We start from the raw sequence: 111804 nt of genomic DNA on the forward strand, positions 1-111804 counted from the left end.
AGGGCGATGTGCTGGTGTGCACGCCGGGCGCCGATCTGCCGCCGCGTTGCGTCAAGTGCAATGCGGCGGCGGACATCTCGCCGCGCCGCTACATCTTCCATTGGCATCACCCGGCGATCTATCTGACCCTATTGATGGGGGTGCTGCCGTATCTGATCCTGGCCATCGTGCTGCGCAAGCGCAGTGCGCACGTGCTGAGCCTGTGCGCGTGGCATGAGCGCCGCCGCGTGCGGTGTGTCGCCATCGCGATGGCGTCGATCGTGCCGTTGCTGGTGAGGGTGCTGTGGATCGGTGGTGCGACAGGCTGGCTGACCGGTGCCGGTGTGATGGCGGCGATGCTGTTGATCGGCAGGCGCGGTTCGCGCGTGCTGTCGGCGCAATCGGTCGATCACGAGCAGGCACGTTATTTCGGTGCCTGTGACGCGTTTTTGCGCGCATTGCCAGCGCCGCCCCGGGAATCGCGCGATGGGTGATCTGCGCCGCTATGTTTGCAGATAGCTTTGTAACGTCCATGCGTTGCCATCCCCGCGGACGTGAGGACGGGCCGGCAAACGTTGCCGGCGGCGCTTCTGCCCTGATCTAGAAAACCAAAAGCCCCGGACATGCCGGGGCTGATGGTGAGTCCACGCATCGCCGCAACGGCGATCAGACCTTAGGTCAAAGCACGCGATCGTCCGGTGCGAGCGGATCGGCCGGCGGCGTGGCATACGCCGAGACGATCGGCCCGTGCAGCGATTGCTGCGGCAAGCCCTCGTGCACCGGCTCGCCGCGTGCGGCGCGCAGGGCGTTGGCGTAGCAATGCTGTGCAGACAGCAGATCCCCCGCAGCGGCAAAGCCGTGGCCGAGTTCTTCCCAGGCCTCGCTGCCCGCGCCATTGGCCACCGCGCGATGCAGGAACTCTTCGGCCTGCGACCACTGCTGCTGGTGACGGGCCAGGCGCGCCAGGGTCAGCAACAGGCCCGGGCTGTCCGGGTACTGGGCCAGCCAACGCTGCGCACTGGCGCGGCGCGAATCGTATTTTTCCAACGCCAGCACGCCGTACAGGCGCACCAGCGATTCGTCCCACTGCGTGTCCAGCGCCTGCTCCAGGCTGTGCACTGCCGCGTCGTCCCAATGCAGCGCCGCGGCGCGCTGTGCATAGGCGCCTACCACCGCAGGATAGGTACGCAGCGGTTTGGGCAGCGCTTCCCAGCGTTCGGCCAGGGCATTGGCATCGCCGGCCTGCAACAGCGTCTGCTCGGCCAGCGTCGCTTCCAGGGCGCTGTAGGCCTCCGGTGCCAGTACCGCCTGCTGACGCAATGCGCCCAGCTGGCCGTAAGCCTCGTCGGCGCGGCCGATCTGCGCCAGGGCGTGCGTGCGCAGCAGCAGGCCGCGCGCCGGCAGCGGCTGGGCGTTGGCATGATCGAGCGCATTGATGGCCTCGACCGGGCGTTGCCGCGCCAGATGCCGCTCGCCCTGCAGCAACGCATGCGCGGTGGGGTCGCGCTCTGCCAATTGCTGGGCCAGCGCGTTCGCCGCCACTTCGTCGCCGCGTGCATCGGCGACCCGCACTGCGCTGGCCAGGGCGATGCCGCTGACCTCCGCATCCTCGCTGGCGTTGACCAACAGGCGCTCGGCACGCTGCCACTGGCCGTGATCGGCTGCGCGCAGGCCTTCGATCAGGCGGGCGCGGCCCTTCCTGCGGCGGTACTTGCCCCAGACCCGGAACGGCAGGCTGACCAGCGTCCACACCAGCCACAGCACCAGCAGCGCGATGACCAGGATCAGCAGCGCCTGCGGCATGGCGGCGCGGTAGTCGTTGCCGCCGACGCTGACCACCACATTGCCCAGGTCGTAACTGGTCTGATGCGACAGCCATTGCGCACCGAGCACGCCCAGCGCCACGGCAACCAACAGGATCAAGACGGTACGCAACACTTTCATTGGGTGGATCTCCCTTCACGCATGGCCTGCAGTTGCAGCAGGGTGGTGCCCAGTTCCGGCAGGCGCGGACGCAGTGGCGCTTGTTGCAGCGTGCGCAGGCGGGTACGTGCCTGGCGACGTTGTGGTGAATCCGGCCACAGCCGGGTGGTCCAGGTGTCCACCCGGCGCAGCGATTGCGCAAAGCCGGCGGCATCGCCGCGCTCGGCCGCAGCGCGGGCCAGGCTGACCTCGATCTGCAAGGCGTCGCGCGCGGCGTGGCGATCGCCGCCGGTCAGCAGCGCATCGCCACGGCTGGGACGGATGTCCACCAGCGGTGTGAGTGCTTTCTGCCACCACGGCTGCGCTGCTTCGCTCTCTTGAGCGGTCTGTTCGGGCAGGCGCAGCAGGTCGCCGGCCAACTGGTCCAGGGTGTGGCCCGCCTGCGCCTGCGGACCGGCGCCCAGGCGATCCAGCGCGTCGCGTTCCTGTACCAGCGCCTGGCGCAGGTTGAGATAGCCGGGATCGTCGATGCCATTGAGCGCGGCATTGGCCAGTGCGTAGGCGCGGCGCGCACCGTCGGCGTCGCCGGCGATGCTCAGCCGCTGCTGGCCCAGCCGCAGCAGCAGTTCCACTTCATCCAGCCGCAGCGCCTGTGCACCGTGGCGGTTGGGATCGGCAAGCTTTTGCACGGTTTCTTCGAGCAAGGCGCTGCGTTGGCTCAGGCCCAGCATCTCGTCGCGCAGCACGCGGTTGGTGGCTGCCGCATCCGCCAGGCGTTCGTTGGCCAGGCGTTGGTCGCGGCGCAAGGTCTCCAGCATCTGCTGCGTGCCATCCCAGCGCTGCTGCTGCGCCTCGGCGGCCTGCAGCTGCGCACTTTGATAGCCCTGCCATGCGCGCCAACCGAAGAACAGCGCCACGCCCACGGCGGCCAGGGCGACGACGAGCAGCAGCCATGCCAAGGGAAAGCGTCGCGTGGAAGCGGGCATTTCGGTCATTCGTCCATCCTCGCGCGGTCACGACGGGTGCAGGTGCCGCAGTCATCTGCCACAGCATGGCGTGCAGCGGCAGACAGCCGCAAGCCGTGCTTGAGTTCGAAGTTCAGCAAGGTCGCGATGGTGTCACGATCGCGGCGGCGGCAGCGGCCAATTGCTCGGGTAAGGGACCCGCAGCGCGCACCGCATGCTGGAAGCCGGCGGCGTGTGCGGCTTGCAGCATGCGCTCGCTGGAGGCCACCAGCGGGCGTTGCCGCAAGGCGTCGATCAGCGGTCCGGGCAGTTGCTGCAGCACCAGCGTCAGCGCTTCGGCGCTGCTCAGCGCCAGCACACTAGCGGGCAGCGCGTTCGCCAGGGCACGCACTGCCGATGCGCGCAGGCGCAACGGCACGCGCTGATAGACATCGGCGCGCAGGATGCGGGCGCCCCGCTGCTCCAGGGCCGGCGCCAGCATGCCGCGCCCGCCCGGGGCGGTGATCAGCCCAACGGCCTGCAGCGATTGCCGGAACAGCGGCAATGCGAGCAGGCCCTCGCTGTCCATGCGCGCGGGGCGTATCACCGTGTCGATGCCGCAGGCCTGCAGCGCGCGCGCAGTGCCGTCTCCCACGCTCACCCACTGCGCCTGCGCCGGCCGCTGCAGCGGCGCCAGGCGATGCGCCGCGTGCACTGCGGCCGGGCTGGTGAACACCGCGATCGGCGCATGCAAGGCCTGCCGCAATGCAGCGCGTGCCTGCGGGGTGTCGTTGGTCTGCAGCCGCCACGGCGACAGCGCCAGCAGCCGTCCGCCGTGCCGCGTGGCGGCCCGCCGCAGCGGCGCGTGTTCACCGCTGGGCCGCAGCGAAATCAGGGTCCAGACGTTGGCAGCTGGGGTGGGAGGTGTCATCCAGTGATTATGCGAGAGCCGTGCGTTATCGGGGGCGGGTGTTGCGCGCTGCGCTGGCGCTGGCAGCGATTCGATCCTCGCGCGCTGTCTGGCCTTTGCGTGCCTGCTCGACGCCATGCCTGCGTTTCTGCGGCCAGAACCTCGTCCCCGGGTCTGTGCCGATGACCGCTACCGCCCACGATCCGCCACGACGATCGAGCTGGAGTGGCGCCGTGATCAAGTCCTACCTCATCAACATGCAGCGCAGCGGCGAGCGCCTGCAGGCGATGTCGACGCGGTTCCACGCGCTGGGCCTGCCGTTCGAGCGGATTCCCGCAGTCGATGGCGCCACCCTGACGCCTGCGCAGATTGCCGATTTCGCACGCGAGCGGCCGCTGGAAGGCTCCGGGGATGCCTTCAGCACCGGCCCGCGCAAGTGGACCGCCTCCAACATCGGGTGCTTCCTGAGCCATCAGGCCGCGTGGCGCATCGCAGCCGACTCCGACGACGCCTACACCGCCATCTTCGAAGACGACATGCATCTGTCCGACGCGCTGCCGGCGCTGCTGCGCAGCAGCGAGTGGCTGCCGGGCGGCAACAGCATCGTGCGGCTGGAGCCGTCCTACAACCGCATCAAGCTCGATGCCGAGGTCGCCGAGGTCGGTGGCCGGCAGCTGCGCCTGGTGCGTCCCTCGACCCACCAACACTGCTGGCCGGTCTGCGCCGGAGCGCTGATTCTCAGCCGCGATGCGGCGCGCCTGCTGCTCGCGGCCGACGCACGCTCGCACACCATGGCGGACATTTTCCTGTTCGGCTGGAATGAATCGCCGGTCGCACAGCAGCTGTCCACCTATCAGCTGGCGCCGGCGGCCTGCATCCAGGACAAGTTCTTCCACGCCGCTCCGGAGCAGATCGTGTTCACCAGCACCATCGATGCGCCGTTGACGCACGTGCAGAGGCAGCGCAGCGCGCATTGGAAGGCCAAGGCCACCGCGTTGCTGCGGGTGGCGCAGGGTTATCGCAAGGTCGTGTTCGCGCCCTGAGCCGGGCGAGACCCAGGCGTGCGGCGACGCGATGCCGTACGCGTTCACCATGCGGTACCGCATGTCATTCCAGTGCACAAGACGCTCGCGGAACATTGCGGCATGATGCCGCCCTTCGCCGTCTTTCAGCCTTCGCCGATGACTCCTTCGTGCACGCTCGCATCCGCCCTGCAGTCGCTGCAGCAACAGTTCGTCGCCATGCCGCCGGTCCTGTCGATGGGCATTGCCGTCGACGGCTTGCATGACGGCGCATTGCGCTTGCGTGCGCCGCTGCAGGCCAACGTCAACGACAAGGCCAATGCGTTCGGCGGCAGCCTGGCCTCGTTGATGACGCTGGCCAGCTGGGGCTGGCTGACGCTGCAACTGCAACTGGCTGGGCACAGCGCCGATGTCTACGTGGCCGACAGCCAGCTGCGCTACGTCGCCCCGGTCTACGAGGACCTAGTGGCCAATGCCGAGCCGTCCGAACTCGGCAGCTGGGAGGCATTCCTGGCCACCTTCCGGCAACGCGGCAAGGCGCGCATCGGCATGCGTGCGCAGATCGCGCTGGGGTCCGGGGCGGCGGCGGCCACCCTGAGCGGGCGCTTCGTGGCGTTTCCAAAACGGTAGGATGCGCGCTGGACTTGGGGGAATGCGCATGCGTGCAGTGATCGGGGCAATGCTGTTGCTCGGGCTGGCGATCGTCAGCGGGGTGGCGTCTGCCGGCAGCCGTGCCCAGGCACGCGCGCTGGAAACCACTCAGGCCGCCTACACCGCTGCCGTGCGCTGGAGCGATTTCGATGCCGCGCAGGGCTTTGTCGAGCCGACCTACGCCCAGGCGCATCCGCTCAGCGATCTGGAACGCTCGCGCTACGAACAGGTGCAGATCTCCGGCTACCGCGAGCTGCGGGTGGGCGAGGATGGCAACGGCGACTTGCGCCGAGAGGTCGAGTTGCGGGTGATCAACCGCAATACCCAGGCCGAGCGGCTGGTGCGCAGCATCGAGCTGTGGCGCTGGGACGCCGAGCGCAAACGCTGGTGGCTGGCCAGCGGCCTGCCCGATCTGTGGCAGGGCCAGTAGCCCGTGCCGCCGGTGCCTGGCCGTCGCACGCGCCAGCTGTGCGACAATTCCCGCCCGCTTGACTGACCCTGACCCCGTGAATTTCGAAGAGCTGCAGGCCTTTGTCGGCCGCAACCCCATGTTGTCACTGGCCCTGGTGGGCCTGACCATCGCCCTGATCGTCACCGAGGTCGCGCGCCTGTTCCGTGGGTATCGCGCACTCAAGCCGGCCGAGCTGACCCGTTTGATCAACAGCGAGAACGCGTTGGTGATCGACCTGTCGCCGACCGCCGATTTCGAAAAAGGCCACATCGCCGGCAGCCGCAACGTGGCGCTGGCCAAGTTCGACCCGGCCGGCAAGCTGCTCGCCAACGCCAAGTCCTCGCCCGTGGTGGTGGTGTGCCGCAACGGCAATGCCTCCGCAGGCGCGGCCAAGACGCTGAAGAAAGCCGGTTTCGAGCAGGTCTACTGGCTCGATGGCGGCGTGGCCGCCTGGCAAATGGCCGAACTGCCGCTGGTCAAGGGCCGCGCCTGACCGCACCTTGTGAGGCGCCGGGCAAGTCCCCATTGCTGGCGTGAGAGACTCGCACTTTCACGTCTGCATCATTCAACGCTGCATCCACCGAACCGTTTCTGGAGTTAGGAATGTCCGACGAAATCATCAACGGCGCGGTTGCGCCGGCCGACGCCGCTGCTGGCCCCGCTTTCACCATCGAGAAGATTTACGTCAAGGACGTTTCCTTCGAATCGCCGAACGCGCCGTCCGTCTTCAATGACGCCAACCAGCCCGAGCTGCAGCTGAACCTCAACCAGAAGGTGCAGCGCCTCAACGACAACGCCTTCGAAGTGGTGCTGGCCGTGACCCTGACCTGCACCGCCGGTGGCAAGACCGCCTACGTGGCCGAAGTGCAGCAGGCCGGCGTGTTCGGCCTGGTCGGCCTGGAGCCGCAGGCGATCGACGTGCTGCTCGGCACCCAGTGCCCGAACATCCTGTTCCCGTACGTGCGCACCCTGGTCAGCGACCTGATCCAGGCCGGCGGCTTCCCGCCGTTCTACCTGCAGCCGATCAACTTCGAAGCGCTGTATGCAGAGACCCTGCGCCAGCGTTCGCAGGGCGAAGGCACCTCGCTGGCCGATTCCGAGCCGGCTGGCAACGCCTAAGCCTTGCGTGCGCCGATGAGCGATTCGACGCAGAAGATCGCCGTTCTCGGCGCCGGCTCCTGGGGCACGGCCCTGGCCGCGCTGCTCGCCAGGCACGGTCACCCGACCGTGCTCTGGGGACGCGATGCGGCGATGGTGGATACCATCGACCGCACCCACGAAAACGCACGTTATCTGCCGGGGATTGCACTGCCCGAGAGCCTGCGCGCGACCACCGACCTGCAACTGGCCATTGCCGATGCTGGCTGGATCCTGGTCGTGGTGCCCTCGCATGCATTCACCGAGACGATCCGGTTGATCGCCCCGTTGCGTCCGGCCGGTGCCGGCGTTGCGTGGGCGACCAAGGGCTTCGAGCCCGGTTCCGGGCGGTTCCTGCACGAAGTGGCGCGCGACATCCTCGGTCCCGGCGTTCCGCTGGCCGTGGTGACCGGGCCGTCCTTCGCCAAGGAAGTCACGCTCGGCCTGCCGACCGCCATCACCGTGCATGGCGACGATGCGGCCTTTGCGCAGGTCGTGGCCGATGCCATGCATGGCCCCACCTTCCGCGCCTACACGGGCGATGACATGGTGGGCGCCGAGCTCGGTGGTGCGATGAAGAACGTGCTGGCGGTGGCCACCGGCGTGGCCGATGGCATGCAGCTGGGCCTCAACGCCCGTGCCGGCCTGATCACGCGCGGCTTGAACGAGATGCTGCGCCTGGCGGCGGCGATCGGTGCGCGGCCGGAGACATTGATGGGCCTGGCGGGTCTGGGCGATCTGGTGCTCACCTGCACCGGTGACCTGTCGCGCAACCGACGGCTGGGGTTGGCCTTGGGACGCGGACAGAGCCTGAACGATGCGATCCGCGAGATTGGCCAGGTGGTGGAATCGGTGCAGACCGCCGATGAAGTCATGCGTCAGGCCGAGCATCACGGCATCGAGCTGCCGATCTCCAACGCCGTGCGTGCGGTATTGCATGGCGAGATCACCCCGGAAGCAGGCCTGAAGGAATTGCTGGCACGCGAGCGCAAGCCCGAGTACCCGCAGACCTTGTTCACCTGATCGTGGTATCGCGCGTTGACGCGCTGCGTAGACACCAACAAAAAGCCCGGCATTGCCGGGCTTCTTGTTGCTGCCGATCGCAAAGGTTGGCGGCAAGCTGTAGCCGCTCGAGCGCGCGGGACCGTGCTTCTACAGCAGCCGCATCGCGCACATGCCGCTATAGCGCGATGTGCGCAGCGCCAGCCGATCGCCCAAAAGAAAGAAGCCCGGTCGGGGGACCGGGCTTCCAATGCAACGCGGGAGAGAGAGTCGCGTTGCAGTCAAACGTGCGGCTTACCAGCTGAAGCGCGGGCCGACCGACCATTCCTTGTTGCCGTCGCCATCCATACGGATGTCGCCGTTGATGCCCCAGTTCTGGTTCAACTTGACCTGGGCGCCGAGGCGGCCGTAGAAGTTGTCGCCGATGTCGATGCCGCGCTTCTTGGAGAAGTCTTCGTAGCCAGCCAGGGCGTAGACTTCGAAGTGCTCGCCGAAGGCGTTACGCAGGCCGGCTTCAACGCTGTAACCGTCGAAGCTGATGTTCGGGGTGTCCAGGTCCAGCTTGCGGTAGGCAACGCGGGCAACGAAGTCGGTGCTGGTGGCGATTTCCTGGTTGTAACCCACGCCGACGCCCCACTGCTGGAAGTCGGAGTTGGAGCTTTCGAACACGTTGTCGTTGTCGTCAGCGTTCTGCTTGCTGTAATCGCCGAACACGTGGAAGTTCGGAGCGACGGCGTAGGACGCCTTCACGCCCCAACCATCAGCGTCGCGGCCTTCGGTCGGGGTGCGCACGTAGTCACCTTCGACGAAGTTGTAGGAGAGGTTTTCAGCAGCGGAGGCCGCAAACGGCAGGGCTGCGAGAAGGCCGAGGGCCAGCAGGGAATTCTTCATGATCGATACCTGTACTTATGGTTTGGGCCGGCGCTGAGGCGGATGCCGTTCGCTGCCGAGATGTAAATTCTCCGTTATTCGATGGAACGCGACATGAATTTTGGACTGACTGGTCCATGAATCATCGCGCCCAGTTCAGCTCCGCTTCCTTGTCATCAAATTGCAATGCGCGTAGCGCACGCGCAAAGCGTGATGCACTGGCGGTTACATCGCGTGGATGTGATGCGCATGTATAGGAATGGCTGTTTTCCAGTGATTTCTACGCGTTCGCGGCGTGCAAGCACATTGCGCTGACACTGTGACTGGGAGCATGCCAGGCTTGTCGAACAAGCGTGGAGCTGCATCGTGGCGAAGAAAAAGACGTTGGCGCGGTTTCTGGCCGAGACGCTGCAGAGCGCGGGGGTGGAGCGGATCTGGGGGTTGACCGGCGACAGCCTCAACGGCCTGACCGATGCCTTGCGCGAGATGCAGACGATCGAATGGATGCACGTGCGCCACGAAGAGGTGGCCGCGTTCGCTGCCGGTGCCGAAGCGGCGGTGACCGGCAAGCTGGCGGTGTGTGCGGGTAGCTGCGGGCCGGGCAACCTGCACTTGATCAACGGGCTGTTCGATTGTCATCGCAGCCGCCAGCCGGTGCTGGCGATCGCCGCGCATATCCCCTCGTCCGAGATCGGGCTGAACTATTTTCAGGAGACGCATCCACAGGAACTGTTCCGCGAGTGCAGTCACTTTGTGGAATTGGTAACCAATCCGGCGCAGCTGCCGGAGGTGCTGCACCGCGCGATGCGTGCGGCCATCCTGCAGCAAGGCGTGGCGGTGGTGGTGATCCCCGGCGATATCGCACTGCTGGAAGTGGACAAGCACATCCCCACGGCCTGGCCGCAACTGCGCCAACCGCGCGTGCTGCCGGCTCCCGAAGATGTGCAGCAACTGGCCGCGCTGCTGCAGCAGAGCGAAGCGATCACGCTGTTGTGCGGCAGCGGCTGCGCGGGCGCACACGATGCGGTGGTGGCATTGGCCGACACCCTGGGCGCGCCGATCGTGCATGCCTTGCGCGGCAAGGAACACGTGGAGTGGGAGAACCCGTTCGATGTCGGCATGACCGGCCTGATCGGTTTCAGCTCCGGCTACCACGCAATGCTCAACTGCGACACCTTGATCATGCTGGGCACGGATTTCCCGTATCGGCAGTTCTACCCGAAGGACGCGACCATCGTGCAGGTGGACCGCGACCCGAGCGCGCTGGGGCGGCGTACGCCGTTGCAGCTGGGCATCGCAGCGGATGTGGGCGAAACCATCGCCGCCTTGCTGCCGCAGCTGCAGCGACGCGAGAAACGCGACTTCCTGGACAAGGCGCTGGCGCACTATCGCAAGGCGCGCGAGGGACTGGACGATCTGGCGGTGCCGGCCGATCCAGGCGAGCCGCTGCATCCGCAATTCGTGGCGCGCATGATCAGCCAGATCGCCGACCAGGATGCGGTATTCACCTGCGATGTCGGCACGCCGACGGTGTGGGCCGCGCGCTACCTGCGCATGAACGGACAACGCCGCTTGCTCGGTTCGTTCAACCACGGCTCGATGGCCAATGCGATGCCGCAGGCGCTGGGTGCGCAGTCGGCGTATCCGGGCCGTCAGGTGATTGCGCTGTCCGGCGATGGCGGTTTTGCGATGCTGATGGGCGATTTCATCTCGCTGGCGCAGCTGCGCCTGCCGGTGAAGATCGTGGTGTTCAACAACGCCTCGCTGGGATTTGTGGCGATGGAAATGAAGGCCGCCGGCTATCTGGACACCGGCACCGAGTTGCGCAATCCGGACTTCGCAGCGATGAGCAATGCGATGGGCATCCTGGGCATCCGGGTCGATGAATCCGCGCAACTGGAGCGGGCGTTGCGGCAGGCTTTCGCGCATTCCGGTCCGGCGCTGGTGGATGTGCGCATCGCCACGCAGGAACTGGCGGTGCCGCCGGCAATCAAGCTGGAACAGGCCAAGGGCATGGGCCTGTATCTGCTCAAGGCAGTGATGAGTGGGCGCGGCGATGAGGTGATTGATCTGGTCAAGACCAATATGCGCTGACACAGTTACCGCGTTCTGAAACTGCACGTCTTTACCGGACCCTCGCATGCCTCGTTCGTTGTTGCGCCAGTTGCTGCTGATCTGGGTGGTGATCCTGGCTGCCTGCGTGGGCGTGGCCACGATGCTGTATGGCCTGTACCGACAGACCGAAGGCGTGCGACTGGACGATGCGCGCCAGCAATTGACCGCGCAATGCGCACGCATCGTGCAGCGCTACGCCGGCGCGAGCGAGGCGGCGCGTAGTGGCGACAACGGCGCCGGGCTGGCCGCGGTGGTGGTGCAACTGGTGCTGGCCGATGCGCCCGGTGTGGAGGGCGGGGTGTGGAATCTCGACAAGGGATTCGTTGCCTACGCCTATCCCACCTACGACGGCAGCGATCACAAGACCGATATCCCGGCCGCCGAGTGGACCACGATCGTCAGTACCGCGCGGCAGAGTGCGGTGGGCAACAGGGCCGTGGATTTTCGTCGCGACGGCAGCCGCGAAGTGGTGTTGATCAGCGCCTGCCCATTGGCCGCGGGAACCGCCGCTTGGACCATGTCGCGGGTGCCAGCGAGCACCTCCGATGCCTGGCGGCCACTGGCGATCGGCATGCTGCTGATCTTCGCCATGGTGGCAATGTCGGCGATTGCCCTGGGCGTGGTGGTGCGGCGCTGGAGTCAGCGCCTGCAGCGCATCCAGCAGGCGCTGGCCGCCGATACCGAACTTCCGCAGATTCCGGTCACCGGCGCACCCGAGCTGGACCGGCTGGGCGCTGCGGTCAGCGATTACGCACAGCGCAATGCGCAGGCCTTGGCGCAGACGCGGCGGCTGGCCGACGAGCTGGCACGGCACGAGCGGCTGGCCGCACTCGGGCGCCTGACCGCCACGGTGGCGCATGAGATTCGCAACCCCATCGCCACGATGCGCCTGGCCGTGGAGAACGAAATCGCCACGCGTCAGGGCACGCCGGACGATGCCGCGCACGGTGAGCTGATGCTGGGGCAGATCCGTCGCCTGGATGGGGTGGTCGAAAGTCTGCTCGGCATGGTGCAGCCGATCCGGCTGCAGCTGGAGACGGTGGTGGTGCAGGACTGGCTGGCGAGCTTGCTCGATCCTGCCGTGCTGCCGCCGGGCGCGCCGGCGCCACAGCTGCGCGTCCCGGACGCGCCGCTGCAGTGGATGCTCGATCCGCAGCAGCTCGGCCGTGCCGTACACAATCTGCTGCGCAACGCGCTCCAGCACGCCGATGCAGGCAGCGCGGTGACACTGGAGGCCAGCGCCAGCGATGGGTTGCTGCAGCTACGGGTGAGCAATCGTGGTGCGGCCATCGCCGATGCCATCGCTTCGCAATTGTTCGAGCCGTTCGTCAGCGGTCGCGCCGACGGCAATGGCCTGGGGCTTGCGCTGGTGCGCGAGATCGCCCGTGCACATGGCGGGCAGGTGCGTTATGCACACGCCGACGGTATGACCCATTTCATTCTGGAGCTGCCATGGCGCGCATCCTGATCATCGACGACGATGCGGCGTTTCTGGCCACCTTGCAGGCAACGCTGCGCTCGCTCGGCCATACGGTGATCGCGGTCGACAACGGCGCCGATGGTTTGCTGCGCCTGAACGAGGGCGGCATCGAGCTGGCGTTCGTGGACTTCCGCATGCCCGGCATGGACGGAATCCAGGTGCTGCGTGCGCGTGCGGACGATCCCCGCGCGCGCCAGGTGCCGCTGGTGATGCTCACCGCGTACGCCTCCAGCGGCAACACCATCGAAGCGATGACGCTGGGTGCGTTCGATCACCTGGTCAAGCCGGTGGGGCGTGCGGATATCGTCGAGGTGGTGGAGCGTGCATTGGCAAGTCGCGCCGATGCCGACGCCGATGCCGCAGCGAGCGGACCACCCGACGACGACGACGGCCTGGTCGGCCACAGTCCGGCGATGCGTACCGTGCATAAACGCATCGGGCTGGCGGCAGCTTCCGATCTGCCGGTGTTGATCACCGGCGAAACCGGTACCGGCAAGGAGCTGGTCGCGCGCGCCCTGCATCGCGCCAGCGCACGCGCAAATGCGGCGTTCGTGGCAGTCAATTGTGCGGCGATCCCATTGGAGTTGATGGAAAGCGAATTGTTCGGCCATCGCAAGGGCGCCTTTTCCGGCGCGACCAGCGACCGCATCGGCCTGATTCGCGAAGCCGATGGCGGCACGTTGTTCCTGGACGAGATCGGCGACATGCCGCTGCCGATGCAGGCCAAGTTGTTGCGCTTCCTGCAGGAAGGCGAAGTGACGCCGCTGGGCGGGCGCGGCGCGCAAAAGGTGGATGTGCGCGTGCTGGCGGCCACGCATCGCGATCTGGCGGCGTGGGTGGCGGCAGGACAGTTCCGCAGCGATCTGCGCTATCGCCTCAATGTGGTGCCGATCGAACTGCCGCCGCTGCGCGAACGCGGGCAGGACATCGTGTTGCTTGCGCAGTATTTCCTGCGCAGCGGCGATGGCGCGGCGCGTGCGTTGTCGGCGGACGCGCAAGCGCGGCTGCTGACCTACCCGTGGCCCGGTAACGTGCGCGAGCTGCGTAACGTCATGCAACGTAGCCAGCTGTTGGTGCGCGGCCACAGCATCGTTGCCGCAGATCTGGACGACGCGCTCGAGTACGATGCCGAGCAGCCCACGACGACAGCGCCACCGGAAGGCACCTTGCCCGAGGCGGTGGCGCGGCTGGAAAGGCAGATGATCCAGGACGCCTTGGCGCACAGTGGCGGCAACCGCGCCGAAGCCGCGCGCCGGCTCGGCATTCATCGCCAGCTGCTGTACCGCAAGCTCGATGAGTACGGCCTGCAGTAGGCGCAGCGATCACCGGACGCGATGTCTGCAGGCTGCCGCTTCGGTCACGACGCAATACGCGCACAGCAGCACGTGCACCTGTTGTCATGCGCACCTGTTGGTTGCATGTCGCCGCTGCCACTCGCAGCATTGGCTACGGCCTTCCACCAGCAACCGGCGCAGCCGGAAAGCGCAGCACCACGCGTTCGAAATCCAGCCCGGACATCGGCACGCGCACCCCGCCGACGAGCGTGCCCGGCACATTCTTGTCTTGCAGGGTCGGACGCACAACCGAGCTGCAAAGTGTCTGCAAAGCGGACAGTGGTGGATGAAACGCAGACGACTGTCCGCGCGCGTGCAGACACAAAACCCTTGTAAAACAACGGATTCGCTGTTGGCACGATTGCTGCTTTATCTCCAGGGCGAGCGGCGCTCCTGCCGCGTTGGAGACATCGCATGATTCGTCAGACCGCACTTGCTTTCGCACTGGCCTGCAGCGTGGCGACCGCTGCCGCGCAGGCTCCCACACCGCCGGCAGCACCGTTGGCGCCGCGCGCGCCGGTCGGCACGCCACCGCCGGCCCCGCCGGTGCCGCCCGCACCGCCCGCGCCGTTGGCCGCCACCCCGGTGCGCATCACCGGCACGGTCGAGCGCTTCATGCTCAATCCCAATGGCGAGGTCGACGGCCTGTGGTTGCGCGATGGCACCCAGGTGGCATTTGCACCGCATCTGTCCGCACAGTTGCAGGCTGCGGTGCGCCGGGGCGATACGGTGAGCGTGCAGGGCTATCGCCTGGGCAGCCTGCCGGTGCTGCGCGCCAGCAGCATCCGCTCCAATCGTGGTGGGCGCGAAGTGGTCGACCAGCCGCCGGCGGGCGCCATGCCGCCGGCGCCGCCAGCGCCTGCTGCGTTGAAGCCGTTGCAGGCGGAAGGACGCATCGAGCGCTTGGTCTACGGCCCGGGTGGCGAGACCAATGGCGCGTTGCTGAGCGATGGCACGCTGGTGCGGATGCCGCCGCATCTGGCGCTGCAGTTCGGTGATCTGCTGCGGGCCGGCGCGCCATTGAGCGTGAGCGGCTTCGGGGTTGCCACCGCCAACGGCCGCGCCATCGAAGCCACCCAACTGGGCCGCGATCGCGCCTCGCAGCGTGCGCTGTTCAGCCCGCCACGCCCGGACGGCCCGGTGCCGCCCGCACCACCGGCCCCGCCTGTCCCGCCGGCTGCACCGCCAGCGCCGGCTCCGGCGCCGCGTTGATCCAGGGCGCCGCCGCCCACGCGGCGGCGCTTACCCGTCGCGTTCCCCTCTACGCGCCTGTTCACACGCCGCATGCGTGGCGACGGGCGCGGCTTGCCGGCATCGGCCGGTTCTCACTTCTCTGGAGTTTTTCATGCATTGGGTCGACCCTGATTTCCTTCCCGAAACCCGCGGCACGCTGGCGCGCTTTCTGCTCAACCCCAAGGCCGATATCGACGGCCTGCTGCTGACCGACGGCACCGAGGTGCACACGCCGCCGCACCTGTCCGCCGCCTTGCTCAAGGCACTCAAGCCCGGCAGCACCTTGAGCGTGCGTGGCCTCAAGCCGCGCGATGTGGACATGCTGGTGGCCCTGGCGATCGATCCGGAAGGCGGCAAGCGCATCGTCGATGAGGGCCCGCACGGGCCGCATGCCAAGCCCAAGCCCAAACCGCCTGCCGGCAAGCCGCCCAAGCCGCAGCTCACCCAGCACAGCGGCACCATCGCGCGCCTGCTGCACGGCCCGCACGGGCAGGTGCATGGCGTGTTGCTGGACGACGAGGTCACGGTGCGGTTCCCACCGCATGCCGGAGAGGACTTCGCCAAGCAGCTGGTGGTCGGCAAGACGCTGGTGGCCGAAGGCGATACCAGGACGACCCCGCACGGGGTGCTGGTCCACGCGCATGCCTTGGGCGCCAAGGCCGCGTCGCTGAAGCAGATCGAGCATCCGCATGGTCCGGGTGCGCATAAGCCGAAGCCGAAGCACTAGCAGCCTGCAATGCGACTGCCGTGCTGGCGCCGTGCGACTGCAATTGGGTCGCACATGCAGGCCGGCGCGCGCAGTCGCCTTTCATCGTTTCGTGGAGAGCGCCGATGCGCATGAGCACACCGCGTCCCCGTGGCAGCCGCGCACTGGAGGCGCTGCATTTCAGCGTGGCCGATGTGCAGGACGGGCTGGGGCCATTTCTCAGCGTGTTCCTGCAATCCAGGGGCTGGTCGGTGGCGGCGATCGGCACGGTGATGAGCGTGGGCGGCATCGCCGGCATGCTCGCCACCACCCCGGCCGGTGCACTGGTCGATAGCACCCGGCGCAAGCGCGCCGTGGTGGTGGTCGGTTGCCTGGCGATCCTGTTGGCCACGGCGCTGATCTGGCTGCATCCGACCTCCTCCGGTGTGGTCACCGCGCAGATCGTCTCGGCGTTGGCGGCAGCCGGCATCGGCCCGGCACTCACCGGCATCACCTTGGGGCTGGTGCACGCGCGCGGATTCGATCATCAACTGGCGCGCAATCAGGTCGCCAACCACGCCGGCAACATGCTGGCCGCGGTGCTGGCCGGCTGGCTGGGCTGGCGCTACGGGTTTGCGGCGGTGTTCGTGCTCACCGCCGCGTTCGGTGTGCTGGCGATCGCGGCGGTGCTGCTGATTCCGTCTGCGGCCATCGACCATCGCGCAGCGCGCGGCCTGGGCCACGCCGACGGCGCGGACACCCTCAGCGGCTGGCGGGTGTTGTTGACCTGCCGGCCACTGGCCTTGCTGGCCATCACCCTGGGGCTGTTCCACCTGGGCAATGCGGCGATGCTGCCGCTCTACGGCATGGCCATTGTGGCCGCGCATGCGGGCGATGCGAGTGCGCTGACGGCGACCACCATCGTGGTCGCGCAGGCCACGATGGTGGTGGTGGCGTTGCTGGCGATGCGCTGGATCCGCGTGCACGGGCATTGGTGGGTGCTGCTGGTGGCCTTCATGGCCTTGCCGCAGCGTGCATTGGTGGCAGCGTCGCTGATCCATGGCTGGGGCGTGTTTCCGGTGCAGATCCTCGACGGACTCGGCGCCGGCCTGCAGGCCGTGGTGGTGCCGGCACTGGTGGCGCGATTGCTGCAGGGCACCGGGCGCGTCAATGTCGGCCAGGGCGCGGTGATGACGGTGCAAGGTGTGGGCGCGGCGCTGAGCCCGGCCTTGGGCGGCTGGCTGGCTCACGCCTTCGGCTATCGCATCGCGTTTCTGGCGCTGGGCGCCATCGCCCTGCTGGCGGTGGCGCTCTGGGCAGGCTGCCGCAGCATGCTGCAGGCAGCGACCGATGCCCAGGTGATGCAATGAGGTCATCGCAGCGGCGCGGAGCAGCACGCAAACGGCAACGCCCGCGACTGGCATACGCGCGGAGCACGCATTGAGTGACAGACCGGTATGGGAACCATGTAGCGCGCCGGGATCGGGGCGGACGGTGCCGCAGTCAGCCAGCCGTCTGCATCGCCACGGTTATCGGCCGCCGCTGAAGTCCCACTGACGCCAGGCTTCGAACACCATCACCGCAACAGTGTTGGACAGATTGAGGCTGCGGTTGTCCGGGCGCATCGGCAGGCGCAGCCGGTGCTGTGGCGGGATCGACTCCAGCACGTCGGCGGGCAAGCCGCGTGTCTCCGGGCCAAACAGGAAGGCATCGCCATCGGCAAATTGCGGTGTGTCGTAACGCACGGTGCTGCGCGTACTCAGTGCAAACACGCGCTTGGGCGCGATCGCGGCCAGGGCGGTGGGCAGGTCGGCATGCACCTGCAGGCTTGCGTATTCGTGATAGTCCAGGCCGGCGCGTTTGAGCTGCTTGTCGCTGAGGTCGAAGCCGAGCGGCTCGATCAGGTGCAGGCGCGCGCCGGTGTTGGCGCACAGGCGAATCACATTGCCCGTATTGGGCGGAATTTCCGGCTGAAACAGGATGACATCGAGGACGGGGGCTGACATGCGCGCAGTGTAGCTGCGCGCGTGCTCAAAGGCTGATGGCGGCGTTGACCAGCGCTTCCAGTTCGACCGGCGACGGCTGCAGCTGCGGCACCGGCAGGTTGACGATGACCTGGCCCATCAGCGCGCCGATGGCGGCAGCAGCCTGGCCGGAGGTGCTCTGCGCGCTGGAAGCGGCGTTGCGGGTCACCAGGTCGGCGCGCTGGTCGGCGGACGGACGCACCTGCACCGCAGCGAGGGTGAGGATGCGCGGGCCGGCCTGCTCGGCGGCGAGGGCGGCCAGCTGCTCGGCCGACGGACGCACCTGCACGGCGGCCAGGGTAGGGATGTCGCTGTTGCGCTCCAGCGCCTGCTGGGCGATCTGGTCGGCAGACGGGCGGACCTGCACGGTGTCTAGCGTGGTCAGGCTGGCGGCCTGGGCGAAACCGGCTAGGGCGGTACCGGCAAACAGGGCGGCGGAGAGGGCGATGCGCAGGGTCTGGGTCTTCATGGCGAGGTCTCTTGGTGTGGGTGATCAGTGGTGTGGTAGTAAGGTAGTACACCGTTTCGGTAAGTGCAATAACTTTCGCGGCGCAGTTTTATTTATTCAGCTGGCAGTCATTTTCATTGATCGAGGTCGCTGCCCGCTGCTTGCCCATGCCATGCAGCAAACTGCGTGCCAGTTGCAGTGGATTGTTTTTAAAGGGATTTGTGCGGCGTAGCGGTGTCCGCGTCCGGACACCCGGACGCGGTTGCGGGCGCCGGACACCGGCCGAAGCGACAGAACACGACGATCTGCTTGGTGTTCAGCGCGCTGAATGCGTGGCATGCGGCCACGCAGCGCACGCCGATCGCCGGCCGGCATCTGCGGCACAATCCGGCTTCGTCCTCAGGTGTCTAAGACTTATGCGCGTGCTGATGCTGTCTGTTCTGGTTGCCACAACTGCCACGGCCTGCACCTGGGTGCCGATCGAGCAAAGCGGCAAAGGCGTGCAGGTGCTGCCCGCAGGCCCTGTGCCAGCTGGCTGTCAGCAACAGGGCGAGGTGGTGGTGTCGGTCAAGAGCAAGGTCGGCTTCTACAACCGCAACCCATTGCGGGTGCAGGAAGAACTGGAAACGCTGGCACGCAACGAGGCGCCGGGCGCCAATGCCAATACGGTCCAGGCGCAGGGTCAGCCGGCCGATGGCAGCCAGCGCTTCAACGCCTTCCGCTGCCCGCCGCGCTGAACCGTTGGGCTGGGGCGCGGCCGCTACAATTGTAAAGATGCGGTAAAACCAGCCAGCGGCTAGACTAGCGCCCCCTCGCCTGACGCCATGGCGCTACTTCGATGCTCTTCCAGAATGTCTCCATCGCGGGACTGGCGCATATTGATGCGCCGCACACGCTGACTTCCAAGGAAATCAACGAGCGCCTGCAACCGACCTACGACCGCCTCGGGATCAGAACCGATGTGTTGGGCGACGTTGCCGGCATCCATGCACGGCGCTTGTGGGACCAGGATGTCCAGGCCTCGGACGCCGCCACCCAGGCCGCGCGCAAGGCACTGCTCGACGCCGGCATCGGCATCGAGAAGATCGGCCTGCTGGTCAACACCTCGGTGAGCCGCGACTACCTGGAGCCGTCCACCGCCTCCATCGTGTCCGGCAATCTCGGGGTCGGCGACCATTGCGTCACCTTTGACGTCGCCAACGCCTGTCTTGCCTTCATCAACGGCATGGACATCGCCGCCCGCATGCTTGAGCGCGGCGAGATCGACTATGCGCTGGTCGTCGATGGCGAAACCGCCAACCTGGTGTACGAAAAGACCCTCGAGCGCATGACCTCGCCCGACGTCACCGAAGAAGAGTTCCGCAATGAACTCGCTGCGCTGACCCTGGGCTGCGGTGCCGCAGCGATGGTGATGGCGCGCACCGAGCTGGTGCCCGACGCCCCGCGTTACAAGGGTGGCGTGACCCGCTCGGCCACCGAGTGGAACAAGCTGTGCCGCGGCAATCTGGACCGCATGGTCACCGACACGCGCCTGCTGCTGATCGAAGGCATCAAGCTGGCGCAGAAGACCTTCCTGGCCGCCAAGCAGGCGATGGGCTGGGCAGTGGACGAGCTGGACCAGTTCGTCATACACCAGGTCAGCCGCCCGCATACCGCTTCATTCGTGAAGTCGTTCGGCATCGACCCGGCCAAGGTCATGACGATCTTCGGCGAACACGGCAACATCGGTCCGGCTTCAGTCCCGATCGTGCTGAGCAAGCTCAAGGAGCTCGGCCGCTTGAAGAAGGGCGACCGCATCGCGTTGATGGGGATTGGTTCTGGCCTGAACTGCTCGATGGCGGAAGTGGTCTGGTAATGCGTGTGATAGTGCCCGGCCGATGCTCTTGCACGCCGGGCAATATCGCTGCTTAAGTAAAAAAGTGGTATCTAAGTTTCCTTGCAGGAATAGTTGCGGTCTGTAAGGAAAGACGATGGCTCAGCGCATCACTGGACACTATGTTGCTGGCGCTCTCGCAGGGAGCCGTTACCAGGCGTTCGTCCCTGATCCGTTGCCGCCAGTGCCGGCACTGGATTTCGCACAGGCCGAACTGGTGGCGCGCAAAGAGCGCGCCGACCAGGCATTGGGGCGACTGGACGGCATCACGCTGATGCTGCCGGACCCGGAGCTGTTTCTCTATCAGTACATCCGCAAGGAAGCCTTGCTGTCGTCCCAGATCGAAGGAACCCAGTCATCGCTCTCGGACCTGTTGCTGTTCGAGATGGATGCGGCACCGGGCGTGCCTGTCGACGATGTCGAAGAAGTGTCCAACTATGTCGCGGCCCTCAACCATGGTTTGCGGCGCCTGCGCGAGGACGATTTCCCGCTGTCGCTGCGTTTGATCCGCGAGATGCATGCGCTATTGCTGCAGGGCGGGCGTGGAGCCGGCAAGCAGCCAGGTGAATTCCGCCGGAGTCAGGTGTGGGTAGGCGGGGCCTCGCCTGCACTTGCGCACTTTGTTCCGCCACCGCCAGATGCATTGCCCGACGCGCTGTCGGCACTCGAACAGTTTCTGCATGCGCCGCAGGGGCAGATGCCGCCGTTGGTGAAGGCGGCGCTTGCCCACGTGCAGTTCGAAACCATCCATCCCTTCAGCGATGGCAATGGGCGCCTGGGACGGCTGTTGATTACCTTGATCCTGTGCAGCGAAGGCGTGCTGCGGGAGCCCAGCCTGTATCTGAGCCTGTATTTCAAGCGCCGTCGTGCCGATTACTACGATCGCCTCAATGCGGTGCGACTCAACGGTGACTGGGAAGGATGGCTGGGTTTCTTTCTGGATGGTGTGGCAGAGACCGCGCAACAAGCCGTCGACACCGCGCAGCGCCTGCTGGCACTGTTGGCACGTGATCGGGCCCGCATTGCGGCTTTGGGCCAGCGAGCAGGTAACGTCGGCCTGGTGTTTGAGCAGTTCGCGCGGCGCGTGGTGTTGGCAGTGCCGCAGGTGGCGCCCGCCCTGTCGTTGAGTGCGCCCACCATCCGTGCTGCGGTACGCACCCTGCAGGAGCTGGAAATCGTCAACGAACTCACCGGCCAGCAGCGGCATCGTATTTTTGCCTATCACGCCTATCTCGACATCCTCAGCGAAGGGGCGCAGCCGCTGTGAGCGATGCGTTTGCGCACGGCTGTTGCCGACGATGCAGAGACATCCAGCGTATTTTCGATACTGTCGTGGCGATGTAGCTGGCGACTTGCCACTCACCCAGTCCAAGCTTCAGCAAATAGAGAGATCCATGAACTACCCCGGCTATCCCTTCACTCCCCAGCGCCTTGAGGTGCGTCCCGGCATTGCGATGTCGTATCTGGACGAAGGTCCGCGCGATGGCGAGGTGGTCGTGATGCTGCACGGCAATCCGTCGTGGAGCTATCTGTGGCGGCACCTGGTCAGTGGCCTGTCGGATCGTTACCGCTGCATCGTGCCGGACCATATCGGCATGGGGCTGTCCGACAAGCCGGACGATGCGCCCGACGCGCAGCCGCGTTACGACTACACGCTGCAGTCGCGCGTGGATGATCTAGACACGTTGTTGCGGCATCTGGGCATCACCGGTCCGGTCACGCTGGCGGTGCACGACTGGGGCGGCATGATCGGGTTCGGCTGGGCGTTGTCGCATCATGCGCAGGTCAAGCGGCTGGTGATCACCAACACCGCTGCGTTCCCGTTGCCGCCGGAAAAACCGATGCCGTGGCAGATCGCAATGGGTCGGCATTGGGGACCGGGCGAATGGTTCATCCGCACGTTCAATGCGTTTTCCTCCGGCGCATCCTGGTTCGGGGTGTCGCGGCGGATGCCGGCGGAGGTGCGTCGCGCCTATGTGGCGCCCTACAACAATTGGCGCAATCGCATCTCCACCATTCGCTTCATGCAGGATATTCCGCTGTCGCCCGCCGACCAGGCCTGGTCACTGCTGGAGCGCTCGGCGCAGGCATTGCCGTCGTTCGCCGATCGCCCGGCGTTCATCGCCTGGGGCCTGCGCGATATCTGCTTCGACAAGCATTTCCTGGCCGGCTTCCGCAAGGCATTGCCGAATGCCGAGGTCACCGCGTTCGACGATGCCAATCACTACGTGCTGGAAGACAAGCATGAAGTGCTGGTGCCGGCGATCCGTGCATTTCTGGAGCGCAACCCGCTGTAAGCGCTGCTGGCATGGCCACGCAGGCGCTCGCTAGATGAGTGCCTGTTGCATGCAGAGCGCGGATGCACGAACGATGGGATCGGCCATGCCGTCGTTCTGTTGGCCGTTGCGTGGGGATGCCGCGCTCACTCGCAGCGATGGCCGTTACAACGGTGGCAGCGGATTGCGTTGCGCCTCGTCCACGCCCAGCCAGTCGGCCTCGGTCAGTGCGTGCAGGCCGTGCGCCAGCCGGGATTTGTCGCACTGCGCGCTGCGCTGGCCGAATTCCAGCGAGGCCGGCACGGCAGCACAGGAGGAGGGCCGACGATCATGGATGCTGCAACGGCTGTAGCGGCCGATGTCCGCGTCCAGTGCGATGCAGCGCGGCTGCGATTGCGAGGTGCCGCGCATGACGCGTTCGTGGGTGCGCAGCGCATCGGTCAGCTCGATCGGCACCCTGCCGCCCAATGCGGGATCGGCTTCGCTCCAGTGGAAACTGACGCGGAAATAGGCGCAGCAAGCGCCGCAGGTAAGGCAGGGATGTGCCATGGAATGCCGGGCCTTGCGCGGCGAAACAACGTGGTGAGCGCGGCATTCTGACCGAACCACGCTGCGATACAAGTGGCGCGGCCGTGCGCCGGTTAGCGGTTCATCTGCATCGCTCGACGCAGCGCGTGTGTGCAAGGCGCTGCGCCTTGCGCGGGCAGGCACCTCGCGCGCGAGCACTGCGCGGTGTTGTTATGGCCCGACGACGCGCAATCGCCGCGTCAGCCATCGCTGCGTTGGGAGCACGCACCAGCGCAGCTGACCTGAGCGCGGTCAAGCGGCCGGCACCGTCGGCGCATGGGTGATAATGCGGCAATGACTACGACGACTCTCTGCAATATCGCCGCCACCCTGCCGGAACTCGCGCGCGAGCGCCCCGCGCAGATCGCCATCCGTTGCCCGGGCCGCCGCGCCGCCAACGGGTTTGCCGCCTACGATGTGACCTTGAGCTATGCCGAGCTGGACGCGCGCAGCGATGCGATCGCTGCCGGTCTGGCCCTGCACGGCATCGGACGCGGTGCGCGCGCGGTGGTGATGGTGCGCCCGTCGCCGGAATTCTTCCTGCTGATGTTTGCCTTGTTCAAGGCCGGTGCGGTGCCGGTGCTGGTGGATCCGGGCATCGACAAGCGTGCGCTCAAGCAATGCCTGGACGAAGCGCAGCCGCAGGCGTTCATTGGCATTCCGCTTGCGCAGCTGGCGCGTCGTCTGCTGCGGTGGGCGCGCTCTGCAAAGCAGATCGTCAGCGTCGGTGGCCGTTACGGCTGGGGCGGGGTGACATTGGCGCGCGTGGAGCGCGATGGCGCCGGCGCCGGCAGTCAGCTGGCCAACACCGGGCCGGACGATGTGGCCGCCATCCTGTTCACCAGCGGCTCGACCGGCGTGCCCAAGGGCGTGGTGTACCGCCACCGGCATTTCGTTGGCCAGATCGAATTGCTGCGCAATGCCTTCGGCATGCAGCCCGGCGGCGTGGATCTGCCGACGTTCCCGCCGTTTGCCTTGTTCGATCCGGCACTGGGGCTGACCTCGGTGATTCCGGACATGGATCCGACCCGCCCGGCCACTGCCGATCCGCGCAAGCTGCATGATGCGATCGACCGCTTCGGAGTCACGCAGTTGTTCGGCTCGCCGGCATTGATGCGCGTATTGGCCGACTACGGCCAGCCCTTGCCAAACGTGCGCCTGGCCACCTCGGCCGGTGCGCCGGTGCCGCCGGACGTGGTGGCCAAGATCCGCGCGCTGTTGCCGGAAGATGCGCAATTCTGGACGCCGTATGGCGCCACCGAATGCCTGCCGGTGGCAGCCATCGAAGGGCGTACGCTGGACGCCACCCGCGCGGCCACCGAGGCCGGTGCCGGCACCTGCGTTGGCCAGGTCGTCGCGCCGAACGAGGTGCGCATCATCGCCATCGACGATGCGGCCATTCCCGAGTGGAGCGGCGCGCGCGTGCTGGCGGTGGGCGAGGTGGGCGAAATCACCGTCGCAGGCCCCACCACCACCGACACCTACTTCAACCGCGACGCGGCCACGCGGATCGCCAAGATCCGCGAGCGCAATGCGGACGGCAGCGAACGCATCGTGCATCGCATGGGCGATGTGGGCTACTTCGATGCCGAAGGACGCTTGTGGTTCTGCGGGCGCAAGACCCACCGCGTGGAAACTGCCAACGGCCCGCTCTACACCGAGCAGGTGGAGCCGGTCTTCAACGTGCATCCGCAAGTGCGGCGCACCGCCTTGGTCGGTGTCGGCGCACCCGGACAGCAGCAGCCGGTGCTGTGCGTGGAATTGCAGCCTGGCGTGCCGGCATCGGCATTTGCACAAGTGGAAACCGCATTGCGCGCGCTGGGCGCTGCGCACCCGCACACGGCTGGAGTCACGCGTTTCCTGCGCCATTCCGGATTTCCGGTGGACATTCGCCACAACGCCAAGATCGGCCGCGAAACGCTGGCGATCTGGGCGGCGCAGCAACGTGGCTGACCTGTCGATGCGTATCGCGCACGCAGCTGGCCGCATCGCCAATTCCGGCCGCGCCCGTTATCGTGTGCGTCCTTGCGATGGAGGTGATGCGTGCGCATCCTGGTAACCGGTGGTGGTGGCTTTCTTGGCCAGGCGTTGTGCCGCGGCTTGATCGCGCGTGGGCATGAGGTGGTGAGTTTCCAGCGCGGTGATTATCCGGTGCTGCAGAGTTTGGGCGTGGGCCAGATCCGTGGCGACCTGGCCGATCCGCAGGCGGTGCGGCATGCCTTCGCCGGCATCGATGCGGTCTTCCACAATGCCGCTAAGGCCGGTGCGTGGGGCAGCTACGACAGCTATCACCAGGCCAATGTGGTGGGCACGCAGAACGTGCTCGACGCATGTCGGGCCAATGGTGTGCCGCGCCTGATCTATACCTCCACGCCCAGCGTGACCCATCGCGCCACCAATCCGGTGGAAGGCCTGGGCGCCGACGAAGTGCCGTATGGCGAAGATCTGCGCGCGGCGTACGCGGCGACCAAGGCGATCGCCGAGCGCGCGGTGCTGGCGGCCAACGATGCGCAACTGGCAACGGTGGCCTTGCGTCCGCGCCTGATCTGGGGCCCGGGCGACAATCATCTGTTGCCGCGCCTGGCCGCGCGTGCGCGCGCCGGCCGCTTGCGCATGGTCGGCGATGGCAGCAACCTGGTGGACAGCACTTACATCGACAACGCCGCGCAGGCGCATTTCGATGCGTTCGCACATCTGGCCGCAGGTGCTGCGTGTGCGGGCAAGGCGTACTTCATCTCCAACGGCGAGCCCTTGCCGATGCGCGAGTTGCTCAATCGCCTGCTGGCTGCGGTGGATGCACCGGCGGTGACGCGTTCGTTGTCCTTCAAGACTGCGTACAGAATCGGTGCAATCTGCGAGACCATGTGGCCACTGTTGCGTCTGCCTGGCGAAGTGCCGTTGACGCGTTTTCTGGTGGAACAGCTGTGCACGCCGCACTGGTACAGCATGGAGCCGGCACGTCGCGACTTCGGCTATGTGCCGCAGGTCAGCATCGAAGAGGGGCTGCAACGGTTGCGATCCTCATCTTCCAACGACATCGCCATCACTCGATAAAGACCGCCGCATCTTCAGGATACGTCTGCGCCGATTCGGCACGACAACTTCTGGAATCCTTGCCATGCTGCATTACGCCATCATCTTCTTCGTCATCGCCATCATTGCCGCCGTGCTGGGCTTCAGCGGTATCGCCGGTGCGGCGACCAACATCGCCTGGATCCTGTTCGTGGTGTTCCTGATCCTGGCTGTGATCTCGATGTTCCGTCGCGGCAAGGTATAACGCCTAGCTGCGATACGTCACGGCAGCGGCGCTGCCGGTCGACGCTCGCATGGCCCGCTTCCGCAAGGAGGCGGGCCATGTGCGTTGTGGACGCTCCATCGTTGAATCGCTTCTGGTTTAAAGCAGTTTTTCGAGATATTGCACGTGCTTGCCGTTGCCCAGCAGCGCATCGCCGACCGGCTGGAAACCCAGCTGCAGATGCAGCGCCAGCGATGCCGGATTGGGTGGGAGCAGGTTGACCTCGCAGACCAGGCGCGGTTGCCCCGCTGCACGTGCGGCGTGGATGAGTTCGTCATACAGCTGCTTGGCAAGCCCGCGCCGCTGCGCATGTGCAGCGATCACGATACGGTCGATGTAGACAAAGCGCGCGAAGCGTTGCGCCATCCATGCAAAGTTCGGATTGGCATAGGCCGCGCCTCGATCCAGCGCGATCAGCAGGCCATCCGCGGGCGCGACGAGGCGTGCGTGCCACGCCAGTTGCAGCAATGCAGCCAGCCCTTTGGCATCCAGCAACGACAGCTCGGTGGCGTGCGCATTGTTGAGCGCAAGCAGTGCGCCGTGGTCGTGCGGCTGCACGGCGCGCACACGGGCCTGGCTCATGCGCCTGGCTCGACCGCGCTGCGCAGCAGCTGATCGTCAGCATGCCGTTGCAGTGCCAGCTCGATCAGCTGGGTGATCAAGGTGCGGTAGTCCAGCCCGCTTGCCTGCCAGAGCTTGGGATACATGCTGATCCGGGTGAAGCCCGGCAATGTGTTGACCTCATTGATCACGATGCGACTATCGGCGCACAGGAACACGTCCACACGCGCCATGCCGGCGCAGTCCAGCGCCTGGTAGGCCTGCACCGCAATCTGCTGGATGCGCTGCTGCGTCTGCGCATCGATGTCGGCCGGGATCACGATGTCGGCGCCGTGTTCGCTGATGTACTTGGTCTCGTAGGAGTAAAACGCGTCGTGCACCACCACTTCGCCGCACACGCTGGCCTGCGGGGTGGCATTGCCCAGCACGGCGCATTCGATCTCGCGCCCAGCGATTGCCGCTTCCACCAGCACCTTGTGGTCGTATGCCAGCGCCAATGCGAGCGCGTCGGCAAACGCATCGGCGCTGCGCACCTGACTGACACCGACCGACGAACCCTGGTTGGCTGGTTTGACGAACAACGGCAAACCCAACTGCGCGATCAACGCATCCACGTCGGCATGTGCGGCGGTGTGGCGGTTGAAGCAGGCGAACGGCGCCACCTCGAGCCCGGCATCGCGCAGCACGCGCTTGGCCAGGTCCTTGTCCATCGCCAGCGCCGAGCCGAGCACGCCGGAGCCGACGAAGGGCAGATTGGCCATGCGCAGCAGCCCTTGCAGCGAGCCGTCTTCGCCGAGCGTGCCATGCACGATCGGAAACACCACATCGATCTGCGCCAGCGCCTGCTCCGGCTGAGTCGGGCGCAGCTGTTGTTGCTGCGCGCCCGGTAGCAGGGCCACGCCGCGACCGCTGCGATGCAGGGCGATGCGGGCCGGGTCGTCGGCATTGAGCAGGAAGCTGTCGGGGTCGTTGACGTGCCACTGGCCCTGCTTGTCGATGCCGATCAGCACTGGCTCGAAGCGCTGCGGATCCAGCGCATCGAGAATGTTGCGCGCCGATTGCAGCGAGACCTCGTGTTCGGCCGATTTGCCGCCGAAGATGAGACCGACCCGGATCTTGCGCATTGCCTGCTCCTGCCACCTGCGTGATGAGGTCGCCAGCATGCCCGCGGCAGGCGTGCCGAAGGAAGTCCTGCATGATCGACGCACGCGGCCTGGCCGCAAGGCGCCCTGCCATGATCGCCACCCCGGCCTCCGGCTTGCACGTGCCACACCACCGTCAAGCAGTGGCGACATGCGGGGACGGTAGAATGCGCCCATGCCCGGATCCCTGTTCAACTCACTCAAGCCGCTCGCCGGCCAGGCCCTGCAAGCCGCGCTCAACCGCGCGCTGGCACTGGACCCCGATACCCGCGATGCCCTGCTGCCACTGGAAGGCCAACGCATCGCACTGACCCTGGAGGCGCCTGCGCTGGCCCTGCAGATCCGCGTGCACGAGCGCCGCTTGCTGGTCGGCCCGGTGGACCAGGCGCAGGAGCCGGACCTGGCCGTGCGCAGCAGCTTGGCCGGCTTGCTCGGCCAGCTGCCGTTCCTGGCCAACGCGCGCCGCAGCGGCGCACCGGCCGGGCGGCTCAAGGTCTCCGGCGATGCCGAGCTGGCGCGCCAGCTGCAGCAACTGGCTGGCCGTTTCGATCCGGATTGGCAGCTGCCGTTCGTGGCGGTGTTCGGCGAGATCCTCGGCGTGCAGATCGCCAATGCGGTGCGTGCAGCGCTGCAGCAGGCGCGGCGCAGCGCGGTGGATCTGGCGCATAGCGCGGCCGAATTCGTGACCGAGGAATCGCGCGACGTGGTGCCGCGTGCCGAACTGGACGCCTTTCACGACGATGTCGACGAACTGCGCGACGACGTCGAACGGCTGGCCGCACGCGTGGCGCGCCTGCGCGCGGCCGGAGGTGCGGCATGAAGGCGCTGCTGCGGGCCAGCCGCATCGGCCGGGTGATCCTGCGCTATCGCCTGGACGACCTGCTGCAGGACACGCCGGCCGAGCGCTGGCTGCGCCTGGCCAAGCCGTTCGTGCCGCGCGCCAGTGCCGAGATCGCCGCGCAATCGCGCGGTGCGCGTCTGCGGCTGGCGTTGCAGGAACTGGGGCCGATCTTCGTCAAGTTCGGGCAGATCCTGTCGACCCGGCGCGACCTGATTCCGGCCGATGTGGCCGATGAACTGACCCTGCTGCAGGACCGCGTCAAACCCTTCGACGGCGAAGCGGCGCGGCTGATCGTCGAGCGCGCGCTGGGCCTGCCGGTGAGCGTGGCGTTTGCCGCATTCGACACCGTGCCGCTGGCCTCGGCTTCGATCGCGCAGGTGCACGCGGCCACCTTGCCGCCGGATGCCAACGGCGTGCGCCGCGAGGTGGTGGTCAAGGTGCTGCGCCCGGATATCGAGCGCCAGATCGATGCCGATATCGCGTTGCTGCAGTCGCTGGCCACGCTGGTCGAACGCACCCACCCGCGCGCTGACAAGATCCGGCCCCGCGAAGTGGTGGCCGAGATCGAAGGCACCCTGTCGGCCGAACTCGACCTGCAGCGCGAAGGCGCCAACGCCAGCGTGCTGCGCCGGTTCTGGGAAGGCTCGGACGATCTGTACGTGCCCGAGGTGATCTGGTCGCACACCGCCGAGCGTGCACTCACGCTGGAGCGCGTGTACGGCATTCCGTCCGACGACATCGCCAAGCTCGATGCGGCCGGTATCGACCGCAAGGCACTGGCGGCCAAGGGCGTGCGGGTGTTCTACACGCAGGTGTTCCGCGACAACTTCTTCCATGCCGATGCGCACGCCGGCAACATCTGGGTCGACAGCGACCCGGAGCGCCGGCTCAATCCGCGTTTCATTGCGCTGGATTTCGGCATCATGGGCCAGCTCTCGCAGGAAGATCAGTACTACCTGGCCGAGAACTTCATGGCGATCTTCCACAAGGATTACCGTCGCATGGCCGAGCTGCACGTGGAGGCGGGCTGGATGCCCGACAACGTGCGCATCGACGAACTGGAAGCGGCCGCGCGCTCGGTGTGCGAACCGTACTTCACCCGCCCGTTGTCGGAGATTTCGCTGGCCGAAGTGCTGATCAAGCTGTTCCGCGTCGCGCAGCGCTACGAACTGACGCTGCAGCCGCAGCTGATCCTGTTGCAGAAGACCTTGCTCAACATCGAAGGCGTCGGCCGCCAGCTCGACCCCAGGCTGGATATCTGGGCAGTGGCGCGGCCGGTGCTGGAACGCATCCTGCGCGAGCGTTACAGCCCGCGCCGCGTGCTCGGCGAGTTGCGCAAGCGCCTGCCGGAAATCATGACCCATGCGCCGGACATGCCGCGCCTGGTGCACAGCTGGTTGAAGCAGCAGGTGGAAGGCCGCCACCAGCTCGACATCCGCTCGGCCGAGCTGCGCGCGCTGGACCTGAGCCTGCGCAAGCTGCAGACGCGCGTGGTCACTGCCATCACCGGCAGCGGCCTGCTGGTGGTGGCTGCCGTGCTGTATGGCCTGCACCCGAATGGCTGGTACCTGGGCACGGTGCCGGTGTGGAGCTGGGTCAGCGGCGGCGCCGGCTCGGTGGCCCTGCTGGTCGCCTGGCTGCGGCGCTGAAGCACTAAGACACTGCGACAGGCGGCCTGCCGCATCCGGCTGGGTAGCGGCAGCGCCTGCAGCGGCACGATGACGAAGCCGTCCCCGGCGAGGTAGTGATGATCGATCTGCAGGCCTTGAAGGACGAACTGGCACGGTTCGGTAGCGACAACGATGCGCAGCAGCCGGAGCGTGGCCGGCGCATGCTCAATATCACGCCCGACACCGGGCAATTGCTGGCCGTGCTGGTACGCGCCACCGCTGCGCGGCGCGTGCTGGAAATCGGCACCTCCAACGGTTATTCGACGCTGTGGCTGGCCGAAGCGGCCGCCGCAATCGGCGGGCACGTCACCACGGTGGAGCTTGCGGCCGACAAGGTGGCCCTGGCGCAGGCTACGCTTGCACGCAGCGGCCTGGCCGCGTCGGTGGAGGTGGTGCACGGCGACGGCGGCGCGTGGCTGACCCAGGCCGCCAGCGCCAGTATCGATCTGGTCTTCCTGGATTCGGCGCGCGGCGAGTACGTGCGCTGGTGGCCGGCACTGCGCCGCGTGCTGCGCGGCGGCGGCCTGCTGGTGGTCGACAATGCGCTGTCGCATGCCGACGAACTGGCGCCGTTCACCGCGCTGCTGGCTGACGATCCGGCAGTCACCTGCAGCGTGGTGCCGGTGGGCAAGGGCGAATTGCTGGCGGTGTGCGGCGCGGCCTGAGCGTGCGCGGCCGAGCTGCCACGCCCTCAGGCCTCAAGGCGCGTGGTCGGCATGCGCCATACGGCGCGGCGGCGCAGTGGCATGCGGTGTCGACGATGCGGATAATCCGCCGGTGAGCACATCCCCCAAGCACTTGCAGATTCTCTTCCAGGACGAGCTCCTGGCCGTCGTCGACAAACCCGCCGGCCTGATGGTCCACGACAGCAAGCTGGCGCGCGGGGAGGACGACTTCCTGGCCGACCGCCTGCGCGAACAGCTGGGCCGGCCGATCTTTCTGGTGCACCGGCTCGACCGCGCGACCAGCGGCTGCCTGCTGCTGGCGTTCGACCGCGAGGCCGCCAGCGCGCTGGGCAAGGCCTTGATGGCCGGCGAGTTGGAGAAGGACTATCTGACCGTGTGCCGCGGCTGGCCGGCCGAGGAGCGCTTCATCGTCGACCACGATCTAGACGGCGGCCCCGGCAAGCCGGTCAAGAAGCCGGCGGTGACGCACTTCCAGCGCCTGGCCACCGGCGAGCTGGAGATCCCGTCCACCGGTTTTGCCACCTCGCGCTATGCGCTGCTGCGCTGCCAGCCGCAGACCGGGCGGTTCCGGCAGATCCGCCGGCACATGAAACACCTGTCGCACCACATGATCGGCGACACCAGCCACGGCGATGGCCGGCACAACCGCAGCTTCCGCATGCTCGGCATCCACCGCATGCTGCTGCACGCCGAGCGGCTGGGGTTTCCGCATCCGGCCGACGGGCGGCGCATCAGCGTCACCGCGCCGCTGGATGTGGAATTTTCCAAGGCCTGCGCATTGCTCGGGTGGGAGATGGCCGCGCTGGGAGCGGTGCAGACGGCTTGATGCGGTGCGCGCGGCTAACGGTCAACACGCCCACACGATCTGCTGGAAATCCGCACAACCGTACCTCACCCCATCCCCTCTCCCGCAGGAGAGGGGCCAAGCGCCTCCTCACCGAGTGGGACAAGCGGGTTGGCGCAATCGTCGTCAGCGCCACCACCGCCACCGTCGCAAGCAGCAACCGCCACAGCAGGCACGCTGTTCCGATTCCCCAATCCCGATTCCCCCATCCCCGCCCTTCAGGGCTTCTGCGGTGCCGCCGCCGGCGTATTGACGATCTTCTCCAGATCCTTCTGCAGGTCGGCAAACAGCGGCAGCATCTTCTGCTGGATCGCGCCCATCAGGTTCTGGGTCAGTGCCGGGGTCTTGTCCAGCAAGCTCTGGCCGGCCGAGCTCTCGTAGAACTCGGCCATGGCCAGCACGTCCTCGCGTGAGAACGAGCGCTTGTAGATGTCCACATACATCGGGCGCAGCTCCGACCATGACAGCGCCTTGCGCACGGTCTGGCGGGTGCGCTCCTGGATGCGCTGCAGCTGGGCCTGCTGGTCGGCGTCGAGCTGGCGCTGGGCGGTGAGCTGGGCGAACTGTTGCTGCTGCATCGCTTCGATCTGGGGCAGCATCGTGTCCAGCATGGTCTGCGCGCGTGAGGCGGCCAGCAGGCGGTTGATGTCGGCATCGCTGGGCGCCTGCGCAAACGCGGCGGGCGTGGCCAGTGCCAGCGCGGCCAGCACGATCAGGCGGCGCGCGAAGGCGCGGGCGGCGGCAACGGAACGGGGCGGTGTCATCGGAGCATCCTGCACAGTCGGGGGAACCGGCCGCAGCATACGGGAAGCCGGCGTTCGCGCGCGCGTCCATGCCGGTGCCGATACAATCGGGTTGAATGGCCAGCGACCCGATCCAGATCACCCCCAGCCTGACGATCCCGCCCAGCGAGATCGTCGAGCGCTTCGTGCGCGCCAGCGGCGCGGGCGGGCAGAACGTCAACAAGGTCTCCACCGCGGTGGAACTGCGTTTCGACGTGGCCGGGTCGCCGTCGCTGCCCGAACCCCTGCGCGCGCGGCTGCTGTCGCGGCGCGACCGGCGCATGACCGCCGATGGCGTGCTGGTGATCGACGCGCAGCGCTTCCGCACCCAGGACCGCAACCGCGAGGATGCGCGCGAGCGGCTGGTCGAGATCATCAGTGCCTGCCTGTCGGTGCCCAAGCGCCGGGTCGCCACCAAACCGAGTCATGGTGCCAAGCTGCGGCGGCTGGATGCCAAGCGTGAGCGCAGCCATATCAAGCGTGGACGCTCTGCGTCCCACTGGGAGTAAGCGTGAGTCACACCGACCCGTCGTTGCCACCGGTAACACAGGCCAACATCCTGCTGCAGCCCTCTCCACCCAGAATGCCACGTGCGCACGGCCGCTTCGGCCGCTGGCTGGGGCGCACCGCACTGCGTCTGACCGGCTGGCGCCTGCTCGGGCGGCTGCCCGACGAACCCAAGCTGGTGATGATCGTCGCCCCGCATTCGTCCAACTGGGACGGCTTCCTGGGCTTTGCGGCCAAGTTCGCGTTGGGCTTCGACGTGCGCGTGCTGGGCAAGGCGCAGCTGTTCTGGTGGCCGCTGGGCCCGCTGCTGCGCAAGCTCGGCGCCATCCCGCTGGACCGCAGCTCGCCGCAGGGCACCATCGGCCAGGCGGTGCGGCTGATCCGCAATTCCGAACAGATGTGGTACGTGATTACCCCCGAGGGCACCCGCAAGCGGGTGGAGCACTGGAAGGCCGGCTTCTGGAAGATTGCCTCCGATTCCAAGGTGCCGATCCTGCCGGTGTATTTCGACTACCCCAGCAAGACCGTGGGCATCGGCGAGCCGTTCTGGACCGGCACCGACATGGCCGCCGATATCGCCGCCATCCGCACCTGGTACCGGCCGTGGCGCGGCAAGCATCGCGATACGCTGTGAGAATGCGGCCGCGCGCTTGAAAGGTTTTTGTCGCTGCCGGTCGCCTGCATTTATGACCGGCGCCGCCGGGCACCCTCGCTGCCTCCACCGAGGAAACACCATGATGGGCTTGTCCGCACGCGCACTGTGTTTGTCGCTTTCCCTCCTGCTTGCTGCCGGCCCGGTGCTGGCGGCCACGCCGATGCTGGTGATCCACGGCGGCGCCGGAGTGGAGAAATCCAGCCTTTCCAGCGAGGAACAGGCGCAGGCGCGCGAGGCGATGCAACGCGCACTGCGTGCCGGGCACGCGGTGCTGCAAGGTGGCGGCAGTGCGGTGGATGCGGTGGCCGCCACCATCTCCGTGCTGGAGGATGCGCCGCAGTTCAACGCCGGGCGCGGTGCGGTGTTCACCCATGACGGCAAGAACGAACTGGATGCCGCGATCATGGACGGCGTCACTGGCAAGGCCGGCGCGATTGCCGGCGTGCACACGGTCAGGAACCCGATCCAGCTGGCGCGCAGCGTCATGGACCATTCCAAACACGTGATGCTGGTCGGCGACGGCGCCGAACAATTCGCGCGCGAGCAGGGCGTCACGTTGGTCGACCCGGGTTATTTCCGTACCGACAAGCGCTGGCAGCAGCTGCAGAAAGCGCGCAAGGCCGAAGCCGGCGACCGCCAGGCGCAGGCCGAACTGGACCTGGAAACCGGCAAGCATTTCGGCACGGTGGGCGCGCTGGCGCTGGATCGCGCGGGACACCTGGCCGCCGGCACCTCCACCGGCGGCATGACCAACAAGCGCTACGGCCGCGTCGGCGATGCGCCGATCATCGGCGCCGGCACCTATGCCAACAGCCAGTGCGCGGTGTCCGGCACCGGATGGGGCGAGTTCTACATCCGCGCGGTGGCGGCCTACGACATCTGCGCACGCATGAAATACGCCGGGCAGTCGTTGCAACAGGCCGCCGACACGGTGATCGACCAGGAGATTCCCAAGGCCGGCGGCGACGGGGGTGCCATCGCGCTGGATGCGCAGGGCAACGCCGCATTCCCGTTCAATACCGAAGGCATGTACCGCGGCTGGATCGGCGCCGACGGCAGCCCGCATGTGGCGATCTTCAAGGATGAGACGCTGTAGCGCGCATCCTCAATCGCACCCATCTTCCCAATCCAACGGCACATGCCGACGCTGCGCAAACCCGCTAGCGTGACCGGCTGCGCTACCCACTCAGGAATCACACGCCATGTCGCGTACCGTCGTTCTGGCCGCTGCCATCACCCTGGCACTGGCTGCTTGTTCTGGAAAAGATTCGTCCGGTAAGGAGTCCACCACCGTGCCCGAAAAGACCGCCACCACCCCGGCCGCGGATGCTGCGCCGAACCCGCTGCTGACCGCCAGCACGCTGCCGTTCCAGGCGCCGCCGTTCGACAAGATCAAGGACGCCGATTACCTGCCGGCCTTCGAAGAAGGCATGCGCCTGCACCTGGCCGACATCCGCAAGATCGCCGACAACCCCGAGCCGCCCAGCTTCGACAACACCATCGAGGCGATGGAGCGCAGCGGCGAAACGCTCACACGCGTGTCGCGCATCTTCTTCGGGCTGGTGCAGGCCGATACCAGCGATGCACGCCAGAAGATCCAGGAAGAGATCGCGCCCAAGCTGGCTGCGCACCAGGACGAGATCAATCTCGACCCGAAGCTGTTCGCACGCGTCAAGACGATCTACGACCAGCGCGACACGCTGAACCTGGAGCCGGAGCAGAAGCGTCTGGTCGAGCGCGACTACGAAGAGCTGGTGCGTGCCGGTGCGCAGCTGTCGGAGGCCGACAAGGCGAGCCTGCGCAAGCTCAATATCGAAGAAACCACGCTCTCCACCCAGTTCCATACCCGTCTGGTGGCCGCCTCGGCCGCCGGTGCGGTGGTGGTGGACGACAAGGCCAGGCTCGACGGCCTGAGCGAGGGCGACATTGCCGCTGCCGCCGATGCGGCCAAGGCGCGCAAGCTCGATGGCAAGTATCTGCTGACCCTGCAGAACACCACCCAGCAGCCGGTGCTGGCCTCGCTGAAGGACCGCCAGCTGCGCGCCGACGTGCTCAAGGCCTCGGAAACGCGCGCGGAAAAGGGCGATGCCAACGACACCCGCCAGACCATCCAGCGCCTGGCGCAGCTGCGCGCACAGAAGGCCAAGCTGCTCGGCTTCGACAATTACGCCGCCTACAGCCTGGGCGACCAGATGGCCAAGAGCCCGGACGCCGCACTCAAGCTGCTGACCGACACCGTGCCGGCCGCCACTGCCAAGGCGCGCCGCGAAGTGGCCGAGATGCAGAAGGTGATCGACGCGCAGAAGGGAGACTTCAAACTCGCCGCCTCCGATTGGGACTTCTACGCCGAGCAGGTGCGCAAGGCCAAGTACGACCTGGACGAGGCGCAGATCAAGCCGTATTTCGAGCTGGACAACGTGCTGCAGAACGGCGTCTTCTACGCGGCCACGCAGTTGTACGGCATCACCTTCAAGCAGCGCACCGACATCCCGACCTATCACGCGGACATGAAGGTGTATGAAGTGTTCGACGCGGACGGCACCTCGATGGCGCTGTTCTACACCGACTACTTCAAGCGCGACAGCAAGTCCGGCGGCGCCTGGATGGACGTGTTCGTCGAGCAGGACGGTCTCACCGGCGCCAAGCCGGTGGTCTACAACGTCTGCAACTTCACCAAGCCGGCCGCCGGCCAGCCGGCGCTGCTGAGCTTCGACGACGTCACCACGCTGTTCCATGAGTTCGGCCACGCGCTGCACGGCATGTTCTCCAAGGTGAAGTACCCCTCGATCGCCGGCACCAGCACCTCGCGCGACTTTGTCGAGTTCCCCTCGCAGTTCAACGAGCACTGGGCGTCCGATCCCAAGGTCTTCGCCAATTACGCCAGGCACTACCAGACTGGCGCGGCGATGCCGGCCGAGCTGGTGGAGAAGATCAAGAAGGCCAAGACCTTCAACAGCGGCTACGCCACCACCGAGTACCTGTCGGCCGCGTTGCTCGATCTGGCCTGGCACACCCAGCCGGCCGATGCGCCGCTGCAGGACGTGAGCAAGTTCGAAGCCGACGCCCTGAAGCGCTTCAAGGTGGACCTGGCCGAAGTGCCGCCACGTTATCGCAGCAGCTATTTCGACCACATCTGGGGCGGCGGTTATTCGGCCGGGTACTACGCGTATTTCTGGTCGGAAGTGCTCGACGACGACGCGTTCGAATGGTTCAAGGAAAACGGCGGCTTGAACCGCAAGAATGGCGACACCTTCCGCGCCAAGATCCTTTCGCGCGGCAATACCGTCGACCTGGCCACGTTGTATCGCGATTTCCGCGGCAAGGATCCCAGCGTCAAGGCGCTGCTGGAAAATCGTGGTCTGACGGAGTGAGCGACTGGATGACGCGCCTGCGTCGTTGGCGCATGCGTGTGCAGTAGCTGCAACAGCAATCGAAACGGGATGGCCACGCGCCATCCCGTTTTTGTTTGTGGATGGTGCACCGCACTGGCTAGCGCGGCGCCACCAGGCCATCCGATGCCTGAGTCGCAGCATCCTGTCGCCACCAACGCAGGCGATTGCCGGGCGCATTCAGATCCACCCGCTCGCCCATGCGCGGCGTCGCCAGTGCAACGCCGGCGCTGTCGGCCAAGGCCACGATCCGGTCCAGCGGTTCCTGCCACGCGTGCATGGCCAGGTCGAAGGTGCCGTTGTGGATCGGCAGCAGGGTCTGCCCGCCGACGTCCAGGTAGGCCTGCAGGCTCTGCTCCGGCTGCATATGCACATGCGGCCACTGCTGGTCGTAGGCGCCGTTTTCGATCAGCGCCACGTCGAACGGACCGAGCTGTTGGCCGATGGTCTTGAAGTGCGGGCCATAGCCGCCGTCGCCGCTGAAGAACACGCGCAGTTCGCGCTCCTGGATCGCCCAGGAGCACCACAGCGAACGACCACTATCGAACAGGCCGCGCCCGGAAAAATGCTGCGACGGGGTGGCGGTAAGTTGCAGGCCATCGATGTTGATCGTGTCCCACCAGTCCAGCTGGCGCACCTTGGCCGGGTCCACGCCCCAGCGCACCAGCAGATCGCCCACGCCCAGGGGCGCGACGAACACGCCGACGCGGTCGGCCAGGGCACGGATGCTGGCGCGGTCGAGGTGGTCGTAATGGTTGTGCGACAGGATCACCCCGGCCAGCGGCGGCAGCTCGTCCAGCGCGATCGGGGGCGCATGGAAGCGCTTGGGTCCGGCGAACGGCACCGGCGAGGCGCGCCTGGAGAACACCGGGTCGGTCAGCCACAGGCCACCGGCCAGCTTCATCAGCACGGTGGAATGGCCCAAGCGATACAGGCTGCGATCGGGCGCGGCAAGCAGTTGCGCGCGTGTCAGCGGCTGTACCGGCAGCGGCGCGGACGGCACCGTGGTGCTGGGCTTGTCGAAGAGGAAGGTCCAGATCAGGCCGATCTGCTTGCGCAGGCTGAGCGCGGTGGTCGGCAGCGGCAACGCATTGCGGAACCGGCCGCCGCGAAACTGCGGCGAATCGGCATACGGGGAAGGGCGAGAGGAAGCCATGGGGAGTCCGATCGGGAGCAAGGAACGACAGCAGGAGGAAATTACACTGAGCAGTGTAGTTTCATTCCGCTGAAAGTAAACTGTCGGGTGTAAAATGATCCGATGTCGAGCGCATCTTCCCCCCGGCCCGCGCCGCAGCGGCTGACCGACCGCAAGCGCCACGCCATCGTCGAGGCGGCCATTGTCGAGTTCCGCCAGCATGGCTTCGAGGCCACCAGCATGGACCGCGTGGCGGCCACTGCGGGCGTGTCCAAGCGCACCGTCTACAACCATTTCCCCAGCAAGGACGCGCTGTTCGGCGAGATCCTGCGCGGGCTGTGGCAGCGCAGCGCCGACGCGGTGAATCTTGTCTACCGGCCCGACCAGCCGCTGCGCGCGCAGCTGATCCAGCTGCTGCAGCAGAAGCTGCACCTGCTCGACGACCCGGCGTTCATCGACCTGTCGCGCGTCGCCATTGCCGAAGGCATCCATTCGCCCGAGCGCGCGCGCGCGCTGATCGCGCAATTGGGCAGCAAGGAAGAAGGCACCACCACCTGGGTGCGCGCCGCGCTGGCCGATGGCCGGCTGGTGGGCGTGGAGCCGGAGGTCGGCGCGCAGCAACTGCAGGCATTGATCAAGGGCTTCGCGTTCTGGCCGCAGATCGCCATGGGCCAGCCGCCGCTGTCGCCGCAGCAACGCGCCCAGGTGGCCGAATCGACGGTGGCGATGTTCCTGGGTTTGTACGGGCGCGAGTGATGGTCTGCGATGCGCGTGCCGGCGCGACGTGCCACGTCTACTGACGCCGCGCCGTGTTTCAGCGCTGCCTCGTCAATGCGGGCGGTTGCCCGCGCCCAGCACGTTGGCGGTGACGGTGTGCCGGCCGCATTGCAACCAGGCCACCATCGGCGAGGCCATCACCGTGGTCACCAAGGTCATGCCAAACAGCAGGGTGAACAGGTCCGGCCCGATCACGCCGCTGTCCAGGCCGATCTTGATCACCACCAGTTCCATCAGGCCGCGTGCGTTCATCAGCGAACCCACGCTCAGGCTATCGCGCCAATCGTGGCCGCTCAGGCGCGCGCCCAGGGTGCAACCGAGCAGCTTGCCGGTGACCGCCACGCCGACCACCAGCGCAAAGCCGGCCACACCTGCGCCGACGAACACGCCGGGGCTGGTGGCCTGGCCGGCGACCGCAAACAGCACCGGCATCAGCAGGGTGATCGCCAGGGGTTCGATGCGCCCGGCCAGGTGTTCCAGCAGGCGGTCATCGCGCGGTACGCAGATGCCGAACAGGAATGCGCCGAAGATCGCATGCAGGCCGATCCATTCAGCCGCCGCGGCGCAGGCCAGCATACCGATCAGCACCCACACCAGCGCAGTCGGCGCATAGCTTCCATCGCTTGCGCGCGGGGTGAGCACGCGCGCATACACCGGCTTCAACACACCGAACACCACCGCAATCAGCACCACCGCACCGGCCGCAGTGAACGCAACGCCGCCATGGCTATTGCCGCCGGTCAGGGTGAGCACGATCGCCAGGAACATCCACACCGTGGCATCGTCGATCACCGCCGCGCCCAGGGCCAGGCGGCCGGCCGGCGTGCGGGTCATGTTGCGGTCCTTGAGGATGCGCGCCAGCACCGGAAACGCAGTCACCGACATCGCCGCGGCAATGAACAAGGCAAAGGGCCAGAAGCCGATGCCTTGCGGAGCAAAGCGCGCAAACAACCACGGTGCGGCGGCCAGCCCCAGCAGCAACGGCAGCACGATACCGGACAGCCCCACCAGCACCGACGCGCGCACCTGCGCACTGGTGCCTTCCGGCGCACGCAACTCCACGCCGACGATGAACATGAAAAGCACCACGCCGATGTTGGCCAGGCCCGACAGTGGCGGCAAGCTGCTGGAGGCGAACAGCACACCATGCAACTCCGGCAGCCACGCGCCGAATGCGATCGGCCCCAACAGCAGGCCGGCGGCCATTTCGCCGATCACCGGCGGCTGCCCGAAGCGTTGCAGTAGCGCACCGCATGCACGCGCCGCGCCCAGGATCAGCGCCAACTGCACCAGCAACAGCATGGTCGGATTCATTGCGTCAGCCTTGGTTGGTTGAGTCGGCTCGCCCCTGCAGTGCGGGGCAGCTGCGCATCTGGTCAGTTGTTTCCCCGGACTGATCAGCGGTGACATGCCGTCCCCATAGCATCGGCCTAGTCTATGACGACAGCCGCCGTGCGGTTGCATCGAGCCGACATGCTGCGGCAATGCGGCGTGGTTCGCGCTGCAGGCGGGAACCGTCGTCGGTGCTGCTTGTGTGCGCTTGCACGGCTTGATCGAACGACGCCGTCAACGGCAACCCGCATGTCGCACACGGGATCGCAGATGGAGAGCGCGTGGCGGCCTCATACGCGGTGCCTGGCGAGCAAGCTCAGGTGCGATGCGAGCTCACGCGCGCACAGCCGGCAGCAGACTCACCGCTCCGAATCGCCACTCTCGTCATACCCGCGCGGGGTAAACAGGTCCGGCTGGATCAGCTCGATAAATGCGCGCGCCTGCGGCGACAGATATTTGCCCTTGCGCACCACCACGCCATAACTGCGGGTGGGGAAATAGTCCTTCAGTGAGCGGGTGGCGAGTTTGTCGCGGTCTGCATCGGTGACGCAGATTGCGGTGACGATGGAGATGCCCATGTCCATCGCCACGTATTGCTTGATCACCTCCCAGCCGCCCACCTCCAGCGCCACGGTGTAGGGCACGCGTGCCTGCTGGAAGATCAGATCGACCAAGCGATAGGTCACTTGCCGGCGCGGCGGCAGGATCAGCGGATACGGCGACAGATCCTGCAGCGTGACCGTGGACTTGCTGGCCAAGGGGTGGTCGGGCGGGGTGATCAGCAGCTGTTCGAAGCGATATACCGGCGCGTAGTTGAGGTCGGCCGGCACGTCCAGCATCGAGCCGATCGCCAGGTCCACTGCGTCTTCGCGCAGCAGGTCGGTGCCGTCGGCGCTGATGGCGTTGTGCAGGGTCAGCCGCACGTCCGGGTGGCGCGCGCGGAAGTTCGCCACGATGCGCGGCAGCAGGTACAGGATGGTGGAGCTGTTGGCGGCGATATTGAGCTCGCCCGCATCCAGCCCGCGCACCTTCTCGCGAAAGCTCGCCTCCAGTCCATCCAGGCTCTCCACCAGCGGCAGCGCCATGTCGTAGAGCAGCTGGCCCTCGCGGCTGGGTGCCATGCGGCGCCCCGAGCGCTCGAACAGGGCCACCCCCAGGTCGCGTTCCAGCGCCTGCAGTTGCAGCGTCACCGCCGGCTGGCTCACGTACAGCGCCTCAGCCGCCCGTGAGACAGACCCCAGACGCACCGTCTGGCAGAACGCACGCAGGGGCTTGAGCCGGTCGGATTTGTAGGAAAATCGCGGGGTTGGCGACATCTGGGTGTGTTCTGAAACCCAATATAAGTCAGGCTTATTTACAGCATTGATAAAACTGCTTTGTCAAATAGTTTCCGTCGGCGCACGGTACAGGTCCGGATGCACAAGGACTCCCCGACATGTCTGCCACCGCTTTTGCCCCACGTCCCACCGAACGCGCCACGCCCGGGCTGTCGCTGACCACGCAGATCGCGGGCCAGGCGGAACTGCTGCCGGCCGCCGCGCTGGCCTTGCTGGTGTCGTTGCACCGCGCGATCGAACCCGGCCGCCAGCAGCGCCTGGCCCGCCGGCGCGCCCGCCAGGCCGAGTTCGATGCCGGCCAGCTGCCGGATTTCCGCCCCGATACCCGCGCCATCCGCGATGGCGACTGGCGCGTCGCCGCACTGCCGTCGGCGCTGCAGGACCGCCGGGTGGAGATCACCGGCCCCACCGATCCGAAGATGGTCATCAACGCGCTGAACTCCGGCGCCAAGGTGTTCATGGCCGACTTCGAGGATTCCACCGCGCCGACCTGGCGCAACCTGCTGGCCGGCCAGCGCACGCTGGCCGCTGCGGTACGCGGTGATCTCAGCTTCGATGCGCCCAACGGCAAGCATTACGCGTTGCGCCCGGAAGCCGAGCGCGCCATGTTGATCGTGCGCCCGCGCGGCTGGCATCTGGATGAGAAGCACGTGCTCATCGATGGGCAGCCGCTGGCTGGCGGCCTGTTCGATGCGGCGGTGTTCGCCTTCCATAACGGTCGCGCGCTACTGGCCAAGGACCGTGGCCCGTATCTGTACCTGCCCAAGTTGCAGAGCATGGAAGAAGCCGCGCTGTGGGAGACCGCGCTGGCGCATATCGAAGCGATGCTGGGCCTGCCGCACGGGCAGATCAAGGTGACCGTGCTAATCGAAACGCTGCCGGCGGTATTCGAGATGGACGAGATCCTGCACGCGCTGCGCGAGCGCATCGTCGGGCTCAATTGCGGCCGTTGGGATTACATCTTTTCGTATCTGAAAACTTTCCGCGCGCATCGCGACCGCGTGTTGCCCGAACGTGGCCAGGTCACCATGACCCAGCCCTTCCTCAAGGCGTATTCGGAACTGTTGATCAAGACCTGCCATCGCCGCGGCGCCCATGCGATGGGCGGCATGGCGGCGCAGATTCCGATCAATCACGACGAGGCCGCCAACGAGCAGGCGATGGCGCGCGTGCGTGCCGACAAGCTGCGCGAAGTCAGCGCCGGGCACGATGGCACCTGGGTGGCGCATCCGGCGTTGATTCCGGTAGCGATGAAGATCTTCGACGAGCACATGCCCACTGCGCATCAGCAGCATGTCTTGCGCAACGACGTGCAGGTGACGCGCGACATGCTGATCGCGCCTTCGCCGGGCACCGTCACCCGCGCCGGGTTCGAAGGCAATGTCGAAGTCTGCGTGCGTTATCTGGCGGCCTGGCTGGACGGTAATGGATGCGTGCCCATCCACAACCTGATGGAAGACGCCGCCACTGCCGAAATCAGCCGCGCGCAGCTGTGGCAGTGGTTGCATCACGGCCAGCACCTGGACGACGGCACTGCGATCGATCAGCCCCTGTTGCAGGCCACGTTGCGTGCGTTGCCGGCACGCCTGGGTGCGACCGATGCACTGCCCGGCGCCGCACGCATCGACGACGCCATTGCACTGCTGGACACACTCAGCCGTGCCGATGCGCTGGCCGACTTCCTCACCGTGCCGGCGTATCGCCTGATCGATTGAGCCAACGCTGCAGCGGCACGCCGGCGCACGCGCGCTGTCGCTGCAATCCATCCGCGTCATGCACCACACCGCCGGTTGCGCCCACGCGCGCAACGACGGCCTTGCCATGCCCGGCGCGTATCAATGCGCCCCTTCCTTTCTCGTTGCATCCGTCGTATCCCTGCCAGGAGAACGCACCATGAGCAGCACACTGCAGACCGCCGAACAGATCCAGCAAGACTGGGCCAGCAACCCGCGCTGGGCCGGCATCACCCGCAACTACACCGCCGCCGACGTGGTGCGCTTGCGTGGCACCGTGCATGTCGAGCATTCGCTGGCGCGGCTGGGCGCGGACAAGTTGTGGAATGCATTGCACGCCACGCCGTTCGTCAATGCGCTGGGCGCGTTGACCGGCAACCAGGCGATGCAGCAGGTCAAGGCCGGGTTGAAGGCGATCTACCTATCTGGCTGGCAGGTTGCCGCCGATGCGAACCTGGCCGGGCAGATGTATCCGGACCAGTCGCTGTATCCGGCCGACTCGGTGCCGGCGGTGGTCAAGCGCATCAACAACACCTTGTTGCGCGCCGATCAACTGCATCACGCCGAAGGCAATGACGAGATCGACTTCCTGCAGCCGATCGTGGCTGATGCCGAAGCCGGCTTTGGCGGCGTGCTCAACGCCTTCGAGTTGATGAAGGCGATGATCGAGGCCGGCGCGGCCGGGGTGCACTTCGAGGATCAACTGGCATCGGTGAAGAAATGCGGCCACATGGGCGGCAAGGTGTTGGTACCCACGCGCGAGGCAATCGAAAAATTGAATGCCGCGCGTCTGGCGGCCGATGTGCTGGGTGTGCCCACGCTGCTGATCGCGCGCACCGATGCCGAGGCGGCCGATCTGATCACCAGCGACGTGGATGCCAACGACCAGCCGTTCACCACCGGGCAGCGCACCGTCGAAGGCTTCTTCAAGACCCGCAACGGGCTGGATCAGGCGATCAGCCGCGGGCTGGCCTACGCGCCGTACGCCGATCTGATCTGGTGCGAGACCGGCAAGCCGGATCTGGAATTTGCGCGCGCCTTTGCGCAAGCCATCCATGCCAGATTCCCCGGCAAATTGCTGGCCTACAACTGCTCGCCGAGCTTCAACTGGAAGAAGAACCTGGATGACGCCACCATCGCCAAATTCCAGACCGAGTTGGCGAGCTACGGCTATAAATTCCAGTTCATCACCCTGGCCGGCTTCCACGCCCTGAACTACGGCATGTTCAACCTGGCGCATGGCTACGCACGCCGCCAGATGAGCGCCTTCGTCGAGTTGCAGCAGGCCGAGTTCGCGGCGGCCGAGATGGGCTTTACCGCAGTCAAGCATCAGCGCGAGGTGGGCACCGGCTATTTCGACGCGGTGACGCAAGCGATCCAGCAGGGCCAGTCGTCCACCACCGCGCTGCGTGGCTCGACCGAGGAAGAGCAGTTTCACGGCGAAAAGGCCGCATAAGCCAGCGCGCAGGCGCCGCGACCGCGTGCCGGCCGGCCGACGGGTGAAACGGAGCAGCGGGCTTCGCCCACCGCCAAGCCCCCGCTAGCACCGCAGAGCAACGCTGGGGGTGGTGGTGGCCTGTTGAAGAGGATGGCGGGCTCTGCTGGGAGCAGGGGAGTAGGGCTCGGGAAACCGAGCCCGATTTTTTTTGCCAATACCCGTCATTTCGTCTCAAACTCAATGAGAGGGAGTGTGACCTGGTGCTGAACAAAACGCTCCTGTACGATGCTGAGGCAGGCCGGCGCTGCAGGTCGGTCTAAGGGATTTTGGGATGACGTGCCATAACACTGCCGGCGCAGTGGAGCCGACGGGGAGCGTTGCAAAGACGCTGTCGGACGGGCTGCATGCGCTCATGACTGCCGAAGAGCTGGGGTTTTTCGCCCGCTTTGGCCGCGCCCGCGAATTGGCCGCCGGCCAGGCGCTGTTCGAGCGCGGTGCAGTGGGCACGCAGATGTTCATTGTGGTCAGTGGCCAGATCGATCTGGATTTCGGCGAAGACCTGATGCTCAAGCACCTGGGCCCGGGCGAATTCTTCGGCGAACTTGGCCTGTTGATCGGCGACCATGCGCGCAGTGCCGGCGCCAGCGCATCCACCGACACCCGTTTGATCGAACTGGCGCACGAGGACTTCCAGCGCCTGGTCGATCACGACCCGTCGATGGTGGCGCATTTCCTGCGCCGCTCCATTGTGCGAGTGGTCAACAACGAGCAGTTGCTGATCCGCCAGTTGCGCCGGCGCAACCACGATCTGGAAGCGGCGCTGGACAACCTCTACGTCACCTCGCACCAGCTCAACCACACCGAAGAACTCAGCCGCACCGACGAACTCACCGGCCTGCACAACCGCCGCGGGCTCGCCCTGCATCTGCAGGAATGCCGGCGCGCCGGTCGCGTGCCCGGGGTGGGTCTGATCCTGATCGATTGCGACCGTTTCAAGCGCATCAACGACGAATTCGGCCATCTCGCTGGCGACCGCGTGTTGCAGAACGTCGCCCACGCGCTGCGTTCGGTGATCGCCGACGGTGACCTGGCCTGCCGGCTCGGCGGCGACGAATTCTGCGTGCTGGTCGCGCAGGGCACCCGGGAGCTGCTGCACCACATCGGCGAATGCATCGTGCGCGCAGTGGAAGCGCGGCTGTGCAATGGCCAGAGCGAGCAGGGCTGCTCGGTCAGCCTGGGCCTGTGCATGATCGATGCCGACGCGGCATGGAACGATTGGTACACGCTGGCCGACAGCGCGCTGTACGAAGCAAAGCGGCAAGGCGGCAATGTGCTGTGCATGCATGAAGCGCTGGGGTCGGGCAGCACGCAGCCACCCGGCAACGCAGCCACGTCGGACAATCGCTGAGCAATGAGCGCCCGCACCCACGCACGCAAGGATGCGTCGTCGGAAGCGATCCAGGCGCCGCGCTTGCGCACCTTGCTGCTGACCGACCTGTGCGACTCGACCGCGCTGGTCGAGCGCATCGGTGACAACGTCGCCGCTGCGCTGTTTCGCGAGCACGACCGGCTAGTGGTCAAACTGCAGCAGCAATGGCGTGGCCGGCTGATCGACCGCTCGGACGGATTGTTGCTGTTGTTCGACCGCCCCATCGACGGCCTGGGCTTTGCGCTGGATTACGCCCGTGGCCTCAAGGCGATGGGCGATGCCCGTGCGCTCACGCTGTGCGCGCGGCAGGGCCTGCACGTCGGCGAAGTGCTGACCTGGCGCAATAGCGACGAAGCGGTCAGCATCGGTGCCAAACCGCTGGAAGTCGAAGGCCTGGCCAAGCCCACCGCCGCGCGCCTGATGTCGATGGCGCGGCCCGGGCAGATCCTGTTGTCGGCAGTGGCCGAGTCGTTGACCCACCGCGCCGCACGCGAACTGGGCGACCGCGGCGAACGCATCCTGTGGAAATCCCACGGCCGCTGGCGCTTCAAGGGCGTGCCCACGCCGATGGAGATCTATGAGGTCGGCGAGATCGATGTCACGCCATTGCGCGCGCCGAAACATTCGCCGAAGGCATGGCGGGATATTCCGCTGTGGCGGCGGCCGGCGGCACTGTTGGCAGAAACTGCCTTGGTCGTCGCCGTGTGCGTGTCGGCGTGGTTTTTCACCCGTTCCGAGCCAGCCATTGCGTTCTCCGAACGTGGGTGGGTGGTGGTCGGAGATCTACGTAATCTCACCGGCAATACGTTGCTCGACAGTTCGCTCGACCAGGCGCTGCGCATCAGCCTGGAGCAGTCGCGCTACGTCAATGTCCTGAGTGAGATGAAAGTGCGCGACACCATGGCGCGGATGAAGCGCGATCCTGATCGCGTAATCGTCGATCGCGCGATCGCCTCGGAAGTGGCGCTGCGCGATGGTGCAAGCGCTGTGCTGCTGCCGACTGTCGCGGAGATTGGCGGCAAGCTTCGGTTCAGCGTTGAGTTGGTGGATCCGCGGACCCAGACCACTGTCTACTCGGAGTTTGTGCAAGGCGATGGCTTGCCATCGGCACTGTCCTCGGTGGATCAGGTGACCCGCAAGCTCAGGCAGGGCCTGGGTGAGGTGGTGGCCTCGATCGACAAGAATTCCGTGCCGTTACCCGCCGTGACCACGTCAAGCCTGGATGCGCTGCGGGCTTATGCCTTGGGGGTCGACGCGACGGCGAAAGGCCAATGGAAAGAAGGGTTGGAACTGTTCGAGCGCGCGGTGGCCATCGATCCGGAATTTGCGCTCGCGTATCTGGGGGCGGCACGCATCAAGGTGGCGGTCTCCGATCGCCGTGGGGCGCTTCCGTACCTGGAGAAGGCAATTCGTTTCCGTCAGCGTTTGCCTGAGCGTGACCAGTTGTACATGGATGCATGGGCAGCTGAGTTGCTAGCACCCGACAAGGCATTGACGCTATGGAGAACGCTGGCCTCGCTCTACCCGGACAATTTTGCCGGCACCGCGAACGCATCGTGGCACCTGTTCGTTGCCAATCGTTTTGCCGACGCGTTGCCATACGCGCAGGCGGCCGATGTTCCGCAGGATCCGCTGCGCGCGATCGCGACTGATCGGGTTGGACGCATTCTGCTGGCACAGGGAAAGGCCGAAGCGGCACTGCAGCGTTTTTCCATTCCCGGTGATGCCGATCGTGCCGGCCCGCTTCGGCGCCAGGCGAACGCGCTGGCCGTGTTGAACCGCCATGTCGAAGCGAAGCAAACGCTCGACAGGATCGTCGAGAAAGGCTACGCCAACGACGATGTGGTGCCATTGATCGATCGCACCAGCATCGCAATCGATCAGGCCGACTGGACCGCTGCGCGCGCAGCGATCACACAAGGTCTGGCGCGCAGCAAGCAAGGCGACGATTTCAACCATCGCCAGTTCTCGGTCATTGCGGTGACGAGCGATGCTTTGGTCGATCCATCCCTGGCGACGGCGGCAGCGCTCAAGCCGACGTTCGATCGGCTGGTGTCTGCTGTCATTGACGATGGATCGGCAACGGTAAACCTGCAGGACAATGCCGCGATGGTGCTGATCCTCGCAAGCCAGGCGCAGCGGAGCGGCGATGACAGCCTCACCGCCCGCGCACTTGCAGCGATCAAGCCGGCGCTTGTGCATGAAACGCCGGTGCTTGCCGACCTGCGCGCCATTGTCGAAGCCCAGCAGTTGGCGTTGTCGGGCGACCGTGCGGCAGCCATCGCACGCCTGCCGGTCAGCGATGGTGATCTTTTTCAGACACGCGTAACGCTCTACACGCTACTGCACGAGAGCGGTCGGCACGCTGAGGCGTTGCAACAGGCACGTTGGCTGCTTCTCCATCGCGGGCGTGCTTACATCGAAGCAAATGCGTCGCAAACGCTGCAGCCGCTCAATGTTGCCGATGCGCGTCTGGCCCAGCTCTGGATGGCCGAGTCGCTGCACGCACTCGGCCGTACCCAGGAGGCGCGCGAACAGGCGCAGGCGTTTGCGCGCGCCTGGCCTTTACCGAATCTGCCTGCTTATTTACGCAGCAGGGTGGAACGCATGCTGTCCGACTCGAAGGCGAAGATCACGGTGTGATTGGCCTTTTCGGTCAGGTAGCTTTGCAGCTCGGCACGAGCCGCTGCAATGTCCTGCTTGGATGCGAGCTGATTAGTGTTCATGCAGTAATAAGCCTCTCCCACGCCGGGGACGGCGTTGTCCGCACTCACGCCAGGTGCACCGATCTGGGCAAGCGCCTGCGCCGGATTGCATTGAAAGCAGTCGCGGAAGTCGTCGTCGGTTGCCAGTAGCTCCAGCAGCTTGTCGGCTGTGGATGCATCAAACGGAAGATGGGTGTTATTGGCTGCGTCGGTCATGGTGTGGCTTACCTGGAGAGTGAGGGAGTGTGCTGTCGTATGACGTGGGACCTGACACAATATCGACCGTGCTCATGCGTCCTTGAGATGTTCCTATGCAAATTCGTCGCTGTACCACGTTGTTTTTTGAACTGCGCGACGATTCGGTGTTTGATCTTGCACGATTGCTTGCCGGGGGCGATGGCCTGCGTCGCCGCACACGATGGCTGGCGCTCGCGCCTCATCTTGAGGCGGAGGTGGAGGTTTCAAAGGAAGAGCGTGAATGGTTGGGCGAGTTGAGTCCCTCGCGCTTGCAGTCCATCGATCAGATGCAGCCGTTGCCAATCTGGACGGAGCGTTTGATCGAGCAAGGTCTTGTGATCAGCGATCAACCACAACATGTTCAGCACCGCCGCAACGACGAGTGCGTGCAGCAGCAGCGCTGGTGGCCATTGGCCGCGTTGTGGCATCGATCTGCACGCTGGAGCGGCGAAGACAGTGTGGCCACCATGGAAGCGCATGGCCTGACAACTGCAGAAGGCATGGTCGGCCGACTGGGCGCCCCCCCGGCAGAAATCGTAGACCGAGGCGAGGGTGGCATCGAAGCGCGCATTGCCCTGCCGCGGTCAACCCCGGGCACGTTCGATGAGCTGCTGTCGCGTCGCGTCACCTGTCGCAATTTCGATAGGCAGCGTCCACTGTCACCCATCTTGCTTGGCCAGATGCTTGAGCGCAGCGTCATGGCAAGCGCGCGCATCGAAGTGGGGCACGACACCGCGTTCTTGAAGAAGCCGGTACCGTCAGGGGGCAGTCTCCATCCCACCGAAACCTATCTGCTGGTCCAGCGTGTCGAGGGAATGACGAGCGGTCTCTATCACTATCGCCCTGTCGATCATGCTTTGCAGCCATTGCAGTCGCCACCGCAGCCGCTGGTGGACTTCGCGCGTCGTGCCGTGTCCGGGCAGCACTGGTTTGCCGATGCGCCGGTGCTGGTGATCCTGGTGCCGCGGTTTTTACGCAGTTTCTGGAAGTATCGAAACCACGCCAAGGCCTACCGCGCAATGATTCTGGATGTCGGCCATATCGCGCAGACGCTTTATCTGAGCGCAACCGACCTGGGGCTGGGAGCGTTTGTCACCTCGGCGATCAACGAGGTGGATATCGAACAGGCGCTTGGCCTGGACGGCCTGCAGGACGGCCCACTGGCCATCTGCGGATTCGGTTGGCGTGGCGAGGAAATGAACAATACCGAGCTGGATCCCGGCGGGGCAGTGTGGCCGGCTGGTCGTGATCCAGAGGCGGCCAAGGACATCGGATCCCATTAGCGAGAGACCATCACACATCTCTCGATCTGGACCGCTTGGCGAGGGAAGTCAGGCATGCCGGCTAGTTGGAGAACCTCGCTACAACCGTCAGCGCTCGTCGTTGCAGGCGAACGCTGACGTCGATCCAAAGCAAGCACTTCGCAATGGCGTTACCGCCGAATCGCCTGCGTATGCGTCTTCAATGCATCGCTCAGACCGTTCACCTTATCGGCGCCTTCCGGCACGGTGATGCTGGAGCCGGTCAGGTCGTCGCCGATCGGTTGCACGCGGCCGCCCAGGCACTGGCCCAGGAACCCTTCGGTCACCGCGTTGAAGGCCTTGCTGTTTTCCGGGCGGCGGAAGCCATGGCCTTCGTCGGGGAACAGCACGTAGGTGACCGGAATGTTCTTGGCCTTCATCGCGTTGACGATCTGGTCGCTCTCGGCCTGCTTGACGCGCGGGTCGTTGGCACCCTGGCCGATCAGCAGCGGCTTGCTGATCTTGTCGACATGGCTGAGCGGGGAGCGCTCGGTCAGCCACTGCTTGCCGGCCTCGGTGGCCGGGTCGCCCATGCGTTTGGTCAGCTGCTTGTAGAAGCTGGCCCAGTACGGCGGCACGGTGCCGAGCAAGGTGTTGAGGTTGGCCGGACCGACGATGTCCACGCCGCACTTAAACGCGTCCGGGGTGAAGGTCAGCCCGACCAGCGTGGCGTAGCCGCCATAGCTGCCGCCCATGATCGCCACGTCCTCGGGCCTGGTCACACCTTGCTTGACCGCCCACTGCACGGCGTCGAGCAGGTCGTCGTGCATCTTGCCGGCCCACTCGCCGTTGCCGGCATTGGTGAAGGCCTTGCCGAAGCCGGTGGAGCCACGGAAGTTCACCGCCAGCACCGCATAGCCGCGATTGGCCAGCCACTGCTCATACGGCCCGTAGCCGTAGCTGTCGCGCGCCCACGGGCCACCATGCACGAACAGCACCAGCGGCACCGGCTTGTCGGCCTTGCCATCGTGATTGGCGTCAGCCTCAGAGGGCAGGGTGAGATAGCTGACCAGCTTGAGACCGTCGCGCGCGGTCAGTTCCTGCGGCCACATCGGGACCAGCGGTTTGCCGTCGAGCGCGGGGCGGGCGGAGAACAGTTTGGTCAGCTTGCCGCCGTCTGCACGGTCGTAGCGGTAGTAGCTCAGCGGTGTCTCTGCCGCCGAATACCCCACGATCCAGATGCGATCGTCGAGGGTGCGTGCGGCAACGCTGGCATCGCCGCTGCCGAGCGACTTGAGCTTTTGCAGGTCGGCGGCAATGCCGGTGTCCAGCGCCTTCCATTCCTCGCGCAGATAGTCGGTGGACACGGCCTGCACCACGCCGGTCCTGGGGTCGTTCAAGGTGGCGCCGACATCGGTGCGCGGGCTTTCGAACAGCAGCGTGCGCGCATTGCTGGCGGTGTCGATGGCATACAGTGCCGCGGTGTCGCGATTGCGCGAATCCTGCATGTATAGCGTCTTGCCGTCGTCGGTCAGTCCGTCGGGCGAGGTGTTGCTGACATCCTCGAACGGGATGCGGTCCACGCTCTTCCAGCGCTTGCCATCCGGTACCAGCAGCTCTCTGCCGGCATCGTCGGTGGCGCGCGTGGCGTAGCGCAGCTGGTAGTTGCCGTCGAGCAGATAGGAATCCAGGCTGTCGGTGTTCTGCTGCACCAGGCTGCGCTTGCCCGAGGCCAGGTCCACCCGATACAGGTCATGCCATTTGGGATCGCGGTCGTTCATGCCGACCATGATCGACTCGGGGTGCTGCGCGCTGACGCGATACACCTCGGCGTTGGTCTTCTTGAACGGGGTGAGGTCCTTGCTGCTGCCATCGCTCAGATTCACCGAGAACAGATGGAAGTCTTCGTCGCCGCCGTTGTCGCGCAGGTACAGCAGCGTGTTGGGTTGATAGGTCCAGAAATAAGTGCGGATGCCGCGTGCGGTGTCCTTGGTGATCGCGCGCGCCCGATCCGGTGCATCCACCGGGGCGACCCAGACATTGAGCACGCCCTCCAGCGGCGCGACCCAGCTGAGGTACTTGCCGTCCGGGCTGATGCTCACGTTCGCCCGTTCCGGGTTGCCGAACAGCGCATCACGGGTGATCAGTTCGGGTGGCGCCGCGGGTGCTTGCGCAGCGGCCGGGGCTGGCGTGGCAGCCTTGTCGGTGGTGGGCGCGGCGTTGTCGCTGCAGGCGGTCAGCGCGAGCAGCATGCTGGAAACAAGAAGCAGGCGTTGCATGGACGTCTCCGGTCTGGGGCGCGGCCACTCCGGCCGCTTTCCCCCACGCTAGGGCGAGGGCCGGCCCCTGCGGACGTGCCGTTGGTCACGCCACCAGGCGCCGCTACGCAGACGCGGACACAAATTCCACCAACGCGACACCCTCGGCGACCAGCTCGCCCTCGGCCACCAGGTACGCCGCCACCGTGCCGTCGCCGGGCGCGTGCAAGGTGTGCTCCATCTTCATCGCTTCCAGCACCACCAGGGCCTGGCCGCGGGTGACCGACTGCCCCACTGGGGCGACCAGCGACACGATGCGGCCCGGCATCGGTGCGGTCAGGCCACCGGTGTCGTGCGCGGGCTGATCGGCTTCGGCCAGCGTGTCATGGTGGCGGAAGGTCGCCCGCTGCGTGGCATCGCGCAATGTCAGGGTGTCACCGTCGCGCAGGACCTGCATGCGCCATTGTCGGCCATCCATTTCCACGCGCAGTGCATCGCCCTGCAGGTGGTAGCGCAGCGTGTAGGTATCGCCTGCAGTCGTGACCTGCCAGCCATCGCCAAGCGGGCGCACGCCGAACTGGCGGCGCTCGCCTGCGGCCTCCAGCGTCATGGCGTGCGCGGCATGCGCACCGATGCGCCAGCCATCGGTGTGTTGCCATGGCGAAAACGGGTCGGCCGGATCGGCGGCGGCCTTCGGCAACGCGTCGGCAATCAACGCCGCTGCCAGGCACCACCAGGCATTGGCCGGAATGACCGCCTGGGGAAACAACACGGCCTGCTCGCGTTCGATCAGCGCGGTATCCAGATCGGCAGACGCAAACGACGCGGTGCCGATCAGGCGCGCAAGGAACGCGCTGTTGGTGGTCACGCCCACCGCATGGAATTGCGCCAGCGCCTCGCGCATGCGTGCCAGGGCGGCAGGGCGATCCACATCCCATACGATCAGCTTGGCGATCATCGGGTCGTAGTAGGGGCTGATGCTGTCGCCTTGCTCCACCCCGGCATCGATGCGTACATGCGCGCCGGTTGCGGGAAACTGCAGCTGCCGCAGCGTGCCGGTCGACGGCAGAAAGCCGCGGTCGGCATCTTCGGCGTACAGGCGCGCTTCCAGCGCGTGGCCATGGATGCGCAGGTCCTGCTGACGCAGCGGCAACGGCTCGCCCGCGGCGACATGCAGTTGCCACTCGACCAAGTCGGTGCCGGTGATCAACTCGGTCACCGGGTGCTCGACCTGCAGCCGGGTGTTCATTTCCATGAAATAGAAATCGCCATCCGGGCCGGCGATGAACTCCACCGTGCCGGCACCGACATAACCCACAGCGCGCGCGGCATCCACGGCGGCCTTGCCCATGGCGGCCCGGCGTTGTTCGCTCATGCCGGGAGCAGGCGCTTCTTCCAACACTTTCTGATGCCGGCGCTGCACCGAACAATCGCGTTCGAACAGATAGACGACCTCGCCCCGGGTATCACCAAACACCTGGATCTCGATATGGCGCGGCCGCTCGACGTATTTCTCCACCAGCACCTGCGCATTGCCAAAAGCCGATTGGGCCTCGCGCTGGCAGCTGGCCAAGGCCTCTTCGAAGGCCGCGCTGGTATCCACCCGGCGCATGCCCTTGCCGCCACCGCCGGCGCTGGCCTTGATCAGCACCGGATAGCCGATCGCGTCGGCCTGCGCACGCAGGAACGCCGGCGCCTGTTCGTCGCCGTGGTAGCCCGGCGTCAGCGGCACGCCGGCGCGTTGCATCAGCGCCTTGGCCGCACTCTTGTCGCCCATCGCGCGGATGGCGGCCGCTGGCGGGCCGATGAACACGATGCCAGCCTGCGCGCAGGCATCGGCAAACGCCGCGTTTTCCGACAGGAAGCCATAGCCCGGATGGATCGCCTGCGCGCCGCTTGCGCGTGCCGCCTCCAGGATCGCATCGCCACGCAGATAACTCTGCTGCGCCGGTGCGGCGCCGAGATGGATCGCTTCATCGGCCAGCCGCACATGCCGCGCATCGCGGTCGGCATCCGAATACACCGCCACGGTCGCGATACCGAGCTTGCGACAGGTGGCGATGACCCGGCACGCGATCTCGCCGCGATTGGCAATCAGGATCTTGTCGAAATAGGGCGGTCTTGCTGCGGTGGTGAGTTCGCGCTGGGTCATGACGAAGTTCTCTGCACGCCGCCATGCTGGCGGGCGCTGCGATGAAAAGACGGTTGCATGGATTGCGCGACACGCCGTGCGATGACAGCTGACGCCGCTGCGCCCCCGCGCGATGCGCTGCTCGACGCAGGCAACGCGTGCGCACTCATGCAATGCTCCAGGCGTCACGCAACGCCTTGCGTGCAGGTGTGTGTACACCGCAAGACAGCCAAGAGCAGCACCTGCAGACGGACATCAGCACCTCACATCCGGAACACGCCAAAGCGTGTCGTCTCGATCGGTGCATTCAATGCCGCCGACAGTCCCAGCCCCAGCACGCGACGGGTATCGGCCGGGTCGATGATGCCGTCGTCCCACAGGCGTGCGCTGGCGTAATACGGATGCCCCTGCTGCTCGAACTGCGCACGGATCGGCGCCTTGAATGCAGCTTCCTCTTCGCCCGACCAGGCGCCACCCTTGGCTTCGATCCCGTCGCGGCGCACCGTGGCCAAGACGCTGGCCGCCTGCTCGCCGCCCATCACGCCGATGCGCGCATTCGGCCACATCCACAGGAAATTCGGCGAGTAGGCGCGGCCGCACATGCCGTAGTTGCCGGCACCGAACGAGCCGCCGATCACCACGGTGAACTTGGGCACCTTGGCGCAGGCCACCGCCATCACCAGCTTGGCCCCGTCCTTGGCGATGCCGCCATGTTCGTATTTGCGCCCGACCATGAAGCCGGTGATGTTCTGCAGGAACACCAGCGGAATGCCGCGTTGCGTACACAGTTCGATGAAGTGCGCGCCCTTGAGCGCGGACTCGGAAAACAGGATGCCGTTGTTGGCGATGATGCCCACCGGGTAGCCATGCAGATGCGCGAAGCCGGTGACCAAAGTGCTGCCGTAGCGCGGCTTGAATTCGTCCAGCTGCGAGTCGTCGACGATGCGGGCGATCACCTCGCGCACATCGAAGGGCTTGCGCGTGTCGGCAGGAATCACGCCATACAGTTCGTCGGCGATGTAGCGCGGCGGCAGCGGTGCCTGCAGTGCCAACGATGCAGCCGGCTTGCGCCAGTTGAGCTGCGCGATGATGGCGCGCACGCGCGCCAGGGCCTGCAGGTCGTTGTCGGCAAAGTGGTCGGCCACGCCGGAGATGCGCGTGTGCACATCGGCACCGCCGAGTTCTTCGGCACTGACTTCTTCGCCGGTGGCCGCCTTGACCAGGGGTGGGCCGCCGAGAAAGATCGTGCCCTGCTCGCGCACGATCACTGTTTCATCGCTCATCGCCGGCACGTAGGCGCCGCCGGCGGTACACGAGCCCATGACGCAGGCGATCTGCGGGATGCCGTTGGCCGACAGGTTGGCCTGGTTGTAGAAGATGCGCCCGAAGTGATCGCGGTCGGGAAACACTTCATCCTGCAGCGGCAGGAACGCGCCGCCGGAATCGACCAGGTAGATGCATGGCAAGCGGTTCTGCTGCGCGATTTCCTGCGCGCGCAGATGCTTCTTCACCGTCATCGGGTAATAGGTGCCGCCCTTGACGGTGGCATCGTTGGCCACGATCACGCACTCCACCCCGGACACGCGCCCGATGCCGGCCACCACACCGGCGCACGGCACCTGATCGTCGTACATACCGTGCGCGGCCAATGGCGCGATCTCCAGCAAGGCGCTGCCCGGATCCAGCAAGGCATCGATACGCTCGCGTACCAGCAACTTGCCGCGTGCGCTGTGCTTGGCACGCGCAGCCTCACTGCCGCCCAGCGCGGTCTGCGCCAGCGTGCGGCGCAGATCCTCGACCACGGTGCGCATCGCAGCAGCGTTTTGTTGGAAGCTCTCGCCGCTGACCTGCAGCTGGCTGGTGATCGCGCTCATGGTGGCTCCGTCAGGCGGTGCGTTCGAACAGCTCGCGGCCGATCAGCATGCGTCGGATCTCCGAGGTGCCCGCGCCGATTTCGTACAGCTTGGCATCGCGCCACAGGCGCCCGGTGGGGTAGTCGTTGATGTAGCCGTTGCCGCCCAGCACCTGGATCGCCTGGCCGGTGAGCCAGGTGGCTTTTTCGGCCGCGTAGAGAATCGCGCCGGCCGCATCCTGGCGCGTGGTCAGCCCGGCATCGCAGGCGCGCGCCACCGCATAGACGTACGCGCGGCAGGCGTTGAGCCCGACGTACATGTCGGCCAGCTTGGCCTGCATCAACTGGAAGGTGCCGATCGGCGCGCCGAACTGCTTGCGCTCGTGCACGTACGGCAGCACCACGTCCATCGCCGCTGCCATCAAGCCCAACGGGCCACCGGCCAGCACCACACGTTCGAAATCCAGCCCGGACATCAGCACGCGCACGCCGCCGTTGAGCGTGCCCAGCACGTTTTCGGCCGGCACTTCGCAATCGGTGAACACCAGCTCGCAGGTGTTGGAGCCGCGCATGCCCAGCTTGTCGAGCTTCTGCGCGGTGGAGAATCCCGGCATGCCCTTTTCGACGATGAAGGCGGTGATGCCGCGTGCGCCGGCATCCGGGTCGGTCTTGGCGTACACCACCAGCACATCGGCGTCCGGGCCGTTGGTGATCCACATCTTGCTGCCGTTGAGCACATAGCGATCGCCGCGCGCATCGGCGCGCAGCTTCATCGACACCACATCCGAGCCGGAGCCGGCCTCGCTCATCGCCAGCGCGCCGACATGCTCGCCGGTGCACAGCCTGGGCAGGTAACGCTGCTTCTGTTCCGGCGTGGCGTTCTTGCGCAGCTGGTTGAGGCACAGGTTGGAATGCGCGCCGTACGACAGGCCGATGGCCCCGCCGGCCCGCGAGATCTCTTCCATCGCCACCACATGCGCCAGGTAGCCCATGCCGCTGCCGCCGTACTCTTCTTCCACGGTCAGCCCGAGCAGGCCCTGCTCGCCGAACAGGCGCCACAGTTGGGCAGGGAAGACATTGTCCTGGTCGGCCGTAGCGGCGAGCGGGGCAATATGGTGGCTGGCGAAGGCCGCCACGCTTTCGCGCAGCAGATCGATGTCTTCGCCAAGCGCAAAATTCAGGGACGGCACGTGCATGGAGCGACTCCGCAGGGATCGGGATGTGCCGGGTGGGAGCGGGCAGGCCGCACGGCGTTTGTGCGCAGCCTAGCGGTCCGCAATGAAAAAGTGAACTAAAATTCAACTATTGAACCCAGAATCACACCATGGCTTATCGACGCTCCGCCCTGATGGAAGAACGCTTGGCCGGCAATCGCGAACGCATCCTGCACGCGGCCCGCGCCCTGATCGCCGAAGGCGGCTACCGCAATGCGCCGGTGACCGCCGTCGCCGCTGCCGCTGGCGTGTCCACCGGGCAGATTTACCGACACTTCCCGTCCAAGGCCGAGCTTTTTGTGGAAGTTCTCAATGCGGCGGTGCAGCGCGAGATGACCATCCTGCGCGCCATCACCACCACCCAGGCCAGCGCTGCCGAGCGCCTGCGCAATGCGATCGCCACCTTTGTGCGGCGCGCGCTGGCTGGCCCTGCGTTGGCGTACGCCTTCATCGCCGAGCCGGTGGAAAGCGAGGTGGATGCCGAGCGCATCCGTGGCCGACGCCTGTTCGGCGAAGTGTTCCGTCAGTTGCTTGCCGAAGGCGTGGCGGCTGGCGAGTTCCCGCCGCAATCGCTGGACGCGGCGGCGGCCTGCATCGTCGGCGCCTTCACCGAGGCGCTGGTGGGACCGATCGCCCCCAGTCGCGGCGATCCGCAGCAGGGCGAGCAACTGGTCGAGGCGATCTGCGGGTTCTGCCTGCGCGCGGTCGGCGCGCCCCAGCCGGCCGGCTGACAGTGCACTGACTGAGCCTCTAACTGGGCTGTATGAACGCTTCTGACTGTGCATATACTGTGCACTCGTCCTGCTGGAGTCGTGCGATGGTCGCCGTTCTCAATCCCCTGGCCCTGACCGAACGCCTGCGCGTGCCGGATCGCACCATCCTGTCGCCCTCGGCCATGGCCGGCCTGCTGGATCTGTCGCAGCAGGAGCTGGCCGAGCTGGCCGGTGTGCATCGCAACAGCCTGCGCGTGCATCCGGAAAGCCCGCGCGTGCAGGACCTGCTACGCAACCTGTCGCGCCTGCTGGTGGCGATGACGCAGCTCCAGCCGGACGAACGCCAGGTGGTGTTCCACCTCAAGAACACCCCGATCCCCGCGTTTGAATTCGCCACCTTGCTGGAAGTGGTCAAACAGGGCCGCACCGACGATGCGTTGACCTATCTGCGCACCGTCGCCTCGGGGGCCGCCGGTTGAAGCTGAGCGCCCCGGCGCACTGCACGCTGTATCGCGCCTTCACCCCGCGCTGGGCCGCCGAACCGCTGAGCGGCGCCGGTGCGGCACGCTCGGGCGGGCGCTTCAATCGTTTCGGGCAGCCGGCGCTGTATCTATCGCTGCAGCTGGAAACCGCTGCTGCCGAATACGCGCAGGCCGCGCTGTTCCTACCGCCATTGACCCTGGTCAGTTACGCCGCCGAGCTGCCGGCGTTGGCCGATCTGCGCCTGCTCGATGCAAGCTGGGATCCGCTCTGGTCCGATTGGACCGAGGACTGGCGCAAGGCCCTGGTCAACAAGATCGAACCGGTGAGCTGGGTGCTCGGCGACATGCTGCGCGAGGCGGAGATACCGGGCGTAATCTTTCCCAGCATGGCGTTGCCGGAGGGCATCAACGTGGTGTTGTTTCTGGACATGCTGCAGCCCGAACAGGTGTTGCGCGTGCTCGACGATGGCCGCCTGCCGCGCGACGGGCGTAGCTGGGGCGATCCGCCGATCGAGGCGTAGCGAGGTCCTTCAACCCAGCAACAGCTGCAGCGCACCCGCCAGCACCGGCGCGGCCACAGCCGTAGGCAGAATCAATCCACGCCGATACGGCAGCAGCCACAGCGACAGCAGCGCGGCAGCGCCGGTCAGTGTGCCCAGCCACAACACCGGGCCGATGCCCCAGCCTTGCGCGTGTACCGCCAGGCCGAAGGTGAGCAGCAACAACAACCAACCCAGCACGCGCAGTTGCCGCGAACGCGCGGCGCCCAGCGTACGGCCACGCACTTCCTGCTGATGCTTGTCCATCGCCAGGCACAGCGCGGCGAATCCGGAAAAATTCAGCGCCAGCAACAGCCACACGCTCATGCGCTCTCCTGCATCGGCACGCTGCCTTGCGCAGGCGCGGCGGCAGTGGCGCGCGCGCGTCGTGCCGATGCCGGTTGCGGCGCCCTCCAGTGTTGCAGGCGCCATCCCGCGATCCCGAGGGACACGCCAAGGAACAGGCAGACCAGGTCGACCCCGGCCAGCGTCCATTGCCCGGCCGGCAACGTCACGCCCAGATGCACATCGGTGGTGATCGCATTGACCACCGGCACCAACGCGAACAAGCCCGCACCCAGATACAGCTGCCAGCTCCACATCGCACGCCGAGGCCACACGAATGCGGCCAGCAATGCGGTGGCCCATGCGACGAAGAACAGATTGGCCTCCATCGCCGCGCGCCCCTCCAGGCCCACCGGCAACAAGCGGTTGGCCCAGAAGAAACTGGCAAAGGCGATCGGCAGGCCGGCGACCGTGCCGATGTTGAGCGCATCCACCAACCGCAGCCCGAAGCCGATGTGCCCGGCCTTCAGGTGTTTGGGGCGTTCCTTCACTGCCCACATCACCACGCCGCTGGCCACCATCAGGCAACCGAGCAAGCCGGAGCCGAAGAACAGCGCGCGCATCCACGGCCCGGCGAAGTGGGCGATATGCAGGCCTACCATCACCCCACGCGTCTGGCTGGCACCGCCCGGCGGCCCGCTGCGCTGCAGGCGCTGTCCAGTGATTGCATCGAACAGGATGGACGGCGCATCGGTGGAGAGGTTGCCAGCGCGCTGGGTGACGCCGACCGCCGCATGCGCGTCGTTGGGAAGCGAGACCGCCACGTTGCCCACCTCGCCGCCGCGCCAGTCGCTGCGCGCACGCGCCACGAATTGTTCCAGCGGCAGCATGCGCGCCGGCGTGCCGGAGGCGCTTCGCGTATCGGCGACCCGGTTGGCGGATTCTTCGTAGAAACGCATTTCGTTGTCGGGGTACTGCGCCTTGATGCCCCAAGGCAGGTACATGAACATCAAGGTCACGATGCCGGTGTAGGTGATCATCGCGTGGTACGGCAACGCGGTCACCGCGCTGACGTTGTGGAAATCCAGCCACGAGCGCAGGCCCTTGCCCGGGCGAAAGGTGAAGAAATCCTTGAAGATCTTCTTGTGCGTGATCACGCCGCTGATGATTGCCACCAGCATGAACATCGCGCAGAAACCGACGATATAGCGCGACCACATCACCGGCAGATAATGCAGGTCGAAATGCAGCCGGTAGAAGAATTCGCCACCCAGGGTGTCGCGTGCGGCAATCTCCCTGCCGGTGGCCGGGTCGATGATGGCGGTGCCGTACATCTGCCGGCGGCTGGCCGGTTTGCCATCGGCTGGCGCAGGGTTTTGCCAGTACATGCTGACTACCGGATTGCGCGTGTCCGGCAAGGTGATGTTCCAGCTCTGCGCATCGGCTGCATGCGTCTGCAGATACTGCTCGGCACTGCGCAGCGCGGTTGCGTTGCTCACCGTGGTGGTGGGCAATTCCGGGCGCATCCAGCGGCTGATTTCGTCGCGGTAATAACTCGCCGTGCCGCCCATGAAGATCAACAGCAGCACCCAGCCGACCAGCAGACCGGTCCAGGTATGCAGCCACGCCATCGACTGGCGGAATCCCTGCTTCATGCCACGCCCCGTTGCAGCCATGCGGCCAGTGCGAACATCAGCGCCGCCGGCACCGCGATGCCGGCCCAGGCGCGCCACACGCTGGCGGTGGCGAAGGCCCATAGCGGCGTGCAGGCGCACACCACGATGCCGACCAGCATGCTGGTCAACACCGCCTCGCTGCGTGGCATCGGCAGCACCAGCGCCAGCAGCAGATTGGTGGCGCTGGCGAGTGCATAGCCGCCAAACATCGCCGCCAGCGTGCGCCCAAGCACGCCCAGCCAGGGACGCCTGAACCAGGGCAGCGGCAGCGGCGGTGCGGTGGACATCGGATCAGCCAGGCATGCGGCCGACTTACTCGGCCAGGAAGGTCAACGTGCTGATGTGATGGATCATCGACACCTGCTTGCCGGCGATCTCACGCTTCACCGGCTCCTTGTTGGTGGCGACCAGGATGTGCCGGCCGGCGCGCAGCTTGGGCAGGGTCACCTGGCCCTTGGCGTCGGAGGTCAGCGTCTTCTGCCATTTCTGCGGGTCGATCACCGTCACCTCGACCTTGGGCAGCGGCTTGTTGCGATAGAGCACGGTCAGCGTGTTGCTGTTGGCGGCGGTGGGCACCAGTTCGAAATCGAGCTTGGCCGAGGGCGTGGCGCGCCCGGCACGTGCGTAATAGCTCACGGTCTCAAAGCCGCCGGCCTCGCCCTTCCACGGCTCGAACACACTGTCATCGCTCAGCCAGGCATCGCCGGTGCCGGACAACGGCGCGGTGAGGAATTCGCTGCCGCGCTGCAGGGCGCCAGCCTTGCCGGCGCTGCCGAACACGGTCGGCTTGACCACGCGCTTGATCTCGTCTTCGCCGTGATCCAGGGCCTCCTGCGCCGGCTCGCCGAAGTAGATGCGCACCGGACCGCTGCCGTCGCGCTCGATCCAGATCTCGTGGGCCTGGGCAGACAGACTGATGCTGGCCAAGGCCAGGCAGGACAGCAGGAAGGACTTCATCGCGGCGACTCCTCGTCAGCGGGACCGGGCGAGGCGAGGACCGCATCACCGTGGATTGATGGGAATGATACGCAATTCCCTCAAGCGCGACCAACGTCTCATGCGGCATTGCGGCAATTCATCGGGCTGCGCGGACCGGCGTGCCTGCAAGACCCATAGCGCGCCAGGGCGCAGCGCACACCGCTGCAATCACGGTCATGCACACTGGCCAGACGGGCGCGAACTGTGCTCTATACTCCGGCGCTAGCAGAGGTCTTCGACCAACAGCCAGGGGTGAGCGCGTGCGGAATTACGACCTCGAGTTCCTGAAGAAATTCTCGATGGTGATCGGACTACTGGTGGTGATCACCCTGGGCCTGATTGCCCTGGCAGCCTATTTGCAACGCGCCATTCCCGACGAAGTCTCGCCCACCGCGGCCAAGCGCGTGCAGCAACGCATCGCCCCGGCCGGCGCGGTCTATGCCGGCACCACCGGCGCGTCCGCACAGGCCGCAGCCCAGGCGGCAGCGCTGGCCAAGGCCGCCTCGCAGTCCGCCTACGGCGGCAGCACCGACGGCAAGACCATCTTCGACAACCTGTGCACCGCCTGCCACACCACCGGCGTGGGCAAGGCGCCGACGCTGGACCACGCGCATTGGGACGCGCGCATCGCCCAGGGCAAGGACACCTTGTACAAGCACGCGATCGAGGGCTACACCGGCCCGGATGGCGGCATCATGCCGCCCAAGGGCGGCAACCCGGCGTTGACCGAAGAACAGGTGCGGGCCACGGTCGACTGGATGCTGAGCAATCTGAAGTAAGCGCCTGCAGCGCAGCAGGCGGCTGACACAAGCGGTCGGTGTGCGGCCAGGTGGCAGCGCGCGCCGTGCGCGGGTGCGTCGACCGGTCAATCGCCAGGCTTGCACGCGCTGGAGCACGCTTTAGCTTTTGTAGGCCAGCACCCATTGCGCGAGCGTTTGCACTTGCTGCACGACGTGCTAGCACGATGACGTCAGCCTTGGACGCCCGGGCCGGCGCAAGTGCTTCGGGGAATGCCTGCAGTTACCGGCATCTGTAGATCGGCCACGCTACCCACGCAGCAGCTGGTCGCCACTCGCAACGTTTTGCTAGCCTGTCGCGGTTCTCACGCGCCGCCTTCGGGGCGGCGCTTGCATGTGGTCTACGTCTTTCTGGAGTGTGTCGATGTCGCGTTGCTCGCTGGTTGTGCTCGGTGTGATCGGTCTGTTGGCGCCACTGCTGGGCAGTGCCGCCGAGGGCGCGCCGCAACGTCTGTCGATCGCCGACGTGCAGGGCGAAGACACCCGTAGCCCCTATGACGGCCGTGTGGTCGACGTGGAGGGCATTGTCACCGCCGATACGCGTGCCGGTCTGGCCGGGCTGTTCGTGCAGCAGCCCGGCTTCGAGCCGCGGCGCTCGCATGGCTTGTTCGTTACCGGTGCCGGCAATGCCGAGGTGGCGGTGGGCGACCGCGTGCGCATCGTCGGCACCGTGCGCGAGGTGTCGGCAGGCGGCGAGGCGAGCCTGACCACGGTGGATGCCAGCAGTATCGAGCGACTGGCCAGCGGCCAGCCGGTGCCGGTGCGCATGCTCAGCGGGCCGCCGGCCAACTGGGAAGCGCTGGAAGGCGAGCACGTGCGCATCGCTGCGCTGACGCTCAACGGCAGCGATCGTCTGGACACCTATGGCGAGCTGGTCGCCGCGTTCGGCGGGCGCTTGTGGCAGCCCAGCGAAGTGGCCGCCGCCGGCACCCCGGCCTTCGCACAGGTGCAGGCCGACAACGCCCGTCGCCAGGTGTTGCTGGACGACGCGCGCAACGGCCGCAGCCCCAAGACGGTGGCCTATCTGCCGGCCGATCCGGTACTGCGCAGTGGCAGCTTGCTCAAGTCGGTCGACGGCATCGTCGACCAGCGCTACGACGGCAACTACCGCATCCAGGTGCTGAGTCCGTTGACGCTGCCGGCCATGCCGACCGCGGTGGCGCCACAGGTGGGCGGTGACCTGCGTATCGCCTCGTTCAATCTGGAGAACTTCTTCAACGGCAATGGCCGCGGCGGCGGCTTTCCGACCAAGCGCGGTGCGCGCACGCACGAGCAGTTCCAGGCGCAGCTGACCAAGCTGGTGTCCACCATCGTGCCGTTGCACGCCGATGTGGCCGCGTTGATGGAGCTGGAAAACGATGGCAATGACGCCGATGCGGCGGTGGCGCAACTGGTCGCCGCGCTCAACGCGGCTGACAAGGACAAGGACTGGCAGTTCGTCGACACCGGCAGCGGCCCGGGCGATGACGCGATCCGGGTCGGCATCGTGTACCGCAGTTCGCAGGTCACGCCGGTTGGCAAGCCGGCCACGTTGACCGGCGGGCCGTTCGACAGCCACAGCCGGGTGCCGCTGGCGCAGGCGTTTCGCAGCACCCGCGGGGCAACCTTCGTGGTGGTCGCCAATCACTTCAAGTCCAAGGGCTGCGGCAGTGCCAGCGGCGCCGATGCCGACCAGCGCGACGGCCAGGCCTGCTGGAACGCCACCCGCACCGAATCGGCCAAGCGCCTGCACCAGTGGTTGCAGACCGACCCCACCGGCGCGCAGACCAAGCTGGCTGTGTTGCTGGGCGATTTCAACGCCTACGCGATGGAAACGCCGATGCGCAGCCTGCGCGCCAGCGGCTGGCAGGACGCCTTTGCGGTGGCCGGCGTGAAGCAGCCCTACAGCTACGTCTACGATGGCATGAGCGGGCGGCTCGACCACGCCCTGCTCAGCCCGGCGATGGCCAAGCAACTGCGCGGCGCGGTGGAATGGCATATCAACGCCGATGTCATGGACGATGCCGGCTATGCCAAGCGCAATCTGCCCGGCCCGTGGCGCAGTTCCGACCACGACCCGGTGCTGCTGGGTTTTTCGCTATAGCGCGCTAGCTGGCGCACGTCCCGGCGCGGCGGCGCAGCCGCAGGTTGAGCAGGTGCGTGCTGGCCAGCAGCAGGCTGCCGGTCACCGTGATCGGGGTTTCCCAACTGCCGCCGGCAACCCCGCTGGCGCCCAGCACCAGGCCGGCTAGGCCGAAGACCGCCAGCGCCCATACCGGCGCGGGCAGTGCATGCCGGCGATGACTGCTCCACAGCGCGTAGCCGCTCAGCGGCACGGCGGCCGTGGCGAACACCACATGCACCCATTCGGCCCGGCTCCAGGCACCCAGCAGCGGCAGTGCAGCGGCCAGCAATGGCAGCGCTAGGCAGTGCAGCAGGCACAGGCTGGATAAGGCGATGGCCGAGTTGTCCAGTACAGAAGCGGTAACGCGCATCGGGGGTGTCCTGTCGAGCTAGTGTTATATAGTAACACTTCCATTCCAGCCAGGCCCTCAGGATGTCCCTGTCCCCCAAGCGCGATTCACGCCTGCCCGTCACCGTGTTGTCCGGCTTTCTCGGCGCCGGCAAGACCACCCTGCTCAACCGCATCCTGCATAACCGCGACGGCCTGCGCGTGGCGGTGATCGTCAACGACATGAGCGAGGTCAACATCGACGCGCAGCTGCTGCGCGAGGGCGGCGCGGCCTTGCGACGCACCGAAGAGACATTGGTGGAATTCAGCAACGGCTGCATCTGCTGCACGTTGCGCGACGATCTGCTGCAGGAGGTACGCAAGCTGGCCGAACAGAAGCGCTACGACTATCTGTTGATCGAATCGACCGGCATCGCCGAGCCGATGCCGGTGGCGGCCACCTTCGCGGTGCGCGATGCCGACGGCTTCAGCCTGGCCGACATCGCCCGGCTCGACACCATGGTGACGGTGGTGGACGGCAGCCGCTTCCTGCAGGACTTCGGCTCGGCCGCCACGCTGGCCGAACTCGGCCAGCAGGCCGGCCCGGACGATAGCCGCGGGCTGGTGCAGTTGCTGGGCGAACAGGTGGAGTTTGCCGACGTGCTGGTGATCAGCAAGTGCGATCAGATCGATGCACAGCAGCTGCAACGCCTGCGCGCGGTGTTGCGTGCGCTCAATCGCGAGGCGGCGATCGTCGACGCGGTGCATGGCGAAGTGCCAATGCGCCAGTTGCTAGACACCGGCCGCTTCGATTTCACTCGTGCGCAGCTGGCGCCGGGCTGGATGCAGGAACTGCGCGGCCAGCACACGCCGGAGACCGAGGAATACGGCATCAGCAGCTTCGTCTATCGCGCCCGCCGGCCGTTTCACCCGCAGCGCTTTGCGCGCATGGTGCAAGGCGGGCTGCCGCAGGTGATCCGCAGCAAGGGATTTTTCTGGTTGGCCAGCCGCATGGATTGGGTTGGCGAATTGTCCAGCGTGGGTGGCGCGACCCAGACCAATGCAGCGGGCTTCTGGTTTGCCGCACGCCATCGCGTGGATGCGCACGCCATCGGCGAGCCGCTGCAGACCAGCATCACGCCGCTGCCGTATACCGATATCGGCTGGCAGCGTCAGCAGACGCAATGCTGGACCGCGCCGCTGCCGCAACTGCACGAGGTTGGCGATGCCAGCGAGTACGCCACGATGCAGCGGCTGTGGCACCCACTGTGGGGCGACCGTCGCCAGGAGCTGGCGGTGATCGGCGTGGACATGGATGCGCCGCGCACGCGCGCTGCGCTGGATGCCTGCCTGCTCAGCGATCACGAGCTACGCCAGGGCCCGGCGCAATGGCAACTGCTGGACGATCCGTTTCCGCACTGGCAGCGCTGATGGCGGCCTGGATCGCGCTGTCGACATCCGTTCGCGCCTGGTTCCGGATGCAATCTGCCGCAGGCTTGCATCTGCAGTGCGGCGTGCGGACGTGCCGCCACGTGGCGGTGTATCGCATGCCTCACCCGCGGCCTCCGGACAGCGCGCACAGGCAACGGCGCTGTCCGGATCTTCCGCGGTAGCCGTTGTCGCTTGCCTTGCGATGTGCTCTTGCTTTTTCGGCAGACTGGCAACGAGAGCCGTCGTCCAGGCCGGCGACGCGAGGAGGGCGGCGACGGATCTAGGCGCCGAAGTGAGCACACCGCGACGCGATGACGGCTGCCAAACAACTGACTCATGCGCATCACAGTCCCCCTTGGGTCACTGCACGCATGATCTTCAGCGCTGCCCCTTCGAGGCGAGTGGCGAACCGGCGTCGCGCCGGCCGAATGCCGCCATCAGCCCAGCCGCATGCCCCAGGCGATCGCTGCGATTGCCGGCGCCGCCAGCAACAGCCCCACCCAGCCGCGTCGGCCGATGCGTTCGCCGAACCCCAGCTTGCCGACGAGCGCTCCCAGGATGACCACGCCCAGGTTCATGCTGGCGAAGACGGTGGCCGGGCTGTGTGGCAGCAACTGATGGGCGCGCACGTAGCACAGGATGTTGCCGAAATTGAGCGCGCCCAGGAGCACGCCGGCGAGCAGGTTGCGAAAGCTCAGGCGCGCGACACCGCCCCGGCGAACGACTTGCAGGCCAAGCATCAGCACACCTGCCAGGGCAAAGCACAGCGTCAATGACGTCAGCGACGGCGTACCGGCCTGTGCGATGTGCTTGAGCAACAGATCGATCAGGGCAAAGCCCATCCACACGCCTGCCAGCCACGGCCAGCCGATCGAGGTCGGGGCCGAATCCGCACCGGCGCCCTGCCGTGGCCGTTGCAGGATGCAGACGATGGCCAGCAGACCCAGGCCCAGTCCCGTCAGCTTCCAGGCATTGACCGGTTCACCGAAGAGCGTGAACGCCGCCGCCAGCGAGAGCAGGAGCGACAGGCGTTGGGCAATGTCGGTACGGACGATGCCGGCGGTGGCGACCGCGCGTGCCAGCAGCATGAAGATCGAGGGCAGCGCCACCGCCAATGCAAACAGTGCCAGCCAGGGCGTGGTCGGCGCGCGCAGCGTGTCCAGTGACGGATGCAGGGTCAGCCACGCCAGCAGTGCGGCGGTGGCGTAGTTCCAGGTGATCGCCTGCGCAGCATCCAGGCGATAGCGCGGCAGCAGCTTGAGAAGCACCGACACCAGGACACTGCAAACGACCGCAAACAGCAGAAAATGCATGGGCAACGCAACGAAGTGTGCAGGCAGGGCGATGAACGCGGCCGGCGGGGCGGCTATTATGACGGTATGTCCAATCCCTTATTCCCCACCGAATCGGCCGCACTGACATTGGACGGGCCGGTCGGTCCGCTCGATGTCGCGGTCGATCTGCCCGAGCCGGACGTTGCCGCGCAACCGGTCACCGCCATCGTCTGCCACCCGCTCTCCACCGAGGGCGGCAGCATGCACAACAAGGTCGTCACCATGGCTGCGCGCGCGCTGCGCGAGTTGGGGATCACCGTGGTGCGCTTCAATTTCCGCAGTGTCGGCAACTCGGCCGGTGCGTTCGATCATGGCGATGGCGAGCAGGACGATCTGCGTGCGGTCGCCGCATGGGTGCGCAGCCAGCGCCCGGGCGACACGCTGTGGCTGGCCGGCTTCAGCTTCGGGGCGTATGTGTCGCTGCGCGCCGCCGGCTCGCTTGAACCGCAGGTGCTGATCTCGATCGCGCCGCCGGCCGGGCGCTGGGATTTCAGCGACATGCAGCCGCCGGCGCAGTGGCTGGTGGTGCAGGGCGATGCCGACGAAATCGTCGACCCGCAGGCGGTGTATGACTGGCTGGAGACCCTGGAGCAGCAGCCCGAGCTGGTACGCATGCCCGACACCAGCCACTTCTTCCACCGCAAATTGATCGACCTGCGCGGTGCGATCCAGCATGGTGTCCGGCGCTGGTTGCCGGCCGCCGTCTGACCCCGGCAGAGCCCATGCGTATCGCCCGGCGATGCGCCGTTGAGCGGGCAAGGCAGCAGCCGGCCCGCGGAGAACACGATGAGTGAGATGACCCCGTCGCAGCGCTACGCCGCCGGCGTACAACGCGGCGACTGGCGCGCCGACCCCGCGCAGCAGGCGGCGCTGGCCGAGCTGGACCGTATCCACGAGGCATTGGTGGACAGCGCGCAGGACGGCTGGCTGGATCGGCTGTCGGCGTTCTGGAAAAAGCCCGAGCCGGTGCGCGGCCTGTATTTCTGGGGCGGGGTGGGGCGCGGCAAGACCTTCCTGGTCGACCTGTTCTACGACGGGTTGCCGATCAAGCAGAAGTACCGCACGCATTTCCATCGCTTCATGCGCGGGGTGCACGAGCAACTGCGCGAGCACGCCGGGCAAAGCGATCCGCTGGCCAAGATCGCGCAGCAGTGGCGCGAGAATTTGCGCGTGCTGGTGCTGGACGAATTCTTCGTCACCGACATCGGCGATGCGATGTTGCTGGCGCGCCTGCTGGAACGCCTGTTCGCCGAAGGCGTGACCCTGGTGACCACCTCCAACACCGCACCGGAAAACCTCTACGCCAACGGCCTGCAGCGCGACAGTTTCATGCCGGCGATCGGTCTGCTGCAGAAATTCTGCGTGGAACTCTATGCAGAAGGCACCGAGGATTACCGCATGCGCGCGCTGACGCGTTCACCGGTGTATCGCGCGCCCCTGGATGCGCAGGCCGATGCGTGGCTGACGCAGCGCTGGGGCGAGCTGAGCGGAAATTCCGAGCCGCGCAGCGGCAACATCGAAATCGAGGCGCGCAAGATTGCCGTGCGTGCGCGCGGCAAGAGCATCGCCTGGTTCGATTTCGCCGCGCTGTGCGAAGGCCCGCGTGGCCCGGGCGATTACATCGAGATCGCGCGCGAATTCACCACCGTGTTGCTGGGCGGCATCCCGCACTTCGATCGCATGAACGAGGACGCCGCGCGCCGCTTCGTCAATCTGATCGACGAGCTGTACGACCGCCACGTCAACCTGGTCTGCACCGCGCAGGACGCTCCGCCCGCGTTGTACAGCGGCCAGCGCCTGGCCGGCGCCTTCGAGCGCACCGCCTCGCGCCTGATCGAGATGCAGAGCGCCGAGTATCTGGCCACCGCACATCGGGCCTAGACATGCAGACGCGGCCCGGCCCCGGACTGCACAAGATCTTGTGACCGATCAGGACGGCGGCCTGGGCCAGTTCGGCGGCGGTGCCTGGTTGCACGACGGATCAAAAAATCGCTTGCAATTAAATAGTGCGCTATGTAAATTGCAGCCATGGACACCGCCACAGCCACCACCGCCCGGACCAACGCGCTGCTGCAGCTCGACAACCAGCTGTGCTTTGCGCTGTATTCGGCCAACCTGGCGATGCACAAGCTCTACCGCGGGCTGCTGAAGACGCTGGACCTGACCTATCCGCAATATCTGGTGCTGCTGGTGTTATGGGAAACCGACGGCCGCAGCGTGTCGGAGATCGGCGAGCGCCTGTACCTGGACTCGGCCACGCTGACCCCGCTGCTCAAGCGGCTGCAGGCTGCCGGACTGGTCACTCGCACGCGCGCCGCCAGCGACGAGCGTCAGGTGATCATTGCGCTGACCGATGCCGGCCGCGCACTGCGCGCCAAGGCTGGCGTGGTACCGGAGCAGGTGTTGTGCGCCTCGGCGTGTTCGTTGGACGAATTGCGTCAACTCAAGCAGCAGCTGGAAACGCTGCGCTCAAACCTCGGCACGGGGTGAGCCGGCCCCGCGAGATCCGCACGTCTTTGCAACATGTCGTACACGATTCAATCGTCAACTATTCACCTACATCACGCGCTGACAGCGCTCATTCTGGAGAACCACCATGGCCTCACCTGAAAAAGTCCTCTACACCGCCCATGCCACTGCCACCGGCGGCCGCGAAGGCCGCGCCGTGTCTTCCGACAAGGCGCTGGACGCCAAGCTGTCCACCCCGCGCGAGCTGGGCGGCGCCGGCGGCGACGGTACCAACCCGGAGCAGTTGTTCGCTGCCGGCTACGCCGCCTGCTTCATCGGCGCGATGAAGGCTGTCGCGGCGCAGGACAAGCTCAAGCTGCCGGGCGAAGTGAGCATCGACAGCAGCGTCGGCATCGGCCAGATTCCGGGCGGCTTCGGCATTGCCGTGGAGCTGCGCATCGCAGTGCCGGGCATGGAACAGGCCGAACTGCAGACGTTGGTCGACAAGGCCCACCAGGTCTGCCCGTACTCCAACGCGACCCGCGGCAACATCGACGTCACCCTGACCCTGGCCTGATCCACGCCAGCACCACGCGTAACACGTGGTGGAGTCATAAACGGCCCGGCGCCTGCGTCGGGCCGTTTTTGTTGCAGCAGCAGCGCTCCCCTCAAGAACACAGGCAGCCGGCGTCGCTGTGTCAGCGCGACCTGGCATGGACGCAAGACACGCCAACGAGGCGATGCACCCGCGTCCGGGTGCGCACGCACGCGCTGGCGATGGGCGTCACCGCGCGGCACACTGTTGCGATGACAGTGCCTGCTTCTGCGATCCCGATCGGACTTTCCTGCGCATGAGCGCAACGCGTCCCACCTTGTTGCTGCTCCCCGGTCTGCTCAACGATGCGCAGCTGTGGCAGGCGCAGCGCGTGGCCCTGGCCGAGCTTGCCGACTGCGTGGTCGGCGACATCACCCAGGGCGAGAGCATGCGCGCGCTGGCGACACAGCTGCTGGCGCAGATGCCTCCGCGGTTTGCACTGGCAGGATTTTCCTTGGGTGGCTACGTCGCGCAGGAAATCCTGCGTATCGCGCCGGAGCGCGTGGAGCGGCTGGCCTTGCTGGATACCTCCGCACGTGCCGATTCGCCCGAGCGTGCGGCGCAACGGCGCGCGCAGGAAGCGAGCGTGCGTGGCGCCAGTGCCTTCCACGGATTCGGCGAACGGCTGCTGCGGCACTACGTGCATCCCTCGCGCTGGCAGGACGAGGCCTTGCTGGAGCGGGTGCGTGGCATGACCCAGCGCCTGGGCGTGGAGGTGTTCCTGCGGCAGAACCGGCTGGAGCGGGAAGACGGCCGCGCGCTGCTGCGCGCCTATGCCGGCCCGCTGCTGGTGCTGTGCGGCCAGGACGATGCGATCACCCCGCCCGCATTGCACGAGGAAATGGCCGCACTTGCAGTGCACGCGCGTCTGGTGCAGGTGCCTGCGTGTGGCCATCTGTCGCCGCTGGAACAGCCGCAGGCGGTGTCGGATGCACTGCGGCAATGGCTGCTCGCCTGATACCGCAATGACCGAGCCGACCCAGCCATGCCTGCCGCCGTGCGATCGCCGTGGGGTGGCATCAAGCAGTGTGCGATGCGTGGTTCTGAACCAGCGGTAGTCGTGGAACAAGCATCAGCATGCCGTCGGCTGATACGTAATGCGTGCATTCCTGCACGCACGGTGTCGTACCTGGTCACGGTAGCCATCCGGCCGAAGCGAATCGTTGGGCCGCCGCAAGGCGCGCAAAGTCCGCTTGCGCTGCACCGCCACCGTCACCGCGTGGCCGTCGTCGGCCAGCGCCTGTTCCCGGCGGCCACGCCCCAGCGTGACATCGACCTGTGGCAGGACGTCGGGGCGCCGTAGCGGCGTCTGGGCCTCGCCACGTAAAACGTGAACCGGGTCGAGCATCGTTGCGCCGACATCCTGCAAACGTTTGGCTCACTTGATTCTCACGGTGTATGGTGTGAATTATGTTGCACAGCAGCATCGGAGCTCAGCAATGCTCGACTCACGCATCGAAAAGGTTGATCTGGCACTCACCGAGATTGCCAAGGACCCATCGGAGAAGGTGGCGCTGTGGCAGTGGGCGTGCCGCGAGATGCTGCACGAGACGCTGATCGGCATGCACCAGCTCTCGCACCTGGCGGGTATTTCCCAGCAGGTTGCCAACGACTGGCGCGCGCCGGTGGATGTGATCGCACCCGAGAAGCCCTATCTGGCCCCCTCCGCGCTGGCCGACCGCCGTCTGCCGCAGGTGCTCGACGGCCTGGGCAATACGCACGACGACAACGACCGCGCCACGCTGTGGCGGCTGCGCTATGCCAGCCTGATCGCCGCCACCCTGCAGGGCATGCAGGCACTGGCCGACAAGCACCGCATTGACCGCCAGGCGATGGCACTGTGACAGTGAGCTGACAGCGCCGCGCGGCGGCACGGGCTGTGTGGTCGTCCAAGGGTTGGCTTCATGTCAGAACGCTTGTCTTCAATGCCGGACGGCGGCCTCTTCCAGATGCCGCCAGGCATGCCGCACGATCCAGCGCGCCTGGTCCCAGGGCACCGACAGCAGTGGTTGATAGTGGTAGTAGCCGTCCTGCAGCACGCGATACAGCTGCGCCTCGGTTGCGCGCGGATAGGCCAGATAGATGTCGTAGCCGAGCGTGAGTAGCCGGGCGTAATCGGCAAAGGCGTAACCACCCAGATGGCCTTCGGCGTGGACATCGCGCCAGTAGGCGATCTCGGTGTCGAGATCGACGCTGCGGCGGGTCAAGACGGATGCGCTGTGCATGGGTAAGACTCCGTTGCAGAGACTACCCCCCTGTGTTCGGCACCGTAGCAGCGCCTGCCGCGTGCAACCAGCACGCGACGACGAGCGGTCATCGCGGTGGTGATGCCACGGGCCGGATAGTGCCGACCCGTGGCAGCCGGGACCTCAATCCCAGTCGGGAGCGATGGCCTTCGGGTTGGCCAGCCGCTGCCCGCGGTCCAGTGCGGCGATCTCGGCCATGTCCTGCTCGCTCAGCCGCAGCGTCTGCGCCTTGAGATTGCTCTCCAGATTGTCGCGCTTGGTCGAAGACGGAATCACCGAATAACCCTGCTGCAGTGCCCAGGCCAGGGTGACCTGCGCAGGGGTGGCGTCGTGGCGTGCGGCGATCGCCTGGATCACCGGGTCCTTCAGCACCTCGCCCACCGCCAGCGTCATGTACGAGGTGACATGGATGCCTTGCTCGCGCAGGAACGCGATCAGGCTGCGGTTCTGCAGGTACGGATGCACTTCGATCTGATTGGTGGCGATGGCCTCGGCGCCCAGGATCTCGATGGCCTGCTTGATCAGCGCGATGGTGAAGTTGGAGACGCCGATCGCGCGGGTCAGGCCTTGCTGCCGGGCCTCGTTCAAGGCTTCCAGATAGTCGCGCATCGGCACCTGATCCTTGGGCGAAGGCCAGTGGATCAGGGTCAGGTCGACATGGTCGGTGCCTAGTTTGCGCAGGCTTTCCTGCAGGCTGGGCAACAAGGCGCTACGGTCGAACTTGTCGACCCAGATCTTGGTGGTCAGATACAGCTGATCGCGCGGCAGGCCGGATGCGGCAATGGCCTGGCCGACCTGTTCTTCGTTGTCATAGATCTGCGCGGTATCGACGGCGCGGTAGCCCAACTCCAGTGCATTGCGCACCGAGTCGATGACGACCTGGTCCTTGAGACGGAAGGTGCCGAGGCCGAATGCGGGGACTGTCATTGTGTTCCTTTGGTAATCGGGAATGGGGAATCGTGCATCGCAAAAGCTGATGTCGTGGGGGCGCTGTGAGCCATTAATCCAGTGCGACGACGGCCTTGCCGAAGTTCTCGCCGCGCAGCAGGCTGATCAGGCCCTGCGGGGCGCTGTCCAGGCCGTGCAGGACGTGTTCGCGGTACTGGATCTGGCCGTCACGCAGCCACTGGCCCATCTCGCGCAGGAAGGCGGGCATCAGGCGGATGAAATCGTGCTGGATGAAGCCACGCACGGTCAGCCGCTTGCGCAGCACCTGGCCCATGAACTCCGGCAGGCGATCCGGCCCCGGCAAGGCCTGGCCGCGGCTGTTGTAGGTGGCGATCACGCCGCACACCGGGATACGTGCGAAGTCGTTCAATTGCGGCAATACCGCGTCGAAGACCTTGCCGCCGACGTTCTCGAAATAGATGTCGATCCCGTCCGGGGTGGCCGCGCGCAGCTGCTCGGCAAAGTCGTCGGCGCGATGGTCCAGCGCCACATCCACGCGCAGCACCTCGCGCAGATACCGCACCTTTTCCTCGCCACCGGCAATGGCCACCACGCGCAATCCCTGCAGACGCGCCAGCTGGGCCACGGTGGCGCCGACCGGCCCGCTGGCTGCTGCCACCACCAGGGTTTCGCCGGCCTGCGGCTTGCCGATTTCGTGCAGGCCGGCGTAGGCGGTGAAGCCGGGCATGCCGTACACGCCGAGCGCGGTGCTCAGCGGCAGGGCATCGTCCTTGGGCAGCTTGCGCAACGGCGCGGTGGGCGTGAGCAGGCTATGGCTCTGCCAACCGCCGGGCAGTACCAGCAGGTCGCCTGGCTGATAGCCGGCATGGTGCGACTCGAGCACCTCGCCGACGGTGCCGCCTTCCATCACCGCGTCGATCTCCACCGGGGCGGCGTAGGACGGGCCTTCGTCCATGCGTCCGCGCATGTACGGGTCCAGCGACAGGAAGCGGTTGCGCACTAGAATCTGGTCGTGCCCGGTGGGCGGCAAGGCGACGTCTTCAATGCGGAAGTTGTCGGCGCTCGGCTCGCTGTGCGGGCGAGAGGCCAGCACGATGCGGCGATTGGTGATCGATGTCATGGGGGATTCCTTGCGGAAAGGGCCGCGCGTACGCGACCGGGGGAGCGCAGCCGCAATGGCGGCTGCGCGCGGAAAGACGCGCGTGGTCGACTGCGTGCGTGATGCAAGCCGATGCGTCAGGCTGCGTCGGCCGGCTCGGGGGCGCTTGCGGCATCGAGCTGTGCAATCTGATCGGCGCTCAACGACAGCTGCGCGGCGGCCAGCACATCGTGCAACTGGGTCACGCTGGTAGCGCTGACGATCGGTGCGGTCAGGCCGGGGCGTGCGATCAACCAGGCCAGTGCGATCTGTGCCGGCGTGGCGCGGTGGGTGGCCGCCAGATCGTCCAGCGCCTGCAGAATGCGCAGGCCGCGCGGATTGACGTATTGCTTGACCACCGAGGCACCGCGCGCGCTGCTCTTGCCGGCGTCGTCGGCGCTGCGGTATTTGCCGGTCAGAAAACCGCTGGCCAGCGAGTAGTAGCTGATCACGCCGAGCTCGCGTTCGCGCACCAGCGGCTCCAGCTCGGCTTCATAGCCGGCGCGGTCGTAGAGGTTGTATTCCGGTTGCAGGCTTTCGTAACGCGGCAGCTTGTATTGCTCGGAGATATCCAGGGCATCGCGCAGGCGTGCGGCGCTGTAGTTGGACGCGCCGATCGCGCGCACCTTGCCCTGTTCGATCAAGCGGCCGAACGCGGCCAGCGTGGCTTCCAGCGGAATCGATTCGTCGTCTTCGTGCGCCTGGTACAGATCGATCACATCGGTCTGCAGGCGGGTGAGCGAATCCTCCACCGCGGCGGCGATGTTCTCCGGCGACAGGCCCGGATGCTCGCTCCATTTGGCCACCTTGGTGGCGATCAGCACCTTGTCGCGCTTGCCGCTGCGTGCGAGCCAGCGCCCGATGATGGTTTCCGACTCGCCACCGCGATTGCCCGGCACCCAGCCGGAGTAGGCATCGGCGGTGTCGATCAGGTTGAAGCCGGCATCGACGAAGGCATCGAGCAACGCGAACGAGGTCGCCTCGTCGGCGCTCCAACCAAACACATTGCCACCGAACACGATCGGTTGAACCTGCAGGCCGGAGCGGCCTAGCGCGCGGGAGTGGGTCATCGTGGTTGCTCCTGATTCGAACTGCCGACAGGATAGTCATGCGTGCCGATGTTGCGTGTGACACCTGCGTGGATTCAGCGTTCCGCAGATCGCCCTCATCGACTCACGTCGTCTGAACATGTCGCCCGCCGCGCCTGGTGCGGCGCGTCACGCGGCGCACGGATCCGTGCACATGGCAGGCTTCGGGCCGCATGCTAGGCTCGCGCTACTTTTTCCCGCAAAGGGCGCTGCGATGATCCGCAACAAGCTGGTGTGTGCATGTGTGGTGGGGATGGCAGTGGCGATGAGCGCGCCACTGGCAATGGCAATCAAACCGGCCGATAGCGCCAGCTTGCCGGCGCCCGATGCGGCGCTGCAAAAAGCCATCGACGGCAACTGGCGCGATCGCGTCTACGTGCAGCGCGATGTCTATCGTCATCCCGGCCAGACGCTGGCGTTCTTCGGCATCAAGCCGACCCAGACCGTCATCGAAATCACGCCGGGCGGCGGCTGGTACTCGGAAATCCTGGCGCCGTACCTGCGCGACAAGGGCAAGTATGTTGCCGCAGTGGTCGACCCGGCAGCGGTACCGGAGGGGCGCGGCCGCGATTCGGCACAACGTGGGCGCGACGAGCTGGAGAAGAAGTTCGCCGCAAAGCCGGAGGTGTACGGCAAGCCGTCGTTCGTTTCCTATGTGCCCAAGACGCCGTCGTTCGGCGTGGACAACTCGGCCGATCTGGTGCTGACCTTCCGTAACGTGCACAACTGGCGCATGGCCGGCAATGCCGAGGCGATGTTTGCCGGCTTCTACAAGGTGCTCAAGCCCGGCGGCGTGCTCGGCGTGGTCGAGCACCGTGCCAAGGCCGACGTGCCGGCCGACGACAAGAGCGGCTATGTCGGCCAGGCGCAGTTGATCGCGATGGCCGAGGCGGCCGGATTCAAGCTCGCCGGCAAGAGCGAAGTCAATGCCAACCCGCGCGACACCAAGGACTATGCCGGTGGCGTGTGGACCCTGCCGCCGAGCAACAATCACGACAAGGCCGACGATGCCAAGTACAAGGCGATCGGCGAGAGCGACCGCATGACCTTGAAGTTCGTCAAGCAGTGAGACGCGGCCAGCATGCCGACGCACCGCGCGTCGGCATGCAGGTCTTGGGCGCTGCCCGCTACGGTGCGTCGATGCTGGCCTGACGCGCGGCATGCGATGACTGCGCAATCGGCTGCACGACCGTAAGGACGGCGCGGGCAGCGCAACGATGGCCAGTTGGACCAACGCTGCGCTGGTTTGCATGCGGCAGGCCACTGATGCACAACTGCCCCGCGCAGCGATGCGGCGGCGTCAGCGTGCAACGCGGCTGCGGGCAGCAGCGCACCGCTTGCTGCCGGTAGCGCGACCTCTTCAACCCGGTGCATGACCCACGCGCCACGCGCGTGGCCTGCAACGACCTTGCGCAACAGGATTGGCATGTTGGTGTTGTTGAACAAACCCTATGGCGTGCTGTCGCAATTCAGCGACCGCTCGCAGCCGCCTAAACGCACGCTGGCCGAATTCGGCCTGCCGGCCGACGTCTATGCGGCCGGTCGCCTGGATCACGACAGCGAAGGCCTGTTGCTGCTGACCGACGATGGTGCACTGGCGCATCGCTTGACCGACCCGCGCCACAAGCAACCCAAGACTTACTGGGTGCAGGTGGAAGGCGACCCGAAGCCCGCGCAACTGCAGGCCTTGCGTGATGGCGTACTGCTCAACGACGGCCCGACCCGCCCGGCCGAAGTGCGCAGGCTCGATCCGGCACCGCAGCTGTGGCCGCGCGATCCGCCGGTGCGCGTGCGCAAGACCGTGCCCGATGCCTGGCTGGAGCTGCAGATCACCGAAGGCCGTAATCGTCAGGTGCGGCGCATGACCGCCTCGGTGGGCCTTCCGACCTTGCGTCTGATCCGCGTGGCGATCGGCGACTGGACCCTGGATGCGCTGGCGCCGGGCCAGTGGCGCATCGAACAAACGCGCGGCGCGCGTCCAAGTAGGACGCGACGCGGAGCCTGATGCATCCGGTACAGCGGTCGCTGCACCGCACGCGGCGCTGAGCTCGATGCATCTTGGACGGCGCTGCTTACAGAATCGCTCATGCGGCATGAGCAGCAGGATTGGTAACGCGAACACAGATGCAGCGGTTGCGTGTCTGCGTGGCCGATCCACCCTGCGATGAGGCAATACGGCGCGGGTCAGGCCAAGCGCGGTAATGACAAGCGCGCGGCTATGGGCAAGCAACGCGATCACACGCGATCGTTAATCGCCGCGGACCTGCACATGTAGTGCCGCATTCTTCGACCACGCGAGTGGGTGTCGATGACTTGGCGATTTAACGGTGGCATCAATCGTGGTCCACAAACAAAAACGCCACGGCGCAGGGCCGTGGCGTCATGTTTTGTGCCTGGAACGACGGCTTACTCGATGCCGTCGCTCGGAGTCACCGCACCGCGACGCTGGTAGGCGGCGCGACGTGCGCTGGCATTGCTGGCGTGTTCGCGGTCCAGACGGTGGACGTTGCCGCCAAGCACCTGCTGGTCACGCTGGCGCTTGCGATACACGGCATAACCGATCAGGCCCAGGCCGGCGACGGCAGCAGCCACGGTGACGGCCGGGTTGCGCTTGACCACTTTGCTGACGACCTTGCCGCCGGTGCGCACGGCACCCAGGGCAGCACCGGTCTTCAGCCATTCGCTGGCGCCCGGACCGAAATGACGCAGGCTGCTGCCTGCATGACGGGCCTGATCGCCAGCATTGGAGGCGGCGTGACGCAGATGGTCGCCCGCATTGCCAGCCAGTTCCAGGGCACGCTCCAGGGCGCGTTCGGTGATCACAGTCAGCTTGCTCATTGGAGGCGTTTCCTTTCTGAGTACGTGGGCCGCAGTGTGTGGGCTGCTGCGTATAGACGGTGTTAGCGGTGGCAGGGCTTGTTTGGGTTGCGGTTAAGTAATGATGCGGGGCGATGCTGTGATCGGCGTTTACCTGGATCCGGTATCTACCTGGATGCGGCAGAAGCCTGACCTGGCCGGTGTCGACGCTGACGTCGCTTCTCCCGCCGGAAGTAAGGTGCCCGAAGGGTGGATGAGGGGACGGGCGAAGCCACGTGCAGTTGTAATTACAACGAGGGCTTCGCACCGTACCCGTACCCCAGCCCCTCTCCCGAGGGGAGAGGGGCTTACATCAGGTGCCGCGCGGCTTTGCCCGATGGGTTGCAGTCGCGGTCCATGGATCTTCCGGCCACGGATGTCTGGGATACCGCCCCTTCATCTCCTTCCTGACATCCGGGTACGTGGTGACCCAGAAGCTCTTCAAATCTTGGGTCACCTGCAACGGGCGTCCGCCGGGCGAGAGCAGATGCAGGGTCAGCGGGATGCGGCCGTCGGCGATGCGCGGGGTTTCGGCCAGGCCGAACAGTTCCTGCAGCTTGACCGCCAGCACCGGCGGCAACGGTTGCCCGGCGTGGTCGAGGGCGTAGACGATCTGCCGCTCCATGCCCGAGGGCACGCTGATGCGGGTGGGCGCGTGCCGGTCGATCAGCTGGCGGCGGTCCCACGGCAGGGCGGCCTTGAGCGCTTCGCCCAGATTGGCCTCGTCCAGCGCATCCAGGCGGGTCTTGCCGGCGAAGGCCGGGCGCAGCCAGGTGTCCAGCGTCTCCAGCAACGCGGCGTCAGACAGGTCGGGCAGCGCAAGCTCGGGCATCCAGGCACGCAACGACTGCAGGCGGGCCCGCCATTGGCGCAGGCCGTCGGTCCACGGCAAGGCATCCAGGCCCAGCTGCCGCACCGCCTCGGTCAGCGCACCGGCGGCCTGCGCCGGATCGACGCGGCCGGCCGGGCGGCTGTCGAGCACGATGCGGTCGAAGCTGGATTGCCGACGCGCGACCAGGGCGCGCTTGTCCGCGTCCCACTGCACCAGATCCTGCTGCACGAAACGCTCGGGCACGCTGCGGCGCAGATAGCCTTCGTCCACCGGCGCGGCACGCAACAGCAGCGCGTCCTTGGCTTCGTAGCGCAGCTCGCTGGCAACCAGCCAGGGCTCGCCGCGCAGGTCGCTGTGGTCGAACAGGCGCGCGCTGCGGCCGTTGGCCAGCAGGTAGCGCAACGGGTCGTTGGGATGGCGTGTGGCAATGCGGTCGGGGAAGGCGTGCGAGAGCAGGTCGCCGAGCGCGTGCGCTTCCACGCTGGCGGGCGGAGCGCTGTCGCAGCGCAGCCGGCGGCGCCATTGTTTGGCGGCGCTGTCGATCGCGGCCAGGCCGCCGCGGTTGGCATCGTGCGCGCTGCGGCCTTGGCGGAATGCGGCCAGTGCGCGCCAGCGCGCAGCCAGTCCATCGCCGCCCTGACGCAGCGGGTCGCGCGCTTCCAGCAAGGCGGCCAGGTCGCAGGCCAGCGCCACGTGTGTCGCGTCGCCAGCCTGCGCCAGCATCGCGGCCAGACGCGGATGGGTGCCCAGCGCGAGCATGCGCCGGCCCAGTGCGGTGATGCCGCCGCTGCCGGTGAGCGCGCCCAGCCGCTGCAGCAATTCGTGCGCGGCGGCCAACGCACCGGCCGGCGGGGCATCCACGAAGCGCAGCGCGGCGCTGCCCCAGGCGGCCAGTTCCAGTGCCAGGCCGGCCAGCTCCACCTGGGTGATCTCCGCGCGCCGCTGCGGTTCCAGCCGCTGCGATTGCGGCCACAGCCGGTACGCCCAGCCGCTGGCCACACGCCCGGCGCGGCCGGCGCGCTGGTCGGCCGAGGCCTGCGCGATGGCGGTGATGTCCAGGCGCGAGAAGCCGCTGTTGGGATCGTAATGCGGCTCGCGCGCCAGCCCGCTGTCAATGACCACGCGCACGCCGGGCAGGGTGACCGATGACTCGGCGACGTTGGTCGCCAGCACCACGCGGCGGCGGCCGGATGGGTCGGGTTGCAGCACCTGGCTTTGCGCCTCGACCGCCAGCTCGCCGTGCAGCGGCAGCACCTGCACCGCCGGGTCGAGCACGTCCTGCAGCGCGCTGTGCACGCGTGCGATCTCGCGCTGGCCGGGCAGGAACACCAGCACATCGCCCGGGTGGGTGGACAAGGCGTGTTCCACCGCGCGCCGGGTCTGCGGCTCCAGCGCTTCGTCGCGGCGCGCGGGAAAGTGCGCGATCTCCACCGGGAAGCTGCGCCCGGCGCTGCTCAGGCGCGGCGCATCGAGAAAGCCGGCCAGGCGCTCGCCATCCAGCGTGGCCGACATCGCCACGATGCGCAGGTCCTCGCGTACCTGCGCCTGCACGTCCAGCGCCAGCGCCAGGCCAAGGTCGCCGGCCAGATGGCGCTCGTGGAACTCGTCGAACAGCAGCGCGCCGACGCTCTCCAGCATCGGGTCGTCCTGGATCAGCCGGGTCAGGATGCCTTCGGTGACGACCTCGATGCGGGTACGCGCGGAGGTCTTGTTCTCGAAGCGGATGCGGTAGCCCACCGTCTCGCCGACCGGCTCGCCCAACTGGCGCGCCATGAACACGGCGGCGCTGCGGGCGGCCACGCGCCGCGGTTCGAGCATCACGATCTTGCGGCCGGCCAGCCACGGTGCGTCCAGCAAGGCCAGCGGTACCTGGGTGGTCTTGCCGGCGCCGGGCGGGGCTTCCAGCACCAGCCGCGGATGGGCGGCCAGGCTGTCGCACAGCTGCGGCAGCAGGGGGGAGATCGGAAAGGCAGGCTCGGTCATGCGCGGGAAGGATACGGGCACGTCACAGATGACGCGACGGTCGGGCCGTCGGGTGAAGCCTGTCGGGGAATCCGGAAGTGCTATTACCTTTTAGGCATTCAAGGCTGACTTTGGCGCCGGCGCTGCTTCAGGCCGGCAGCGTGCCTGTCGATAACCGCTGTACTCCCCGATTTGGACGCCCCATGTCTGCTGCCACCCCGAAATTCGTCAGCCTGCAAAGCAAGCTGCTCGGCGCGCTCGCGCTGGGCCTGTCGGTCATCCTGCTGTGTGCCCTGGGCGGTCTGGGCACGGCGTGGCTGAGTCTGTCCGGCAAGGTGCCGCCGGAGGTGGCGCAGGCTTCCAGCAGCGAAGAGATCACCCGCGATTTCCGCCTGCAGGTGCAGGAGTGGAAGAACGTGCTGATCCGCGGGCGCGATCCGGCGCTGCTGGACAAGCATCTAAGCGCCTTCCGCGAGCAGGGCAGGAAGGTGCAGGCCAGCACCGCGGCGCTGGCCAAGGCAACCCAGGACCCGCAGGCGCGCACGCTGGCGCAGGACTTTGCCAAGGCGCATCTGGGTCTGCAGCGCAATTACGAAGCGGCGCTGGGCAAGTTTGCCGAGGCCGGCTACGACACCCAGGTGGGCGACCAGCTGGTCAAGGGCCAGGACCGCGCACCCAGCCACACCCTCGAAGAACTGGTGAAGCGCAGCAAGACCCTGGCCGATGCGGCGGTGCTGGCCAGTTCGCAATCGGCGCAGCACAAGCTGGTGCTGTCGGCGGTAGCCACGATCGCCGCGGCGCTGTGCCTGGTGGCAGTGCTGGGCTGGTGGATCCGTCGCTCGATCGTGCGCCCGATCGAAAACGTCGCGCGTGCGGCACGCCAGGTGGCGGCCGGCGATCTGTCGGCGCGTGCGGCGGTCAGCACGCGCGATGAAATCGGTCTGCTCGGCCAGGCCATGGGCCAGGTGGTCAACACGCTCACCGATGTCTCCACCGCGCAGGCCGACATGGCGCAGCGCCACGAAGCCGGGCAGATGAGTTACCGCATGGATGCGCAGGCCTTCCCGGGCGCGTACGGCCGCATGGTCGACGACACCAATGGCTTGATCGGCGCGCAGGTCGGTCTGATCGGCGACATGCTGCAGGTGATGCAGCATTACGCGGTCGGCGACATGTCGGTGGACATGCCCCGCCTGCCGGGCGAGAAAGCGCAGATCACCGAGGCGATGGACACCACCAAGCGCAACCTGGCGGCGATCAATGGCGAAATTCGTGGCCTGGTCGACGCGGCTGCGGCCGGCGACTTCGCCACACGCGGCAATGCCGAGGCCTACCAGTTCGAATTCCGCGCCATGGTCAGCGGCGTCAACGGCCTGATGCAGAACGTGGACCAGAATCTGGCCGAGCTGTCGCAGCTGCTCAAGGCGATCGCCGATGGCGACCTGACCGCGCGCATGCACGGCAACCAGCAGGGCGTGTTCGCACGCATGCGCGACGATGCCAATGCCACCGTGCAGCGCCTGACCGATATCGTCGGCGACATCACCGTGGCCGCGCAGACCATTCGCACCGCCTCGGCAGAGATTGCCGCCGGCAACAACGACCTGGCCCAGCGCACCGAACAGCAGGCTGCCAACCTGGAAGAAACCGCTGCCTCGATGGAAGAGCTCACCTCCACCGTGCGCCAGAACGCCGACACCGCGCAGCAGGCCAGCCGCGGCGCGCAGGCGGCCGCGGAGATCGCCGGCCGTGGCGGCGAGATGGTGGCCAGCGTGGTCGACACCATGGGCGAGATCGAGGTGTCGTCCAGGAAGATCGCCGAGATCATCAGCGTCATCGACGGCATCGCCTTCCAGACCAACATCCTGGCGCTGAACGCGGCAGTGGAAGCGGCGCGTGCCGGTGAACAGGGCCGCGGCTTTGCTGTGGTCGCCTCGGAAGTGCGTGCGCTGGCGCAGCGTTCGGCCGGCGCAGCCAAGGAGGTCAAGCAGCTGATCGACGCCTCGGTGGACAGCGTGGAGCGCGGCAGCGCGCGCGTGGATCAGGCCGGGCAGACGATGCAGCAGATCGTGCAGTCGGTGCAGCAGGTGACCACGCTGATTGCGGAGATTTCCGCCGCATCGCGCGAACAATCCTCCGGTATCGAGCAGGTCGCCCGCACCGTCAACGACATGGACGAAACCACCCAGCGCAATGCCGCACTGGTCGAAGAAGCCTCTGCCGCAGCACGTGCGATGGAAGAGCAGGCGGTGGAACTGAGCGAAGCGGTATCGGTGTTCCGCCTGGACGCACGCCGGCCAAGCCTGGCGGCTGCGGCTTGATTGCGTGAGGCGTTGTAGCGGCCCAGGTGCAGCTGCTTGAATCAAAAGCCCGGTGCGTCGAGGGCGCGGTGCCCTCGCCACCTGCGGGACACGCCGTGCATCCGTCCGTGGAGGCTCCTTGGCGGCCTCCATGCCGCCAAGGGTCCCGCAAGCGGCGGGGACGCCGCACCGAGCGTTGGTCGGTGGCCCGGTCAAAACCTGTGTTTGCTTTGGAGTTCGAGATCGCCTTGTTCATGGCTTGCCTGTTGCTCGAATTCGATTGAGGGGCTAACTGGGCTCCCACAATCCGAACAACGCACATCGTGCATTGCTTGCACCAAGCACACCGACCATCTCGCTTGGTCCTTGCCCGCCTACCGTCGCGGGACCTTACGCGGCATGGATGCCGCGTAAGAGCCTACACGGACGTACTTGCGGCGTGTCCTGCGATGGTGGGCGGGCAAGGACCCTGCAACCAAGCCGCAGATCGACCGCTCCACGATCGATCCACCGACACCATCCAGTCACTTCGAGACACACGAAAACTGCGCTAAAAACCTGCGGATTCAAGTCGCAGCGTCGTCGGACGACCAAGCCAAGCCAAACCAGTCAGACCTCAGTATCCGGTCATCAACCCGCTTCGCGCATCCGCGCGGTCAGGCCCTTGAGGAAGGCGCGCAGCAACTGGTCGCCGCAGGGGCGAAAATTCTTGTGGCCGGGCTGGCGGAACAGCGCGGACAGTTCCGGCTTGGACAGCGGGAAGCCGGCGCTGGCGAAGATGGCGTGCATGTCCACGTCTTTCAGCTCGAAGGCCACGCGCAGTTTCTTCAGCACCAGGTTGTTGCCGACGCGGGTTTCCAGCGGGCGCACCGGCTGGCTCTCGTCGCGGCCGCGAAAACGCAGCACCAGGCCATCGAGGAAGCGCGCCAGCATCGCGTCGGTGCAGGGCTCGAAACCGGGCTCGTCTTCCTTCTTCAGCCAGGCCTGTACCTGCGGCTTGTCGAGCGCGAACTCCGGGTCGGCCAGGTGGGTGATCTCCACCACCTTGTCGTCGCTGAGGTCGAGCATGTAGCGGATGCTGCGCAGTACATCGTTGTGGATCATGACAATTCCGGGGCCCCGGCCTGTCGCCGGAAAGGCGCCATTCTACGGGGCCGACGCGGAACGCGGCGTGTGCCCCGCCGATCCATTGCCGAACCGGCGGCCGCTCAGCTGCCGCGATAGGTGGAATACCCGTACGGCGAGAGCAGCAGCGGCACGTGGTAATGGCCGTCGTCGGCAATGCCGAACGCGATCGGCACCTGTTCCAGGAAGGGCGGGTCGGGCAGCGCGGTGCCGGCGGCGCGCCAATAGCCGGCCACCTCGAATTCCAGCCGGTAGCGGCCGGGTTGCAGCGTGAGTGCGGCCAGTTCGGGGCAGCGCCCGTCCTGGTTGGTGACCCCGTCGAAGTGCAGCGTGGCGCCGGCGAACAGGCGCAAGGCGATACCGGCGGCGGGGCGGCCCGTGGCCGTATCCAGCACATGGGTGGAGAGCGTGCTCATGCCACCGCCTGGGTCGGTTGCGGCCATTGGCCGACGAACTCGGGCTGGTCGTAAGCCAGATAGCTGTCGACGATGGCCTGGCGGTCGTCCAGGAACAGCTGGTCGGCCACCGCGCGGGCCAGCCGCGGCAGCGCGACCTTGAGCCCGGACAACGCCGCCGCCGACGGGCCGTGGTTGATCAGCGCCGAATAGTTGAAGGCGAACAAGCCGTGCAGCAGTGCGGCATCGTCAGGCGTGCGCGGCAGCAGTTCGAAGCCCGGCCCCAGGTAGGGATGCGCATCCAGCACCGGATTGGCTTGGCCCGGCGGCGGCTGGTAGCGGTCGCCCCAGCAGGCGATGCGCCCGGACAGCGCGGCCAGTTCCGGGCGTAGTTGCGGGTCGGTGACCAGGCCGGTGGCAACGGCCAGAAAATCGAAGCGGTGCTCTCCCTGCGGCGTGCGCACCACCACCTCGCCATCGCGCTCGGCCACCTCCAGCCAGGGCGCGCCCAGGTGCAGCGCGAAGCCGGCATGCGCGCAGGCACGCTGGAAGGTGTCGTTGGTCGGCGGCTGGTTGTGTGCGAAGAAGCTGGCCATCATCCGGTACTTGTCCGCATCCGGCAGCGTCAGAAAGCGCGGGATGATGCCGGCCTGTTCCATGTGGCGGAATGGGTTGATGCGCGGCAATGCGCTGCGGCGCACGAACACCTCGGCACTGGCGACGCCTTGATCCAGCGCGAAACAGGCGTTGTCGAACGCGGAGGCGCCACCGCCCAGGATGCCCACGCGCTTGCCGGCCAGCGCGGCGAAGTTGATGTGGCCGGAGGTATGCGCATAGCGCTGTGCGGGCAGGGCGCCGCTGATCCAGTCCGGCACCATCCACTGGCCGCCGCCCTGGATGCCGGTGGCCAGGATCAGCTTGCGCGTCAGCAGCGGCGCACCCATCGCCAGATGCAGGCGATGGATGCCCGGCGCCACGTCCGGTTCCACCCGCGCCAGCCGCGTGGCATTGCGCACCGGCAGACGCAGCACCGCGCGGTACCAGCGCAGGTAGTCCATCCAGCTGCCGCGCGGGATCTTGTCCAGCGCGTCCCAGCCGGCGCCGCCGTGTTGCGCCTCCCACCAGGCGCGAAAGGTCAGCGATGGCACGCCCAGGTCGATCGAGGTGATCTGCTTGGGCGTGCGCAAGGTCTGCATGCGCGCGTAGGTCACCCACGGGCCTTCCTGCCCAGCCGGGTTCTCATCGATGACCAGCAGGTTGTGCACGCGCTCGCGTTGCAGTGCGAACGCCGCGCCCAGGCCGCTCTGGCCGGCGCCGACGATGACCACGTCATACACATGCCCTGCCGGATGCACGCGCGGCTGCGTCCAGGCATCGCCGCCATGTGCCAGGCGTTGCAGGTCGTGGTGGAGCTCGCGTTCGAGTTGGGCCAGGCTCATGGCAGTGCCTCCAGGCGCAGTTGCACGATCTTGCCGATCTCGGCGAGGGCGGTGGACAGTTCTTCGCTGCGCGAGGCATCCAGCCGGCGTTCTAGCGCGGCAAGGATGCCGGCCTTGTCGTGCAGCCGCACGCAGATCACGAACGGAAATCCGAAGCGATGGCGATAGGCCTGATTGAGCGCGTGGAAGCGCTTGAATTCGGCTTCGCTGAGCCGGTCCAATCCGGCCGAGGCCTGCTCGGCGGCCGACGCGGCGGTGAGCGTGCGGTCGATCGCCGCCTTGCCCGCCAGCTCCGGATGCGCGCGGATCAACGCAACCTGGTCTTCCTGCGACGCGTCGAACACCACCTGCATCAGCCCGCGGTACACATCGGCGAACGGACGCCGCCGTGCAGCGCGTTCGACCACCCACGGCGAATGCTCGAACAGCTCGCGGTAGCGCGCCACGAAGGCGGCATCGTCCAGCACGCTGTCGTCGATCACGCTCATGCATGCGTCCCCTGCAGCGAGACATGCGCAGCCACCACTTTCCAGCCGTCGGCAAAACGCACCCAGCTCTGGCTCTGGCGGCCGCGCGCGCTGCTGCCGTCGCGGATAAATTCTGCGTGCGTGGTGGCGAAGTCGTGGCCGAAGCCATGCACCTGCACATGCACAAGCTGGCGTTGCGGCGAGCCGCCGCGGCCGATGCGGAAGGCGCGGATCGCCTCGATGCCGTACAGCACCTCGCCCACGCCATAGCGCACCGTGCTGGGTGCGGGGTGGAACAGCGCATCCATTGCGGCGATGTCGTCGTCCATCAGGGCCTGTTCGTAGGCATGGAAGGCGGCGGTCACTTGCGCGATCACCTCGGGCAGGTCGATGTCGGCGGTGTCGATGCTCATGCCGGATGGACCTGCAGCCAATGCCGCGCAATATCGATGCGGCGCGCAATCCAGGCATCGCCGCTGGCCAGCACGTGATCGACGAAACGTGCCAGGGCCGCCGCGCGCGCCGGCTTGCCGACGATGCGCCCATGCAGGCCGACCGACAGCATGCGCCCGCCTTCGCTGCGCAACTGCTCGAAGCCATCGCGCAGATAGCGGAAGAACGGCTCGCCATCGGCAAAGCCGTTGTAGGCGACGAATTTCATGTCGTTGGCGTCCAGCGTGTACGGCACGATCAACTGCGCACGGCCATGCCGATGGTCGTAGTACGGCACATCGTCGGCGTAGCTGTCGGCGTCGTAGACAAAGCCGCCTTCCTCGGCGACCAGCCGCGCGGTGTTGGGGCTGGTGCGGCCCTGGTACCAGCCGAGCGGGCGGCTGCCGGTGGCGCGGGTGTGCACGGCGATGGCTTCGGCGATATGCGCACGCTCGGTGGCTTCATCCACATGCTGGTAATCGATCCAGCGCAGGCCGTGGCTGGCGATCTCCCAGTCGGCGGCCTGCATCGCGGCGACTGCCTCGGGATTGGAGGCCAGCGCGTGCGCCACGCCGAATACGGTCACCGGCAAATTGCGCGCAGTGAACAGCCGGTGCAGCCGCCAGAAGCCGGCACGGCTGCCGTATTCGTACAGGCTCTCCATCGCCATGGCGCGCGCGCCGGGCTGTGCTTGCGTGCCGACCATCTCCGATAGGAAGGCTTCCGAGCCGGCATCGCCGTTGAGCACGCAGTTTTCCGCGCCCTCTTCGTAATTGATGACGAACTGCACCGCGATGCGCGCGCCACCGGGCCACTGCGCTGCAGGCGGGGTGGCGCCATAGCCGACCAGGTCGCGCGCTGTGCTCATGCCTGCGGCTCCGCGTGCCAGGCCGCCAGTGCGGCTTCCACCGCCAGCCCTGGTGTGCAGGCGTAGCCTTCGGCGCGCAGCACCGCTTCCAGCGCGGCCAGGGTGATCAGCACCTTGTGCTTCATCGCGTTGTAGCCCATCGCGCCGATGCGCCAGATCCTGCCCTGCAGTGGCCCGAACGCGGTGCCGATCTCGATCTCGAAATCCTCGCGCATGCGCCGGCGCACCGCATCGCTGTCGATGCCGTGCGGAATCACCACGCCGGTGACATTGGTCATGCGGTGCGCATCGTCGCCGAACACCTCCAGCCCCAGCGCGCGGATGCCGGCACTCACCGCACGCCCGGCGGCGGCGTGACGGGCGAAGCGGGCGTCCAGGCCTTCCTGCAGCGCCACGCGCGCGCATTCGCGGGCGCCGTACAACATGGTGGTGGCCTCGGTGTGGTGATTGAGGCGCTTGTCCGACCAGTAATCCATGATCATCGCCAGATCGAAATAATTCGAGGCGATGCGCGGCCCGCTGCCGTTGACGATGTCCTCGCGCACGATGCCGCGCTCGACATGGCGACGCGCGAAGATCGCCTCGGCCGCCGTGTCGGAGACGGTGATCGGCGCCGAGCCGGATGGCCCGCCCAGGCATTTCTGCAGGCCGCCGGTGACCACGTCCACGTCCCAGCGATCGCTGGCGATGGGCATGCCGCCGATGGTGGCGGTGGCATCCACGTAACTCAGCGCGCCGGCCGCGCGGCACAGCGCACCGAGGCCATCTAGCGGCTGGGCAATGGTGGTGGAGGTGTCGCCGTGCACCGTAGCGACCAATTTGGGTGCCACGCGCTCGATCGCCTCGGCGATTGCAGCAAGCGGCACCACCTCGCCCCATGGCGCATCCACGGTGTGCACGTCGGCACCGAGCCGGCCCAGGATCTCGGTGAGCAGCAGGCCGAAGCGGCCGAAGTTGATCACCAGCACGCGGTCGCCCGGGCTGACCAGCGACACCAGCGCCGCCTCGATGCCGGCGCGCGCGGTGCCGTCGACCAGAAACGTCCAGCGATTCTCGGTGCCGAACAGCGGCCGGTACAGCGCCATCACCTCGTTCATGTAGGTGGTCATTTCCGGATCGAACTGGCCGAGCAGATCGGCGGCCATCGCGCGCAGCACGCGCGGATGCGCATTGACCGGGCCCGGGCCCATCAACAGCCGTTGCGGGGGATCGAGCTCGCCGAAGGTGTGCAGGTGACGCAGATCAGGTGACAAGGGGATCTCCCAGGTGTTCGATGAAGTGGCGCATGACCGCCAGTGCGAGCTCGGCATCGGCCGGGGCCACGTGTTCGTCCGGATGATGGCTGATGCCGCCGGCGCAGCGCACGAACAGCATCGCGGTGGGGCAGAGCGCGGCCATCACCATCGCATCGTGGCCGGCGCCGGACACCAACTGGCGCGGCGCGATGCCTTGTGCGGCGACTGCGTGTTGCAAACGGGTCATCAGTGCCGGTGCGCAGGGGCTGGCGGCCAGCGTCTGCAACGGGTCGATGGCGATGGCGATGTTGCGGGTTTTGCTGATACGGGCCAGTGCGCGTTCGATCTCCAGCACTGCCGCATCGCGCGTTGCATCGTCGCCGGCACGCACGTCCAGCGTGCAGTCCACTCGGCCGGGCACCACGTTGGTGGTGCCGGGTGCGACCTGCAGCTTGCCGACCGTGGCGACCAGGTCGTCGCTGCCGGCGCGTGCAATCCCTTCGATCGCCAGCAGGGCCTCGGCAGCGGCGCTCAATGCATCGCGACGCAAGGCCATGGTGGTGGTGCCGGCGTGGCCGGCGCGGCCGTCGAAGCGCAGGGCAAAGCGCCGCTGCGCGGCGATCGCGGTGACGATGCCGACCGGCAGGCCTTCGGCTTCCAGCACCGGGCCTTGTTCGATATGGGTTTCCAGATAGGCCAGCACGCTGCCGGGCGCGCGTGCGGCGTGTTGTAGGTGCGCGATGTCCAGATCCCAGTCGGCCAGCGCGCTGGCCACGTCGGTGCCGGCCGCGTCGGTGACCGCCAGCGTGGCGGGGTCGAGCGTGCCGGCGACGGCGCGGCTGCAGAACATCGAGGCAGGAAAGCGCGACCCTTCCTCATCGCCGAAGGCGATCACCTCGATCGCGAACGGCAGGCGCCGCCCTTGGGCGTGCAGCGCGGCGACGCATTCGATGCCGAGCAGGATGCCGAGCGGGCCGTCATAGCGCCCGGCATCGCGCACGCTGTCCAGATGGCTGCCGATCAGCAGCGCCGGTGCGTCGGCATGCGCGCCTTCGTAACGCCCGATCAGGTTGGCCGCGGCGTCCAGACGCACCTGCATGCCGGCCTGGCGCATCCATTCGCCCACCTGTGCGACGGCGGCGCGATGCGCCGGGCTGAGCCAGGCGCGGAACAGCCCGCCGGGTGTGTCGCTGTAGGGCGTAACACCCAGGGCGTCGCAGCGGTCGACCGCGCGTGCGCCCGAGCTGTGGACGGGTGAGCGGCGTTGTGCGCTCAGCATGGGGCGCCGTGCGGGGGTGTTGTTTTAACGCAGCTGCCAGAACCGCGATGCGACAGGGACTGATGCATGGAGCCTCCGCAGGCGGTGTGGAAAGGGGGCGGGTATCGCCAACGTTGGTCGCCTCGCAGCAATGGCATCAGGTGCTTGCGCGGCCGGCGGCGGCCGTCGAATCGACTATACGAACCGGCCCCGTCGCCCCAAAGCGGTTTTTTTAGGGTCGGGCGTTGCAAAAAATGCGACGGGAAGCTTGTGGCCGGCGTTGTTCCTTCTCCCTCCGGGAGAAGCTGCCCGAATGGCGGATGCGGGTGCGGCAGCGTCGAGAGAGCTGAGCAGCCGTACCCTCACCCCAACTCCTCTCCCGCAAGAGCGGGGCTTCGGGATTCCTTTTTCACCGGCTGCTACAGTCAGGCGGATTCCATGAAAGAGATTCACCAATGGCGCGCGACAACTTCAAGGACCTGCTGGCGCTGATCGCCATCGTTCGCGAGGGCAGCTTTACCCGCGCTGCCGCCAAGCTGGGCGTTTCGCAGTCGGCGCTGAGTCACACCATCCGCGGGCTGGAAGCGACGCTGGGTCTGCGCCTGCTGACCCGCACCACGCGCAGCGTGGCGCCCACAGAAGCCGGCGAGCGGCTGATCCAGACGGTGGCGCCGCGCTTTGCCGAAATCGAGGAGGCGCTGTCTGCGCTCGGCGAAATGCGCGACACGCCCGCAGGCACCGTGCGCATCACCGCCACCGACTACGCCGCGCGCGCGATTCTGTGGCCCAAGCTGTCCAGGCTGCTGCGCGACTACCCGGAGATCAAGGTCGAGATCGTGGTCGACAACGGCCTGACCGACATCGTTGCCGACCGTTACGACCTGGGTGTGCGGCTGGGCGACCAGGTCGAAAAGGACATGATCGCCGCGCGCATCGCACCGGACATGCGCATGGCCATCGTCGCCGCGCCGTCCTATTTCGCGCGTCGGCCCATCCCCAAGACGCCGCAGGATCTCACCGCGCACAGCTGCATCAACCTGCGCATGAAGACCGCCGGTGGCATCTACGCCTGGGAGCTGGAAAAGGACGGCCGCGAGGTCATCGTGCGCGTGGATGGCCAGCTGACCTTCAACGGCACCTACGAAGCGCTGGACGCGGCGGTGGATGGCTTCGGCATCGCGTTCGTGCAGGAGGATCTGGCGCGCCCGCATATCAAGGCCGGACGGCTGCGCTGGGTGATGAAGGACTGGTCGCCGACCTGGCCGGGCTTGCACGCGTTCTATCCCAGCCGCCGCCATTCCTCGTCCGCCTTCAACCTCGTCGTGGATGCGCTGCGCTACAAGGGTTGAGGGTCCGCGCCAGGCAGAGGCGCTCGACGCAGGCAAGTGGTTGATGAGCGGGCTTCATAAGCCCGTGCGCATCCGCCATCTTTATCGCTGTTCACGGCCTGCGTAAGCTGCAGCACATCCAGACACGCACACGCCCGAGCCGCAGCGCCCGTTGCTGCATTGCGCCCGTCGTGCGTCGCTGCGCTGACAGGTCGATGCAGTGCATCGCTGCCTGCGGCGCATCCCCTCCGAACACCAGGTTCGCGATCGAGCGCGGCGTCAGCGCGCTTGCGGCGTGGCGTTCGTCTCGCATTCCACTTCGCACAAAGGCTCCACATGCAAGCCAGTTCGCTCGCTACCGATCCATCCTCGCGCGCCGCACCCGCCGCAACCCGCCAGACCTGGAGCGCGGTCGGCTCGATGTCGCTCTGCGTTGCGCTGCTGATCGCCTCCGAGTTCATGCCGGTCAGCCTGCTCACGCCGATCGCCGCCGATCTGCACGCCAGTGCCGGCATGGCCGGCCAGGCGATCTCGATCTCCGGCCTGTTCGCGGTGGTCGCCAGCCTGCTGATCGCACCGCTGTCGTCGCGCTTCAACCGGCGCCATGTGTTGATCGCCCTGACCGGGGTGATGCTGTTGTCGCTGCTGTTGATCGCCAATGCGCACAGCTTCGGCATGTTGATGGTGGCGCGTGCGCTGCTCGGCATCACCATCGGCGGCTTCTGGGCATTGTCCACCGCCACGGTGATGCGCATCATGCCCGAGCATGCGGTGCCCAAGGCCTTGGGCATCATATTTATTGGTAACGCAGTCGCTGCTGCATTCGCCGCGCCATTGGGCAGCTATCTGGGCGCCACCATCGGCTGGCGCGGGGTGTTCTGGGGCATGTTGCCGTTGGTGGCGCTGACCATCGCCTGGCAATGGCGCAGCCTGCCGTCGATGCCCGCACAGGGCGCCACTTCGCTGGGTGGCATCGTCACCTTGTTGAAGCGTCGCTATGTGGCGCGCGCCATGCTCGCGGTAATGCTCGGATTTGCCGGTGCGTTTTCTGCGTTCACCTACTTTCGCCCGTTTCTGGAAACCGTTGCGCAGGTCGATGTGTCGCAACTGTCGTTGCTGCTGCTCGGCCTGGGCCTGGCCGGATTCGTCGGTACCTATGCCGCCACCGCGTTGGTGCCGAAGCGCTTGTTCACCCTGCTCAGCGTACTGCCGGTCGCACTGGGTGTGGCGACCATCGGCATGCTGCTGGCAGGTCACCTGGTGTGGGCCGTGGCCGTGGCGATGATTGCCTGGGGCACGCTCAACGCGGCGATGCCGGTGGCCTGGTCCACCTGGTTGAGCCGCTGCGTCAAGGACGCACCGGAAAGCGGCGGCGGCCTGATGGTTGCCGCAATCCAGCTTTCCATCATGCTGGGTGGCGCCGCAGGCGGCGTGCTGCTGGATCATGTGTCGATCGGCGCCACCTTTGTCGGTGCCAGCGTGTTGCTGCTGGCCTCGTCACTGGTTGCAGGGCGTGGCGATCGCTTACAGCCGTGAGGGATGGCGATCGCACGATGCGGCGCGCATTGCGCGGACGTCGGCCCGTGCCAGGCAACGACGCCAGAGGCAGTGCTTGGCTCCCTCTCGCGGCGCACACCCAAGGTGTCTGCGTAGGTATTGCCGCATGGCCGGTGCTGCTGCCATCGAGCAGCGCCGGTCCGATGCCGAGAGACAACGGAAGACGTTGGCGAGCGCACCGTTGTCAGCAAGCGCAAGCGCGTGTGGCTGTTGTGCCGTCGTGACGGACTCCTGGCGTTATCTCCAACAGTCCGATGTGAGATGACGAGCACCTCACACCAACGCGGAACTTGTCAGGCTCAATCGGCCGACAGCGATCCCAGGGTGAAGCCGGACACGGCATTGACCTTGCCGCGCCAGAGCACACCACGGTTGCTGGGCAGGGGCTGGCCGCCGGGCGAGAAGCAACGCGAGTCGATCAGGTGAATGAACTGCGGCGGCCGGCTGCTTTGCTGCGCATCTTCCTCGGTGTCGTAAATGCTGGCGTGGCTGGCAAACGCACGACGGATATCCTCTTTTTCCTCGGCATCGCCGGGGTAGGCGGCAGAGAATTCCTGCGCAAACGCCTCAAAGTACTGCTTGCCGCTGACCAGCTGGCCGGACACGATGATGCCCTCGACAAACAGCGTGATGCCGAACTGCACGTTCGAGCTGTTGACGGTTGCGACCAGCTTCTGCAGATACCAATCCAGGCTCTGGCCGTCGAACGCCAGCTTGACGTCTTCCAGGCTGGGTTGGTTGTCTTCTTGCTCTGTCATATGGCTCTCCTTGGTGGAAGGGTTGATGCGTCTGTCGAAATAAGCACGGCGACGTAGCTTACCCATCGCCATGCATGCCCAAGAAAGCAGGTGCGTCCTGTCCGGTGAACGGCGTGGTTGAGTCCGCCATCGTCGCCTTGGAGAGCATGCCCAGAGTCTATGACATGTTCACCTTGTCGGCCTGCAACTGGCTGGAGTCTCGGTCCTGCGCGCTAGCCGGTGCTGGCGTGCAAGCACGCTCTGACCCGATCGCTTGATTGGCGGGCAGGGATGTCTGCCCGTCACCACGCAGGCGCAGCAAGCATCATCACGCCCCAACCATCACCACCCAGCCACCGCACCATCGGATCGCGGATCGCTTGCTCCGCTGATCACGCCATCGGCCTCGCGCACCAGCGCGCCTGCGTGTCCCATCACCGAGCTGTAGGCGGGCAACAGGTCCACCGCATGCCCGGCATCGCGCAGTGCCTGCACCAGTGCCGGATCAAAACGGTCTTCCAGCTTGAGTGATGTGCTCTCTTCGCCCCAGGTGCGTCCCAACAGCCAGCGTGGTGCGGTGATGGCCTGTTGCAGCGGCACGCCGAAACGCGCGTAGCGGGAGAAGATCGCCGCCTGGGTTTGTGGCTGGCCTTCGCCACCCATGGTGCCGTAGGCCATGACGCGGCCGTCGTCGAAGGTGGCCAGTGCCGGGTTGAGGGTGTGGAAGGGTTTGCGGCCCGGGGCGAGCGCGTTCCAACCGTCGGGGGCAAGGCGGAAACTGCAGCCGCGGTTTTGCCAGGTGATGCCGGTGCGCGGCAGCACCAGGCCGGAGCCGAATTCGAAATAGGTGGACTGGATGCAACTGACCGCGCGGCCGTGCGCGTCGATGGCGCCGAACCAGACGGTGTCGCCGGCCTGCGAGGGCTGCGGCCAGGGCAGCGCGCTGTGCATGTCGATGCGTGCGGCGAGCGCATCCAGTGCGCCACTGTCATCGAGCAGCGCCTGTGCGTCCAGCGTCATCCAGTCGGGGTCGCCGAGGTGTGCGTCGCGGATCAGGAAGGCCTGTTTGCTGGCTTCGACCAGGCCGTGGAGGTGCGCATAGCTGTCGGGCTGTGCGACCTGCAGGCGATCGAACAGGGCAAGGATCAGCAGCGAGGCCAGGCCTTGCGTGGGCGGTGCGTGGTTGTAGAGGCGTGCACCGTGGATGGCGACCGAGAGCGGTACGCTGGCGTCGGCACGGTGGCTAGCAAGATCGTGCGCACGCAGCGGGCTGCCGAGCGCCTGCAGGTCGGCGGCGATGTCGTCGGCCAGTGCGCCGCGATAGAAACTGTCCAGGCCGTCGTCGGCCAGCCGTTGCAGGGCGTGTGCGAGCTGCGCCTGATACAGCAGTGCGCCTTCGTGCAGCGGCGTGCCGTGGGGTTCGAAGATGCTGGCGTAGGCACCGGGTTGCACGCGCAGCTCGGCCCCCTTGCTGGCAGCGATGTGCGCACCGCCCAGCGTCACCGGCACGCCGGCGCTGGCGTGGTGGATGGCGTCCTGCAACAGGCGCTGCAGCGACAGGCCGCCGCCTGCGTGCTGCAGAGCGAGCGCCCAGCCGGCGACGGTGCCGGCGACGGTATTGGCCGCGCCCGGGCCGCGCCACGGAATGCTGCTGTGGCCGCGATAGAACTCCAGTGTTGCAGCCTGTGCGGCACGGCCGCAGGCGTCGATGGCGTGCACGCGGCCGTCGGGGTCGTGGATCAGCCAGAAGCCGTCGCCACCGATACCGGTCATGTGCGGGTAGACCACGGCCAGGCAGGCGGCAGTGGCGACGGCGGCTTCAATGGCATTGCCGCCGTCGCGCAGCACATCGCGCCCGGCCTGTGCGGCCAGATGGTGCGGGGCCACGACCATGCCGCGGCGTGCGCGCAAGGTGTGCAGCATCAGCGTGTCTCCGCCGGTGGGCTGAAGGCCAGCAGGCCGTCGCGTTCGAGTTGCGCGGCGAGCGCGAACAGGCGGTCTTCGCGGCCGGGTGCGGCAATCAGCTGCACGCCCAGCGGCAGGCGACCGGGGCGCGGCAACGGCGCGGCCAGCACCGGGCAGGCGGCCAGGCCGAGCGGCTGGGTGAAGATTCCCAGGTTGGCGCGCGCGGACACCGGCAGGCCGTCGATCTGGATGGTGTCCTGGTCGATGCGCGGCGCCACGCAGGGTGTGGCTGGCGCGATCAACACATCCACCTCGTCCCAGAGCCGTTGCATGGCGGCGCCGAACCACTGCGCGAAGCGGTGCGCATCGGCCACCGCGCTGGCGGGCAGCTGCAGGCCGGCGAGCAGGCGGTCGCGGGTGGCCGGGTCGAACCGCTCGGCCTGCGTGCTCAGGCCGGCGCGATGGCGGTGGCCGCCCTCGGCAGCGGTGAGCACGAAGGCGGCGGCGCGGGCGCGTTCTGCTTCGGGTAATTCGATGAGGGTGCTGCTGTCGCAGGCGGTGAGCAATGCGCTAAGGCCGGCATCCAGTTCGGGATCGAGATTGCGCTGGAACCAGCCGCCCAGGCGGGCGATGCGCAGGCTGCCGGCATTGCACGACGCCAGCGGCTGACCAAGCATGACTTCATGGACGCGGCGCAGGTCGGCGATGGAGCTGGCGAACGGCCCGACCACATCCAGCGCATCGACGAAGCCGAACACGCCATCCAGCGGCAATGCGCCGTGCGTGGGGCGCAGGCCGTATACGCCGCATAGCGCGGCCGGGACGCGGATGGAGCCGTTGGTGTCCGAGCCCAGCGCGAACGGCACCAGCCCGGCGGCCACCGCGGCGGCTGAACCGCCCGACGAGCCACCGGCCAGATGACGGTGATGGTGCGGGTTGGCGGTGGTGCCGTAGTGCGCGTTGACGGTGGCGAAGCCGTAGGCGAATTCGTCCATGTTGGCGGTGCCGACCAGCACCGCGCCGGCATCGCTCAGCCGTTGCACCACGGCCGCATCGCGGCTGGCGGGCGCGCACTGCGCGCGCATGACCGCGCCAGCGGTGGTGACCTGGCCGGCGACGTCGAACAGATCCTTGACCACGAACGGCACGCCGGCCAACGCACCGCCGTCGCTGCCGCCGGCCAGCGCGGCCTGCACGCGCGCGGCATCGGCGGCGGCGCGTGCGGGCAGCAGGCGGGTGATCGCGCGCAGGCTGTCGTTGGCTTGGTTGATGCGCGTGAGCGTCTGGGTGGCAAGGCGTGCAGCCAGGCTGGGCTGGCTGCGGGTGGTGCTGACGATGGAGGCGATCAGCCCGCGCGGCGTGGTGGTGTCCGGCGCTGCCGGGCGCGGCGCGTTGAAGCTGGCGAGCAGCTGCGCGTGGCCACGCAGGACCTCGGTATTGCGATCGATGCCGGCCTGCCACTGCGCTGGGAGTTGCATGGGGTCACCTGGTTGGAAGCGGGGATTCGCTCGTTGGGAGTCGGGATTGGGATGCCGCAGCCTCATCCGCGCCTCGGGCATCTTCTCCCGATGGGAGAGGGGGGAGCGGCGAGCCTACTGCTGGTGGTTGCGGCGCGGTGAGGTGGTCTACCAGCAATTGTTCGAACGCTTCGATATCCACCGCGTGCACCACGGTCTGCGCCTGCTCGCCCAGGCCCGGCTGGTACCCCGGTGCCCACGACAGGATGTCGCCGTAGCCGGCATCGAAGGCGGTGTTGGTATCGACGTAGAGCGTCTCGGTCCGTGTCGCCAGCTCGGGCCGCAGCCATACCGCAGTGGCCAGTTCGTCCCACATCGGAAAACCCGGTTCGCGGCGGCGCAAGGCGTGGCCGATGCTGGTATCGGCCGCGCTGATGCGCGCCAGCAGGTCGGGCGTGAGTTCGGTCGCGGTCGATGGATCCACCGGCACCATGGTGATCCTGCGCCAGGGGGCGCGCATGACGATGCTGGCCGCTTCCGGATCCCAGCGGATATTGAATTCGCGGCGTGGCGAGTTGACGAATTCGCGTGCGAACTGCTGCGCGCTGATGCTGTTGCGTTGCTGGCGTGGGTTGAGGCTGCCGCCCATGTAGACCAGCTCACGTGCCAGCGTGGCGAAGGCCGGATCCAGCGATTGCGCAAGCGCCAGATTGGTCAACGGGCCGGTGGCAATGATGCTCACCTCGCCCGGATACTGGCGCACCATGCGCAGCATGAACAACGCGGCCGGCTCGTCGGACGCGCGCACCACGCTGGGATTGCCCAACGGCAGGTCGGGCACCACGTCGTGGGCGTGATAACGCGGCGCGCTTTGCACGGTGTCGCCATCCACCCAGTGCCTGGTCCAGGCACCTTTCCAGACCAGCTTGCCGTAGAGCGCTTCCCAGCGCTCGGTGGCCAGTTCGCTGTTGAGCAGCGGATGCACCGGGCCGGGCAGCACCGGGATGTCGGGGTGACCGGCCAATTCCAGCAGGCGGCAGCTATGCGCCAGCACTTCGTCGCGCCAGATGTTGCCGCTGACCGCGCTGATGCCCAGCACCTCGACCTCGGGCGACTGCAACAGCAGCAGCTGCGCGGGTGTGAAGCCGTCGATGTCGTCTTCGAGAATGACGCGGCGTCTGGATGTGGTGGCGTGCGGGTCGGTCATTGCGTTTTTGTCGTGGAAGGTTGAGTGCATTGCAGCGGCGATGGATCGAGGGCGTTGGTAGGAGCGTGCCTGCGCGCGACGGGGGGTTACCGGTAAAGCCCATTCGCGCTCTGGCGCGCTCCTACATTCAACAACGTGCGCTCGTACTGGGCCAGGTCGGTCTCCAGCTGCCATTGCAGCCGGGCCTTCTCGCTACCCTGGCGGAATACGCGACAGGCAGCATCATCGGTTTCGCGCTGCAACGCAGTGGCGCAGGCCTGCGCAGCGTTACCTTCGGCATCCCACAGGCTGGTGCCCGGCAGGAAGCTGTAGGTCAGGCCGTTGCGGGCGAGCTGTTTGAGCGTGGGGTAATCGATGCCTTGTTCCTGCATCGCGCGTTGATATTCGTGGGTCATGTCTGCGCGGGAGACGCCGGCATCGTCGGTGGACAGCACCACCGGCACGCCGGCGCGCAGATACATCGCCAGCGGATGTGCGGGGCCTTTGACGCCAAGAATCACATCGTTGCTGGTGAGGTTGATCTCCACCGCAATCTGCTGGCGGCGCATGCGCTGCAGCAGGCCGTCGGCGTCGTCTTCATAAGGCAGGTCCACGCCATGACCGATGCGGCGCGCACCAGCGTCCACCGCCTGGCGGATATGCGAGCGCAGTTGCGCCGGCGGCACCAGGCCCAGGGCCAGCTCGCCGGCGTGCAGGGACAGCGGCACGTCGGGATAGCGCGCGGCGAAGAAGCGGAACATCGCCATGTGCCGCGCGTAATCGGCCAGCGCCACCGGGTTGTCTTCGGGCGCGACGATGTTCAACGCCACCGCGCGGCTGCCGCCGGCGGCGATCAGCGCATGCGCCAGCGCCATCTGCCCGAACACCATCGGCTGCGGCAACACGCGCAGCACGTAAGGCACGTAGCGGTAGGTGACCTGGCAGCCGGGACGCGCATCGGGCTGGTCGCAGTGCAGCACGCGGCGCACCTGGGCATCGGTGTCGGCAAGCGCGCGTTGTGCGGCCTGCACCAGCGGCGGCAAGGCATCCTGCAAGGCGCGCAGGTTGGCCGTGTCGTCGTCGCCCTTCCAGGGCAAGGACTGCATCTGTTTTGCGGCCTGATCCATCTGCGGCGGATTGGCGATGATTTCCACATAGGGCACACGGTCGCGTGCGGCCTGCTCCAGCACCGCGGCCACGGTGTCGGCAACGCGCGTGCGCACCACCGCGTCGAACTTGCCGAAGGTGCCGAAGAACTGACCGTGTCCGGTGGGTTGCGACGGGCTGGGCAGGAACTTGCGCATCGACAAGGCATCCACCACCCGTCCATACAGCGCGGCATTGCGCGTTGCCAGGTCGCGTGCCGGCTCCTGGCCGTTGCCACACGGCGGCGCGCGCAGGCTCAGGTCGTCCAATTGCACGCAGGCGCCATCCTCGCTGGCCCATTGCAGGTAGTCCTCGGCATACACCGAGCCGGACAGATGGTTATGCAGGTCGCCGCCCTTGGGCATCGCCTGCAGCCAGGCACGCAGCTGCGCAGGCTGATCGGCGGCGGTGCGCAGCAGCTGCGCCACCTGCTGCTCGCGTTGCTGTGCAGGGGTGGCTTGGCTGCGTGCCTGTGCGGCGGTGGGCAACAACAGGCATAGCGCCACAATCAGACTGCGATGAACGATGGACATGCGATGGAAAGCTCGAAAAGAACGGCAATGGTGCAATCACGCCGGTAGATGCGAAGCATGCCCTGCATGCGTGGTGCACGGCCAGCACTGGAGTGGTTATTTGCTGGTGCTGAAGCTCGTATTGGTGGGCGGACACCTGGGTGAGGTTGCAAGGCTCCTTGGTGCTACATGAGGCACCGCGCCACCAGCAATGCCTGCGGATCGACGAGCGCTGCTTCGTCGCTTGCGAATCTCCCGCAGCGTCCTCCACATCGGCACACCAGGCCTGACGCGGCACATCAGCGCAGCGCAGGCAAGCGCGCTGCAGCGACCAGGCCGTTTCCGGCAGCGGGCACGCGATGTACGGGTGATGTGCTGCGGCTGCGTGCAGGTCATGACGATCGGCGGCACAACGCATCCTCATCTGCAGTGCTCACCAATCGCATCGGCAGGACCATCGGCATGGGGCAATGGCCGCACTCGCAGCAGCGCTGCACAGGCATCTGCCACACACAGGCCGCCTCAAAGATCCAGCACCAGCCGCGGCGAGCGGCTACGCGAACAACACAACGTGATCTGTCGGTTCTGCGCGTGTTCGCTGTCGCTGAGCACACTGTCGCGGTGATCGGGGGTGCCCGCCAGGACGCCGGTCAGGCAGGCGCCGCACATGCCCTGCTCGCAGGACAGCGGCACCTCGATGCCGGCGTCCAGCAGGGCGCTGGCGATGCTGCAGTCGGCCGGCACCTGCACCACGCGGCCGCTGGCGGCCAGCTCCACTTCGAAGGCGCTGTCGGCATCGTGGGCGATGCCGGGCTCGGCGGCGGCGAAGTGTTCGCGGTGTAGTTGCTCCGCCGTCCAGCCGTGCGCCCTGGCGAGCAGCGTGTAGTGGTCCATGAAGGCGGCCGGCCCGCACAGGTACAACTGGTCGCGCGCACGCGCCTGGCCCAATTCCTCGGGCACATGCACGCGCGGGCTCTCGCCGCCGTCGCTCAGATGCACCTGCACCTGGCCGTGCGCGAAGCCCTGCTGCAGCCGCTGCCCGAACGCCACGTCGGCGTGCCGGCGGGCGTAGTAGTGCAGCACGAAGGGTTCGCCGCGCGCTTCCAGCGCTTCGGCCATCGACAGCAGCGGGGTGATGCCGATGCCGGCGGCCAGCAGCACGTGGCGGTCGCCCGGATGCAGCGGAAACAGGTTGCGCGGTGTCGAGATGCGCAGGCGGTCGCCGGTGCTCAGCTGCTCGCACAGATGCCGCGAGCCGCCGCGCGAGGCGTCGGCCAGCTTCACGCACAGCAGGTAGTGGTCGCGCAGATGCGGTGCGCTGGCGATCGAGTACTGGCGGATCATGCCGTCGGGCAGATGCAGGTCCACATGCGCGCCGGCCTCGAAGGCCGGCAATTCCGCGCCGACCGGCTCCAGCCGGATCGCGCGCTGGCGATGGCCCTGGTCGAAGACCTCGGCAACGCGGACCTCGTGCAACTGCATGGCGTGCTCCTTGGCGGTCAGCGCAGGAAGAAATCGCTATAGCCCTGGCTGCGCAGGCCACGGCGGTAGGCGATCGAGCTGCGGTCGGCCGGGATATGCACTTCCAGCAGCGGGTCCAGCGGCAGGTATTCGGGGCGCTGCGCCTCGACCATGGCGCGGTCTTCCTCGAACACGCGCAGGTTGAAGGCGTGCACGTCCTCCACCGGCAGATGGGTGTCGAAGTTGCGTGCGATCGGCACCAGCAGGCGCGTCTTGTGCTTGGACACCGGGCTGGCCGCGTTCATGATCACCAGCCGCTTGCCCGGCACCGGGAAGTGGATGGTGAGCGTGGCAACGAAGGGCAGGTGTACTTCGAAATGGCGCAGCCACTGGAAATCCGGGTCCACGTCCGGCAGCGGCATGTCCACCGAATAATTGGCCACCGAGCTCAGGTAGTCGGCATTGAAGCCGGTCGGCGTCTCGGTGGTGGTGTAGGCCGGCACCTCGCGCTTGTCCGGCTGGGCAAAGGTGGCGGTGTGCACGAAGGCGAAATGCGCCACGTCGATGAAGCCCTCCAGCTGGCGCGCGGCGCTGCCGCCGATGTCGAAGGCCGGGCAGACGATCTGCTGGAAGCCGTCCTCGTCCCAGCCGGGCATCGGCGGAATCTGCACCTCGGCCGCGCTGACGCCGGCCGGTTTGGCCAGGCACACCCAGATCAACCCGTAGCGCTCGGCCACCGCGTAGGTGTGCAGGCGCATCTTGGCCGGGATGTTCTGGCTGGGACTGGCGGGGATGTGGTTGCAGCGCCCGCCCGAGCCGAAGCGCAGCCCGTGGTAGGCGCAGACCACGCCGCCGCCATCGGCGGTGCCCATGCTCAGCGGCACGCCGCGGTGCGGGCAGACATCGCGCGCGGCCACCAGTTCCTCGCCCAGCCGGTACAGCACCAGCGGCTCGTCCAGCAGGGTGGCCTTGAACGGCGCCTGCCCGACCTCGCTGCTCAGCGCCACCGCGTGCCAATGCTGGGCCAGGCGCTGCCAGTCGGCGGCCTCGAAGGTGCAGTGCAGCGGCAGGGCGGGGACGGCGACATCCATGGGTCCAGTCTCTGGCGTAGGGCGGGGAGCGGTGCCGGATTGACTCTAGGAAGCTGGGGGTGTGTTATCAAACATCGATTTTCAGCCAAGCCATTGCAAAAAATGCAACGCAACCCGAGCCCCGCCGCATGCTGACCTTTTCCCGCTTCACCCGTTACTTCATCGAAGTGGCCCGCTGCGGCAGCATCCGCAAGGCCTCCGAGGTGCTGCACGTGTCGGCCTCGGCGATCGACCGGCAGATCCTCAAGGCCGAGGAGGAACTGGGTGCGCAGCTGTTCGAGCGCCTGCCCGGCCGGCTGCGGCTGACCGCCGCTGGCGAGCTGCTGCTGGTGGACGTGCGCGGCTGGGAGAAGGCCTACGCCCGCACCCTGGAGCGCTTCGACGAGCTCAAGGGGCTGCGCCGCGGGCACGTGGAGATCGCCATGATCGACGCGCTCAGCGAGGGCGTGGTGCCGGAGGCGGTGGCGGCGCTGGTGCAGGAGTACCCCGGCATCACCTTCAACCTGTCCACCGCGCGCAACCAGCGGGTGATGGAAATGGTGACCTCGGCCGATGTGGACATCGGCCTGCTGCTGGACCCGGTGAGCAGCGTGGACCTGGAGGTGCGCGCCTTTGCCGACATCCCGCTGGGGATTGCGATGCCGGTCGGCCACCCGCTCAGCACCCGCACCGAGCTGCAGCTGAGCGAAACGCTGGAACACCGCCTGCTGCTGCCGGCCGCCCCGCTGATCGTCGGCGAGCATGCCAAGGTGCTGTACCAACGCCAGCACATCGACGTGAAGCGGCTGACCCACTGCAACGATGTGCGCACCCTGCGCGGGCTGGTGCGCGCCGGTGCCGGCGTGGGCCTGATGTCGTGGCTGGATGCCGCGCCGGATGTGGCCGACGGCCGCCTGGCGTTCGTGCCGTTCCGCCGCCACCTGACCAAGCCGATGACGCTGGCGCTGTGCGTGGCCCCGCAGCGGCAGCTGTCGCGCTCGGCGCTGCTGACGATCCAGGCGCTGGCGGCGAAGATCGATGCGATGGTGGTGCCGGTGGTTGGTTGAACCCCTCTCTCTCCTGGAAGAAGGGAGCAAAGCCCCTCGCCTGCGGGAGAGGGGTTGGGGTGAGGGGACCGGGCGACGTCACATTGGGTGGTTGGTCATGCGAGGCTCCGCTCGCACCCGCATACGGCGCTGCGCGCCAGCTTCTCCCGGCGGAAGAAGAGATGCGAAGCGCTAAGCGCACACAACCCCCACTCGTTACACTTGCCACGCTCTCCCCACACGACACCGCAGCATGCAGTTGATCGATATCGGCGCCAACCTCACCCATGACTCCTTCGACCGCGACCGCGACGCCGTGCTGCAACGCGCACGCGAGGCAGGCGTTGCGCAATTGGTGATCACCGGTGCCAGTCGCGAGCATTCGCCGGTGGCCTTGCAGCTGGCCCAGCAGCATCCCGGATTCCTCTACGCCACCGCCGGCGTGCACCCGCACCACGCAGTGGAGTTCACCGCCGAATGCGAGGCCGAAATGCGCACGCTGCAGGCGCACCCGCAGGTGGTGGCGGTGGGCGAATGCGGGCTGGATTATTTCCGCGATTTCGCCCCGCGTCCGGCCCAGCACAAGGCCTTCGAGCGCCAGCTGCAACTGGCTGCCGACAACGGCAAGCCGCTGTTCCTGCATCAGCGCGAGGCGCACGACGATTTCCTGTCGATCATGCGCAGCTTCGATGGCCGCCTTGGCCCGGCGGTGGTGCATTGCTTCACCGGCAGCCGCGAAGAACTGTTCGACTACCTGGACCGCGATTACTACATCGGCATCACCGGCTGGCTGTGCGACGAGCGCCGCGGCCTGCATCTGCGCGAGCTGGTACGCAACATCCCGGCCAACCGCTTGATGATCGAAACCGACGCGCCGTACCTGCTGCCGCGCACGCTCAAGCCGATGCCCAAGGACCGCCGCAACGAGCCGGTGTTCCTGTCGCATATCGTCGAAGAACTCGCACGCGATCGTGGCGAGGACGTGGCGCTGACCGCGGCCAACAGCACCGCGGCGGCGCGTGCGTTCTTCCGTCTGCCCGCGCCTGCAGCGGCGGCATGACCTGCGCGGCGTGGACGATCACGCCGCCAGCAACTCCCAGCCCTGCGCATCGCGCAAGCGCAGCCCCGGTTGCGGTGCATCCACGCTGACCCGCACGCCGCTGGCCCACGGCAGCTGCCGCTGCTGCGGAAACCAGCGCCGCGCCTGATCGACCACGATCAACAGGCCATCATCGTCGCCCAGCGCGGCAAAACCTTCGAGCGCCGGCGCAAACGGCCGCACGCCGAAGTGATGGGCGACACTGCTGGTCACCACCGCGACATCGTTGCTGGGTAAGCCGATCTCGCTCACGCACAGCAACTCGTCACCGTGGAACGCACCGTCGCCGGTGGCCACGTCCTGTACCGCCCGACGCGCGATCAACTCGAGTACCGCGCCATCGGGGCCGGCGAAATACACCGATCGCGACTGCCATACGCCGTCCAGTTGAAACTGCCGGCGGCCATGTGGATCGGCAAGCAGCTTGCTGCGCTCGCCGATCCACTGCGCAGCGGCGTCGAAGCGCGACGGCGCCACGTTGAACGCCAGATGCACGCTGCCCACCGGCTGCTGCGCCTGCACGCATTCCAGGCTGCTCCAGCCGATGCGAATGCTGTTGCCGTGCTGCGGCAGCTGCAGTACCTCGCGATAGAAGCGCAGGCTGAGGTCGGGGTCCAGGCAGGGCAGCAACAGATGGCGAAGATGCATGGCGGGCGCAGGTGATGGAAGGTGCAGGCATTGAACGACCTCAATCGCGGTTGAGGTCAAGCGGTGTGCCCGGATGGTGTGCGCGGATTCGGCAGGGCACGTGCGCGCGCTGGTAACGTGCATGTTGTCTGCAGCGAAGGCCCTGGCCGCGATGATGTCGCCATGCAAGCAGCATTGCGGACATGCGTGCTTCCACAGGATCAATGACTTCGGGTGCGGCTGAGGGTGTGTGGATCAGACCTCGGCTCAAGAGAACCAGCGCCATCGCTGGTGGCAGGCAACCCAATCAAACATCTTTCCGCATGAGCAGGTGTAGGAGCGCACCTGTGCGCGAGGGCATTACCGGGAGAGCCACATCGCGCACGGGTGCGCTCCTACAACAACCGTGGTGCTGCCGGCTCAAGACCAGCCTGGCTCACAGCACTGCCGCCAGGGCCAGCCTGGCCAACGGCGTCTGGCCCTCTGTTGGCAGGTAGGAGCGCACCTGTGCGCGAGGGCGTTACCGGGAGAGCCACGTCGCGCACGGGTGCGCTCCTACAACAACCGTGATGCTGTTGGCTCGAGATCAGCCTGGCTCACAGCACTTCCGCCAGGGCCAGCCTGGCCAGCGGCGTCTGGCCTTCTGCTGGCAGGTAGGAGCGCACTTGTGCGCGAGGGCGTTACCGGGAGAGCCACATCGCGCACGAGTGCGCTCCTACAACAACCGTGGTGTTGTCGGCTCGAGATCAGCCGGGCTCACAGCACTTCCGCCAGCGCCAGCCTGGCCAGCGGCGTCTGGCCTTCTGTTGGCAGGTGTAGGAGCGCACTTGTGCGCGAGGGCGTTACCGGGAGAGCCACATCGCGCACGGGTGCGCTCCTACAACAACCGTGGTGTTGTCGGCTCGAGATCAGCCTGGCTCACAGCACTTCCGCCAGCGCCCACAGATGCCGGACCAGTGGCGCGGTGTCCAGGGCGCCGGGCGCGACTGCCAGGGCCAGCCGGGCCAGCGGCATCTGGCCTTCGATATCCAGATAGCGCACGCCGGGCAGCTGCAGCTGCGCAGTGGAGGCCGGCACCACCGACACGCCCAGTTCGGCGGCGACCAGGTTGACGATGGACGACATCTGCGGCGCCTCCTGGGTGATGCGCAGGGTCACGCCGGATTGCCGGCAGGCGGCGAGGATCTCGTCGTACAGGCTGGACCCGAAGCTGCGCGGGAACAGGATGAACGGTTCGCCCGCCAGCGCCGCCAGTGGCGCGCTGTTGCGGGCGGCCAGGCGATGCGCGGCGGGCACGGCGATCTTCATCGGTTCGTCGGCAAAGCGCAGCAGTTGCAGGTCGGGCGGCGTGCTCAGGCCGTAGCGCACGAAGGCCGCGTCCAGGCGGCCATCGGCCAGGGCCAGCAGCAGCCCGGCAGTGTTGGTTTCTTCCAGCAGCAGCTCGACCTGCGGCCATTGCCGGCGAAAGTCGCGGATCAGGTGCGGCACCACCGGGTTGAACGCGGCCGAGGCGGTGAAGCCCAGCCGCAGCCGGCCGGATTCGCCGCGCGCCACCCGCCGTGCGGTTTCCGCGGCGCGCTCCACATCGGCGAGCACGCGGCGCACCTCGACCAGGAAGGCCTCGCCGGCCGGGGTCAGCTCGGCGCCGCTGTGGGTGCGCCGGAACAGCGGCGTGCCCAGATCGCGCTCCAGCGCCTGGATCTGCTGGCTCAAGGGCGGCTGGCCGATGCCGACCCGCGCTGCGGCGCGGGTGAAGTTGCCCTCCTCGGCGACAGCCAGGAAGTAGCGCAGGTGGCGAAGTTCCATGCTATCTGTTCTGCATATGGCAACTGCCACGATCATATATTGGACAGGGGGTCAGCGCAGGCGAATACTCGCGGTCCCACGTCTCGATGCTGCGCCTGTGTCCTCTCCTGATCGCCGCACCGGCAGCCTGCCGGGCGCCACCGCTGGCCTTGCCGACAACGCCGCCGCCGGTGCGCCGGCCAGCGGCCGCATCCGCCTGGCCCTGTTCCTGGCCGGCTTTGCCACCTTCTCGCTGCTGTACAGCGTGCAGCCGGTGCTGCCGGAGTTTGCGCGCGCTTTTGGCGTGGACGCGGCCACCGCCTCGCTGCCGTTGTCGCTGGCCACCGGCGCGCTGGCCCTGGCGATCTTCTGTGCCGGCGCAGTGTCGGAGAACCTGGGCCGGCGCGGGTTGATGTTCGTATCGATCGCACTGGCCGCGGTGCTCAACCTGGTCGCCGCCTTCCTGCCGCACTGGGGCGCGCTGGTGCTGGTGCGCACCTTGTCCGGTATCGCGCTGGGCGGGGTGCCGGCGGTGGCGATGGTGTATCTGGGCGAGGAACTGCCGGCCAACAAGATGGGCGCGGCCACCGGCCTGTATGTGGCCGGCAATGCCTTCGGCGGCATGAGCGGGCGCATCGTGATGAGCGTGCTGACCGATCACTACGACTGGCGCACCGCACTGGCGGTGTTGAGCGTGTTCGACCTGCTGTGCGCGCTGGCGTTCTTCTGGTTGCTGCCGCCGTCGCGCAACTTCGTGCGCCGGCACGGCATCAACCTGCGCTTCCATCTGCGCGCCTGGGCCGGGCATCTGCGCGACCGCAACCTGCCGTTCCTGTTCGCGCTGCCGTTCCTGTTGATGGGCGTGTTCGTCTGCCTCTACAACTACGCCGGCTTCCGGCTGGGCGGGCCGGAATTCGGCCTGAGCCAGAGCCAGATCGGCATGATCTTCAGCGCCTATGTGTTCGGCATCGTCAGCTCGTCAGTGGCCGGTGCGGCGTCGGACCGTTTCGGGCGCGGCCCGGTGGTCACCACCGGCATCGTGTTGTGCGTCCTCGGCGTGGCACTGACCCTGGCGCATGTGCTGGCGCTGGTGGTGGCCGGCATCGTGTTGCTGACGATCGGCTTCTTCATCGCGCATTCGGCGGCCAGCGCCTGGGTGAGCCGGCTCGGCGGTGCGCACCGCAGTCACGCCGCATCGCTGTATCTGCTGGCGTATTACGCCGGCTCCAGCGTGATCGGCGCGCTCGGCGGCTGGTTCTGGCAACACGGTGGCTGGGGCGCGCTGGTCGGCATGTGCCTGACCTTGCTGGCGCTCGCCTTCGCCGCGGCCTACGTACTGCGCCAGCGCGCCGACGACACGCGGCCGTACGGGCGCTTTGCGCCGCATCCTGCACGCGGCGAGTGACGCGGTTCGACCGCCGCGTCCAAGCGCGACTGACTGCACGACTGCGCGGCGTCTGTCAGCCGCTCTAGCGCGCCCGCCTGCTGCGTCTGGTCTGCGCCGCAGGCGGCAGCGTGGCCGCGGCATCCGCTGAACCCTGCGCCAGGGTTTCCAGCAAACGCACCCGGCGCCGCTCCAGGTCGGCCAGCTGGCGCTCGATCAGCTGCAGGCGTGCCCGATGCGCCTGCGCGGTTTCCGGGCACATCTGCGCGCCTTCCACCAGGCGCATGCAATCGGGGAAGCCGAGGATGTCGTCCAGGCTGAAGCCGGTGGCGATCAGCCGCTGGATCTGCCGCACCTGCGCAACGCAGGCGGCGGGAAACACCCGGTAGCCGTTGGCGCTGCGCGAGGAGGTCAGCAGCCCATGCGCGTCGTAGTGGCGAAGCGAGCGCACGCTGGCGCCGGTCTGCAGCGCCAGCGCGCCAATGCTCAGCGATGGTTCGGACGATGTGGCCATGCGCCCAGCATACGTTGCACGCAACGCTTGACCCTCACATTGGTGTGAGGCTCGAGGATGGTGGCTCCCATTGTCTGGAGCTCACTCCGATGCCTGTTCGCTTTCTCCCCGTCATTGGTATGTTGCCGATGCGCTACCTGCTGGCCTGCCTGCTGCTGTTTTTCTCAACATCGGCTGCCGCAGGTCCGGCGGTCACCCCGGCGTCGCGCAGCTACACCGTCACCGCGCCCGACGGCGTGGCCCTGGCGGTGCAGGAGCATGGCGCCACCGATGGCCGGGCAATTGTGTTCGTGCACGGGCTGCTCGGCAGCCGCATCGATTGGGACGCGCAGCTGGCGGATCCGCGCCTGCAAGGCTATCGCTTGATCACCTACGACCTGCGCGGGCATGGGCTGTCCGGCAAGCCGGCGGCAGCGTCCGCGTATCGGGACGGCATGCGCTGGGCCGACGACCTTGCCGCCGTGGTGAAGGCCGCAAACGCGCGCGATGCGGTGCTGGTGGGTTGGTCGCTGGGCGGTGCGGTGATCAGCAACTACCTCACCCGTTATGGCGACGAAGGGCTTGGCGGCGTGGTGTATGTCGATGGCGTGATCGAACTGCGCGCAGAGCAACTGGG

General features: G+C 66.9%; 104 protein-coding genes and 1 pseudogene (2 of these 105 cut by a window edge). 55 read left to right on the plus strand and 50 right to left on the minus strand.

The features are described from left to right. Window positions 1–473, plus strand: a pseudogene (locus AC1KVE_RS15105) (hypothetical protein) (it extends 68 nt beyond the left edge of the window). 184 nt (window positions 474–657) lie between these two features. On the opposite strand, the gene AC1KVE_RS15110 reads toward AC1KVE_RS15105, so the two are convergent. The 3 genes from AC1KVE_RS15110 to AC1KVE_RS15120 all read right to left on the minus strand — a co-directional run bounded on the left by AC1KVE_RS15110 (window position 658) and on the right by AC1KVE_RS15120 (window position 3894). Then, window positions 658–1923, minus strand: coding sequence for a heme biosynthesis protein HemY (locus AC1KVE_RS15110; RefSeq protein WP_104569296.1), 1266 nt, complete (start codon window positions 1921–1923; stop codon window positions 658–660). Further along, a complete protein-coding gene (locus tag AC1KVE_RS15115; RefSeq protein WP_102580133.1) occupies window positions 1920–2897 on the minus strand; it encodes a uroporphyrinogen-III C-methyltransferase in 978 nt (325 codons plus the stop codon). The genes AC1KVE_RS15110 and AC1KVE_RS15115 overlap by 4 nt, the downstream gene beginning before the upstream one ends. A 103-nt stretch (window positions 2898–3000) precedes the next feature. Then, window positions 3001–3894 (minus strand): uroporphyrinogen-III synthase, encoded by an 894-nt coding sequence (locus AC1KVE_RS15120; RefSeq protein WP_102250749.1) that lies wholly within the window; start codon window positions 3892–3894, stop codon window positions 3001–3003. 95 nt (window positions 3895–3989) lie between these two features. Between AC1KVE_RS15120 and AC1KVE_RS15125 the strand changes: the two genes are divergently transcribed. The 6 genes from AC1KVE_RS15125 (at window position 3990) to AC1KVE_RS15150 (ending at window position 8040) form a co-directional block, all read left to right on the plus strand. Continuing rightward, window positions 3990–4799, plus strand: a complete 810-nt coding sequence (locus AC1KVE_RS15125; protein WP_184457764.1) for a glycosyltransferase family 25 protein — start codon at window positions 3990–3992, stop codon at window positions 4797–4799. Between the two features lie 138 nt (window positions 4800–4937). Next, window positions 4938–5408 carry a YiiD C-terminal domain-containing protein gene (locus tag AC1KVE_RS15130; protein ID WP_024940488.1) on the plus strand — a complete coding sequence of 157 codons (471 nt, stop codon included), beginning with the start codon at window positions 4938–4940 and terminating at the stop codon, window positions 5406–5408. Between the two features lie 28 nt (window positions 5409–5436). After that, on the plus strand, window positions 5437–5859 hold the full coding sequence (locus AC1KVE_RS15135; RefSeq protein WP_184457969.1) for a hypothetical protein: 423 nt from the start codon (window positions 5437–5439) through the stop codon (window positions 5857–5859). 76 nt (window positions 5860–5935) lie between these two features. Next, window positions 5936–6373, plus strand: a complete 438-nt coding sequence (locus AC1KVE_RS15140) for a rhodanese-like domain-containing protein (RefSeq protein WP_016903395.1) — start codon at window positions 5936–5938, stop codon at window positions 6371–6373. Between the two features lie 110 nt (window positions 6374–6483). Next, window positions 6484–6999, plus strand: a complete 516-nt coding sequence (gene secB, locus AC1KVE_RS15145) for a protein-export chaperone SecB (RefSeq protein ID WP_016903394.1) — start codon at window positions 6484–6486, stop codon at window positions 6997–6999. Between the two features lie 15 nt (window positions 7000–7014). Further along, a complete protein-coding gene (locus AC1KVE_RS15150) occupies window positions 7015–8040 on the plus strand; it encodes an NAD(P)H-dependent glycerol-3-phosphate dehydrogenase (RefSeq protein ID WP_026064544.1) in 1026 nt (341 codons plus the stop codon). Between the two features lie 273 nt (window positions 8041–8313). Here AC1KVE_RS15150 and AC1KVE_RS15155 read toward each other — a convergent pair whose 3' ends face one another. Then, window positions 8314–8910 carry an OmpO family porin gene (locus AC1KVE_RS15155; protein ID WP_016904049.1) on the minus strand — a complete coding sequence of 199 codons (597 nt, stop codon included), beginning with the start codon at window positions 8908–8910 and terminating at the stop codon, window positions 8314–8316. Between the two features lie 363 nt (window positions 8911–9273). Here AC1KVE_RS15155 and poxB point away from each other — a divergent pair, with 363 nt between their 5' ends. From poxB to AC1KVE_RS15170, 3 genes are read left to right on the plus strand one after another with little or no spacing between them, the layout of a single operon-like run. Continuing rightward, window positions 9274–10983, plus strand: a complete 1710-nt coding sequence (gene poxB / locus AC1KVE_RS15160) for a ubiquinone-dependent pyruvate dehydrogenase (RefSeq protein ID WP_181100850.1) — start codon at window positions 9274–9276, stop codon at window positions 10981–10983. 46 nt (window positions 10984–11029) lie between these two features. Beyond that, window positions 11030–12472, plus strand: coding sequence for a sensor histidine kinase (locus tag AC1KVE_RS15165; protein WP_481092574.1), 1443 nt, complete (start codon window positions 11030–11032; stop codon window positions 12470–12472). Continuing rightward, window positions 12457–13797, plus strand: coding sequence for a sigma-54-dependent transcriptional regulator (locus AC1KVE_RS15170; protein ID WP_481092573.1), 1341 nt, complete (start codon window positions 12457–12459; stop codon window positions 13795–13797). The genes AC1KVE_RS15165 and AC1KVE_RS15170 overlap by 16 nt, the downstream gene beginning before the upstream one ends. Before the next feature lie 133 nt (window positions 13798–13930). Here AC1KVE_RS15170 and AC1KVE_RS15175 read toward each other — a convergent pair whose 3' ends face one another. Beyond that, window positions 13931–14065: a hypothetical protein gene (locus tag AC1KVE_RS15175; protein ID WP_257998493.1), complete on the minus strand. Its 135-nt coding sequence runs from the start codon at window positions 14063–14065 to the stop codon at window positions 13931–13933. Between the two features lie 167 nt (window positions 14066–14232). Here AC1KVE_RS15175 and AC1KVE_RS15180 point away from each other — a divergent pair, with 167 nt between their 5' ends. The 3 genes from AC1KVE_RS15180 to AC1KVE_RS15190 all read left to right on the plus strand — a co-directional run bounded on the left by AC1KVE_RS15180 (window position 14233) and on the right by AC1KVE_RS15190 (window position 17106). Then, window positions 14233–15030, plus strand: a complete 798-nt coding sequence (locus tag AC1KVE_RS15180; RefSeq protein WP_184457768.1) for a hypothetical protein — start codon at window positions 14233–14235, stop codon at window positions 15028–15030. Window positions 15031–15163: 133 nt separating this feature from the next. Next, a complete protein-coding gene (locus AC1KVE_RS15185; protein ID WP_104590717.1) occupies window positions 15164–15778 on the plus strand; it encodes a hypothetical protein in 615 nt (204 codons plus the stop codon). Window positions 15779–15882: 104 nt separating this feature from the next. Beyond that, window positions 15883–17106 (plus strand): MFS transporter, encoded by a 1224-nt coding sequence (locus AC1KVE_RS15190; protein ID WP_481092572.1) that lies wholly within the window; start codon window positions 15883–15885, stop codon window positions 17104–17106. Window positions 17107–17265: 159 nt separating this feature from the next. On the opposite strand, the gene AC1KVE_RS15195 is transcribed toward AC1KVE_RS15190, so the two are convergent. Next, window positions 17266–17742, minus strand: coding sequence for a tRNA (cytidine(34)-2'-O)-methyltransferase (locus AC1KVE_RS15195; protein WP_039517704.1), 477 nt, complete (start codon window positions 17740–17742; stop codon window positions 17266–17268). A 25-nt stretch (window positions 17743–17767) separates the two neighbouring features. Further along, the gene (locus AC1KVE_RS15200) at window positions 17768–18229 is read right to left on the minus strand and encodes an XAC0231 family protein (protein ID WP_046345327.1); all 462 of its coding nucleotides are present in this window, start codon (window positions 18227–18229) and stop codon (window positions 17768–17770) included. A 395-nt stretch (window positions 18230–18624) separates the two neighbouring features. Between AC1KVE_RS15200 and AC1KVE_RS15205 the strand changes: the two genes are divergently transcribed. The 4 genes from AC1KVE_RS15205 (at window position 18625) to AC1KVE_RS15220 (ending at window position 22378) form a co-directional block, all read left to right on the plus strand. Further along, complete coding sequence (locus AC1KVE_RS15205; RefSeq protein ID WP_016903993.1) at window positions 18625–18945, plus strand: DUF4156 domain-containing protein; 321 nt, start codon at window positions 18625–18627, stop codon at window positions 18943–18945. Between the two features lie 101 nt (window positions 18946–19046). Next, on the plus strand, window positions 19047–20063 hold the full coding sequence (locus AC1KVE_RS15210) for a 3-oxoacyl-ACP synthase III (RefSeq protein ID WP_016903994.1): 1017 nt from the start codon (window positions 19047–19049) through the stop codon (window positions 20061–20063). Between the two features lie 115 nt (window positions 20064–20178). Then, window positions 20179–21348, plus strand: coding sequence for a Fic family protein (locus tag AC1KVE_RS15215; RefSeq protein ID WP_024939042.1), 1170 nt, complete (start codon window positions 20179–20181; stop codon window positions 21346–21348). Window positions 21349–21475: 127 nt separating this feature from the next. Beyond that, complete coding sequence (locus AC1KVE_RS15220; RefSeq protein ID WP_047127811.1) at window positions 21476–22378, plus strand: alpha/beta fold hydrolase; 903 nt, start codon at window positions 21476–21478, stop codon at window positions 22376–22378. 144 nt (window positions 22379–22522) lie between these two features. Here AC1KVE_RS15220 and AC1KVE_RS15225 read toward each other — a convergent pair whose 3' ends face one another. Then, complete coding sequence (locus AC1KVE_RS15225) at window positions 22523–22906, minus strand: YkgJ family cysteine cluster protein (RefSeq protein ID WP_024939040.1); 384 nt, start codon at window positions 22904–22906, stop codon at window positions 22523–22525. A gap of 312 nt (window positions 22907–23218) precedes the next feature. Here AC1KVE_RS15225 and oleC point away from each other — a divergent pair, with 312 nt between their 5' ends. The 3 genes from oleC (at window position 23219) to AC1KVE_RS15240 (ending at window position 26201) form a co-directional block, all read left to right on the plus strand. Further along, window positions 23219–24877: an olefin beta-lactone synthetase gene (oleC, locus tag AC1KVE_RS15230; protein WP_184609800.1), complete on the plus strand. Its 1659-nt coding sequence runs from the start codon at window positions 23219–23221 to the stop codon at window positions 24875–24877. A gap of 90 nt (window positions 24878–24967) precedes the next feature. Continuing rightward, a complete protein-coding gene (gene oleD, locus AC1KVE_RS15235) occupies window positions 24968–25978 on the plus strand; it encodes a 2-alkyl-3-oxoalkanoate reductase (RefSeq protein ID WP_026064697.1) in 1011 nt (336 codons plus the stop codon). 64 nt (window positions 25979–26042) lie between these two features. Then, complete coding sequence (locus tag AC1KVE_RS15240; RefSeq protein WP_003468167.1) at window positions 26043–26201, plus strand: DUF1328 domain-containing protein; 159 nt, start codon at window positions 26043–26045, stop codon at window positions 26199–26201. A 117-nt stretch (window positions 26202–26318) separates the two neighbouring features. On the opposite strand, the gene AC1KVE_RS15245 is transcribed toward AC1KVE_RS15240, so the two are convergent. After that, entirely contained in the window at window positions 26319–26801 is a 483-nt protein-coding gene (locus tag AC1KVE_RS15245) for a GNAT family N-acetyltransferase (protein WP_481092571.1), read from the minus strand. Beyond that, window positions 26798–27904, minus strand: coding sequence for a D-alanine--D-alanine ligase (gene ddlA / locus AC1KVE_RS15250; RefSeq protein WP_481092570.1), 1107 nt, complete (start codon window positions 27902–27904; stop codon window positions 26798–26800). The genes AC1KVE_RS15245 and ddlA overlap by 4 nt, the downstream gene beginning before the upstream one ends. Before the next feature lie 193 nt (window positions 27905–28097). Between ddlA and AC1KVE_RS15255 the strand changes: the two genes are divergently transcribed. The 4 genes from AC1KVE_RS15255 to AC1KVE_RS15270 all read left to right on the plus strand — a co-directional run bounded on the left by AC1KVE_RS15255 (window position 28098) and on the right by AC1KVE_RS15270 (window position 31945). Next, window positions 28098–28742, plus strand: a complete 645-nt coding sequence (locus AC1KVE_RS15255) for a ubiquinone biosynthesis accessory factor UbiJ (protein ID WP_046345336.1) — start codon at window positions 28098–28100, stop codon at window positions 28740–28742. Further along, a complete protein-coding gene (ubiB, locus tag AC1KVE_RS15260) occupies window positions 28739–30412 on the plus strand; it encodes a ubiquinone biosynthesis regulatory protein kinase UbiB (protein ID WP_039814160.1) in 1674 nt (557 codons plus the stop codon). Before AC1KVE_RS15255 ends, ubiB begins: the two co-directional genes overlap by 4 nt. Window positions 30413–30510: 98 nt before the next feature. After that, on the plus strand, window positions 30511–31098 hold the full coding sequence (locus AC1KVE_RS15265; RefSeq protein WP_166771523.1) for an O-methyltransferase: 588 nt from the start codon (window positions 30511–30513) through the stop codon (window positions 31096–31098). A 76-nt stretch (window positions 31099–31174) separates the two neighbouring features. Continuing rightward, window positions 31175–31945, plus strand: a complete 771-nt coding sequence (locus AC1KVE_RS15270) for a pseudouridine synthase (protein WP_054592056.1) — start codon at window positions 31175–31177, stop codon at window positions 31943–31945. A gap of 236 nt (window positions 31946–32181) precedes the next feature. Here AC1KVE_RS15270 and AC1KVE_RS15275 read toward each other — a convergent pair whose 3' ends face one another. After that, window positions 32182–32766 (minus strand): DUF2059 domain-containing protein, encoded by a 585-nt coding sequence (locus tag AC1KVE_RS15275; protein ID WP_024939029.1) that lies wholly within the window; start codon window positions 32764–32766, stop codon window positions 32182–32184. Between the two features lie 56 nt (window positions 32767–32822). Here AC1KVE_RS15275 and arfB point away from each other — a divergent pair, with 56 nt between their 5' ends. The 4 genes from arfB (at window position 32823) to dcp (ending at window position 37278) form a co-directional block, all read left to right on the plus strand. Then, entirely contained in the window at window positions 32823–33254 is a 432-nt protein-coding gene (arfB, locus tag AC1KVE_RS15280; RefSeq protein ID WP_006449817.1) for an alternative ribosome rescue aminoacyl-tRNA hydrolase ArfB, read from the plus strand. Window positions 33255–33256: 2 nt separating this feature from the next. Further along, on the plus strand, window positions 33257–33886 hold the full coding sequence (locus tag AC1KVE_RS15285) for a lysophosphatidylcholine acyltransferase (protein WP_024939028.1): 630 nt from the start codon (window positions 33257–33259) through the stop codon (window positions 33884–33886). A 100-nt stretch (window positions 33887–33986) separates the two neighbouring features. Next, on the plus strand, window positions 33987–35003 hold the full coding sequence (locus AC1KVE_RS15290; RefSeq protein WP_184457786.1) for an isoaspartyl peptidase/L-asparaginase family protein: 1017 nt from the start codon (window positions 33987–33989) through the stop codon (window positions 35001–35003). Between the two features lie 106 nt (window positions 35004–35109). Then, window positions 35110–37278, plus strand: a complete 2169-nt coding sequence (dcp, locus tag AC1KVE_RS15295; RefSeq protein ID WP_184457788.1) for a peptidyl-dipeptidase Dcp — start codon at window positions 35110–35112, stop codon at window positions 37276–37278. Window positions 37279–37396: 118 nt separating this feature from the next. Here dcp and AC1KVE_RS15300 read toward each other — a convergent pair whose 3' ends face one another. Continuing rightward, complete coding sequence (locus AC1KVE_RS15300; protein ID WP_184457790.1) at window positions 37397–38452, minus strand: MBL fold metallo-hydrolase; 1056 nt, start codon at window positions 38450–38452, stop codon at window positions 37397–37399. Window positions 38453–38554: 102 nt separating this feature from the next. Here AC1KVE_RS15300 and AC1KVE_RS15305 point away from each other — a divergent pair, with 102 nt between their 5' ends. After that, the gene (locus AC1KVE_RS15305; protein WP_481092569.1) at window positions 38555–39187 is read left to right on the plus strand and encodes a TetR/AcrR family transcriptional regulator; all 633 of its coding nucleotides are present in this window, start codon (window positions 38555–38557) and stop codon (window positions 39185–39187) included. A gap of 72 nt (window positions 39188–39259) precedes the next feature. Here AC1KVE_RS15305 and AC1KVE_RS15310 read toward each other — a convergent pair whose 3' ends face one another. Continuing rightward, on the minus strand, window positions 39260–40522 hold the full coding sequence (locus tag AC1KVE_RS15310) for a cation:proton antiporter (protein WP_481092568.1): 1263 nt from the start codon (window positions 40520–40522) through the stop codon (window positions 39260–39262). A 377-nt stretch (window positions 40523–40899) separates the two neighbouring features. Beyond that, entirely contained in the window at window positions 40900–41856 is a 957-nt protein-coding gene (locus AC1KVE_RS15315) for a LysR family transcriptional regulator (RefSeq protein WP_228959805.1), read from the minus strand. Between the two features lie 119 nt (window positions 41857–41975). Between AC1KVE_RS15315 and aceB the strand changes: the two genes are divergently transcribed. From aceB to AC1KVE_RS15335, 4 genes are all read left to right on the plus strand, one after another. Continuing rightward, window positions 41976–43592: a malate synthase A gene (gene aceB / locus AC1KVE_RS15320; RefSeq protein WP_126965458.1), complete on the plus strand. Its 1617-nt coding sequence runs from the start codon at window positions 41976–41978 to the stop codon at window positions 43590–43592. A 178-nt stretch (window positions 43593–43770) separates the two neighbouring features. Next, a complete protein-coding gene (aceA, locus tag AC1KVE_RS15325) occupies window positions 43771–45066 on the plus strand; it encodes an isocitrate lyase (protein WP_046345346.1) in 1296 nt (431 codons plus the stop codon). A 313-nt stretch (window positions 45067–45379) separates the two neighbouring features. Beyond that, window positions 45380–46456 carry a GGDEF domain-containing protein gene (locus tag AC1KVE_RS15330; protein ID WP_039517644.1) on the plus strand — a complete coding sequence of 359 codons (1077 nt, stop codon included), beginning with the start codon at window positions 45380–45382 and terminating at the stop codon, window positions 46454–46456. 3 nt (window positions 46457–46459) lie between these two features. Further along, window positions 46460–49120 carry a putative peptide modification system cyclase gene (locus AC1KVE_RS15335; protein ID WP_184457796.1) on the plus strand — a complete coding sequence of 887 codons (2661 nt, stop codon included), beginning with the start codon at window positions 46460–46462 and terminating at the stop codon, window positions 49118–49120. On the opposite strand, the gene AC1KVE_RS15340 is transcribed toward AC1KVE_RS15335, so the two are convergent. Further along, window positions 49060–49398 (minus strand): NHLP-related RiPP peptide, encoded by a 339-nt coding sequence (locus tag AC1KVE_RS15340; RefSeq protein ID WP_053051116.1) that lies wholly within the window; start codon window positions 49396–49398, stop codon window positions 49060–49062. The genes AC1KVE_RS15335 and AC1KVE_RS15340 overlap by 61 nt on opposite strands. A gap of 95 nt (window positions 49399–49493) precedes the next feature. On the opposite strand from AC1KVE_RS15340, the gene AC1KVE_RS15345 reads away from it, so the two are divergent. Beyond that, window positions 49494–50702, plus strand: coding sequence for a putative peptide maturation dehydrogenase (locus AC1KVE_RS15345; RefSeq protein ID WP_104593702.1), 1209 nt, complete (start codon window positions 49494–49496; stop codon window positions 50700–50702). Between the two features lie 149 nt (window positions 50703–50851). On the opposite strand, the gene AC1KVE_RS15350 is transcribed toward AC1KVE_RS15345, so the two are convergent. The 4 genes from AC1KVE_RS15350 to AC1KVE_RS15365 all read right to left on the minus strand — a co-directional run bounded on the left by AC1KVE_RS15350 (window position 50852) and on the right by AC1KVE_RS15365 (window position 58097). Continuing rightward, complete coding sequence (locus tag AC1KVE_RS15350; protein ID WP_481092567.1) at window positions 50852–52939, minus strand: S9 family peptidase; 2088 nt, start codon at window positions 52937–52939, stop codon at window positions 50852–50854. 103 nt (window positions 52940–53042) lie between these two features. Beyond that, a complete protein-coding gene (locus AC1KVE_RS15355) occupies window positions 53043–55070 on the minus strand; it encodes an acetyl/propionyl/methylcrotonyl-CoA carboxylase subunit alpha (RefSeq protein ID WP_481092566.1) in 2028 nt (675 codons plus the stop codon). A 242-nt stretch (window positions 55071–55312) separates the two neighbouring features. Continuing rightward, the gene (locus tag AC1KVE_RS15360) at window positions 55313–56923 is read right to left on the minus strand and encodes a carboxyl transferase domain-containing protein (protein WP_179464384.1); all 1611 of its coding nucleotides are present in this window, start codon (window positions 56921–56923) and stop codon (window positions 55313–55315) included. A gap of 10 nt (window positions 56924–56933) precedes the next feature. Further along, window positions 56934–58097, minus strand: coding sequence for an isovaleryl-CoA dehydrogenase (locus tag AC1KVE_RS15365; protein ID WP_016902048.1), 1164 nt, complete (start codon window positions 58095–58097; stop codon window positions 56934–56936). A 128-nt stretch (window positions 58098–58225) separates the two neighbouring features. Between AC1KVE_RS15365 and AC1KVE_RS15370 the strand changes: the two genes are divergently transcribed. The 3 genes from AC1KVE_RS15370 to AC1KVE_RS15380 all read left to right on the plus strand — a co-directional run bounded on the left by AC1KVE_RS15370 (window position 58226) and on the right by AC1KVE_RS15380 (window position 59831). Next, window positions 58226–58846, plus strand: a complete 621-nt coding sequence (locus tag AC1KVE_RS15370) for a TetR/AcrR family transcriptional regulator (RefSeq protein WP_054592068.1) — start codon at window positions 58226–58228, stop codon at window positions 58844–58846. 86 nt (window positions 58847–58932) lie between these two features. Then, window positions 58933–59307: a hypothetical protein gene (locus tag AC1KVE_RS15375; protein WP_016902050.1), complete on the plus strand. Its 375-nt coding sequence runs from the start codon at window positions 58933–58935 to the stop codon at window positions 59305–59307. Then, a complete protein-coding gene (locus AC1KVE_RS15380) occupies window positions 59304–59831 on the plus strand; it encodes an RES family NAD+ phosphorylase (RefSeq protein ID WP_024939008.1) in 528 nt (175 codons plus the stop codon). Before AC1KVE_RS15375 ends, AC1KVE_RS15380 begins: the two co-directional genes overlap by 4 nt. 9 nt (window positions 59832–59840) lie before the next feature. Here AC1KVE_RS15380 and AC1KVE_RS15385 read toward each other — a convergent pair whose 3' ends face one another. The 4 genes from AC1KVE_RS15385 to AC1KVE_RS15400 are packed head-to-tail and all read right to left on the minus strand — an operon-like array spanning window position 59841 to window position 62767. After that, window positions 59841–60176 carry a DUF3325 domain-containing protein gene (locus tag AC1KVE_RS15385; protein WP_016902052.1) on the minus strand — a complete coding sequence of 112 codons (336 nt, stop codon included), beginning with the start codon at window positions 60174–60176 and terminating at the stop codon, window positions 59841–59843. Then, the gene (locus tag AC1KVE_RS15390; RefSeq protein ID WP_481092565.1) at window positions 60173–61789 is read right to left on the minus strand and encodes a PepSY-associated TM helix domain-containing protein; all 1617 of its coding nucleotides are present in this window, start codon (window positions 61787–61789) and stop codon (window positions 60173–60175) included. The genes AC1KVE_RS15385 and AC1KVE_RS15390 overlap by 4 nt, the downstream gene beginning before the upstream one ends. Then, on the minus strand, window positions 61786–62097 hold the full coding sequence (locus AC1KVE_RS15395; RefSeq protein WP_481092564.1) for a DUF3649 domain-containing protein: 312 nt from the start codon (window positions 62095–62097) through the stop codon (window positions 61786–61788). The genes AC1KVE_RS15390 and AC1KVE_RS15395 overlap by 4 nt, the downstream gene beginning before the upstream one ends. A 25-nt stretch (window positions 62098–62122) precedes the next feature. After that, window positions 62123–62767: a DUF4198 domain-containing protein gene (locus tag AC1KVE_RS15400; protein ID WP_039528992.1), complete on the minus strand. Its 645-nt coding sequence runs from the start codon at window positions 62765–62767 to the stop codon at window positions 62123–62125. Between the two features lie 281 nt (window positions 62768–63048). Here AC1KVE_RS15400 and AC1KVE_RS15405 point away from each other — a divergent pair, with 281 nt between their 5' ends. Both AC1KVE_RS15405 and AC1KVE_RS15410 read left to right on the plus strand, forming a co-directional pair. Then, entirely contained in the window at window positions 63049–63567 is a 519-nt protein-coding gene (locus AC1KVE_RS15405) for a c-type cytochrome (RefSeq protein ID WP_016902056.1), read from the plus strand. A gap of 382 nt (window positions 63568–63949) precedes the next feature. Then, the gene (locus AC1KVE_RS15410; protein WP_024939004.1) at window positions 63950–65668 is read left to right on the plus strand and encodes an ExeM/NucH family extracellular endonuclease; all 1719 of its coding nucleotides are present in this window, start codon (window positions 63950–63952) and stop codon (window positions 65666–65668) included. 4 nt (window positions 65669–65672) lie between these two features. On the opposite strand, the gene AC1KVE_RS15415 is transcribed toward AC1KVE_RS15410, so the two are convergent. Continuing rightward, a complete protein-coding gene (locus AC1KVE_RS15415) occupies window positions 65673–66059 on the minus strand; it encodes a MerC domain-containing protein (protein ID WP_054592074.1) in 387 nt (128 codons plus the stop codon). 62 nt (window positions 66060–66121) lie between these two features. On the opposite strand from AC1KVE_RS15415, the gene AC1KVE_RS15420 reads away from it, so the two are divergent. Next, window positions 66122–67447 (plus strand): GTP-binding protein, encoded by a 1326-nt coding sequence (locus AC1KVE_RS15420; RefSeq protein WP_481092563.1) that lies wholly within the window; start codon window positions 66122–66124, stop codon window positions 67445–67447. A 437-nt stretch (window positions 67448–67884) separates the two neighbouring features. Here the strand turns inward: AC1KVE_RS15420 and AC1KVE_RS15425 are convergent, their stop codons facing one another. Then, the gene (locus AC1KVE_RS15425) at window positions 67885–68760 is read right to left on the minus strand and encodes an EamA family transporter (RefSeq protein WP_481092562.1); all 876 of its coding nucleotides are present in this window, start codon (window positions 68758–68760) and stop codon (window positions 67885–67887) included. Between the two features lie 66 nt (window positions 68761–68826). Here AC1KVE_RS15425 and AC1KVE_RS15430 point away from each other — a divergent pair, with 66 nt between their 5' ends. The 5 genes from AC1KVE_RS15430 (at window position 68827) to AC1KVE_RS15450 (ending at window position 72782) form a co-directional block, all read left to right on the plus strand. Then, window positions 68827–69489: an alpha/beta hydrolase gene (locus AC1KVE_RS15430; RefSeq protein WP_065033153.1), complete on the plus strand. Its 663-nt coding sequence runs from the start codon at window positions 68827–68829 to the stop codon at window positions 69487–69489. A 78-nt stretch (window positions 69490–69567) separates the two neighbouring features. Next, on the plus strand, window positions 69568–70662 hold the full coding sequence (zapE, locus tag AC1KVE_RS15435; RefSeq protein WP_026064606.1) for a cell division protein ZapE: 1095 nt from the start codon (window positions 69568–69570) through the stop codon (window positions 70660–70662). A gap of 147 nt (window positions 70663–70809) precedes the next feature. Beyond that, the gene (locus AC1KVE_RS15440) at window positions 70810–71271 is read left to right on the plus strand and encodes a MarR family winged helix-turn-helix transcriptional regulator (protein WP_184614732.1); all 462 of its coding nucleotides are present in this window, start codon (window positions 70810–70812) and stop codon (window positions 71269–71271) included. Between the two features lie 106 nt (window positions 71272–71377). Beyond that, window positions 71378–71806 (plus strand): organic hydroperoxide resistance protein, encoded by a 429-nt coding sequence (locus AC1KVE_RS15445; protein WP_226427033.1) that lies wholly within the window; start codon window positions 71378–71380, stop codon window positions 71804–71806. Window positions 71807–72080: 274 nt separating this feature from the next. Next, window positions 72081–72782, plus strand: a complete 702-nt coding sequence (locus AC1KVE_RS15450; RefSeq protein ID WP_184432496.1) for an alpha/beta fold hydrolase — start codon at window positions 72081–72083, stop codon at window positions 72780–72782. A gap of 114 nt (window positions 72783–72896) precedes the next feature. On the opposite strand, the gene AC1KVE_RS15455 is transcribed toward AC1KVE_RS15450, so the two are convergent. After that, the gene (locus AC1KVE_RS15455; RefSeq protein ID WP_184432494.1) at window positions 72897–73172 is read right to left on the minus strand and encodes a hypothetical protein; all 276 of its coding nucleotides are present in this window, start codon (window positions 73170–73172) and stop codon (window positions 72897–72899) included. 91 nt (window positions 73173–73263) lie between these two features. On the opposite strand from AC1KVE_RS15455, the gene AC1KVE_RS15460 reads away from it, so the two are divergent. Beyond that, window positions 73264–73668: a hypothetical protein gene (locus AC1KVE_RS15460; RefSeq protein ID WP_039528967.1), complete on the plus strand. Its 405-nt coding sequence runs from the start codon at window positions 73264–73266 to the stop codon at window positions 73666–73668. 78 nt (window positions 73669–73746) lie between these two features. On the opposite strand, the gene AC1KVE_RS15465 is transcribed toward AC1KVE_RS15460, so the two are convergent. From AC1KVE_RS15465 to AC1KVE_RS15480, 4 genes are all read right to left on the minus strand, one after another. After that, a complete protein-coding gene (locus tag AC1KVE_RS15465; protein WP_039517581.1) occupies window positions 73747–74049 on the minus strand; it encodes a hypothetical protein in 303 nt (100 codons plus the stop codon). 144 nt (window positions 74050–74193) lie between these two features. Continuing rightward, the gene (gene dkgB / locus AC1KVE_RS15470; protein WP_024938996.1) at window positions 74194–74997 is read right to left on the minus strand and encodes a 2,5-didehydrogluconate reductase DkgB; all 804 of its coding nucleotides are present in this window, start codon (window positions 74995–74997) and stop codon (window positions 74194–74196) included. Window positions 74998–75070: 73 nt separating this feature from the next. Continuing rightward, window positions 75071–76099, minus strand: coding sequence for an NADP-dependent oxidoreductase (locus AC1KVE_RS15475; RefSeq protein ID WP_481092561.1), 1029 nt, complete (start codon window positions 76097–76099; stop codon window positions 75071–75073). A gap of 116 nt (window positions 76100–76215) precedes the next feature. Then, a complete protein-coding gene (locus AC1KVE_RS15480; RefSeq protein ID WP_024938994.1) occupies window positions 76216–77187 on the minus strand; it encodes an aldo/keto reductase in 972 nt (323 codons plus the stop codon). A gap of 232 nt (window positions 77188–77419) precedes the next feature. Between AC1KVE_RS15480 and AC1KVE_RS15485 the strand changes: the two genes are divergently transcribed. Both AC1KVE_RS15485 and AC1KVE_RS15490 read left to right on the plus strand, forming a co-directional pair. Beyond that, window positions 77420–78274 carry a class I SAM-dependent methyltransferase gene (locus tag AC1KVE_RS15485; RefSeq protein WP_024938993.1) on the plus strand — a complete coding sequence of 285 codons (855 nt, stop codon included), beginning with the start codon at window positions 77420–77422 and terminating at the stop codon, window positions 78272–78274. A gap of 357 nt (window positions 78275–78631) precedes the next feature. After that, on the plus strand, window positions 78632–79210 hold the full coding sequence (locus AC1KVE_RS15490) for a pseudouridine synthase (protein ID WP_184614723.1): 579 nt from the start codon (window positions 78632–78634) through the stop codon (window positions 79208–79210). 401 nt (window positions 79211–79611) lie between these two features. Here AC1KVE_RS15490 and AC1KVE_RS15495 read toward each other — a convergent pair whose 3' ends face one another. Both AC1KVE_RS15495 and hrpB read right to left on the minus strand, forming a co-directional pair. Further along, window positions 79612–80043 (minus strand): hypothetical protein, encoded by a 432-nt coding sequence (locus AC1KVE_RS15495; RefSeq protein ID WP_016903604.1) that lies wholly within the window; start codon window positions 80041–80043, stop codon window positions 79612–79614. A 331-nt stretch (window positions 80044–80374) separates the two neighbouring features. Continuing rightward, window positions 80375–82876 (minus strand): ATP-dependent helicase HrpB, encoded by a 2502-nt coding sequence (gene hrpB / locus AC1KVE_RS15500; RefSeq protein ID WP_481092560.1) that lies wholly within the window; start codon window positions 82874–82876, stop codon window positions 80375–80377. Between the two features lie 182 nt (window positions 82877–83058). Between hrpB and AC1KVE_RS15505 the strand changes: the two genes are divergently transcribed. After that, complete coding sequence (locus tag AC1KVE_RS15505) at window positions 83059–85176, plus strand: methyl-accepting chemotaxis protein (protein WP_481092559.1); 2118 nt, start codon at window positions 83059–83061, stop codon at window positions 85174–85176. Window positions 85177–85785: 609 nt separating this feature from the next. Here the strand turns inward: AC1KVE_RS15505 and AC1KVE_RS15510 are convergent. From AC1KVE_RS15510 to AC1KVE_RS15545, 8 genes are all read right to left on the minus strand, one after another. Then, window positions 85786–86259 (minus strand): YehS family protein, encoded by a 474-nt coding sequence (locus AC1KVE_RS15510; protein WP_016901421.1) that lies wholly within the window; start codon window positions 86257–86259, stop codon window positions 85786–85788. 104 nt (window positions 86260–86363) lie between these two features. Continuing rightward, window positions 86364–86723, minus strand: a complete 360-nt coding sequence (gene uraH / locus AC1KVE_RS15515) for a hydroxyisourate hydrolase (protein WP_016901422.1) — start codon at window positions 86721–86723, stop codon at window positions 86364–86366. Next, window positions 86693–88114: an FAD-dependent urate hydroxylase HpyO gene (gene hpyO, locus AC1KVE_RS15520; protein WP_184457823.1), complete on the minus strand. Its 1422-nt coding sequence runs from the start codon at window positions 88112–88114 to the stop codon at window positions 86693–86695. The genes uraH and hpyO overlap by 31 nt, the downstream gene beginning before the upstream one ends. Further along, window positions 88111–88602, minus strand: a complete 492-nt coding sequence (uraD, locus tag AC1KVE_RS15525) for a 2-oxo-4-hydroxy-4-carboxy-5-ureidoimidazoline decarboxylase (RefSeq protein WP_016901424.1) — start codon at window positions 88600–88602, stop codon at window positions 88111–88113. Before uraD ends, hpyO begins: the two co-directional genes overlap by 4 nt. After that, complete coding sequence (hpxZ, locus tag AC1KVE_RS15530; RefSeq protein ID WP_102255416.1) at window positions 88599–88994, minus strand: oxalurate catabolism protein HpxZ; 396 nt, start codon at window positions 88992–88994, stop codon at window positions 88599–88601. Before hpxZ ends, uraD begins: the two co-directional genes overlap by 4 nt. Beyond that, a complete protein-coding gene (gene puuE / locus AC1KVE_RS15535; protein WP_184457825.1) occupies window positions 88991–89881 on the minus strand; it encodes an allantoinase PuuE in 891 nt (296 codons plus the stop codon). The genes hpxZ and puuE overlap by 4 nt, the downstream gene beginning before the upstream one ends. Further along, complete coding sequence (locus AC1KVE_RS15540) at window positions 89878–91134, minus strand: pyridoxal-phosphate-dependent aminotransferase family protein (RefSeq protein ID WP_184457827.1); 1257 nt, start codon at window positions 91132–91134, stop codon at window positions 89878–89880. Before AC1KVE_RS15540 ends, puuE begins: the two co-directional genes overlap by 4 nt. Further along, window positions 91124–92395, minus strand: a complete 1272-nt coding sequence (locus AC1KVE_RS15545) for an allantoate amidohydrolase (protein WP_184457829.1) — start codon at window positions 92393–92395, stop codon at window positions 91124–91126. Before AC1KVE_RS15545 ends, AC1KVE_RS15540 begins: the two co-directional genes overlap by 11 nt. A 434-nt stretch (window positions 92396–92829) precedes the next feature. Here AC1KVE_RS15545 and AC1KVE_RS15550 point away from each other — a divergent pair, with 434 nt between their 5' ends. Next, entirely contained in the window at window positions 92830–93723 is an 894-nt protein-coding gene (locus tag AC1KVE_RS15550) for a LysR family transcriptional regulator (protein ID WP_024939822.1), read from the plus strand. Between the two features lie 315 nt (window positions 93724–94038). Next, the gene (locus tag AC1KVE_RS15555) at window positions 94039–95238 is read left to right on the plus strand and encodes an MFS transporter (protein ID WP_184457831.1); all 1200 of its coding nucleotides are present in this window, start codon (window positions 94039–94041) and stop codon (window positions 95236–95238) included. A 320-nt stretch (window positions 95239–95558) separates the two neighbouring features. Here AC1KVE_RS15555 and gvpU read toward each other — a convergent pair whose 3' ends face one another. The 7 genes from gvpU to AC1KVE_RS15590 form a co-directional block, all read right to left on the minus strand. Next, the gene (gene gvpU / locus AC1KVE_RS15560; protein ID WP_024939820.1) at window positions 95559–96017 is read right to left on the minus strand and encodes a gas vesicle accessory protein GvpU; all 459 of its coding nucleotides are present in this window, start codon (window positions 96015–96017) and stop codon (window positions 95559–95561) included. 321 nt (window positions 96018–96338) lie between these two features. Next, window positions 96339–97919 (minus strand): gamma-glutamyltransferase family protein, encoded by a 1581-nt coding sequence (locus AC1KVE_RS15565; protein ID WP_184457833.1) that lies wholly within the window; start codon window positions 97917–97919, stop codon window positions 96339–96341. Beyond that, entirely contained in the window at window positions 97919–99379 is a 1461-nt protein-coding gene (locus AC1KVE_RS15570; RefSeq protein ID WP_481092906.1) for an AtzE family amidohydrolase, read from the minus strand. The genes AC1KVE_RS15565 and AC1KVE_RS15570 overlap by 1 nt, the downstream gene beginning before the upstream one ends. 4 nt (window positions 99380–99383) lie before the next feature. Then, window positions 99384–100565: a nucleoside hydrolase gene (locus AC1KVE_RS15575; RefSeq protein ID WP_481092905.1), complete on the minus strand. Its 1182-nt coding sequence runs from the start codon at window positions 100563–100565 to the stop codon at window positions 99384–99386. A gap of 86 nt (window positions 100566–100651) precedes the next feature. Continuing rightward, window positions 100652–102223: an adenosine deaminase family protein gene (locus tag AC1KVE_RS15580; protein ID WP_184457839.1), complete on the minus strand. Its 1572-nt coding sequence runs from the start codon at window positions 102221–102223 to the stop codon at window positions 100652–100654. 501 nt (window positions 102224–102724) lie between these two features. Then, on the minus strand, window positions 102725–103684 hold the full coding sequence (locus AC1KVE_RS15585; RefSeq protein ID WP_184457841.1) for a PDR/VanB family oxidoreductase: 960 nt from the start codon (window positions 103682–103684) through the stop codon (window positions 102725–102727). Between the two features lie 17 nt (window positions 103685–103701). Continuing rightward, the gene (locus tag AC1KVE_RS15590) at window positions 103702–104754 is read right to left on the minus strand and encodes an aromatic ring-hydroxylating oxygenase subunit alpha (protein ID WP_104569255.1); all 1053 of its coding nucleotides are present in this window, start codon (window positions 104752–104754) and stop codon (window positions 103702–103704) included. Window positions 104755–104882: 128 nt separating this feature from the next. Here AC1KVE_RS15590 and AC1KVE_RS15595 point away from each other — a divergent pair, with 128 nt between their 5' ends. After that, on the plus strand, window positions 104883–105800 hold the full coding sequence (locus tag AC1KVE_RS15595; RefSeq protein ID WP_024939813.1) for a LysR family transcriptional regulator: 918 nt from the start codon (window positions 104883–104885) through the stop codon (window positions 105798–105800). 232 nt (window positions 105801–106032) lie between these two features. Further along, a complete protein-coding gene (locus AC1KVE_RS15600; protein WP_184457843.1) occupies window positions 106033–106839 on the plus strand; it encodes a TatD family hydrolase in 807 nt (268 codons plus the stop codon). Window positions 106840–106857: 18 nt separating this feature from the next. Here the strand turns inward: AC1KVE_RS15600 and AC1KVE_RS15605 are convergent, their stop codons facing one another. Both AC1KVE_RS15605 and AC1KVE_RS15610 read right to left on the minus strand, forming a co-directional pair. Further along, a complete protein-coding gene (locus AC1KVE_RS15605) occupies window positions 106858–107526 on the minus strand; it encodes a VOC family protein (RefSeq protein ID WP_104569253.1) in 669 nt (222 codons plus the stop codon). An 897-nt stretch (window positions 107527–108423) separates the two neighbouring features. Then, complete coding sequence (locus AC1KVE_RS15610; RefSeq protein ID WP_047126309.1) at window positions 108424–109311, minus strand: LysR family transcriptional regulator; 888 nt, start codon at window positions 109309–109311, stop codon at window positions 108424–108426. A 97-nt stretch (window positions 109312–109408) separates the two neighbouring features. Between AC1KVE_RS15610 and AC1KVE_RS15615 the strand changes: the two genes are divergently transcribed. Further along, window positions 109409–110695 carry an MFS transporter gene (locus tag AC1KVE_RS15615; protein ID WP_386139481.1) on the plus strand — a complete coding sequence of 429 codons (1287 nt, stop codon included), beginning with the start codon at window positions 109409–109411 and terminating at the stop codon, window positions 110693–110695. Window positions 110696–110759: 64 nt separating this feature from the next. Here AC1KVE_RS15615 and AC1KVE_RS15620 read toward each other — a convergent pair whose 3' ends face one another. Continuing rightward, window positions 110760–111188 carry a MerR family transcriptional regulator gene (locus tag AC1KVE_RS15620; RefSeq protein WP_481092904.1) on the minus strand — a complete coding sequence of 143 codons (429 nt, stop codon included), beginning with the start codon at window positions 111186–111188 and terminating at the stop codon, window positions 110760–110762. Window positions 111189–111277: 89 nt separating this feature from the next. Between AC1KVE_RS15620 and AC1KVE_RS15625 the strand changes: the two genes are divergently transcribed. Next, window positions 111278–111804, plus strand: the 5' portion of a protein-coding gene (locus AC1KVE_RS15625; RefSeq protein ID WP_481092903.1) for an alpha/beta fold hydrolase. It continues 409 nt past the right edge of the window; the window shows 527 of its 936 coding nt (coding positions 1–527); it begins with the start codon at window positions 111278–111280; its stop codon lies off the right edge, out of view.

The organism is Xanthomonas sp. NCPPB 2864, from assembly GCF_056675615.1.

Coding starts and splice junctions, on each gene's coding strand:
- AC1KVE_RS15110 (WP_104569296.1), bottom strand. CDS start 1,923: ATGAAAGTGTTGCGTACCGTCTTGATCCTGTTGGTTGCCGTGGCGCTG.
- AC1KVE_RS15115 (WP_102580133.1), bottom strand. CDS start 2,897: ATGACCGAAATGCCCGCTTCCACGCGACGCTTTCCCTTGGCATGGCTG.
- AC1KVE_RS15120 (WP_102250749.1), bottom strand. CDS start 3,894: ATGGCGTCGAGCAGGCACGCAAAGGCCAGACAGCGCGCGAGGATCGAA.
- AC1KVE_RS15130 (WP_024940488.1), top strand. CDS start 4,938: ATGACTCCTTCGTGCACGCTCGCATCCGCCCTGCAGTCGCTGCAGCAA.
- AC1KVE_RS15135 (WP_184457969.1), top strand. CDS start 5,437: ATGCGTGCAGTGATCGGGGCAATGCTGTTGCTCGGGCTGGCGATCGTC.
- secB (WP_016903394.1), top strand. CDS start 6,484: ATGTCCGACGAAATCATCAACGGCGCGGTTGCGCCGGCCGACGCCGCT.
- AC1KVE_RS15150 (WP_026064544.1), top strand. CDS start 7,015: ATGAGCGATTCGACGCAGAAGATCGCCGTTCTCGGCGCCGGCTCCTGG.
- AC1KVE_RS15155 (WP_016904049.1), bottom strand. CDS start 8,910: ATGAAGAATTCCCTGCTGGCCCTCGGCCTTCTCGCAGCCCTGCCGTTT.
- AC1KVE_RS15165 (WP_481092574.1), top strand. CDS start 11,030: ATGCCTCGTTCGTTGTTGCGCCAGTTGCTGCTGATCTGGGTGGTGATC.
- AC1KVE_RS15170 (WP_481092573.1), top strand. CDS start 12,457: ATGGCGCGCATCCTGATCATCGACGACGATGCGGCGTTTCTGGCCACC.
- AC1KVE_RS15180 (WP_184457768.1), top strand. CDS start 14,233: ATGATTCGTCAGACCGCACTTGCTTTCGCACTGGCCTGCAGCGTGGCG.
- AC1KVE_RS15185 (WP_104590717.1), top strand. CDS start 15,164: ATGCATTGGGTCGACCCTGATTTCCTTCCCGAAACCCGCGGCACGCTG.
- AC1KVE_RS15190 (WP_481092572.1), top strand. CDS start 15,883: ATGCGCATGAGCACACCGCGTCCCCGTGGCAGCCGCGCACTGGAGGCG.
- AC1KVE_RS15195 (WP_039517704.1), bottom strand. CDS start 17,742: ATGTCAGCCCCCGTCCTCGATGTCATCCTGTTTCAGCCGGAAATTCCG.
- AC1KVE_RS15200 (WP_046345327.1), bottom strand. CDS start 18,229: ATGAAGACCCAGACCCTGCGCATCGCCCTCTCCGCCGCCCTGTTTGCC.
- AC1KVE_RS15205 (WP_016903993.1), top strand. CDS start 18,625: ATGCGCGTGCTGATGCTGTCTGTTCTGGTTGCCACAACTGCCACGGCC.
- AC1KVE_RS15210 (WP_016903994.1), top strand. CDS start 19,047: ATGCTCTTCCAGAATGTCTCCATCGCGGGACTGGCGCATATTGATGCG.
- AC1KVE_RS15215 (WP_024939042.1), top strand. CDS start 20,179: ATGGCTCAGCGCATCACTGGACACTATGTTGCTGGCGCTCTCGCAGGG.
- AC1KVE_RS15220 (WP_047127811.1), top strand. CDS start 21,476: ATGAACTACCCCGGCTATCCCTTCACTCCCCAGCGCCTTGAGGTGCGT.
- AC1KVE_RS15225 (WP_024939040.1), bottom strand. CDS start 22,906: ATGGCACATCCCTGCCTTACCTGCGGCGCTTGCTGCGCCTATTTCCGC.
- oleC (WP_184609800.1), top strand. CDS start 23,219: ATGACTACGACGACTCTCTGCAATATCGCCGCCACCCTGCCGGAACTC.
- AC1KVE_RS15240 (WP_003468167.1), top strand. CDS start 26,043: ATGCTGCATTACGCCATCATCTTCTTCGTCATCGCCATCATTGCCGCC.
- AC1KVE_RS15245 (WP_481092571.1), bottom strand. CDS start 26,801: ATGAGCCAGGCCCGTGTGCGCGCCGTGCAGCCGCACGACCACGGCGCA.
- ddlA (WP_481092570.1), bottom strand. CDS start 27,904: ATGCGCAAGATCCGGGTCGGTCTCATCTTCGGCGGCAAATCGGCCGAA.
- AC1KVE_RS15255 (WP_046345336.1), top strand. CDS start 28,098: ATGCCCGGATCCCTGTTCAACTCACTCAAGCCGCTCGCCGGCCAGGCC.
- ubiB (WP_039814160.1), top strand. CDS start 28,739: ATGAAGGCGCTGCTGCGGGCCAGCCGCATCGGCCGGGTGATCCTGCGC.
- AC1KVE_RS15265 (WP_166771523.1), top strand. CDS start 30,511: ATGATCGATCTGCAGGCCTTGAAGGACGAACTGGCACGGTTCGGTAGC.
- AC1KVE_RS15275 (WP_024939029.1), bottom strand. CDS start 32,766: ATGCTGCGGCCGGTTCCCCCGACTGTGCAGGATGCTCCGATGACACCG.
- arfB (WP_006449817.1), top strand. CDS start 32,823: ATGGCCAGCGACCCGATCCAGATCACCCCCAGCCTGACGATCCCGCCC.
- AC1KVE_RS15290 (WP_184457786.1), top strand. CDS start 33,987: ATGATGGGCTTGTCCGCACGCGCACTGTGTTTGTCGCTTTCCCTCCTG.
- dcp (WP_184457788.1), top strand. CDS start 35,110: ATGTCGCGTACCGTCGTTCTGGCCGCTGCCATCACCCTGGCACTGGCT.
- AC1KVE_RS15300 (WP_184457790.1), bottom strand. CDS start 38,452: ATGGCTTCCTCTCGCCCTTCCCCGTATGCCGATTCGCCGCAGTTTCGC.
- AC1KVE_RS15305 (WP_481092569.1), top strand. CDS start 38,555: ATGTCGAGCGCATCTTCCCCCCGGCCCGCGCCGCAGCGGCTGACCGAC.
- AC1KVE_RS15310 (WP_481092568.1), bottom strand. CDS start 40,522: ATGAATCCGACCATGCTGTTGCTGGTGCAGTTGGCGCTGATCCTGGGC.
- AC1KVE_RS15315 (WP_228959805.1), bottom strand. CDS start 41,856: ATGTCGCCAACCCCGCGATTTTCCTACAAATCCGACCGGCTCAAGCCC.
- aceB (WP_126965458.1), top strand. CDS start 41,976: ATGTCTGCCACCGCTTTTGCCCCACGTCCCACCGAACGCGCCACGCCC.
- aceA (WP_046345346.1), top strand. CDS start 43,771: ATGAGCAGCACACTGCAGACCGCCGAACAGATCCAGCAAGACTGGGCC.
- AC1KVE_RS15330 (WP_039517644.1), top strand. CDS start 45,380: ATGACGTGCCATAACACTGCCGGCGCAGTGGAGCCGACGGGGAGCGTT.
- AC1KVE_RS15335 (WP_184457796.1), top strand. CDS start 46,460: ATGAGCGCCCGCACCCACGCACGCAAGGATGCGTCGTCGGAAGCGATC.
- AC1KVE_RS15340 (WP_053051116.1), bottom strand. CDS start 49,398: ATGACCGACGCAGCCAATAACACCCATCTTCCGTTTGATGCATCCACA.
- AC1KVE_RS15345 (WP_104593702.1), top strand. CDS start 49,494: ATGCAAATTCGTCGCTGTACCACGTTGTTTTTTGAACTGCGCGACGAT.
- AC1KVE_RS15350 (WP_481092567.1), bottom strand. CDS start 52,939: ATGCAACGCCTGCTTCTTGTTTCCAGCATGCTGCTCGCGCTGACCGCC.
- AC1KVE_RS15355 (WP_481092566.1), bottom strand. CDS start 55,070: ATGACCCAGCGCGAACTCACCACCGCAGCAAGACCGCCCTATTTCGAC.
- AC1KVE_RS15360 (WP_179464384.1), bottom strand. CDS start 56,923: ATGAGCGCGATCACCAGCCAGCTGCAGGTCAGCGGCGAGAGCTTCCAA.
- AC1KVE_RS15365 (WP_016902048.1), bottom strand. CDS start 58,097: ATGCACGTGCCGTCCCTGAATTTTGCGCTTGGCGAAGACATCGATCTG.
- AC1KVE_RS15370 (WP_054592068.1), top strand. CDS start 58,226: ATGGCTTATCGACGCTCCGCCCTGATGGAAGAACGCTTGGCCGGCAAT.
- AC1KVE_RS15375 (WP_016902050.1), top strand. CDS start 58,933: ATGGTCGCCGTTCTCAATCCCCTGGCCCTGACCGAACGCCTGCGCGTG.
- AC1KVE_RS15385 (WP_016902052.1), bottom strand. CDS start 60,176: ATGAGCGTGTGGCTGTTGCTGGCGCTGAATTTTTCCGGATTCGCCGCG.
- AC1KVE_RS15390 (WP_481092565.1), bottom strand. CDS start 61,789: ATGAAGCAGGGATTCCGCCAGTCGATGGCGTGGCTGCATACCTGGACC.
- AC1KVE_RS15395 (WP_481092564.1), bottom strand. CDS start 62,097: ATGTCCACCGCACCGCCGCTGCCGCTGCCCTGGTTCAGGCGTCCCTGG.
- AC1KVE_RS15400 (WP_039528992.1), bottom strand. CDS start 62,767: ATGAAGTCCTTCCTGCTGTCCTGCCTGGCCTTGGCCAGCATCAGTCTG.
- AC1KVE_RS15410 (WP_024939004.1), top strand. CDS start 63,950: ATGTCGCGTTGCTCGCTGGTTGTGCTCGGTGTGATCGGTCTGTTGGCG.
- AC1KVE_RS15415 (WP_054592074.1), bottom strand. CDS start 66,059: ATGCGCGTTACCGCTTCTGTACTGGACAACTCGGCCATCGCCTTATCC.
- AC1KVE_RS15420 (WP_481092563.1), top strand. CDS start 66,122: ATGTCCCTGTCCCCCAAGCGCGATTCACGCCTGCCCGTCACCGTGTTG.
- AC1KVE_RS15425 (WP_481092562.1), bottom strand. CDS start 68,760: ATGCATTTTCTGCTGTTTGCGGTCGTTTGCAGTGTCCTGGTGTCGGTG.
- AC1KVE_RS15430 (WP_065033153.1), top strand. CDS start 68,827: ATGTCCAATCCCTTATTCCCCACCGAATCGGCCGCACTGACATTGGAC.
- zapE (WP_026064606.1), top strand. CDS start 69,568: ATGAGTGAGATGACCCCGTCGCAGCGCTACGCCGCCGGCGTACAACGC.
- AC1KVE_RS15440 (WP_184614732.1), top strand. CDS start 70,810: ATGGACACCGCCACAGCCACCACCGCCCGGACCAACGCGCTGCTGCAG.
- AC1KVE_RS15445 (WP_226427033.1), top strand. CDS start 71,378: ATGGCCTCACCTGAAAAAGTCCTCTACACCGCCCATGCCACTGCCACC.
- AC1KVE_RS15450 (WP_184432496.1), top strand. CDS start 72,081: ATGAGCGCAACGCGTCCCACCTTGTTGCTGCTCCCCGGTCTGCTCAAC.
- AC1KVE_RS15455 (WP_184432494.1), bottom strand. CDS start 73,172: ATGCTCGACCCGGTTCACGTTTTACGTGGCGAGGCCCAGACGCCGCTA.
- AC1KVE_RS15460 (WP_039528967.1), top strand. CDS start 73,264: ATGCTCGACTCACGCATCGAAAAGGTTGATCTGGCACTCACCGAGATT.
- AC1KVE_RS15465 (WP_039517581.1), bottom strand. CDS start 74,049: ATGCACAGCGCATCCGTCTTGACCCGCCGCAGCGTCGATCTCGACACC.
- dkgB (WP_024938996.1), bottom strand. CDS start 74,997: ATGACAGTCCCCGCATTCGGCCTCGGCACCTTCCGTCTCAAGGACCAG.
- AC1KVE_RS15475 (WP_481092561.1), bottom strand. CDS start 76,099: ATGACATCGATCACCAATCGCCGCATCGTGCTGGCCTCTCGCCCGCAC.
- AC1KVE_RS15480 (WP_024938994.1), bottom strand. CDS start 77,187: ATGACCCACTCCCGCGCGCTAGGCCGCTCCGGCCTGCAGGTTCAACCG.
- AC1KVE_RS15485 (WP_024938993.1), top strand. CDS start 77,420: ATGATCCGCAACAAGCTGGTGTGTGCATGTGTGGTGGGGATGGCAGTG.
- AC1KVE_RS15490 (WP_184614723.1), top strand. CDS start 78,632: ATGTTGGTGTTGTTGAACAAACCCTATGGCGTGCTGTCGCAATTCAGC.
- AC1KVE_RS15495 (WP_016903604.1), bottom strand. CDS start 80,043: ATGAGCAAGCTGACTGTGATCACCGAACGCGCCCTGGAGCGTGCCCTG.
- hrpB (WP_481092560.1), bottom strand. CDS start 82,876: ATGACCGAGCCTGCCTTTCCGATCTCCCCCCTGCTGCCGCAGCTGTGC.
- AC1KVE_RS15505 (WP_481092559.1), top strand. CDS start 83,059: ATGTCTGCTGCCACCCCGAAATTCGTCAGCCTGCAAAGCAAGCTGCTC.
- AC1KVE_RS15510 (WP_016901421.1), bottom strand. CDS start 86,259: ATGATCCACAACGATGTACTGCGCAGCATCCGCTACATGCTCGACCTC.
- uraH (WP_016901422.1), bottom strand. CDS start 86,723: ATGGCCGCAACCGACCCAGGCGGTGGCATGAGCACGCTCTCCACCCAT.
- hpyO (WP_184457823.1), bottom strand. CDS start 88,114: ATGAGCCTGGCCCAACTCGAACGCGAGCTCCACCACGACCTGCAACGC.
- uraD (WP_016901424.1), bottom strand. CDS start 88,602: ATGAGCGTGATCGACGACAGCGTGCTGGACGATGCCGCCTTCGTGGCG.
- hpxZ (WP_102255416.1), bottom strand. CDS start 88,994: ATGAGCATCGACACCGCCGACATCGACCTGCCCGAGGTGATCGCGCAA.
- puuE (WP_184457825.1), bottom strand. CDS start 89,881: ATGAGCACAGCGCGCGACCTGGTCGGCTATGGCGCCACCCCGCCTGCA.
- AC1KVE_RS15545 (WP_184457829.1), bottom strand. CDS start 92,395: ATGCTGAGCGCACAACGCCGCTCACCCGTCCACAGCTCGGGCGCACGC.
- AC1KVE_RS15550 (WP_024939822.1), top strand. CDS start 92,830: ATGGCGCGCGACAACTTCAAGGACCTGCTGGCGCTGATCGCCATCGTT.
- AC1KVE_RS15555 (WP_184457831.1), top strand. CDS start 94,039: ATGCAAGCCAGTTCGCTCGCTACCGATCCATCCTCGCGCGCCGCACCC.
- gvpU (WP_024939820.1), bottom strand. CDS start 96,017: ATGACAGAGCAAGAAGACAACCAACCCAGCCTGGAAGACGTCAAGCTG.
- AC1KVE_RS15565 (WP_184457833.1), bottom strand. CDS start 97,919: ATGCTGCACACCTTGCGCGCACGCCGCGGCATGGTCGTGGCCCCGCAC.
- AC1KVE_RS15570 (WP_481092906.1), bottom strand. CDS start 99,379: ATGCAACTCCCAGCGCAGTGGCAGGCCGGCATCGATCGCAATACCGAG.
- AC1KVE_RS15575 (WP_481092905.1), bottom strand. CDS start 100,565: ATGACCGACCCGCACGCCACCACATCCAGACGCCGCGTCATTCTCGAA.
- AC1KVE_RS15580 (WP_184457839.1), bottom strand. CDS start 102,223: ATGTCCATCGTTCATCGCAGTCTGATTGTGGCGCTATGCCTGTTGTTG.
- AC1KVE_RS15585 (WP_184457841.1), bottom strand. CDS start 103,684: ATGCAGTTGCACGAGGTCCGCGTTGCCGAGGTCTTCGACCAGGGCCAT.
- AC1KVE_RS15590 (WP_104569255.1), bottom strand. CDS start 104,754: ATGGATGTCGCCGTCCCCGCCCTGCCGCTGCACTGCACCTTCGAGGCC.
- AC1KVE_RS15595 (WP_024939813.1), top strand. CDS start 104,883: ATGCTGACCTTTTCCCGCTTCACCCGTTACTTCATCGAAGTGGCCCGC.
- AC1KVE_RS15600 (WP_184457843.1), top strand. CDS start 106,033: ATGCAGTTGATCGATATCGGCGCCAACCTCACCCATGACTCCTTCGAC.
- AC1KVE_RS15605 (WP_104569253.1), bottom strand. CDS start 107,526: ATGCATCTTCGCCATCTGTTGCTGCCCTGCCTGGACCCCGACCTCAGC.
- AC1KVE_RS15610 (WP_047126309.1), bottom strand. CDS start 109,311: ATGGAACTTCGCCACCTGCGCTACTTCCTGGCTGTCGCCGAGGAGGGC.
- AC1KVE_RS15620 (WP_481092904.1), bottom strand. CDS start 111,188: ATGGCCACATCGTCCGAACCATCGCTGAGCATTGGCGCGCTGGCGCTG.